This is a genomic window from Duganella sp. CY15W (assembly GCF_009857555.1).
Classification (GTDB): Bacteria; Pseudomonadota; Gammaproteobacteria; order Burkholderiales; family Burkholderiaceae_D; genus Rugamonas; species Rugamonas sacchari.
Window position 1 is genome coordinate 922,747 of record NZ_WWCQ01000002.1, and the last position, 113,894, is coordinate 1,036,640.

General features: G+C 61.5%; 107 protein-coding genes, 1 tRNA gene and 1 pseudogene (2 of these 109 only partly in view). 72 read left to right on the forward strand and 37 right to left on the reverse strand.

Annotated elements, in window-relative coordinates; all coding sequences use genetic code 11:
* Positions 1-334, reverse strand: partial view of a penicillin-binding protein activator gene (locus GTP58_RS13670; RefSeq protein WP_229215563.1) — the beginning only. 923 nt of this gene lie to the left of the window's left edge; 334 of the gene's 1,257 nt are visible here — the first part of the coding sequence; the start codon lies at positions 332-334; the stop codon falls past the left edge of the window.
* A 163-nt stretch (positions 335-497) separates the two neighbouring features.
* On the opposite strand from GTP58_RS13670, the gene rsmI reads away from it, so the two are divergent.
* Positions 498-1,406 (forward strand): 16S rRNA (cytidine(1402)-2'-O)-methyltransferase, encoded by a 909-nt coding sequence (gene rsmI / locus GTP58_RS13675; RefSeq protein WP_161077913.1) that lies wholly within the window; start codon positions 498-500, stop codon positions 1,404-1,406.
* On the opposite strand, the gene GTP58_RS13680 is transcribed toward rsmI, so the two are convergent.
* Positions 1,403-2,017 (reverse strand): hypothetical protein, encoded by a 615-nt coding sequence (locus GTP58_RS13680; protein ID WP_161077914.1) that lies wholly within the window; start codon positions 2,015-2,017, stop codon positions 1,403-1,405. The two genes, rsmI and GTP58_RS13680, sit on opposite strands and share 4 nt — an antisense overlap.
* Before the next feature lie 74 nt (positions 2,018-2,091).
* Between GTP58_RS13680 and GTP58_RS13685 the strand changes: the two genes are divergently transcribed.
* Positions 2,092-2,168: transfer RNA gene (locus GTP58_RS13685), tRNA-Pro, on the forward strand.
* 145 nt (positions 2,169-2,313) lie between these two features.
* Here GTP58_RS13685 and GTP58_RS13690 read toward each other — a convergent pair.
* The 11 genes from GTP58_RS13690 to GTP58_RS13740 form a co-directional block, all read right to left on the reverse strand.
* Positions 2,314-3,225, reverse strand: coding sequence for a hydroxymethylglutaryl-CoA lyase (locus GTP58_RS13690; RefSeq protein WP_161077915.1), 912 nt, complete (start codon positions 3,223-3,225; stop codon positions 2,314-2,316).
* Position 3,226: 1 nt separating this feature from the next.
* The gene (locus GTP58_RS13695) at positions 3,227-4,159 is read right to left on the reverse strand and encodes a glyoxylate/hydroxypyruvate reductase A (RefSeq protein WP_072783164.1); all 933 of its coding nucleotides are present in this window, start codon (positions 4,157-4,159) and stop codon (positions 3,227-3,229) included.
* 11 nt (positions 4,160-4,170) lie between these two features.
* Positions 4,171-6,177 carry an acetyl/propionyl/methylcrotonyl-CoA carboxylase subunit alpha gene (locus GTP58_RS13700; RefSeq protein WP_161077916.1) on the reverse strand — a complete coding sequence of 669 codons (2,007 nt, stop codon included), beginning with the start codon at positions 6,175-6,177 and terminating at the stop codon, positions 4,171-4,173.
* A gap of 72 nt (positions 6,178-6,249) precedes the next feature.
* Positions 6,250-7,296, reverse strand: coding sequence for a biotin synthase BioB (bioB, locus tag GTP58_RS13705; RefSeq protein WP_161077917.1), 1,047 nt, complete (start codon positions 7,294-7,296; stop codon positions 6,250-6,252).
* Positions 7,297-7,313: 17 nt separating this feature from the next.
* Positions 7,314-8,090, reverse strand: a complete 777-nt coding sequence (gene bioD / locus GTP58_RS13710) for a dethiobiotin synthase (RefSeq protein ID WP_161077918.1) — start codon at positions 8,088-8,090, stop codon at positions 7,314-7,316.
* Positions 8,087-9,277 (reverse strand): 8-amino-7-oxononanoate synthase, encoded by a 1,191-nt coding sequence (gene bioF / locus GTP58_RS13715; protein ID WP_161077919.1) that lies wholly within the window; start codon positions 9,275-9,277, stop codon positions 8,087-8,089. Before bioF ends, bioD begins: the two co-directional genes overlap by 4 nt.
* Positions 9,278-9,279: 2 nt before the next feature.
* Positions 9,280-10,608 carry an adenosylmethionine--8-amino-7-oxononanoate transaminase gene (gene bioA, locus GTP58_RS13720; protein WP_161077920.1) on the reverse strand — a complete coding sequence of 443 codons (1,329 nt, stop codon included), beginning with the start codon at positions 10,606-10,608 and terminating at the stop codon, positions 9,280-9,282.
* Between the two features lie 44 nt (positions 10,609-10,652).
* Positions 10,653-11,441 carry an enoyl-CoA hydratase/isomerase family protein gene (locus GTP58_RS13725; protein WP_161077921.1) on the reverse strand — a complete coding sequence of 263 codons (789 nt, stop codon included), beginning with the start codon at positions 11,439-11,441 and terminating at the stop codon, positions 10,653-10,655.
* Between the two features lie 2 nt (positions 11,442-11,443).
* Entirely contained in the window at positions 11,444-12,211 is a 768-nt protein-coding gene (locus GTP58_RS13730; RefSeq protein ID WP_161077922.1) for a dienelactone hydrolase family protein, read from the reverse strand.
* 14 nt (positions 12,212-12,225) lie between these two features.
* On the reverse strand, positions 12,226-13,833 hold the full coding sequence (locus tag GTP58_RS13735) for a carboxyl transferase domain-containing protein (protein WP_072783180.1): 1,608 nt from the start codon (positions 13,831-13,833) through the stop codon (positions 12,226-12,228).
* A gap of 17 nt (positions 13,834-13,850) precedes the next feature.
* Positions 13,851-14,288, reverse strand: a complete 438-nt coding sequence (locus GTP58_RS13740) for a YchJ family protein (RefSeq protein WP_161077923.1) — start codon at positions 14,286-14,288, stop codon at positions 13,851-13,853.
* Between the two features lie 167 nt (positions 14,289-14,455).
* On the opposite strand from GTP58_RS13740, the gene GTP58_RS13745 reads away from it, so the two are divergent.
* The 7 genes from GTP58_RS13745 (at position 14,456) to GTP58_RS13775 (ending at position 21,576) form a co-directional block, all read left to right on the forward strand.
* Positions 14,456-15,196, forward strand: a complete 741-nt coding sequence (locus GTP58_RS13745) for a GntR family transcriptional regulator (RefSeq protein ID WP_072783185.1) — start codon at positions 14,456-14,458, stop codon at positions 15,194-15,196.
* Positions 15,197-15,201: 5 nt separating this feature from the next.
* On the forward strand, positions 15,202-16,080 hold the full coding sequence (locus tag GTP58_RS13750) for an N-acetylmuramic acid 6-phosphate etherase (protein WP_161077924.1): 879 nt from the start codon (positions 15,202-15,204) through the stop codon (positions 16,078-16,080).
* Between the two features lie 135 nt (positions 16,081-16,215).
* On the forward strand, positions 16,216-17,472 hold the full coding sequence (locus GTP58_RS13755; protein ID WP_161077925.1) for an MFS transporter: 1,257 nt from the start codon (positions 16,216-16,218) through the stop codon (positions 17,470-17,472).
* A 24-nt stretch (positions 17,473-17,496) separates the two neighbouring features.
* A complete protein-coding gene (locus GTP58_RS13760) occupies positions 17,497-19,167 on the forward strand; it encodes a glycoside hydrolase family 10 protein (protein ID WP_202413655.1) in 1,671 nt (556 codons plus the stop codon).
* Positions 19,168-19,170: 3 nt separating this feature from the next.
* A complete protein-coding gene (locus GTP58_RS13765) occupies positions 19,171-20,070 on the forward strand; it encodes an N-acetylglucosamine kinase (protein ID WP_161077927.1) in 900 nt (299 codons plus the stop codon).
* 18 nt (positions 20,071-20,088) lie between these two features.
* Positions 20,089-20,949, forward strand: coding sequence for an N-acetylmuramoyl-L-alanine amidase (locus tag GTP58_RS13770; RefSeq protein ID WP_161077928.1), 861 nt, complete (start codon positions 20,089-20,091; stop codon positions 20,947-20,949).
* A gap of 12 nt (positions 20,950-20,961) precedes the next feature.
* Complete coding sequence (locus GTP58_RS13775; RefSeq protein WP_161077929.1) at positions 20,962-21,576, forward strand: M15 family metallopeptidase; 615 nt, start codon at positions 20,962-20,964, stop codon at positions 21,574-21,576.
* On the opposite strand, the gene ampC is transcribed toward GTP58_RS13775, so the two are convergent.
* The 7 genes from ampC to GTP58_RS13805 form a co-directional block, all read right to left on the reverse strand.
* Positions 21,573-22,757, reverse strand: a complete 1,185-nt coding sequence (gene ampC / locus GTP58_RS13780; RefSeq protein ID WP_161078148.1) for a class C beta-lactamase — start codon at positions 22,755-22,757, stop codon at positions 21,573-21,575. The two genes, GTP58_RS13775 and ampC, sit on opposite strands and share 4 nt — an antisense overlap.
* 77 nt (positions 22,758-22,834) lie before the next feature.
* The gene (locus GTP58_RS13785; protein ID WP_161077930.1) at positions 22,835-23,812 is read right to left on the reverse strand and encodes an aldo/keto reductase; all 978 of its coding nucleotides are present in this window, start codon (positions 23,810-23,812) and stop codon (positions 22,835-22,837) included.
* A complete protein-coding gene (locus GTP58_RS13790) occupies positions 23,809-24,657 on the reverse strand; it encodes a DUF3037 domain-containing protein (protein ID WP_255490696.1) in 849 nt (282 codons plus the stop codon). The genes GTP58_RS13785 and GTP58_RS13790 overlap by 4 nt, the downstream gene beginning before the upstream one ends.
* A complete protein-coding gene (locus GTP58_RS13795; RefSeq protein WP_161077932.1) occupies positions 24,654-24,950 on the reverse strand; it encodes a HipA family kinase in 297 nt (98 codons plus the stop codon). The genes GTP58_RS13790 and GTP58_RS13795 overlap by 4 nt, the downstream gene beginning before the upstream one ends.
* Before the next feature lie 2 nt (positions 24,951-24,952).
* Positions 24,953-25,180 (reverse strand): HipA family kinase, encoded by a 228-nt coding sequence (locus tag GTP58_RS31925; protein WP_373924738.1) that lies wholly within the window; start codon positions 25,178-25,180, stop codon positions 24,953-24,955.
* Between the two features lie 55 nt (positions 25,181-25,235).
* Positions 25,236-26,732, reverse strand: coding sequence for a D-alanyl-D-alanine carboxypeptidase/D-alanyl-D-alanine-endopeptidase (gene dacB / locus GTP58_RS13800; RefSeq protein ID WP_308937362.1), 1,497 nt, complete (start codon positions 26,730-26,732; stop codon positions 25,236-25,238).
* A complete protein-coding gene (locus tag GTP58_RS13805; protein ID WP_161077933.1) occupies positions 26,716-27,954 on the reverse strand; it encodes a nucleoside recognition domain-containing protein in 1,239 nt (412 codons plus the stop codon). The genes dacB and GTP58_RS13805 overlap by 17 nt, the downstream gene beginning before the upstream one ends.
* A gap of 98 nt (positions 27,955-28,052) precedes the next feature.
* Here GTP58_RS13805 and GTP58_RS13810 point away from each other — a divergent pair, with 98 nt between their 5' ends.
* From GTP58_RS13810 to GTP58_RS13840, 7 genes are all read left to right on the forward strand, one after another.
* Complete coding sequence (locus tag GTP58_RS13810) at positions 28,053-29,708, forward strand: ABC transporter substrate-binding protein (protein WP_161077934.1); 1,656 nt, start codon at positions 28,053-28,055, stop codon at positions 29,706-29,708.
* A gap of 20 nt (positions 29,709-29,728) precedes the next feature.
* On the forward strand, positions 29,729-30,646 hold the full coding sequence (locus tag GTP58_RS13815) for a YihY/virulence factor BrkB family protein (protein WP_161077935.1): 918 nt from the start codon (positions 29,729-29,731) through the stop codon (positions 30,644-30,646).
* A gap of 357 nt (positions 30,647-31,003) precedes the next feature.
* Positions 31,004-31,303: a helix-turn-helix transcriptional regulator gene (locus tag GTP58_RS13820; protein ID WP_072783661.1), complete on the forward strand. Its 300-nt coding sequence runs from the start codon at positions 31,004-31,006 to the stop codon at positions 31,301-31,303.
* Positions 31,300-31,770, forward strand: coding sequence for an arsenate reductase ArsC (locus GTP58_RS13825; RefSeq protein WP_161077936.1), 471 nt, complete (start codon positions 31,300-31,302; stop codon positions 31,768-31,770). The genes GTP58_RS13820 and GTP58_RS13825 overlap by 4 nt, the downstream gene beginning before the upstream one ends.
* Positions 31,764-33,050 (forward strand): arsenic transporter, encoded by a 1,287-nt coding sequence (locus GTP58_RS13830; protein WP_161077937.1) that lies wholly within the window; start codon positions 31,764-31,766, stop codon positions 33,048-33,050. Before GTP58_RS13825 ends, GTP58_RS13830 begins: the two co-directional genes overlap by 7 nt.
* Positions 33,047-33,958, forward strand: a complete 912-nt coding sequence (gene lepB / locus GTP58_RS13835) for a signal peptidase I (protein ID WP_161077938.1) — start codon at positions 33,047-33,049, stop codon at positions 33,956-33,958. Before GTP58_RS13830 ends, lepB begins: the two co-directional genes overlap by 4 nt.
* 10 nt (positions 33,959-33,968) lie before the next feature.
* Entirely contained in the window at positions 33,969-34,574 is a 606-nt protein-coding gene (locus tag GTP58_RS13840) for a flavin reductase family protein (protein WP_161077939.1), read from the forward strand.
* Positions 34,575-34,621: 47 nt separating this feature from the next.
* On the opposite strand, the gene GTP58_RS13845 is transcribed toward GTP58_RS13840, so the two are convergent.
* The 6 genes from GTP58_RS13845 to GTP58_RS13870 form a co-directional block, all read right to left on the reverse strand.
* On the reverse strand, positions 34,622-35,749 hold the full coding sequence (locus tag GTP58_RS13845) for an acyl-CoA dehydrogenase family protein (protein WP_161077940.1): 1,128 nt from the start codon (positions 35,747-35,749) through the stop codon (positions 34,622-34,624).
* Between the two features lie 91 nt (positions 35,750-35,840).
* Positions 35,841-36,509, reverse strand: a complete 669-nt coding sequence (locus GTP58_RS13850) for an SDR family oxidoreductase (RefSeq protein ID WP_161077941.1) — start codon at positions 36,507-36,509, stop codon at positions 35,841-35,843.
* On the reverse strand, positions 36,509-37,708 hold the full coding sequence (locus tag GTP58_RS13855; protein ID WP_161077942.1) for an acetyl-CoA C-acyltransferase: 1,200 nt from the start codon (positions 37,706-37,708) through the stop codon (positions 36,509-36,511). The genes GTP58_RS13850 and GTP58_RS13855 overlap by 1 nt, the downstream gene beginning before the upstream one ends.
* Entirely contained in the window at positions 37,701-39,533 is a 1,833-nt protein-coding gene (gene aceK / locus GTP58_RS13860) for a bifunctional isocitrate dehydrogenase kinase/phosphatase (RefSeq protein ID WP_161077943.1), read from the reverse strand. Before aceK ends, GTP58_RS13855 begins: the two co-directional genes overlap by 8 nt.
* 17 nt (positions 39,534-39,550) lie before the next feature.
* A complete protein-coding gene (locus GTP58_RS13865; RefSeq protein ID WP_161077944.1) occupies positions 39,551-40,735 on the reverse strand; it encodes an isovaleryl-CoA dehydrogenase in 1,185 nt (394 codons plus the stop codon).
* Between the two features lie 66 nt (positions 40,736-40,801).
* Positions 40,802-41,188 (reverse strand): MerR family DNA-binding transcriptional regulator, encoded by a 387-nt coding sequence (locus GTP58_RS13870; RefSeq protein WP_072783234.1) that lies wholly within the window; start codon positions 41,186-41,188, stop codon positions 40,802-40,804.
* A 303-nt stretch (positions 41,189-41,491) separates the two neighbouring features.
* Here GTP58_RS13870 and GTP58_RS13875 point away from each other — a divergent pair, with 303 nt between their 5' ends.
* On the forward strand, positions 41,492-41,899 hold the full coding sequence (locus tag GTP58_RS13875; RefSeq protein ID WP_072783236.1) for a hypothetical protein: 408 nt from the start codon (positions 41,492-41,494) through the stop codon (positions 41,897-41,899).
* Between the two features lie 229 nt (positions 41,900-42,128).
* The gene (locus tag GTP58_RS31065; protein ID WP_167544269.1) at positions 42,129-42,299 is read left to right on the forward strand and encodes a hypothetical protein; all 171 of its coding nucleotides are present in this window, start codon (positions 42,129-42,131) and stop codon (positions 42,297-42,299) included.
* Here the strand turns inward: GTP58_RS31065 and GTP58_RS13880 are convergent.
* Positions 42,296-42,910, reverse strand: a complete 615-nt coding sequence (locus GTP58_RS13880; RefSeq protein WP_072783238.1) for a UbiX family flavin prenyltransferase — start codon at positions 42,908-42,910, stop codon at positions 42,296-42,298. The genes GTP58_RS31065 and GTP58_RS13880 overlap by 4 nt on opposite strands.
* Positions 42,903-43,214, reverse strand: coding sequence for a Grx4 family monothiol glutaredoxin (gene grxD, locus GTP58_RS13885; protein ID WP_072783240.1), 312 nt, complete (start codon positions 43,212-43,214; stop codon positions 42,903-42,905). The genes GTP58_RS13880 and grxD overlap by 8 nt, the downstream gene beginning before the upstream one ends.
* Positions 43,215-43,344: 130 nt before the next feature.
* Here grxD and GTP58_RS13890 point away from each other — a divergent pair, with 130 nt between their 5' ends.
* The gene (locus tag GTP58_RS13890; protein ID WP_161077945.1) at positions 43,345-43,665 is read left to right on the forward strand and encodes a PadR family transcriptional regulator; all 321 of its coding nucleotides are present in this window, start codon (positions 43,345-43,347) and stop codon (positions 43,663-43,665) included.
* Positions 43,662-44,171 carry a DUF2812 domain-containing protein gene (locus GTP58_RS13895; protein ID WP_161077946.1) on the forward strand — a complete coding sequence of 170 codons (510 nt, stop codon included), beginning with the start codon at positions 43,662-43,664 and terminating at the stop codon, positions 44,169-44,171. The genes GTP58_RS13890 and GTP58_RS13895 overlap by 4 nt, the downstream gene beginning before the upstream one ends.
* Before the next feature lie 12 nt (positions 44,172-44,183).
* Here GTP58_RS13895 and GTP58_RS13900 read toward each other — a convergent pair whose 3' ends face one another.
* Positions 44,184-46,532 (reverse strand): Tex family protein, encoded by a 2,349-nt coding sequence (locus GTP58_RS13900; protein ID WP_161077947.1) that lies wholly within the window; start codon positions 46,530-46,532, stop codon positions 44,184-44,186.
* A gap of 205 nt (positions 46,533-46,737) precedes the next feature.
* Here GTP58_RS13900 and GTP58_RS13905 point away from each other — a divergent pair, with 205 nt between their 5' ends.
* From GTP58_RS13905 to tatC, 30 genes are all read left to right on the forward strand, one after another.
* On the forward strand, positions 46,738-49,866 hold the full coding sequence (locus GTP58_RS13905) for a DEAD/DEAH box helicase (protein ID WP_072783245.1): 3,129 nt from the start codon (positions 46,738-46,740) through the stop codon (positions 49,864-49,866).
* A 3-nt stretch (positions 49,867-49,869) separates the two neighbouring features.
* Positions 49,870-51,006 carry a PAS domain-containing sensor histidine kinase gene (locus tag GTP58_RS13910; protein WP_161077948.1) on the forward strand — a complete coding sequence of 379 codons (1,137 nt, stop codon included), beginning with the start codon at positions 49,870-49,872 and terminating at the stop codon, positions 51,004-51,006.
* 51 nt (positions 51,007-51,057) lie between these two features.
* A complete protein-coding gene (locus tag GTP58_RS13915; protein ID WP_008443102.1) occupies positions 51,058-51,738 on the forward strand; it encodes a response regulator transcription factor in 681 nt (226 codons plus the stop codon).
* Positions 51,739-51,845: 107 nt separating this feature from the next.
* Complete coding sequence (locus GTP58_RS13920; RefSeq protein WP_161077949.1) at positions 51,846-52,547, forward strand: transposase; 702 nt, start codon at positions 51,846-51,848, stop codon at positions 52,545-52,547.
* A gap of 138 nt (positions 52,548-52,685) precedes the next feature.
* Positions 52,686-57,410, forward strand: a complete 4,725-nt coding sequence (locus tag GTP58_RS13925) for a glutamate synthase-related protein (RefSeq protein WP_161077950.1) — start codon at positions 52,686-52,688, stop codon at positions 57,408-57,410.
* A gap of 28 nt (positions 57,411-57,438) precedes the next feature.
* Positions 57,439-58,902, forward strand: a complete 1,464-nt coding sequence (locus tag GTP58_RS13930; RefSeq protein ID WP_161077951.1) for a glutamate synthase subunit beta — start codon at positions 57,439-57,441, stop codon at positions 58,900-58,902.
* A 259-nt stretch (positions 58,903-59,161) separates the two neighbouring features.
* Positions 59,162-59,965, forward strand: a complete 804-nt coding sequence (locus GTP58_RS13935; protein ID WP_161077952.1) for an ABC transporter ATP-binding protein — start codon at positions 59,162-59,164, stop codon at positions 59,963-59,965.
* Positions 59,962-60,747: a lipid asymmetry maintenance ABC transporter permease subunit MlaE gene (mlaE, locus tag GTP58_RS13940; RefSeq protein ID WP_072783251.1), complete on the forward strand. Its 786-nt coding sequence runs from the start codon at positions 59,962-59,964 to the stop codon at positions 60,745-60,747. Before GTP58_RS13935 ends, mlaE begins: the two co-directional genes overlap by 4 nt.
* A 27-nt stretch (positions 60,748-60,774) precedes the next feature.
* Positions 60,775-61,245 (forward strand): outer membrane lipid asymmetry maintenance protein MlaD, encoded by a 471-nt coding sequence (gene mlaD / locus GTP58_RS13945; protein WP_072783252.1) that lies wholly within the window; start codon positions 60,775-60,777, stop codon positions 61,243-61,245.
* Positions 61,242-62,048 (forward strand): VacJ family lipoprotein, encoded by an 807-nt coding sequence (locus tag GTP58_RS13950; RefSeq protein ID WP_161077953.1) that lies wholly within the window; start codon positions 61,242-61,244, stop codon positions 62,046-62,048. The genes mlaD and GTP58_RS13950 overlap by 4 nt, the downstream gene beginning before the upstream one ends.
* 31 nt (positions 62,049-62,079) lie before the next feature.
* Positions 62,080-62,733, forward strand: a complete 654-nt coding sequence (locus GTP58_RS13955; protein ID WP_161077954.1) for a phospholipid-binding protein MlaC — start codon at positions 62,080-62,082, stop codon at positions 62,731-62,733.
* A 9-nt stretch (positions 62,734-62,742) separates the two neighbouring features.
* Positions 62,743-63,165 carry a lipid asymmetry maintenance protein MlaB gene (locus GTP58_RS13960; RefSeq protein WP_161077955.1) on the forward strand — a complete coding sequence of 141 codons (423 nt, stop codon included), beginning with the start codon at positions 62,743-62,745 and terminating at the stop codon, positions 63,163-63,165.
* Positions 63,166-63,326: 161 nt separating this feature from the next.
* A complete protein-coding gene (locus GTP58_RS13965) occupies positions 63,327-64,241 on the forward strand; it encodes an ABC transporter ATP-binding protein (protein ID WP_072783257.1) in 915 nt (304 codons plus the stop codon).
* Complete coding sequence (locus tag GTP58_RS13970) at positions 64,238-65,005, forward strand: ABC transporter permease (RefSeq protein WP_072783258.1); 768 nt, start codon at positions 64,238-64,240, stop codon at positions 65,003-65,005. The genes GTP58_RS13965 and GTP58_RS13970 overlap by 4 nt, the downstream gene beginning before the upstream one ends.
* 15 nt (positions 65,006-65,020) lie before the next feature.
* On the forward strand, positions 65,021-65,257 hold the full coding sequence (locus GTP58_RS13975) for a BolA family protein (protein ID WP_072783259.1): 237 nt from the start codon (positions 65,021-65,023) through the stop codon (positions 65,255-65,257).
* Between the two features lie 2 nt (positions 65,258-65,259).
* Positions 65,260-66,510: a UDP-N-acetylglucosamine 1-carboxyvinyltransferase gene (murA, locus tag GTP58_RS13980; protein ID WP_072783260.1), complete on the forward strand. Its 1,251-nt coding sequence runs from the start codon at positions 65,260-65,262 to the stop codon at positions 66,508-66,510.
* Between the two features lie 6 nt (positions 66,511-66,516).
* Entirely contained in the window at positions 66,517-67,182 is a 666-nt protein-coding gene (hisG, locus tag GTP58_RS13985; RefSeq protein ID WP_161077956.1) for an ATP phosphoribosyltransferase, read from the forward strand.
* A 5-nt stretch (positions 67,183-67,187) separates the two neighbouring features.
* A complete protein-coding gene (gene hisD / locus GTP58_RS13990; RefSeq protein WP_202413660.1) occupies positions 67,188-68,495 on the forward strand; it encodes a histidinol dehydrogenase in 1,308 nt (435 codons plus the stop codon).
* Positions 68,492-69,313, forward strand: a complete 822-nt coding sequence (locus GTP58_RS13995) for a site-specific DNA-methyltransferase (RefSeq protein ID WP_161077958.1) — start codon at positions 68,492-68,494, stop codon at positions 69,311-69,313. The genes hisD and GTP58_RS13995 overlap by 4 nt, the downstream gene beginning before the upstream one ends.
* A gap of 13 nt (positions 69,314-69,326) precedes the next feature.
* Positions 69,327-70,421, forward strand: a complete 1,095-nt coding sequence (gene hisC, locus GTP58_RS14000) for a histidinol-phosphate transaminase (RefSeq protein WP_161077959.1) — start codon at positions 69,327-69,329, stop codon at positions 70,419-70,421.
* Positions 70,422-70,439: 18 nt separating this feature from the next.
* A complete protein-coding gene (gene hisB, locus GTP58_RS14005; RefSeq protein ID WP_072783269.1) occupies positions 70,440-71,030 on the forward strand; it encodes an imidazoleglycerol-phosphate dehydratase HisB in 591 nt (196 codons plus the stop codon).
* Positions 71,031-71,035: 5 nt separating this feature from the next.
* Positions 71,036-71,674 (forward strand): imidazole glycerol phosphate synthase subunit HisH, encoded by a 639-nt coding sequence (gene hisH, locus GTP58_RS14010; RefSeq protein ID WP_161077960.1) that lies wholly within the window; start codon positions 71,036-71,038, stop codon positions 71,672-71,674.
* A 32-nt stretch (positions 71,675-71,706) separates the two neighbouring features.
* Positions 71,707-72,498, forward strand: coding sequence for a 1-(5-phosphoribosyl)-5-[(5-phosphoribosylamino)methylideneamino]imidazole-4-carboxamide isomerase (gene hisA, locus GTP58_RS14015; RefSeq protein WP_072783273.1), 792 nt, complete (start codon positions 71,707-71,709; stop codon positions 72,496-72,498).
* Entirely contained in the window at positions 72,498-73,259 is a 762-nt protein-coding gene (hisF, locus tag GTP58_RS14020) for an imidazole glycerol phosphate synthase subunit HisF (RefSeq protein ID WP_072783275.1), read from the forward strand. Before hisA ends, hisF begins: the two co-directional genes overlap by 1 nt.
* 12 nt (positions 73,260-73,271) lie before the next feature.
* Positions 73,272-73,703 (forward strand): phosphoribosyl-AMP cyclohydrolase, encoded by a 432-nt coding sequence (gene hisI, locus GTP58_RS14025; protein WP_072783277.1) that lies wholly within the window; start codon positions 73,272-73,274, stop codon positions 73,701-73,703.
* The gene (locus GTP58_RS14030) at positions 73,700-74,038 is read left to right on the forward strand and encodes a phosphoribosyl-ATP diphosphatase (RefSeq protein ID WP_072783279.1); all 339 of its coding nucleotides are present in this window, start codon (positions 73,700-73,702) and stop codon (positions 74,036-74,038) included. The genes hisI and GTP58_RS14030 overlap by 4 nt, the downstream gene beginning before the upstream one ends.
* Before the next feature lie 13 nt (positions 74,039-74,051).
* Entirely contained in the window at positions 74,052-74,420 is a 369-nt protein-coding gene (locus GTP58_RS14035; RefSeq protein WP_072783281.1) for a histidine triad nucleotide-binding protein, read from the forward strand.
* A gap of 115 nt (positions 74,421-74,535) precedes the next feature.
* On the forward strand, positions 74,536-74,739 hold the full coding sequence (gene tatA / locus GTP58_RS14040; protein ID WP_072783665.1) for a Sec-independent protein translocase subunit TatA: 204 nt from the start codon (positions 74,536-74,538) through the stop codon (positions 74,737-74,739).
* Positions 74,740-74,756: 17 nt separating this feature from the next.
* Entirely contained in the window at positions 74,757-75,272 is a 516-nt protein-coding gene (gene tatB, locus GTP58_RS14045) for a Sec-independent protein translocase protein TatB (RefSeq protein ID WP_161077961.1), read from the forward strand.
* The gene (gene tatC, locus GTP58_RS14050; RefSeq protein WP_072783285.1) at positions 75,273-76,028 is read left to right on the forward strand and encodes a twin-arginine translocase subunit TatC; all 756 of its coding nucleotides are present in this window, start codon (positions 75,273-75,275) and stop codon (positions 76,026-76,028) included.
* Between the two features lie 18 nt (positions 76,029-76,046).
* Here tatC and GTP58_RS14055 read toward each other — a convergent pair whose 3' ends face one another.
* From GTP58_RS14055 to GTP58_RS14070, 4 genes are all read right to left on the reverse strand, one after another.
* Positions 76,047-76,637: a DUF1640 domain-containing protein gene (locus GTP58_RS14055; protein WP_161077962.1), complete on the reverse strand. Its 591-nt coding sequence runs from the start codon at positions 76,635-76,637 to the stop codon at positions 76,047-76,049.
* A gap of 95 nt (positions 76,638-76,732) precedes the next feature.
* The gene (locus GTP58_RS14060) at positions 76,733-78,634 is read right to left on the reverse strand and encodes a DUF885 domain-containing protein (RefSeq protein WP_161078150.1); all 1,902 of its coding nucleotides are present in this window, start codon (positions 78,632-78,634) and stop codon (positions 76,733-76,735) included.
* Positions 78,635-78,710: 76 nt separating this feature from the next.
* Positions 78,711-82,868, reverse strand: coding sequence for a DEAD/DEAH box helicase (locus GTP58_RS14065; RefSeq protein ID WP_161077963.1), 4,158 nt, complete (start codon positions 82,866-82,868; stop codon positions 78,711-78,713).
* 7 nt (positions 82,869-82,875) lie between these two features.
* On the reverse strand, positions 82,876-84,789 hold the full coding sequence (locus tag GTP58_RS14070) for a S9 family peptidase (RefSeq protein ID WP_161077964.1): 1,914 nt from the start codon (positions 84,787-84,789) through the stop codon (positions 82,876-82,878).
* Between the two features lie 206 nt (positions 84,790-84,995).
* On the opposite strand from GTP58_RS14070, the gene hemE reads away from it, so the two are divergent.
* Positions 84,996-86,081 carry a uroporphyrinogen decarboxylase gene (gene hemE / locus GTP58_RS14075; RefSeq protein ID WP_161077965.1) on the forward strand — a complete coding sequence of 362 codons (1,086 nt, stop codon included), beginning with the start codon at positions 84,996-84,998 and terminating at the stop codon, positions 86,079-86,081.
* A 743-nt stretch (positions 86,082-86,824) separates the two neighbouring features.
* Positions 86,825-88,840 (forward strand): primosomal protein N', encoded by a 2,016-nt coding sequence (locus tag GTP58_RS14080; protein ID WP_161077966.1) that lies wholly within the window; start codon positions 86,825-86,827, stop codon positions 88,838-88,840.
* Here GTP58_RS14080 and GTP58_RS14085 read toward each other — a convergent pair.
* Positions 88,837-89,727 carry an ArgP/LysG family DNA-binding transcriptional regulator gene (locus GTP58_RS14085; protein ID WP_161077967.1) on the reverse strand — a complete coding sequence of 297 codons (891 nt, stop codon included), beginning with the start codon at positions 89,725-89,727 and terminating at the stop codon, positions 88,837-88,839. The genes GTP58_RS14080 and GTP58_RS14085 overlap by 4 nt on opposite strands.
* A gap of 96 nt (positions 89,728-89,823) precedes the next feature.
* Between GTP58_RS14085 and GTP58_RS14090 the strand changes: the two genes are divergently transcribed.
* Positions 89,824-91,272, forward strand: a complete 1,449-nt coding sequence (locus GTP58_RS14090) for a dihydrolipoyl dehydrogenase (protein ID WP_161077968.1) — start codon at positions 89,824-89,826, stop codon at positions 91,270-91,272.
* A gap of 91 nt (positions 91,273-91,363) precedes the next feature.
* On the forward strand, positions 91,364-92,500 hold the full coding sequence (locus GTP58_RS14095) for an HD-GYP domain-containing protein (RefSeq protein WP_161077969.1): 1,137 nt from the start codon (positions 91,364-91,366) through the stop codon (positions 92,498-92,500).
* On the opposite strand, the gene GTP58_RS14100 is transcribed toward GTP58_RS14095, so the two are convergent.
* Positions 92,497-92,979: an SRPBCC family protein gene (locus GTP58_RS14100; RefSeq protein ID WP_161077970.1), complete on the reverse strand. Its 483-nt coding sequence runs from the start codon at positions 92,977-92,979 to the stop codon at positions 92,497-92,499. The two genes, GTP58_RS14095 and GTP58_RS14100, sit on opposite strands and share 4 nt — an antisense overlap.
* A gap of 146 nt (positions 92,980-93,125) precedes the next feature.
* Between GTP58_RS14100 and GTP58_RS14105 the strand changes: the two genes are divergently transcribed.
* Together GTP58_RS14105 and GTP58_RS14110 are read left to right on the forward strand one after the other, a co-directional pair.
* Positions 93,126-95,204, forward strand: coding sequence for a UvrD-helicase domain-containing protein (locus GTP58_RS14105; RefSeq protein ID WP_072783311.1), 2,079 nt, complete (start codon positions 93,126-93,128; stop codon positions 95,202-95,204).
* Positions 95,201-95,407, forward strand: coding sequence for a SlyX family protein (locus tag GTP58_RS14110; RefSeq protein WP_072783313.1), 207 nt, complete (start codon positions 95,201-95,203; stop codon positions 95,405-95,407). The genes GTP58_RS14105 and GTP58_RS14110 overlap by 4 nt, the downstream gene beginning before the upstream one ends.
* Here the strand turns inward: GTP58_RS14110 and GTP58_RS14115 are convergent, their stop codons facing one another.
* Positions 95,408-95,875, reverse strand: coding sequence for a heme-degrading domain-containing protein (locus tag GTP58_RS14115; RefSeq protein WP_161077971.1), 468 nt, complete (start codon positions 95,873-95,875; stop codon positions 95,408-95,410). It lies immediately after the preceding gene.
* A gap of 90 nt (positions 95,876-95,965) precedes the next feature.
* Between GTP58_RS14115 and GTP58_RS14120 the strand changes: the two genes are divergently transcribed.
* The 14 genes and pseudogenes from GTP58_RS14120 (at position 95,966) to GTP58_RS31380 (ending at position 110,235) form a co-directional block, all read left to right on the forward strand.
* Positions 95,966-97,141, forward strand: a complete 1,176-nt coding sequence (locus GTP58_RS14120; protein ID WP_229215564.1) for a GGDEF domain-containing protein — start codon at positions 95,966-95,968, stop codon at positions 97,139-97,141.
* Positions 97,142-97,527: 386 nt separating this feature from the next.
* Positions 97,528-97,635, forward strand: a complete 108-nt coding sequence (locus tag GTP58_RS31070) for a class III lanthipeptide (RefSeq protein WP_202413662.1) — start codon at positions 97,528-97,530, stop codon at positions 97,633-97,635.
* 73 nt (positions 97,636-97,708) lie between these two features.
* A complete protein-coding gene (locus tag GTP58_RS31075) occupies positions 97,709-97,816 on the forward strand; it encodes a class III lanthipeptide (RefSeq protein WP_202413663.1) in 108 nt (35 codons plus the stop codon).
* A gap of 158 nt (positions 97,817-97,974) precedes the next feature.
* Complete coding sequence (gene lanKC / locus GTP58_RS14125) at positions 97,975-100,608, forward strand: class III lanthionine synthetase LanKC (protein WP_202413664.1); 2,634 nt, start codon at positions 97,975-97,977, stop codon at positions 100,606-100,608.
* A gap of 122 nt (positions 100,609-100,730) precedes the next feature.
* Positions 100,731-101,510 (forward strand): annotated as a pseudogene (locus GTP58_RS31930) (ABC transporter transmembrane domain-containing protein); the annotation flags it as partial.
* A 210-nt stretch (positions 101,511-101,720) separates the two neighbouring features.
* The gene (locus tag GTP58_RS31935; RefSeq protein WP_373924747.1) at positions 101,721-102,236 is read left to right on the forward strand and encodes an ATP-binding cassette domain-containing protein; all 516 of its coding nucleotides are present in this window, start codon (positions 101,721-101,723) and stop codon (positions 102,234-102,236) included.
* A gap of 44 nt (positions 102,237-102,280) precedes the next feature.
* A complete protein-coding gene (locus tag GTP58_RS14135) occupies positions 102,281-103,600 on the forward strand; it encodes an ABC transporter permease (protein WP_072783323.1) in 1,320 nt (439 codons plus the stop codon).
* 8 nt (positions 103,601-103,608) lie between these two features.
* Entirely contained in the window at positions 103,609-104,823 is a 1,215-nt protein-coding gene (locus GTP58_RS14140; RefSeq protein ID WP_161077974.1) for an ABC transporter permease, read from the forward strand.
* Positions 104,824-104,841: 18 nt separating this feature from the next.
* Positions 104,842-106,107, forward strand: coding sequence for an efflux RND transporter periplasmic adaptor subunit (locus GTP58_RS14145; RefSeq protein ID WP_161077975.1), 1,266 nt, complete (start codon positions 104,842-104,844; stop codon positions 106,105-106,107).
* 9 nt (positions 106,108-106,116) lie between these two features.
* Positions 106,117-106,824 carry an ABC transporter ATP-binding protein gene (locus tag GTP58_RS14150; RefSeq protein ID WP_161077976.1) on the forward strand — a complete coding sequence of 236 codons (708 nt, stop codon included), beginning with the start codon at positions 106,117-106,119 and terminating at the stop codon, positions 106,822-106,824.
* On the forward strand, positions 106,821-108,092 hold the full coding sequence (locus GTP58_RS14155) for a TolC family outer membrane protein (RefSeq protein ID WP_161077977.1): 1,272 nt from the start codon (positions 106,821-106,823) through the stop codon (positions 108,090-108,092). Before GTP58_RS14150 ends, GTP58_RS14155 begins: the two co-directional genes overlap by 4 nt.
* A gap of 285 nt (positions 108,093-108,377) precedes the next feature.
* The gene (locus GTP58_RS31940; RefSeq protein ID WP_373924748.1) at positions 108,378-108,455 is read left to right on the forward strand and encodes a PEP-CTERM sorting domain-containing protein; all 78 of its coding nucleotides are present in this window, start codon (positions 108,378-108,380) and stop codon (positions 108,453-108,455) included.
* Positions 108,456-108,490: 35 nt separating this feature from the next.
* Positions 108,491-109,057: a TMEM175 family protein gene (locus GTP58_RS14160; protein ID WP_161078152.1), complete on the forward strand. Its 567-nt coding sequence runs from the start codon at positions 108,491-108,493 to the stop codon at positions 109,055-109,057.
* Between the two features lie 116 nt (positions 109,058-109,173).
* Positions 109,174-110,235, forward strand: a complete 1,062-nt coding sequence (locus GTP58_RS31380; protein ID WP_161077978.1) for an NF038122 family metalloprotease — start codon at positions 109,174-109,176, stop codon at positions 110,233-110,235.
* Here the strand turns inward: GTP58_RS31380 and GTP58_RS14170 are convergent.
* A complete protein-coding gene (locus tag GTP58_RS14170; RefSeq protein ID WP_161077979.1) occupies positions 110,227-110,679 on the reverse strand; it encodes a hypothetical protein in 453 nt (150 codons plus the stop codon). The two genes, GTP58_RS31380 and GTP58_RS14170, sit on opposite strands and share 9 nt — an antisense overlap.
* A gap of 285 nt (positions 110,680-110,964) precedes the next feature.
* Between GTP58_RS14170 and GTP58_RS14175 the strand changes: the two genes are divergently transcribed.
* On the forward strand, positions 110,965-113,088 hold the full coding sequence (locus GTP58_RS14175) for a M3 family metallopeptidase (RefSeq protein ID WP_229215565.1): 2,124 nt from the start codon (positions 110,965-110,967) through the stop codon (positions 113,086-113,088).
* Positions 113,089-113,113: 25 nt separating this feature from the next.
* A protein-coding gene (locus GTP58_RS14180; RefSeq protein WP_161077980.1) for a M3 family metallopeptidase crosses the window boundary here: on the forward strand, positions 113,114-113,894 show its 5' end (the start). The gene runs 1,349 nt beyond the window's last position; 781 of the gene's 2,130 nt are visible here — the first part of the coding sequence; it begins with the start codon at positions 113,114-113,116; its stop codon lies off the right edge, out of view.

Consider the following 113,894-nt stretch of genomic DNA (forward strand, 5'->3'; position numbering starts at 1 on the left):
AGGCGTGGGCGTAGACCGACAGAATGTCCTGCGGCACGTCGCCGGTTTCCAGCACGGTCACGGTAATATTGTCACGGTCGCGCTCCCAGGCGGCCATGAAGCCGGCGCGCAGTGATTCTGCGGCGGCGCCCAGCGTTTCCGAGCGCAGCGGTAGCAGCAGGCCGATGCGTACCGGGGCGTTGGATGGCGCAGCACGGTCATCGTCCGCGCGGGTAATGGCGGGCGGCTCGGCGCGCGGCGCCAGCTGGCTGCGGTCTTCGTCCACGGCGCCGGGCATGCTGATGGAGAAGGTTTCCGCTGGCGGCAGCGGCGGCTCGGGCGGCGGTTTTGGCAAATCGCGCTGGATGGGCGGCGCAACTACCGGCGGCGGGCTTGTTTTTGCTGGCTGGGGCGAGCACAATCCACCCGGCGCGTTGCAAAACGGCGTGCTACATGCACTCAGCACTGCGGCAGTTATGCACAGCAGCGTCAACCTCACACTTTTCATCCTACCCCCAATGAGCGACCACGTATCCAGTTCCATCGCCAGCCTGCCCGTCCTGGGCGAAACTGCGCACCAGAGCTATCCTAGCGCAACCTTGTACGTCGTGGCGACCCCCATCGGCAATGTGACGGATATTAGCCTGCGTGCGCTGCACGTCTTGAGCCTCGTCAATGCTGTGGCCTGCGAAGACACGCGCAACACCGCCACCTTGATGAACCGCTTTGGCTTGCACAAGCCGCTGATTGCCGCGCATCAGCACAACGAGCGCGAGGCGGCCGAGATGCTGATCGCCCGCCTGCAGGCTGGGGAGCGGATTGCGCTGGTGTCGGATGCGGGCACGCCGGCCGTGTCCGATCCGGGCGCGCGCATTGTCGATGCGGTGCGGGCGGCTGGTCTGCGCGTGCTGCCGCTGCCGGGCGCATCAGCGGCGGTGACGGCCTTGTCGGCCAGCGGACTGGTCAACGATCAATTTTATTTTGTCGGCTTCCTGCCGGCCAAGGCCAAGCAGCGCGAGAATTTCCTCGGCACCTTGCGCCCGGTGACGGCCACCATGGTGTTTTATGAAGCGCCGCACCGGATCCTGGACTGCGCCACTGCGTTGGCGTCCGCGTTTGAACCGACGCGCCAGGTCGTGTTCGCGCGTGAGCTGACCAAGATGTTTGAAGAAATCCACCGCTGCCCGCTGTCCGAGGCGCAAGCGTGGATCAAGGCCGACGGCCACCGCGAGAAAGGCGAATTTGTCGTGCTGCTGGAAGGCGCGCCGCCCGCCGATGATGAAAACGATGCAGAAGCGGACCGCATCCTGCAAATCCTGCTGGCTGAACTGCCTGTTAAACAGGCAGCCGGCCTGGCCGCGCAAATCACCGGCCGCAAGAAAAACGCCTTGTACGACCGCGCCTTGCAACTCAAGGACGAAGCTTAAAACTTACAGTGCTTGTCCAGCGCCCAGAATAGCGGCGCCAGCAGGCCGGCGCCGGAGGCCGATTTGAGGCAATCGGTCTTTTTGGCACCTTCCATTTTCTTGGCCAGCTCGCTGCCCGTCGGTTCGGGATTGATCGGGTGGGCTTCCAGCTGGGCGGCCAGCGTGCCGGCCGGCGCTTTCTCCTTGGCCACACCGCGCGCGGTTTTCAGCGCCGCACTCATATCAAATTGCTTGGGCTGCTGCTCGGGATGGAGCGGATCGGCCGCGGGTGGCAGCGTGATCGCCTGCGATTCGGCCGGTGTAGGCTGTACCTGCTCCGCAATGGTTGGCGCTGGCGTGCGCTCACGCGGCGCCGTGTGTACCGGTTCACGCGGCTCGCGCTTGAGTGGTGGAGGTGGCGACGGAGGTTCGACCTTGGCAACGGTTTTAGGTGGCGGCAACGGCTGCAGCCACACCGTCATCGCCTTGGCCGGCTGCTCCGCCGCTGGCGGGCTGGACAACCGGTAGCCAAACAGCAGTACTGCGTGCAGCAGCACCGAGATAACAACACCTGCAATAATGCCCGGACGCCGGACCTGGCCGGGTGGATCGAATGAAAATGTGGTGCTCATGATTTTTCGATAATAACATCGTTTTGCAAGAGCTCTTGACGACCTCCGCGCCAGACTGTATTATCTTGCTTCTTCGGAGTGTAGCGCAGCCCGGTAGCGCACCTGGTTTGGGACCAGGGGGTCCAAGGTTCGAATCCTTGTACTCCGACCAAGATTCAAGAAAAAGACCCGAGAGTTTCGACTCTCGGGTCTTTTTTTTCGTCCAAACAAATCCGGGGTCAGTTCTTGCAATCCAACACAAGCTCAACAGCTACAAGGCTGAGCTCGTGTTGGATTGCAAGAACTGACCCCGGATTTTAGCCGGCGCGTTTGGCGGCGATGGCGTTGCCCGCGCGGCTGGCGCCTTTGCGGTTCAGGAACTGGGAGATGAACTGGCCGGCATCCACGACGATGTCGAGATCAATGCCGGTGTCGATGCCCAGGCCCTGCATCATGTACAGCACGTCTTCGGTGGCGACGTTGCCGGTCGCGCCTTTGGCATACGGGCAGCCGCCCAGCCCCGATACCGATGAATGGTAGATCGAGATGCCCACTTCCAGGCTGGCGTAGATGTTGGCCAGCGCCTGGCCATACGTATCGTGGAAGTGGCCGGACAGGCCGTCCACGCGGAACTCGCGGATGGCGCGCTCCATCACGGCTTGCGTCTTGCGCGGCGTGGCGACGCCGATGGTGTCGGCGATGTCGATTTCATCGCAGCCCAGGTCGCGCATGCGGCCGACCACATCTGCCACGGCATCCAGCGGCACTTCGCCCTGATACGGGCAGCCGAATGAGCAGCTGATGCTGCCGCGCAGGCGGATGCCACGCTCTTTGGCCGCCTTGGCCACACCTTCAAAACGCGCGATCGATTCGGCGATGGAGCAGTTGATGTTCTTTTGCGAGAACGCTTCCGAAGCGGAGCCGAAGATCACGACTTCGTCGGCCTGCGCTGCCAGCGCCGCCTCAAAGCCCTGCATGTTCGGCGTCAGTGCGGAATAGATCACGCCCGGCTTGCGGCTGATGGCTGCCATGACTTCGGCGCTGGTGGCCATCTGCGGCACCCACTTCGGCGACACGAAAGCCGCCGCTTCGATGTTCTGGAAACCGGCGCTGGTCAGGCGGTTCACCAGTTCGATCTTGACGTCGGCCGGGACGTTTTCCTTTTCGTTCTGCAGGCCGTCGCGCGGGCCGACTTCGACGATTTTGACTTTCTTCGGTAAGCTGTTCATTTCAGTATCCCAGTGTGCGGTCGACCAGGCCGGCGACTGGTTCGCCGGCTTCGGTCTTGCGGATTTTATCGGCGATCTGCTGCACGCTTTCGCGGCGCAGCGTCAGCGCGGAGATGTGCGGCGTGATGGTGATGCGCGGCTCCTGCCAGAACGGATGCTGCGCCGGCAGTGGCTCATTGCGGAACACGTCCAGCGTCGCCGCCGCGATGTGGCCGGATTTGATCAGCGTGAGCAGATCCGGTTCCGCCAGATGCGCGCCGCGCGCGACGTTGATGATGTACGAACCCTCCGGCAGCTTGCACATATTGGTGCGGTCCATGATGTTGCTGGTGTCCGGCGTCAGCGGCAGCATGCAGACCAGCGCGCGGGTGCCGCGAAGGAAGGTGTCCAGGCCATCTGCGCCATGGAAGGTCTGCACGCCCGGTACGTTCTTTTCGGTGCGGCTCCAGCCGCGCAGCGGGAAGCCGAACGGCGCCAGCGCTTCCAGCACGCGCATGCCCAGTACACCCATGCCCAGTACGCCGACTGAGAAGTCCTGCTTGTGATGCTGCGGCAGCGGCGCCCATTGGCCGGCGCGCGCCTGCGCCTCGTATTCGTCAAAGCGGCGGAAGTAGCGCAGCACGGCGTGCGTGACATATTCGGCCATCTGCACCGCCATGCCCGCATCTTCCAGGCGGATGATGGGCACATGCTGCGGCAAGGCGTCGCCGAACTTGAGCAGCGCGTCCGCGCCTGCTCCGGTGATGAAGATGGCCTTGACGGTGGCCAGCTCCGCCAGCATGGCCTCCGGCGGCGACCACACGACGGCGTAGTCGCACGCCTGGCATTTTTCGCCGGCATGCCAGATTTCGATTTCGGCTTCAGGCAGGTATTTGGCGAAATCCTTGATCCACGGCTCGGTTTTGCCGTCCGCGCGGTGTAGCAAAATGCGCATGGTGTTTCTCCTTATGCCGCCTTGAAGGCCAGCAGCGGCGCACCGTCTGCCACCTGGTCGCCGACGGCGTAGAGGATGTCGTCCACCACGCCGTCATGCGGGGCGGCGATGGTGTGTTCCATCTTCATGGCTTCCATGATGACCAGTGCTTCACCTTTTTTCACTTCCTGGCCTTTGGTGGCAAGGACGGCGACTACTTTGCCGGGCATCGGTGCGGTGAGGCGGCCGCCTTCGGCTTCGGTTTCGCCGGCGTGCGCCATCGGGTCGTTCCAGGCCAGCTGGTAGTGCGCGCCGTTGGCGTAGACGTGGAACATGTCGCCGTCGCGCAGCACGGTGCCGTGCGTGGCGGTGGCGCCCAGTTTGATGCTGTAATCGTTACCGTCACGCGCTGTCAGGCTCAGAGGCTGCGGTTGTTCGCTGCTGCTGGCGCTGAACAGCCAGTCCTCAGGGCGATAGGTGACGTAAGTGTCGTAAGCCGCATGCTCGTCGTTGAACGCAAGCTTGCGCGCGTAGGATTGGTTCATACGCCAGCCGCTGGTCTGCGCCCATGGATCGGCCGCAGGTTTGCGTTCCGACGACAGCAGCGCGGTCGCGGCCAATGCCAGTACGCTTGCCGGCGCCGCCTGTGCGGCCGGGAACAGGCTGTCATGGTTACGCTCGATGAGGCCCGTATCCAGATCGGCAGTGGCGAAGGCCTGGCCTTCCACCAGGCGTTTCAGGAAGGCGATGTTGCTGGCCAGGCCGACGATCTGGTACTGCGCCAGCGCTTGCGCCATGCGGGCCAGCGCCTGCTTGCGGTCCGCGCCCCAGACGATCAGTTTGGCGATCATCGGATCGTAGAACGGCGAGATGGCGTCGCCCTGGCGCACGCCGGAGTCGATGCGCACGCCGGCGGGTGCGTCAGCTACGCCGCCCAGTTCAAACGAGACGGCGCCTGGTGTGCCGAGGTGGCGCAGCGTGCCGATCGACGGCAGGAAGCCCTTCTCCGGATTCTCCGCGTAGATACGCGCTTCGATACTGTGACCGTTGATGGTCAGTTCGTGCTGCTGCTTCGGCAGCGGCTCGCCAGCGGCAACGCGCAGCTGCCATTCAACGAGGTCGGTGCCGGTGATCATTTCGGTCACCGGGTGTTCAACTTGCAGGCGGGTGTTCATCTCCATGAAGTAGAACGAACCGTCCTGGTTGGCGATGAACTCCACTGTGCCGGCACCCACGTAACCGACAGCGCGGGCCGCCGCGACGGCTGCTTCGCCCATCGCCGCGCGGCGTTCAGCGCTCATGCCGGGGGCTGGCGCTTCTTCCAGCACTTTCTGGTGACGGCGCTGCACCGAGCAGTCACGCTCGAACAGATAGATGCAGTTGCCGAGCGTGTCGGCAAATACCTGAATTTCAATGTGACGCGGACGCTGGAGGTATTTTTCCGCCAGTACCTTGTCGTCACCAAAGGAGCTGATCGCTTCGCGCTTGCACGACGCCAGCGCATCCTTGAACTGCGCCGAGTTTTCGATCACCCGCATGCCCTTGCCGCCGCCGCCGGCCGAAGCCTTCAGCAGTACCGGGTAGCCGATCTTGTCGGCTTGCGTGTGGAGGAAATCGGCATCCTGCTGCTCGCCGTGGTAGCCAGGCACCAGCGGCACATTGGCTTTTTCCATCAGCTGTTTTGCCGCCGACTTGGAGCCCATGGCGCGCATGGCCGATGCTGGCGGGCCAATGAACACCAGGCCTGCTTCGGCGCAGGCATCTGCAAACCCGGCGTTCTCGGACAGGAAGCCGTAGCCGGGATGGATGGCCTGCGCACCCGTCGCCTTGGCGACGGCGATGATCTTGTCGCCGCACAGATAGCTCTCTTTGGCGGCAGCGGGGCCGATCAGCACTGCTTCGTCGCACACGGCGACGTGCTTGGCGTTGGCATCCGCTTCCGAATAGACGGCGACGGTCTTGATGCCCATGCGGCGTGCGGTAGCAGCGACACGGCAGGCGATTTCACCACGGTTGGCGATCAGAATTTTTGTAAACATCGTCTCTCTCTTTGCAGCTTATTTTGTAAATTTGCTGGAAGTTTTTTTATCGTGACGTTCAGTGCGACTGGATCAGCAGCCGCACTGCTCTTTTTGTACCGACTCCAGTACCGCGCCGCGTGTGCGCAGGCCCAGTTTCTCGAGCAGGGCGCGGTCGTCGTTGGCTTCCGGGTTATCGGTGGTCAGCAGCTTGTCGCCGTAGAAGATCGAGTTGGCGCCAGCCATGAAGCACATGGCCTGAATCGCTTCGCCCAGTTCGCGACGGCCTGCCGACAGGCGCACGCGCGCTTTCGGCATGGTGATGCGCGCTACCGCGATGGTGCGGACGAATTCAAACGGGTCCAGACGGTCCATGCCGTACAGCGGCGTGCCTTCCACCTGCACCAGGTGGTTGATCGGCACCGATTCCGGGTATGGATTCAGGTTGGCCAGCTGCGTGATCAGGCCGGCGCGCTGGTCACGGGTTTCGCCCATGCCGATGATGCCGCCGCAGCAGATTTTCAGGCCGGCTTCACGCACGTGGCCCAGCGTATCCAGGCGGTCCTGGTAGTCGCGGGTCGAGATCACGTTGTCGTAGAACTCGGGTGCGGTGTCCAGATTGTGGTTGTAGTAGTCCAGGCCTGCGTCTTTCAGGCGCTGCGCCTGGTGTTCTTCCAGCATGCCCAGCGTGGCGCAAGTTTCCAAACCCAGTGCCTTCACCGAACGCACCATCTCTTCGACCTTGTCCATGTCGCGGTCTTTCGGGCTGCGCCATGCGGCGCCCATGCAGAAGCGGGTGGCGCCGTTGTCCTTGGCCTGCTTGGCCGCGTCCAGCACGGTGTCGATGTCCAGGATCTTCTTGGCTTCGACGCCGGTGTCGTAGCGTGCCGCTTGCGGGCAGTAGCCGCAGTCTTCTTCGCAGCCGCCGGTTTTAATCGACAGCAGCGTCGCCAGTTCCACGTCGCCATCCGGGAAGTTGGCACGGTGGACTTGCTGTGCCTTGAACAGCAGATCGTTGAAAGACAGTTCGTACAACGCCAGCACTTCTTCGCGCGGCCAGGTGGAGGCAGCAGGCGTGATCGGTGCCGTCGGGCGGTGCAGCGAAACGACTTTCGGTTCTTGCAGGATGTTCTGAGGCATACGGGTTCCTTCTTCGTTCAAATTGCGTTTGGCAGCGGCCAGTGAGGCAGCTGCGTAAAATCGATAAATTCAGCGGCGGCGGCGGCGGCCGGCTGGTCCAGGCGCGGCACGCGGCCCAGCAGCGGCGCGGGAATGCGTTGCGCCAGCGCGGCGACGTTTTCGTCGGCGAAGGGCATGTCGGCCTGGGTTTCGTTGGCCACCCAGCCGACCAGCTTCAGGCCGCGCGCCAGGATGGCTTCCACCGTCAGCAGCGCGTGGCTGATGCAGCCGAGGCGCAGGCCCACCACCAGCACGACTGGCAGCGCCAGTTGTTCGGCCAGGTCTGCGGTATCAAATTCGTCATTCAGCGGCACGCGGAAGCCGCCCACGCCTTCCACCACCACCGCATCTGAGGCGGCGTGGATTTCGACGTAGGCCGCCAGGATGGGCACCGGCGAAATGGTGATGCCTTCCAGTGCGCCAGCGATGTGCGGCGCCGCCGGTTCCTTCAACAGGAACGGCGTGGTGATCGATTGCGGCAGGTGGACATTGCCGGCGGCGGCCAACTGGTCGCAATCGTCGTTATGCCATGTGCCGTCTGCGCCCAGCTCGGCGCCCGCCGCGACGGGCTTCATGCCGCAGGCGCGCACGCCGCTCTGCACCAGTGCGTGCAGCATGGCGGAGGAAATCAGGGTCTTGCCGATTTCGGTGTCGGTGCCGGTAACGAAGCAGCTGAAGCGCGGCGGTACGCCGCTGCCCGCACCTACCGGCTGCGTTTGTGGCGAGACTGCTAACACAGGATCGTCGAGGCTCATTTGAAGTCCCTTTCCAAGGCATTGATCGCAGTTATCAATTTTGCGACTTCCATGCCGCTATGTGCTGCGGACAGCGTGACGCGCAGGCGCGAAGTGCCGGCCGCCACGGTCGGCGGGCGGATCGCGCCGACCCAGAAGCCCTGCTCATACAAGGCGGCGCCCGCGCGCATGGTGACCCCATTATCGCCGATCAGGATGGGCTGGATCGCCGTCTGCGAGGGCAGGCGCTGCCAGCGTTCCAGGCGCAGGCCATCGTCTAATTGTGCCACCAAAACCTTCAGGTGAGCGCGCCGCGTGCGGCCTTCCTCGCCTTCCAGCAGGTCGAGGCTGGTCAGCAGGGCATGCGCCAGCGCTGGCGGCTTGGCGGTGGTGAAAATGTAGGGACGGGCTTTGTGGATCAGCGTTTCGATCACTGTTTCATGCGCGGCGACGAACGCGCCGCTGACGCCAGCGGCCTTGCCCAGGGTGCCCATGTAGACCAGATACGGCGAGCGCAGGTTGAAGTGTTCCAGTGCGCCGTGGCCGTTGTCGCCCAGCGTGCCGAAGCCGTGGGCGTCGTCCACCACCAGCCAGGCGTTGTGCTGCTCGCACAGGGCCAGCAGTTGCGGCAGCGGTGCGAGGTTGCCGTCCATGCTGAACACGCTGTCGGTGACCACGACTTTGGTGGCGGCCTTGCTGGCTTTGAGCAGTTCTTCCAGCGCTTGCAGGTCGGCGTGCGGATAGACGTGGGCCTTGACGCGCGACAGGCGGACGCCATCGATCAGCGAAGCGTGGTTCAGCTGCTCGGAGAAGATTTCTGCATCCTTGTCGCCAGCGGTCAGGCCGGTGATGACCGCCAGGTTGGCCATGTAACCGGTGCAGAAGCTGAGCGCGCGCGGCTGCTCGAGGTGCGCGCCGACGAATTGCGCCAGCCGCTCTTCCAGCATCGCGTGGGCGCGGCTATGGCCGCTGATCAGGGGCGCGGCGCCGCTGCCGACGCCGTAGATCGCTGCGCCTTCCTGCAGCGCGAGTTTGATCTTGCGGTGGTTGGCCAGGCCCAGATAGTCGTTGGTGCAGAAGGCCAGCAGTTCGCGGCCGCCGACATTGAGGCGCGGGCCGCATGGCGTGTCCACCGTGCGGCGCTTGCGTATCAGTTGATGGTCTTCCAGCGTGTGCAGCTGTTGCTGGAGTTGTTTGAGCAGTTCCATCGTCAGCCCGCCATCACTTGATTGAACACGGCCAGCGTGTTGGCGGCGAGGCCGTCGATTTCCTCGTCACTGAGGATGTACGGCGGCATCATGTAGACGGTGGAACCGATAGGACGCATCAGCAGTTCGTGCTCGGTCGCGGTGGCGAAGAAGCGGCGCGAGAAGTCTTTCGGTGCATCGATGGCGTCGAAGGCCCAGATCATGCCGCGCTGGCGGAAGTTGCGCACCTGATCGTGCTGCGCCAGCGGTTGCAGCGCTTTGGTCAGACGCTCCGCCTTCACGCGGTTGGTGTTCAGCACATCATCTTCTTCGAAGATTTGCAGCGTCGCCAGCGCGGCGCGGCAGGCCAGCGGATTGCCGGTGTACGAGTGCGAGTGCAGGAAGCCGCGCGTGACGTCATTGCTGTAGAAGGCCTGGTAGATTTCATCGCGCGTCATCACCAGCGACAACGGCAGGTAGCCGCCGCTGATGCCTTTCGACAGGCACAGGAAATCCGGCCATACCTTGGCCTGCTCGCACGCGAAGAAGGTGCCGGTGCGGCCGCAGCCGACGGCGATTTCGTCGAGGATCAGGTGCACCTTGTGCTGGTCGCACAGTGCGCGTACCAGTTGCAGGTACAGCGGGTCGTGCATGGCCATGCCGGTGGCGCATTGCACCAGCGGCTCGATGATAATGGCGGCGATCTTGTTGCCACGTTCGATGAACAGGCGTTCGACATCGGCGGCAGCGCGGCGGGCGACATCGGCAGCCGTTTCGCCTTCTGCGGCGGTGCGGGCGTCCGGCGACATTACGGTCTGCGAGGCGCGCAGCAGCGGGCCGTAGGCGTCCTTGAACAAGGCCACATCGGTGACGGCCAGCGCACCGATGGTTTCGCCGTGGTAGCTGCCTTTGAGGCAGACGAATTCCTGCTTGTCCGTGTGGCCGTGGTTGCGCCATGAGTGGAAGCTCATCTTGAGCGCGATTTCAACGGCGGATGCGCCGTCGCTGGCGTAGAAGCTGTGGCCCAGCACATGGCCGGTCAGTGCGGATAATTTTTCCGACAGTTCAATCACCGGTTCGTGCGTGAAGCCGGCGAGCATGGCGTGTTCCAGCGTGTCCAGCTGGTCTTTCAGGGCCGCGTTGATACGCGGGTTGGCATGGCCGAACAGGTTCACCCACCAGGAGCTGATGGCGTCCAGGTAGCGGCGACCCTCGTGGTCGTACAGCCATGCGCCTTTGCCCCGGCTAACGGGGATCAAAGGGATGGTTTCGTGGTGCTGCATCTGGGTGCACGGATGCCATACGCTGCGCAGGCTACGCGCGACCCAGTCGCTTTGTGTCTTCAATTCCAAAACTGCTCCTATCACGTCATTCCCGCGCAGGCGGGGACGACGGGTTAACTATTCAACCAGGCAGGCTTTCTCTTCTCAAGGAAGGAAGCCACACCTTCGCGCCCCTGGTCGGAGGCGCGGATTTGTGCGATGCGTTCGGCCGTATCGGCCAGCAACGCATCGTCGACTTCTTGCCCGGCCACCTCGCGCACCAGCACTTTGGCTTGCTGCACGGCGTTCGGGCTGTTGTTGACCAGTGCCTTGACGATTTCCGCCACCTTGGCGTCCAGCGTGTCGGCTGTCACGACTTCGTGGGCGAAGCCGATCCGCAGCGCTTCCTGCGCGCCGAAACGTTCGGCCGTCAGGAAGTAGCGGCGCGAGGCGTTTTCGCCCATGGCCTTGATGACGTAAGGCGAAATGGTGGCGGGGATCAAACCCAGTTTCACTTCGCTCAGACAGAAATTGGCCTCCTCGACCGCGACGATGATGTCGCACGCGGCCACCAGGCCCATGCCGCCGGCGTAGCAATCGCCCTGCACCTTGGCCACGACGGGCTTGGGGCAAAGGTAGATTGTACGCAGCATCTCCGCCAGCTGCAGAGCGTCGGCTTGGTTCTCGGCGTGCGTGTAGCCCGCCATTTTTTTCATCCAGTTCAAATCGGCGCCGGCGCAGAAGGCCGGGCCGTTCGCCGCCAGCACAATCGCGCGCAGATCGGCATCTTCACCGAGCTCGCTGAAGGCTTGCTTAATCTCGGCGATGGTGGTTTCGTTGAAGGCGTTGCGCACGTCGGGACGGTTCAGCGTCACGGTGCCGATGCGGCCTTCGCGGGTAATGGTCAGAGTCGTAAAGGCCATGTTCAATCCTTGTACTTGATTTCAGTCGGCATACCGACAGACTTCAGAAAACGTTCCGTCTCGGGCCACCAGATGGCAACACCTGCGGGGCTGGAGACCATCCCGTGGGCGTCCTTTTTGAACGGCCCATACGCCACCAGCTGCGCCTTGCCGCCTGCGCTGGTATAAGCCTTGTACATATCGGCCGCCAGCGTGGGACCAAAGTGCGTATCGTTGGCGCCGTAGAACCACAGGCTCGGTATCGTGCTGCTTCCGCCGTAGGCCTTGAAGGCATCGACCAGGGCGCCTTGCCAGTCGCAATGCGAACGGCTGTTCACGCCGCCCGCGAAGTTGATGATGCCGCGCACACCGGCGATTTTGTGGCTGCCGGCTGCAATCGCCGTCAGCCCGCCATGCGACTGGCCGGCGATGATGACGTGGTCCTGATCGGCCCACGGCTGCTTCATCACATAGTCCATCGCAAAGAACAGCGAATTGGCCTGCTGTTCGCCGTTGTTCCTGGCGTCGCAGTGCGAGTTGACATAGGTGCCGCCGGAACCGGCGAAGCCCATCCGCATCGGGATCACCACAACGTAACCGCGCTTGACGAACTCCTTGCTCACCACCGGGAAGGTGGCGCGCGGCTGCTGGTGCGCGTCGCCGCCATCCTTACCGTGGTTCATGAACAGCACCGGAAACGGACCGGCGCCTGGCGGCTTGTAAATCGTGGTTTGCAGCGTGATCTGCGCACCGCCGATATTGGCCGGAACATCGACGACTTGTTCAACCATGCTGCAATCTCCGCTTACATCCGGAAGACACCGAACCTGGTGTCTTCAATTTCCGCATTCAGCGCGGCGGACAGGCCGAGGCCCAGCACCATGCGCGTGTCGGCCGGATCGATTACGCCGTCATCCCACAGGCGCGCGGTGGCGTAGTATGGGTGGCCCTGGTGTTCGTACTGCTCCTTGATCGGCTGCTTGAACGCGGCTTCCTCTTCGGCCGACCACGCGCCGCCCTTGCCTTCAATACCGTCGCGTTTCACGGTGGCCAGCACCGATGCCGCCTGGTCGCCGCCCATCACCGAGATGCGCGCGTTAGGCCACATCCACATGAAGCGCGGCGAGAACGCGCGGCCGCACATGCCGTAGTTGCCGGCGCCGAAGCTGCCGCCGATGATGACGGTGAACTTGGGCACGGCAGCAGTCGCCACGGCCGTCACCATCTTGGCGCCGTTACGGGCGATGCCTTCGTTTTCGTATTTACGGCCGACCATGAAGCCGGTGATATTTTGCAGGAACACCAGCGGGATCTTGCGCTGCGCGCACAGCTCGATGAAGTGCGTGCCTTTCAGCGCCGACTCCGAGAACAGGATGCCGTTGTTGGCGATGATGCCGACTTTCATGCCGAAGATGTGGGCGAAGCCGCACACCAGCGTGGTGCCGTAGCGCGCCTTGAATTCATCGAACTCGCTGCCGTCAACGATGCGTGCGATCACTTCGCGCACGTCGAAAGGCTTGCGCGTATCGACCGGAATCACGCCATACAGCTCGGAGGCGGCATACACAGGTTCCACGGGCGCGCGCTGCTCGCCCTGCTGCGGCTTGGTGCGGTTCAGATTCGAGACGATGGTGCGGGCCAGCGACAGCGCGTGCAGATCGTTCTGCGCCAGATGGTCGGCCACGCCGGACAGACGCGTGTGCACATCGCCGCCGCCCAGGTCTTCCGCCGTCACCACCTCGCCGGTGGCCGCCTTCACCAGCGGCGGGCCGCCGAGGAAGATGGTGCCCTGTTCCTTGACGATGATGGACTCGTCGCTCATCGCCGGCACGTAGGCGCCGCCGGCGGTGCAAGAGCCCATGACCACGGCGATCTGCGGAATACCCTTGGCCGACAGGTTGGCCTGGTTGTAGAAGATGCGGCCGAAGTGGTCGCGGTCCGGGAATACATCATCCTGATTCGGCAGGTTGGCGCCGCCCGAGTCCACGAGGTAGATGCATGGCAGATTATTCTGGTCGGCGATTTCCTGCGCGCGCAGGTGCTTCTTCACCGTCATCGGATAGTAGGTGCCGCCCTTGACGGTGGCGTCGTTACAGACGATCACGCACTCCTGGCCCGCCACGCGGCCGATGCCGGTGATGATGCCGGCCGCCGGCGCCGCATCGTCATACATGGCGTAGGCCGCCATCTGCGACAGTTCAAGGAAAGGCGTGCCGGGATCGAGCAGCATCTGCACACGGTCGCGCGGCAGCAGCTTGCCGCGGGCGACGTGCTTGGCCGACGCCGCCTCGCCGCCGCCCAGCGCGATCTTGGCGATCTTGTCGCGCAAATCGTCGACGACAGCCTGCATGGCAGCGACATTGGCTTTGAAATCCTCGCTGCGGGGATTGAGTTTGCTTTCGATCTGCGGCATTGCTTTTCCTTTATCTTTTATTCTGGAAAACTACCGTCAACGTAAAACCAGCGCAGGTCTCCTCCTTCTGCTGGTTCGCGTACGAAATTGCTGATTTCGTGCAGGCGCTGCGCCCGGCCATTGATCTTGAACCGGGCCACAAATTCCACCGTATCCTGGGTCAGGCCGGCATCTTCTGCTTTACGTTGACGTAAACGTAAAGCAGATTTTACCTCAAGTCCCAGCCATTGCACCTTTTCCTCTTCACTCATGATGGGTTCGGCCGGCCGGGTGCTGGCATGCCAGGTGGCCAGCAGGTAGGGCTCGTTACGCTGGCCGTAGGCGGTATAGCGCGAACGCATCAGTGCTTCAGCGGTCGGGGCAATGGCAGTACCATCGATATACGGGCCGCAGCAGGTGGCGAGGGATGGGCCGCCGCACGGGCAGCCGGCGGCCGGGGAGGACTTCTTGGACATGGTCGGGACAGTCGAGTCTGGTGATGCAAACCCCGCATTATCCGCCAAATAAGCGCAGTTCGCCGATGTCGCGTTATGCTACATGTATAAATATTGTTAGTTCATACCTCGTTATGCGTACACCGTTTTTCGCATCGCTATTACACTAGAGGTGTGAGGAGAATTGAATGAGCCAGACCAGTTTTGAATTCAAGGCGGATGCCAATGACAGTTCGCCGTTGTACATGCAAATTGCCCGCAAATTGAGCGACGATGTGCTCAATGGCCGGTACCAGGTGGATCAGGCGCTACCTTCTGAACGGACCCTGTCCGAGTTGCTCAACGTGTCGCGGGTCACCGCGCGCAAGGCAATTGACCAGCTGGTCGACCAGGGATTGGTGGTGCGGCGTCGCGGATCGGGCAATTATATTGCGCCGCGCATTGAGCAGCCGTTGTCCAACCTCACCAGTTTTTCGGAGCAGTTGCAGCAGCGCGGCCACATCCCCGGTTCGCGCTGGCTCAAGCGGGCGGTGGTGACGCCGACGCCGGAAGAGCAGCTGAGCCTGGGACTGTCGCCGTATTCCAAGGTCGCGCGCCTGGAGCGTCTGCGGCTGGCTGATGATGTGGTGATGGCGTATGAAGTGTCGGTGCTGCCGCAGACCGTGCTCAACGATCCGAATGCGGTGGGCAACTCGCTGTACCAGTATCTGGAAAGTATCAACAAAGCGCCGGCGCGCGCCTTGCAGCACATCCGCGCGATGAATGCGTCGGCCGAGCTGGCCAAGCAGCTGGGCGTGCCGGAAGGGCAGGCCGTGCTGTACATCACGCGGATCGCCTATCTGGAGACGGGCGAGGCGATGGAACTCACGCATTCCTACTGTCATAGCGACCATTACGACTTCGTCGCCGAAATGCGGCGCGCGACGTAAGCCTCATGCTCAAGACCGAAACGCCCAGCACACTGCACACACAACTGGACCTCTACCCGGTAGAGGACCTGGTCGGCGCCCTGATCGACGACCAGGCTCAGGCGTTGCGTGCGGTGCAGGCGGCTTCGGCCAGCATCAGCGCGGCAGTGTCGGCCATGGCGCCGCGTATTGCAGCGGGCGGACGTCTGATCTACGTGGGCGCCGGTACCTCGGGCCGCCTGGGCATCCTGGACAGCGTGGAACTGTACCCCACCTTCTCCTGGCCGCATGAGCGGGCGATCGCCTTGCTGGCCGGCGGCCTGGGCGCCATGTTCGAGGCGGTGGAAGGCGCCGAGGACGACCGCAACAAAGGCGCCTCCGACCTGCGCCTGCTCTACCCCACCTACAACGACGTGATCTTGCTGATCGCCGCATCCGGCACCACGCCCTACGTGCTGGGCGCGATGCAGGCGGCGCGCATGGTGGGATCGCTCACGGTGGGCATCGCCAATAACGCGGGCACGCCCTTGCTGAGCGGGTCCGATATTGGCATCTGCGTGGATACCGGACCGGAGGTGATCTCCGGCAGCACGCGGCTCAAGGCAGGCACGGCGCAGAAAATCGTGCTCAACACCTTATCGAGCGCGCTCATGGTGCGCTTGCACAAAGTCTACGGCAACCTCATGGTCGACCTGCATGCGACCAACGCCAAGCTCAAGGAGCGGGCAGTACGCCTGACCATGCACGCCACCGGCGCCGATACCAACGCCGCGCTTGGCGTGCTGGAGCAGTGCCAGTACCAGGTCAAAGTCGCCATCGTCATGCTGCTCAAAAAACAGACCGCCGCCGAAGCGCAAGCCCAGCTGGACCTCCACACCGGCAATATCCGCAGCGCCCTCAAGTAACCGCCCCCTCAAACGCCGGCGAAAACCCTGCCGCTACAAATCGGGGTCAGGTCCGTCATTTCTACACGAGCTCGTCCTTAGAGCCTGTTACAGTTCAGCTTGTGTAGAAATGGCGGACCTGACCCCGGAGTGGATATGCGTGAACGTAGTGCCTGGGCATGGGTGCCCAGTATTTCTTTCAGCCAGGGCGTGCCTTACGTCGCGGTGATGATGCTGTCGACTGTGATGTACAAGAATCTCGGTATCTCGAATGCGGATCTGGCGTTTTATACGGCCTGGCTGTATCTGCCGTGGGTGGTGAAGCCGCTGTGGTCGCCGGTGGTGGAGATGTTCGGTACCAAGCGCCGCTGGATCGTGCTGTTGCAGCTGCTGTCCGGTGCGGCGCTGGCGGCCGTGGCGCTGACGCTGCACGCGCCGGATTTCTTCCGCTGGACGCTGGTGATCTTCTGGCTCATGGCCTTCAGCTCGGCGACCCATGACATCGCTTCAGATGGCTTTTACATGCTGGGCTTGCCCACCCAGCGGCAGCAGGCGGCGTTTGTTGGCGTGCGCAGTGCGTTTTACAAGCTGGCGATGATCGGCGGCCAAGGCGGCCTGGTGTATCTGGCCGGCCGCTTGACCGAGGTTTCCGGTAGTCCGGTGCACGCGTGGTCGGTGGTGTTTGCGTTGACGGCGGCGCTGTTCTTCGTGCTATGCGCCTATCATCAGCTGGTCTTGCCCCGTCCGGACTCGGACCACAGTCATGCCGCCAGCGGTGCGCTGTGGCGCGATTTTGTGCACACGTTCCAGCGGTTTTTCCAGAAGCCGGACATTGTCACCACGCTGGGCTTTTTGCTGCTGTACCGTCTGGGCGAGGCGCAGTTGCTGAAGATGGCTGCGCCTTTCCTGCTGGATCCGCGCGATAAGGGCGGACTGGGCCTCAGCACCTCGGACTTCGGCCTGGTGTACGGCACCATCGGCGTGGGGGCGCTGGTGCTGGGCGGGCTGGCGGGCGGCGTAGTGATTTCGCGCTTCGGCCTTAAACGCAGCCTGTGGCCGATGGTGTTCGTCATGCACGTGCCGGATCTGGTGTTTGTGTATCTGGCGACGGTGCTGCCGACCAATCTGACGCTGATTTCCATTTGCCTGGCGGTGGAACAGTTCGGCTACGGTTTTGGCTTTGCCGCTTTCATGCTGTATATGGTGCTGGTGGCCGATAGCGAGCATAAAACCGCGCATTATGCGATGTGCACCGGCTTTATGGCGCTCGGCATGATGTTGCCGGGCATGGTCAGCGGCTGGATACAGCAGCAACTCGGTTATCAACATTTCTTCATCTGGGCCTGCATCTCTACCCTGCCCGCGTTTGCGATGGCGGCACGGGTACGCATTCCGGACGAATTCGGTCGTTGAGCCATTACAATATGATCTCAACTGATGCGGAGAGTGGTTTTGGTTTTTAATGCGAAGAAGCGGCTGACTTTGTCGGTTGGCGTGGCAGCCGGTCTGGCGGCGCTGCTTGAGGGATGTTCCAGTACGCCGATTGCGCCGATGCCGGAGCCTGGTGCGACGCCGCCGTCGGCGCGTCCGCCGGAGCCGGGCCGTCCGGCGTCGGCACCGGCCGATCCGAATACGCCGCCACCGGCGCCGCGCGAGTTCCGCGCGGCCTGGGTGTCGACGGTGGCCAATATCGACTGGCCGAGCCGGAATACGCTGCCGGTCGCAAAGCAGCAGACCGAGGCCCTCGCGATTCTCGACCGCGCCAGGGCGCTGAACCTGAATGCGATCGTGCTGCAAGTGCGCCCGAGCGCGGATGCGATCTATCCCTCCCAGCTGGAGCCGTGGTCGGAATTCCTCACCGGTCAGCAGGGCCGCGCGCCGGCGCAGCCGTGGGACCCGCTGCAATTCTGGATCGAGCAGGCGCACGCGCGTGGCCTGGAGCTGCATGCGTGGTTCAATCCCTACCGCGCGCGCCATGCGACGGCCAAGTCGCCGCTGGCGGCCAACCATATCGGCCGCACGCAGCCGGACGTCGTCAAGTCTTACGGCCGCTATCTGTGGATGGATCCGGGCGAATCCGCCGCTTCGCAGCACACGCTGAATGTGGTGCTGGATGTGGTGCGCCGCTACGATATCGACGGCGTGCATATCGATGACTACTTCTATCCGTATCCGATCGATACGCCCAATGCGGCCGGCCCGGAAGGCGTGGCGCTGGATGGCGGCGTAGGCGCCAGGCAGGAGCTGGAGTTCCCGGACCAGCCATCGTGGCAGCGCTATCTGCTCGGCGGCGGCACGCTGGACCGCGCCAACTGGCGCCGCCAGAACGTCAATTCGCTGATCGAGGCCATGTACCTCGGCATCCGCAAGGAGAAGTCGTGGGTACGCTTCGGCATCAGCCCATTCGGTATTGGCCGCCCGGACCGGCGCCCGGCCGGCATCATCGGTTTCAGCCAGTACGACAAGCTGTATGCGGATGCGGAACTGTGGCTGGCCAATGGCTGGCTGGATTATCTGGCGCCGCAGCTGTACTGGCCGGTGGCCCAGGCGCCGCAGGCGTTTGATGTGCTGCTCGATTACTGGCTGGCGCAGAACACGCGTGCGCGTCACGTGTGGCCGGGCCTCTACACCAGCCGTATCGACAACAGCGCCAAGGCCTTCGCGCCGGAAGAAATCGTCAAGCAGATCGGCGTCACGCGCAGCCGCAATGGCGTGCGCGGCCACTTGCATTTCTCGATCGCCGCGCTGATGGAGAACCGCAAGGGCATCGCCGACCAGTTGCGCACGCAAACCTATCAAACGGCGGCATTGACGCCGCCTACGCCATGGCTGGGCAGTGATGCGCCAGCCGCGCCGCAAGCGGCCGCGCGCCGCGAGAGCAATGGGGTGGCGCTGAAACTGTCTGCCAGTGCGGGCAAGCCGGTGGCGAACTACGCGATCTGGTCGCGCTACGGCGCGGAGTGGCGCTTTGCCGTGGCGCCGGCGTCGCGTCCGGTGCTGCTGCTGGCGGACGATGCGGCGGGTGGCGCAGCGCAATCTGTGGTGGTCAGCGCGGTGGACCGCCTTGGCAATGAAAGTGAACGTATCAACGTTTATACACGGAGCTGATGAATGAGTAATCTCGGACTGGGCATCGATGCCGGCGGCACGCAAACCCGCTGGGCGCTGGCGGATGCGGCAGGCGCCATTGTGGCCGAGGGCAGTGTCGGCGGCATGTCGGCCACGCAGATGGGCAGTGCGGCCGGCCGCGATGCGGTGCGCGGCCTGTTCGCCATGCTGGCCACGCAGGTGCTGGCGGCTGGCCGGCCGTTGCGCGTCTGTGCCGGACTCACGGGTTTTGATGGCGTCGGCACGCAGGCTACGCAACTGCTGGCGGAGGTGCTGAAGCTGGCGCCAGCGGCCATTAGCATGCGCAATGACGTGGAGATCGCCTATCTGGACAGCTTTGCGCCGGGCGAAGGCTATCTGGTCTACGCCGGCACCGGCTCTATCGCTGCCTGGATCGATGCCGATGGCCAGTTCCATCGCGCGGGCGGGCGTGGCGTCACGCTGGACGATGGCGGTGGCGGCTTCTGGATCGCGCGCGAGGCCATGCGCCATATCTGGCGCATGGAAGACGAGCAGCCGGGCGTGTGGCAGCAATCCGCCATGGCGCGCGCGGTGTTTGACCAGATCGGCGGCAGTGACTGGTCGCTGTCGCGCCAGTTCATTTATGGCCAGGAGCGCGGCGCTATCGGTCAGCTGGCGCTGGCCGTCGCTGCCAGTGCGGACGCCGATCCGGTGGCGCGTAATATCCTTGAGCGCGCGGGCAGCGAGCTGGCACGCATCGCGCTGGCGCTGGTCGGCCGCTATGGTCCGCGTCCGATTGTGCTGGGCGGACGCGCAGCGCATCTGCATCCCCTGATTGCGCAGAGTATGCGCGCGGCGTTGCCGGCCGAGCTGCCGGTGACGCAGCGGCACACGCTTGCGCACCACGCGGCGGCGCGGATTGCTCTACACTCTTGTCATTGAATCCCTGCTGAGAAATTTATGAAGATCATTCCGCTACTCGCCTTGACTGCCTTGGTGGCCGGCTGTGCCACAGTGCCGCCGCCGCCCACCGGACCGCGTCTGGACCACTCGCTGACATCGCGCGCGCAGAGTGACCGTATCAAGTATGTGATCGTGCATTACACCGTGAGTGACTTGCCGCGTTCGATCAAGACGCTGACGACGGCGGATGTGAGCGCGCACTATCTGCTGACGGATACGGAGCAGCCGTTCTTCTACACGCTGGTGGACGAATCGCGCCAGTCTAACCACGCCGGCTACAGCAGCTGGAAGATTTACAACCAGCTCAATTCGGCGTCGATCGGGATTGAGATTGTGAATCCCGGCTTCAAGGAGACGGCGCAGGGACGCGTGTACGCGCCATTCTCGCAAGCGCAAATCGATCAGCTGATTTTGCTGTTGAAGGATATCGTCAAGCGCCACAATATCCCGATGGGGAATATCCTCGGCCACAACGACATCGCGCCGCAGCGCAAGCAGGATCCGGGACCGATGTTCCCGTGGAAGCAGCTGGCGGATGCCGGCCTGATTCCATGGCCGGAAGCGAGCCGCGTGGCGGCGCGCGTGCCGGGCTTCCAGGAGCAGCTGCCGGATGTGTTGTGGTTCCAGCGCAAGCTCGCTGAACATGGCTATGCCGTGCCGCAGAATGGTGAGCTGGATCAGGCCACGCGCAATGTGATTTCGGTGTTCCAGACCAAATACCGGCCATCGCTGTACGACGGTACGCCGGATGCGGAAACTGCGGCTTTGCTGGATGTGTTGACCACGCCGTTGCCGGTTATTCCGGCTGCCGCCTCCGCGCCAGTGACCGCGCCTGCTGCCGGCGTGCCCGCAGAATAGGCGTCTGCGGCCATGAACGCATCGACCATCCGTTGCGAAGCGATTCCTGGCCATCCTGATTTCCGCCGGCTCGATAGTATCGCCGGCATTGCGGTGGATCTGCGCTATGCCACGGCTGACAACTTCGTCGGCCGTGATCTGTACTCGCCGCTGGATTGCGCCTGGCTGCACAAGGATGCCGCCGCCGCGCTGGAACGCGCTGTCGCCTGGCTGGCGGCGCGCCGGCCGGACTATCAATTGCTGGTGCTGGACGCCTTGCGCCCGCAGCGTGTGCAGGAGCAGCTGTGGGATGCGCTACAAGGCACCGATCTGCTGACCTATATCGCGGAGCCTGCGCGCGGTTCCATCCATTCCTTCGGCATGGCGCTGGACCTCACGCTGACGGACCGGCACGGCCATGAACTCGACATGGGCACCGGCTTTGACGACCTGAGTGAACGTTCTCACCCTGCGCTGGAAGAAGGCCTGCTGGCCGTTGGCGCGCTGACCGGCCAGCACATCGAACACCGCCGCTGGCTGCGGGACGCCATGCAGCACAATGGCTGGCATGGCATCAACACCGAATGGTGGCATTTCGATTGCGGCGACCGTTTGCACGTGCGCCAGCATTACACGCGCGTGCTTTAGTTTTCCAGCTGCTGCATGATGGCGTAGGCCGCTTTGACGCGCGCTTCGATCGGATAGTTTTTATTGGCCAGTATCACAATGCCGATTTTCTTCGCCGGCACAAATGCCACATATGCGCCGAAGCCGTTGGTGGCGCCGGTTTTGTTATACCAGGTGCTGTCCGATGCCGGCTTTGCTGGCGTCAGCAGCTTGACTGGATTGGCCAGGCGGCTCATGGTGTTTGAGTTACCGGCTTGCAGCGTATCCAGCGCAACCGGATAGGCGTATTGCTCCCAGCCCAGTCCCTGCGTCATGCCGCCAACCTGGAAATAGCCCACGTGGGTGCCTTCAATTGCACGACTCAGCGTGGCGTCCAGATGGCTCGGATCGATATTCGCCTGTACGTAGCGGATCATGTCCGCCGTGCTGGAACGCACGCCATAGGTGTGGCCTGAAAACAGCTCGCTGCCCATGCGTACCGGCTGGTTTTTCTGGTTGTATCCCCAGGCGTAGTGCGCCAGCGCGCTTTCCGGCATGCGGATGTAGGTGCTGTGCATGCCCAAGCCTGGAAGGATCTGCTTTTCCAGCACGGCCGCGGGATCGGATTTCAATGCCAGGCCGGCGAGATTGCCGAACATGCCCAGGCTGGGATTGGAATACTGACGCACTACGCCCGGCCCGGCTTTTGGTTTGAAGTGGCCAAAATAGTCCAACATGCCCTGTTCATTGTCGGCCAGGTCATCCGGGAACTGCAGCGGCAGTCCGCCGGCGGTGTAGGTGCCGAAATGGAGCACCGTAGCCTTGTCGAGCGCACTGCCTTTGAGCTTGGGGATGTAGCGGCTGGGATGGTCGTCCAGCGACAGTTTGCCTTGCACCAGCGCATAGGACGCCATGGTCGCCGTGAAGGTCTTGCTCACCGAGCCCAGTTCGAACAAGGTGTTTTCATCGACTGGTGCGCCGCTCTCTTTCGACGCCACGCCGTAGCTGAAGTAGGCCGGCTTGCCGTTGACGGTGACGGCAACCGCGATACCCGGCACGTCGTATTCCTTCATGATCGGTTTAATCAGCTGATCGACCACGGTTTGCAGGTCGGCGGAGATAGCGACAGGCGTGCTGCAGCACGCAGCAATGGCCAAGGCCAAGCGGCTCAGAGTAGACAAGGTTATTCCTTTGGTGATGGTTAGAAAGGCCCACACGCACATCATGTGCGACGAGTGACACCATTGTGCGACATTTGTCGCACACGGTCAAGCGTGCCCGAAATGGACGTCGATGCAGATTAGCGGTCCACCGTGGCCATGCGTTCCTGGCTGTAGCGCGGGCCTGCCACCTGGGCCAGCGCGCTGGCGAGCGTGGCGAGGTCGCTGGCGCTGAGGGATAGGTCCACCGCAGCCGCGTTCTGTTCCAGGTTGCTGCGGCGGCGCGTGCCGGGAATCGGCACGATATCGTCGCCCTGATGCAGCACCCACGCCAGCGCGATCTGGCCCGCCGCGACGCCGCGCGCGGCGGCCATGTCGCGCACCACCTGCGCGGCCTGCATATTGGCGTCGAAGTTAGCGCCCTGCATGCGCGGGTCCTGGTGACGGAAATCGCTCGGCGGATAGTCTTCTGCGCGCCTGGCGGTGCCGGCCAGGAAGCCGCGGCCCAGTGGGCTGAATGGCACCAGGCCGATGCCCAGTTCGCGCAGCACGGGAATGATGTCCGCTTCCAGATTGCGTTCCCACAGCGAGTATTCGCTTTGCAGCGCAGAGATGGGATGCACGGCGTGCGCGCGGCGGATGTTGGCGATACCGGCTTCGGACAAGCCGATGTAGCGCACCTTGCCTTCACGGACCAGCTCCGCCATCACGCCAACCACTTCTTCAATGGGTACATTGGGATCGATGCGGTGCTGGTAGAGCAGGTCGATGTAGTCGGTGCCGAGCCGGCGCAGCGAACCTTCCACCTTGCCGCGGATCTGCTGGGGATCGCTGGTGACGCCGACGTTGGCGCCGTCACGGATGTCGAAGCCGAATTTGGTGGCGAGGATGACCTCACTGCGGCGGCCATTGAACGCACGGCCCAACAGCTCTTCGTTGGTGTAAGGGCCGTAGACTTCCGCCGTATCGAAGAAGTTAACGCCCAGTTCAATCGCGCGGTGCAGCGTGGCGATGGATTCCGTTTCATCCGCCGCACCATAGGCGAAGCTCATGCCCATGCAGCCCAGCCCTTCGGCAGAGACGGTTAATCCTTGTGTTCCTAGAGTACGTTTTTTCATCTGCTGTAGCTATGATTGAGGCCGCCATGTTGTGCGAACTCGATAATGGGTTGCGAAGCGCCATGAGGAACAACCAGAATGTCGCGTGACTGTAGTTCTGCGACGATCTCATCCCTTGCACGGCTACGTGGAGACAGTTCTTGGTACGAGGGACCTTGCACGGAGAAGAGTACCTCGGTGGGCAGGAGATCGCGTTTCCTCAATGAGTCTATGCGATAGAGCCACTGTCCGCCGTGATCTATTATTTTTGCAGCGTCCGCATAATTCAGATTGAGCGGTTTAATAACCTTTTCGGGAAGATCCTCCGGGCCCGCTACAAAAGGAAAGTGTGCGTGATAGTCGTCGTTACCGATGCGCGCTGGATGAAATTGATTCTGCAGTCCTGCTGAACGTAACCATCCGCTAACGGTGCGCTCCAACAGCTTTTCCTGGTATTCCCTGGTTGCGAAATTATGGCCGACGTAATAATCATAAAGCTCTGCCAGCTTCGCCTGGCAGTCATCTGCCAATACAACGCGTGGATCGCCAAAGCGTAGCATCGTCTCGCGTGGCTTGGTCAACTCCGTCCACAGCGCCAACTGACCCTCTTTTGTTAAGGCGCCAGGTTGTCCGTGCAACGACGAAAGCCGTTCAAGTTCGTCGCGAAGACTGCTCATCGCTGCCTTGAAAACCTGGGGATGCAAGCCCTCAAAGAAGTTGGTGACGCGAGCGAACCTGTTACCGAGTAGCTTGAATCCAAAAAAGCGCGTGCCTGGTGCAAACAACACCAAGCCAATATTGACAAATTCCTCGGTCTCAATAAAGGGCATGAACCGGGCCACAGCGTAATGGCAAGCAGTTTTCATGTTGGCGGTAGTTGCCAGAAGGCGTCCGTTAAGGCGCGGTCCAGCAGAGCTTTGACGTCATCAAAAGGGTATTGCACAGGAATAGTTTTCTCGTGATCGATAAAGCACCATTCCTTTGGAAGCGTATCACAAATATCCGTCCAGTTTTCCAATGCTTGTGCGAGGCGATCACGATAGCTGTCGCGTAGCAGAAAGTCGCTAAATAGCTGGTTTGTTTCTTCGGAAAAGACGTGCATCTGGAAAAAGGCTGTTGCGTCAAACTGATCGTCAAATGCGAGGTTATGGTCGATCATTTTCAATCTGCCTCGATTAGCTCTTCCGGGACCGTTGCGATGGCATACGGTGCAATGGGTAAGTGCAAGGCGGTGCATAGTCTTGCGCTTATCCATTCATTGATCAGCCCATCGCGGTTGGCAGACCTGCCTTTGACAAAATATACCTCACCGTCATCACATCGGCAGATGTACGGTTGAGTTTGGCCTTCCTGGGATCGGCCTAATATCTCGATAACGGTTAAGGACATCGGTGGTTCCTCGCTCCGGTGGCCAAAATATTCTACGCGAATTATTCACAGGAAACTAAGGCTGTGTGGTGCGGGCGATCCAGTCCACCAGGGCATCCAGTACGGCGCGGCCGGCGCCGTTGGCGACGTGCGGATCGTTGAGGATGGCGACCACGGTGCATGGGCGGTTGTTGGCGTCCATGACGTAGCCGGCGATGGCGATAACGCCGGTCAGGCTACCAGTTTTGAGGCGGGCGCGCTGCGCGGCCGGGCTGTCCTTGAGGCGGCGGCGCATGGTGCCGTCGGTGGCGGCGATGGGCAGGCTGGCCATGAACTCCGGCATCCACAGGCTTTTCAGGCCCGCTTGCAGCACGCCGGCCAGTTGCGCCGGCGTGGCGCGCTCGGTGCGCGAGAGGCCGGAGCCGTTGTCGATCACGAGGCCATTGCCATCGATGCTGTGCTGCTGGAGCCACGCGCGGATCGCGGTTTCGGCGCGCATCGCGGTGCTGGCCTGGTTGGCGTCTGGCGGCAGCGGGCGGCTGCCCAGTGCGGGATCGGTTTCCAGGCTGCCCAGGCTGAGGAAGACGGTGCGGGCCAGAGTATTGTCGGATTGCTTGTTGGTGTCGCGCAGGACTTCCGGCAGCGTGCGCGAGACGTGTTCCGCCAGCAGGCGCGTGGTAGGCGCCGGTGCGGCATCGGCGGCGGGCGGCATGGCGTCACGTATTTCTCCGCTCAGACTGCCGCCCTGCTTGCGCCATTCGGCCAATAGCAGGCGGGCCAGGTAGTCCTGGCTATCGAGCACGTTGATGCTGGTCGACTTGATGCAGTCTTTCGGGAAGCTGCCGTGCAGGATGACTTCGATGCGGTCGCCCTTGCGTGTGTAGTCGGGCGAGCGCCAGCCGTTTTCCCACGCGGCGCATGGTGCGTCGTTCAGTTTCATCTCGGAGCGGATGCTGACTTTGTCGAGCTCCGGCATCATCACCAGCGACAGCTTGTCGGCGGTGGAGCGCATTTCGACTTTCAGCAGGTTGGTGTTGATGAGGGCCGCATTCGGAATGACGTTGTAGTACGCCCATGGGTATTCATCAAACGGCGGCTGGCCTGCATCGGGACGCGATGGCTGGAACAATTGGCGGTCGATGAGGATGTCGCCCTTGATTTTGCGGATGCCCTGGTTGCGCAAGGCTTGCAGCATGTGCGACAGCGCGTCTTCGTTGAGGTCTGCATCGGCGCCGCCGCGCAGAATCAGATCGCCTTGCAGCACGCCGTTGACCACATCGGCACCGCTGCGGAATTCCGTGCGGCCGCGGAATACAGGCCCCAGCTGCTCCAGCGCGGTCATCGCGGTGAACAGCTTCATGGTGGATGCGGGCTGCATGCTCTGCGTGGGGTTATGCGAAATCAGCGTGGTGTCGCCGCGCATGACGATGATGCCGGCCGCCTCCGGTGGAATGCCGGACGATTGCATGAGTTTTGCCACAGGCTCGGGCAGTTCGGCAGCATGGCCGGCTGCGCCGGCAATCAGCAGCGCGGAGAGTACAAGACGACGTAACATATTAGTGGAAGAAGACATAGGCAACCGCAATCGCAGCAATGACGCCCGCAAAGTCGGCGATCAGGCCGCAGGAGATCGCGTAGCGCGTCTTGCGTATGCCGACCGAGCCGAAATACAGCGCGACGATGTAGAAGGTGGTATCGGCCGAACCCTGGAACACGCAGGCCAGGCGGCCGACAAAGGAATCGACGCCATAGGTCTGCATGGTGTCGATCATCATGGCTTTGGCGGCGCTGCCGCTCAGTGGTTTCATCAGCGCGGTCGGCAGGGCCGGGACGAAGTCGGTATTGACGCCCAGGTGGTTGAACAGCCAGCTGAAGCCCTGCACCACAAAGCCCAGCAGGCCCGCATTGCGGATCACGCTGATGGCCACCAGCATGCCGACCAGGTAGGGAATCACGGTGATGGAGGTCTGGATGCCGCCCTTGGCGCCTTCGATAAACGCTTCGTAGACATTGACCTTCTTGCGCAGCGCGCCAATGATGAAGCCTGCGATCACGAGTATCAGCACCAGGTTGCTGAAGACTTTGGAGGTGACTTCGATTTCGGCCTTGGTCAGGTAGTGCGTGAAGTACCAGATCACGCCGACGATGAAGGCGGTAATGCCGCCCAGCCAGCCCACCACCACGCGGTTGAACAGGTTGATGCGCTGGCGGATGGCGACGGCAATGATGCCGGTCATGGTGGCGACATAGGTGGCCACCATGCAGGGAATGAAGATGTCGGACGGATCGGCCGCGCCCAGGATCGAACGCTGCGCCATGATGGCCAGCGGGATCAGGGTCAGGCCGGAGGTGTGCAGCACCAGGAACATGATCTGCGCGTCGGTCGGTTCGTCCTTGTTCGGATTGAGCGTTTGCAGGCTCTCCATGGCTTTCAGGCCGAATGGTGTGGCGGCGTTGTCGAGGCCCAGCAGGTTGGCCGAGAAGTTCATCACCATATGGCCGGTGGCCGGATGGTTAGACGGCACGCCGGGGAAAATGCGCGAGAAGAAGGGCGCAATCAGTTTTGCCAGCAGGTCGATGGCGCCGGCTTTCTCGCCGATGTTCATGATGCCCAGCCACAGCGTCATGACGCCGGCCAGCGGCAGGGCAATGTCCATCACGCCGGTGCGGGCGGAGTCGAACGTGCCGTCGATGATGCGCTTGAAAATCTCCGTGTCGCCCATGAACAGGAACTGTGCCAGCGCGGCCAGAAATCCCACCAGGAAGAAGCCAGACCAGATGTAATTGAGCGACATTTTTCTTGTGTGCGGTAAGTGATTTGCAAAGTATAGCGGGTAAGCCTGCCCAAAAAGTTATAAGCTGCCGCTTTACGGTGCGAGGTGCCATGGGGCGGATGCTGAAAATTTGTGCAGCGATGATGCTGGCGATAGCCGTCGCACCCGCGCAGGCGGGAGCTCTTGCCGAGCCCAAAGTGCTCCACGCCTTCCTCAGCACCGGGGAAACCGCGCTCGATCCGGCGGTGGCATCGGACGTCGCCAGTCTCAGCCTGCTCGAAAACCTGTTCGATCCGCTGCTGCGCTACGACTATCTCGCCCGGCCGGTCAAACTGATCCCCAACACGCTGGCCGCGATGCCCGAGGTGACGGCCGATGGCAAGACCTACACCTTCCATCTGCGCCAGGACGTCTATTTCACGCCAGATGCGGCCTTCAAAGCCGGGCGGCGCCAGGTGACGGCGGACGACTACCTCTACAGCTTCAAACGGCTCTACGAGCCTGTGCTGAAGTCGCCGTGGCTGTATCTGTTCGATGGCGTGGCCGACATGCAGGCCGTCGACAAATTCACGCTGCGTATCCGCCTCAAGGCTGCCGATCCCAATTTTCTGTTCTACCTGGCCATGCCCGCCACCGGTGTGGTGGCGCGCGAGGTGGTGGAGGCGTATGGCGCGCAGGTTGGCAATCATCCGGTCGGCACCGGCCCGTTCAGGATCGGCAGCTGGAAGCACAGCGACCAGATCGTCCTGCTGGCCAATCGCGACTTCCGGCCCACCGAATTTGAGGGCAAGCGTTTGCCGATCCTGGACCGCATCGACATCAAGATCGTCGAGGAATACCAGTCGCGCGTGCTCGGCTTCCTGAATGGCGAATTCGATTTCCTGGAGCAGCTGCCGGAATCGATGAAGGAAATGGTGCTGACGTCCGACGCCAGGCTCAAGCCCGAACTTGCGCGCAAAGGCATCGTGCTGGCGCCCTTCCCCGTCCTGCAAACCTATTACATGTGGATGAACATGGACGACCCGCTGATCGGCGGCTACAGCAAGCAGAAGGTGGCGCTACGCCGCGCCATCGCGCTGGGCTACAACAGCGCCGAAGACGTGAGCGTCATGAAGAAAGGCCTGGCCCTGCCTGCCGTCACGCCGCTGCCGCCGAATGTGCGCGGCTACGATCCAGATTACCGCAGTCCGGTCACCTACGATCCTGTACTGGCCAATGCCTTGCTGGACCGCTACGGTTACCGCAAAGGCCAGGACGGCTTTCGCATGCAGCCCGACGGCAAGCCGCTCATGCTGGTGATGCACAGCGAGTCTTCCACCGTCGGCCGCCTGCGCGATGAACTGTGGCGTAAGAACCTGAATGCGATCGGCCTCAAGGTCAGCTTCAAAAGCGACAAGAAAACGGAAATCATCAAAGCCTCGCGGCTCGGCGCCGTGATGATGTTCGAGACCAACTGGGTGGCCGACTTCCCCGATGGCGACAACTTCTACCAGCTGCTCTACGGCCCCAACGCCGGCCGCGCCAACTATGCGCGTTTCAATCTGCCGGCATACAACCAGCGCTACGAGCAAGCCCGCTTGATGGGGGAGTCGCCGCAGCGCACTGCCCTGTATGATGAGCTGGCGCAGATCATCCATGCCTACACGCCATGGGTATTGCTGACGCATCCCATCTCCGCCGATCTGCAGCAGCCGTGGCTCAAAAATTACCGCCGCCATCCGGTGGAGTTCACCAACTGGCGCTATCTGGACGTCGACGCACATACCGCACACTGAGCTGTGCTTAAAATGAGAGCATGAATTTACTTAACCGCAGGGCGCTGGCCTATGTGGCCAGCCATCCCATGGATTTCACGGTGCAATGCCTGAAGGGCTTTCGCGCCAATCAAGGCCTGCTGCTGGCGGGCGCGGTAGCGTATTACTCGCTGCTTTCCATCGTGCCGCTGCTGATGCTGGTGGTGGTGGCGCTGTCGCACGTGATTAATCAGGAAGAGCTGCTGCTGACGGTGGGGCGCTATCTGAACTGGCTGGTGCCGGGACAGTCGAAGCCGATCGTGGCCGAGGTCGGGCATTTCCTCGATCATCGCGACCTGGTCGGCGGCGTGCTGGTGGTCAGCATGCTGTTCTTCAGTTCCCTGGCGTTCACGGTGCTGGAAAACGCCATGAGCGTGATCTTTAAGCACCGCGTGGCGATACGCCGCAGGCACTTCCTGATCTCGGCCATCATGCCTTACTGTTACATCCTGTCGCTGGGTGCGGGCATGCTGCTGGTGACGCTGGTGGCGGGCAGCTTGCAGGTGCTTGGCGAGGAAAGCGTCTGGCTGTTCGGCTATCACTGGTCGCTGAATGGCGTGTCGGGCGTGCTGTTGTACCTGCTGGGACTGGCGGGCGAGGTGCTGGTGCTGTCGTCGATTTATCTGGTGATGCCGGTGGGCCGGCTGTCGATCTGGCATGCGCTGATCGGCGGCGTCACGGCGGCGCTGCTGTGGGAAATCGCGCGGCGCATCCTGGTGTGGTACTTCTCCACGCTGTCGCAGGTGAACGTGGTGTATGGCTCGATGACGACCGCCATCGTCGTCATGTTCAGCCTGGAGATCGGCGCGACCTTGCTGCTGTTTGGCGCCCAGGTGATTTCCGAATTTGAACGGGTGGGCCGCGAGCGTCCGCAGCGTGCGGCGCAGCCGCTGACCACCGAAGCGACACAAATAAAATAATTTGTGCGTTGCACAAAATCTGTGGTACACTACGTTCGTGGTTGAGGTTTGCCTGCAAACAGTCCCACATCCGGCCGATGCGCCGCGCCAGCGAGTTGTGTAAGTTCGTAGGTGCAGGTGACGCAGAAGCTGGAGTTGTAATTCCGAATACGTTGGTCGATTTACACGTCAGAGGCACTATGCAGATAGCATGGGCGTCTGAGAAAGCCGCCTCACTTGGCAGATAGCCCTGGAGCCCGGCGCGATTAAAGCATAGGTAATACATTGGAACGAAGCCCGCTGAGATGCGGGCTTTTTTTTAATCTGATAATTCAATATTATTTGAAATGTCGAATTGTTTGCGGTAGCATGGCCTGCATGAATACCAAGCAAACACTGGCCGCGTTGGCGGCCCTGGCGCAGGAAAGCCGCCTGGCTGTGTTCCGGCTGCTGGTGCAGACCGGGCCGGCCGGGCTGGCTGCCAGCAAAATCGGCGAGCGGCTCGAGATTGCGCCATCTTCCCTGTCCTTCCATCTGAAAGAATTAACGCATGCTGGCCTGATCGGCTCGCGCCAGGATGGCCGTTATGTCATCTATTCGGCGGACGTCGGCGCGATGAATGGCTTGATCAATTTTTTAACTGAAAACTGCTGCGGCGGCGCTCCATGCAAACCATGAACCTTCTTTTTCTGTGTACGGGAAATTCCTGCCGCTCGGTGTTGAGCGAGGCGATCTTCAATCATCTGGCGCCGGCTGGATGGAAAGCGATCAGCGCTGGCAGCCAGCCGGCGGGCCAGCTGCATCCGCGGGCGGTAGCGCTACTGCATCGCAAAGGGATTTCGACCGACGGCTATTACAGCAAGTCGTGGGACGATTTGCCGGTGACGCCGGAGGTGGTGATCACGGTGTGCGGCAGTGCCGCTGGCGAAACCTGTCCGGCCTATCTCGGCCCGGTACTGCGCGCGCACTGGGGTGTGGAAGACCCGAGCCATGTGGCAGGCACGGAGGCGGAAATTGAAGCGGCATTTGAGCGTGCCTATCAACTTATCCGTACGCGCATCGAGGCGTTTCTGGCGTTGCCGGCGGACTGCATGCTGGATAAGCAGGCGCTGGAACATATTGGCACGCTGGGTGCGGCATGCTGAGCGCGGTACTGATTTTTGTCGCCACGCTGGTGCTGGTGATCTGGCAGCCGCGCGGCCTGGGCATCGGCTGGAGCGCTTCCCTGGGCGCGGTGGTGGCGTTGCTGGCAGGGGTGATCCATGTCAGCGACATTCCGGTTGTCTGGCACATCATCTGGAATGCGACGGCGACGCTGGTGTGCATCATCATCACCAGCCTGTTGCTGGACAAGGCCGGCTTCTTTGAGTGGGCCGCGCTGCATGTGGCGCGCTGGGGTGGCGGTAGCGGCAAGCGCCTGTTCGTGCTGCTGGTGTTGCTGGGGGCGGTGGTTTCGGGCCTGTTTGCCAACGACAGCGCGGCGCTGATCTTGACGCCGATCGTGATTGCCATGCTGCGTCCGTTGCGCTTTTCCGCGCGTGCGACGCTGGCGTTTGTGATGGCGGCGGGCTTCGTTTCCGATACGGCGAGTCTGCCGCTTATCGTCTCCAATCTGGTCAACATCGTTTCGGCGGACTATTTCGGCATCAGCTTTGTACGCTACGCGGCGGTGATGGTGCCGGTGAATTTTGTCGCGGTGGCAGGGACGCTGGCGGTGCTGATGTGGTTCTTCCGCCGCGATATTCCGGTGGACTATGACGTCAATCAGATCAAGGAACCTGCGCTGGCCATCCATGACCGCCCGACCTTTATTGCGGGATGGTGGGTGCTTGCGCTGCTGCTGGTTGGTTTCTTTGTGCTGGAGCCGATGGGCGTGCCGATCTGCGTTGTGGCGGCGGTGGGCTCGCTGGTGCTGCTGGTCGTGGCGGCGCGCGGTCATCGCATCTCCACGCGCGAGGTGCTGCTGCATGCGCCGTGGCAGATCGTGATTTTCTCACTGGGGATGTACCTGGTGGTGTACGGCTTACGCAATGCCGGCCTGACCTCATATCTGACCGCAGCGCTGGACTGGTGCGCGCAGTATGGCGTGTGGGGTGCGGCCATGGGGACAGGCTTTTTGACGGCCATCCTGTCGTCGGTTATGAACAACCTGCCGACGGTACTGGTTGGTGCGTTGTCGGTGGACGCCACCACAGCCCAGGGCGCGGTCCGCGAAGCGATGATTTATGCGAACGTGATCGGCAGCGACCTGGGGCCGAAGATCACGCCGATCGGCAGCCTGGCCACGCTGCTGTGGCTGCACGTGCTGGCCAACAAAGGCACGCGTATCTCGTGGGGCTACTACTTCCGCGTCGGCATATGCTTGACCTTGCCGGTATTGTTTGTCACCTTAGCGGCTTTGGCAATTCGTCTGGAGATTTTTTGAAACCTAAAAAATGGATCGCAGTGGTGCTGAGCATTTTGGTCGCACCGCTGGCGTTTTTATATCTGGGATCACTGCGCTGGGCGCTGATCAGTTTTGTCCTGACAGTGGTATTGGGGACCGCCAGCTTTTTCCTGCCTGATACCCAGATTGTGTTTGGTCTGTTATCACTGGTCTTGTTGCTTGTGTGGGTATGGTTGGCCTGGCGTTTAAGTGGTCAACGCAGTGGCGAGGAAGCGCGCCCATGGCATACGCGCTGGTATGGCTTGCTCGCATTGGCGGCGGCCTGGGGAATCATTACGCTGACGTGGCGCGTGTTTTTGTATGAGCCATTCAAGATTCCTTCATCTGCAATGAAGCCGACTTTGCCGGTGGGGGCGAATGTACTGGTGCAGAAGTGGGGCTACGGCCACTACGGCACGATGGGCGTTCAGCTGTTCCACGGCGCAGTGTCGGTACCCATGTCACGGGGTGACATCATCGTGTTTGACTATCCGGTTGATCCAACCCAGACTTACCTCAAGCGCGTAGTGGGCCTGCCTGGCGACAAAATCGTTTACCGCGACAAGCATGTGCTGGTGAATGGCGTTGATATACGTGGTAAGCAGCTGGACGAGTATCTGGATGATGAGAAGCTGGTATACCTGAAGCGCTATCGCGAAAAGCTGGACCAGGTTGAGCATGACATTTTGATCTGGGATGACAAACCATCCCGGCAGGCGCCAGGCATCTATCCTACTCCGTCACAGTGTACGGATGATGGCGAGACCTTGAGCTGCACGGTGCCAGCCTCCAGTTACTTTGTCATGGGTGATCATAGGGATAACAGTATGGATAGCCGCTATTGGGGTTTTGTGCCAGCCAAGGCGGTGATTGGCAAGGTGGTGTACGTCGCCATGCCGCGCAATTAAGGAGCCAGAAGTGGATCAGCATATCAAGCCGGTGGAATTGACGAAGTCATATCGGCTGTTGAATCATGGGCCGACGGTGCTGGTGTCGGCCAGCCATGAGGGCGTGGATAATGTCATGTCGGCTGCGTGGTCGTGCGCGCTGGATTTCTCGCCGCCCAAGGTGACGGTGGTGCTGGACAAGGCGACGGCCACGCGTCCGCTGGTGGAGAAGAGCGGCTACTTTGTGCTGCAGGTGCCGAACATGGCGCAGCTGCAGCTGACCTATGATGTTGGTCACAGCAGCGCGAATGATACGCCGGACAAGCTGGCCAGGGCTGGCGTTGAGCTGTTCCGTGTGCAGGGTTATGACGTGCCGCTGGTCGCCGGTTCGTCGGCGTGGATGATTTGCAAGGTGCTGCCGGAGCCGCGCAATGAACAGGTCTACGATCTGTTCATCGGTGAAATCGTGGCGGCGTATGCGGATGACCGCGTATTCCAGAACGGTCACTGGGCTTTCGAAAAGGCCGATCCGCAATGGCGTAGCCTGCACTACATCGCAGGTGGAAACTTCTACGCCATCGGCGAAGCAGTCGCCGCAGACACCATCCGTCATTCCCCCGAAAGCGGTAATCCATAGAACGTCTGCATCAAGACCAGTGGCAGGTACGGCACGTACCACGGCAGTCAGAGTGCGCGGGCGATCAGGATTTTCTGGATGTCGCTCGTGCCTTCGTAGATCTGGCATACGCGGGCGTCGCGGTAGATGCGTTCCACCGGGAAGTCGCTGACGTAGCCGTAGCCGCCGTGGATCTGGATGGCGTCCGAGCAGACCTTCTCCGCCATCTCGGAGGCGAACAGCTTGGCCATGGCGGCTTCTTTCAGGCATGGGCGGCCGGCATCTTTCATGGACGCCGCGTGCAGGATCAACTGGCGCGCAGCTTCAATCTGCATCGCCATTTCCGCCAGTTTGAATTGCACTGATTGATGTTCGAAGATCGGCTTGCCGAAGCTTTCGCGTTCGCGCGCGTAGCTCAGCGCTGCTTCGTAGGCGGAGCGCGCCATGCCGACCGATTGCGAGGCGATGCCGATGCGGCCGCCCTCCAGGCCGGACAGGGCGATCTTGTAACCCTGGCCTTCTTCGCCGATCAGGTTTGCTGCCGGTACGCGGCAGTTTTCAAACAGAATTTGCGCGGTATCGGACGAGTGCTGGCCCATTTTGTGTTCGATGCCGGCGACGATGTAGCCTGGCGTGGAAGTCGGCACCCAGAAGGCGCTGATGCCTTTCTTGCCAGCGGCTTTGTCGGTAACGGCCATGACGATGGCGACGTCGGCGTGCTTGCCGCTGGTGATGAATTGTTTGACGCCGTTCAGCACATAATGGTCGCCATCGCGCGTGGCGGTGGTGCGCAGGGCGGCGGCGTCGCTGCCGGTGTGTGGCTCGGTGAGGCAGAAGGCGCCCAGCATGTCGCCTTGCGCGAGTGGGCGCAGCCATTGTTCTTTTTGCTGCGCGTTGGCATACATCATGCCGATGCTGCATACGGGGCAGTTGTTGACGGAGATGATGGTGGACGTGCCGCCGTCACCTGCCGCGATTTCTTCCAGGACCAGAGCCAGGGACACATAGTCCATGCCCGCGCCGCCCAGTTCTTCGGGCACGGCGACGCCGAAGGCGCCTAGCGCCGCCAGTTCCTTCAGTTCTTCTTTCGGGAAGTGATGCTCTTTGTCCCAACGGGCTGCGTTGGGGGCGAGACGCTCCTGCGCAAAGCTGCGCAGGGCGTCGCGGATCATTTCGTGTTCCTGGCTCAGTATCATGTTGTCTCGTTTTATCGTTAACCCGCAAACCGTTGCATGGGGTCTGACCCCGTACCGGGTCAGACCCCGCCTGGCTGTGCGGGGTGCGTCTTTACCAGCCGATTTCCGTGCCGTCGTAGTTGCGGTAGACGGCGGTTTCGGATGCCTTTAACCCGGCCAGCGTGTTGCGGATGCCTGCTGCGCTCTCTTCTACCGAGAGATCTGCGCTGTCACCACCCATGTCGGTGCGTACCCAGCCGGGGTGGATGGCGACGCAGGTCGCGCCTTGTTTGCCATGCACCAGCGCGGTGTCGATGAGCACGGAGTTCAATGCCGCTTTGCTGGCGCGGTACAGCGAACCGCTGGGCGAGTTACGCTCGCTCAGCGATCCCATACGCGAGGACAGCACGGCCAGCTTGCCTTTAGCCGCACTCACCATCGGTGCGATGACCGGCAGCAGGCGCATGGCCGCCAGCACATTGGTGTGCATCACGGCGTTGAAGTCCGTCTCCGTCGGGAAGCCATCGTGGCGCGGGCCGTACAGGCCCGCGTTGAGGATGGCGACTTCCAGCTCTTCGCCATCCAGCTTCCAGCCCAGGCCTGCCACGGCTTCGACGTTGTTCACATCCAGCTTGTGCGGCTCGGCGCCCAGCGCCACCAGTGCGTCGCAGTCTTCCTGCTTGCGCGCGGTAGCGATCACGCGCCAGCCATCGGCGCGGTACTCTTTGACCAGTTCCAGGCCGATGCCGCGCGAGGCGCCGATGACTAACGCTGTCGGCATTAAATCAGCTCCACTGCCACGGCGGTTGCTTCGCCGCCGCCGATGCACAGCGCTGCCACGCCTTTCTTGCCGCCGGTGCGTTTCAGTGCACCCAGCAGGGTGACGATGATGCGCGCGCCCGAGGCGCCGATTGGGTGGCCCAGCGCGCAAGCGCCGCCGTGGATGTTGACCTTGTCGTGCGGGATGTCCAGGTCGTGCATGGCAGCCATCGGCACGGCAGCGAAGGCTTCGTTGATCTCGAACAGGTCAACGTCCTTGGTGCTCCAGCCGACTTTTTTGTACAGCTTTTCAATCGCGCCGATTGGGGCGGTGGTGAACCAGTCCGGTTCCTGTGCGAAGGTGGCGTGGCCGAGCAGGCGGGCGATCGGCGTCAGGCCCAGTTCCTTGGCTTTCGATTCGCGCATCAGGACCAGTGCGGCAGCGCCGTCGTTGATCGACGACGACGAGGCTGCGGTGATGGTGCCGTCTTTTTTGAACGCTGCGCGCAGAGTCGGGATCTTTTCTACCTTGGCTTTGAGCGGGCCTTCATCTTTTTCGATGACGCTGTCGCCAGCGCGCGAGGTCACGGTCACTGGGGCGATTTCCCATTTGAAGTAGCCTTCGCTGGTGGCGACCTGCGCACGCTTCACGGATTCGATGGCGAAGTTGTCCTGTGCTTCGCGCGTGAATGCGTACTTGGCCGAGCACTCTTCCGCGAAGGTGCCCATCGAACGGCCTTCGCCGGTTTTCTCGTTGCGCGAGTAGGCGTCTTCCAGGCCGTCGTACATCATGTGGTCGAACATCATGCCGTGGCCGATGCGGTAGCCGCCGCGTGCTTTTGGAATCAGGTACGGTGCGTTGGTCATCGACTCCATGCCGCCGGCGATCACCACGTCAGCGCTGCCAGCGACCAGCTGGTCGTGCGCGAAGATGGTGGCTTGCATCGCCGAGCCGCACATTTTCGACAGCGTGACGGCGCCGGTCGATGTTGGCAGGCCTGCCTTCAACAGGGCCTGGCGTGCAGGCGCCTGGCCCTGGCCCGCCATCAGGCAGTTGCCGAAGTAGACGTGTTCGACCAGCTTGCCGTCGATGCCGGAGCGTTCGACCGCAGCCTGGATCGCCACGGCGCCCAGGTCGTGCGCGGATTTGCCGGAGAAGTCGCCCTGGAAGGCGCCCATGGGGGTGCGGGCTGCACCAACGATTACGATAGGATCATTCATTTTCTAAGGTCTCCATAAAGGGTGGCGGGAGGGGGATAGAACCCGCCGCCGGGATGTTCGATAACTCTTTGTGATAAAAGCGGATGTGCTGCGGGTAGGGGTAGACATCTTCCACCAGGCCTTGCTCGATGCGCTGCTTGCGCGCCTGCCAGTACTCGGGCGTGAGCAGGTCTGCGTGGTGTTTCAGGAAGTACTTGCGGATCTTTGGATTCCCCAGCAGGAAGCTTCCAAACTGCTCGGGGAAGACGTCGTGTTTGCCGATCGGGTACCACGGCTCCGAGGCCATTTCTTCTTCCTCGTTGCGCGGTTCCGGTATCGCGCGGAATTTGCAGTCGGTGATGTATTCGATTTCGTCGTAGTCGTAGAACACCACGCGCTGGTGGCGCGTGACACCGAAATTCTTGTACAGCATATCGCCGGGGAAGATGTTGGCGGCAACCAGTTCCTTGATGGCGTTGCCGTATTCAAGCACGCCATGTTCCAGCTGGGCGTCGTCGTTTTCCTTCTCGGTCAGCCACAGGTTGAGCGGCACCATGCGGCGCTCAATGTACAGGTGTCTGATGATGAGCTGATCGCCCTCTTCTTCCACCAGCGATGGCGCGAACTGCTTCAGCTCCGCGATCAGTTCTTCCCTGAAGCGGTTGCGCGGGAAGGCGACGTTGGAGTATTCCAGCGTGTCGGCCATGCGGCCGACGCGGTCGTGATGTTTGACCAGCAGGTACTTCTCCTTGATCTGCGCGCGCGTGGTTTCCTTTGGCGGCGGGTAGAAGTCCTTGATGACCTTGAACACGTAGGGAAAGGAGGGCAGCGCGAACACCAGCATCACCAGCCCGCGGATGCCGGGCGCGATGTCGAACAGGTCGGACGAATGCTTGAGGTGCTGCAGGTAGTCGCGGTAGAACAGCGCCTTGCCCTGCTTCTGCAGGCCGAGGATGGTGTAGATCTCGCTGCGCGGTTTGCGCGGCATCAGCGTGCGCAGGAACTGCACGAAGGCTGATGGCACTTCCATGTCCACCAAAAAGTAGGCGCGCGTAAACGAGAACAGGATGGCGATTTGCTCGGGGTCGCACAGCACCGTATCGAGTATCAGCTCGCCGTGGCGGTTGTGCAGGATCGGCACCACGAACGGATACACGCGGTTGCCGTTGATGCTTTTGCCGACGATGTAAGCGCCCTTGTTGCGGAAGAACAGGCTCGATAGCACCTGGATCTGGTGGTTCGGCTCGAGGCGCGCATCGCCGTACAGTTCCTGGAGGCGTGCTTCCACCTGCTCGACATCGCGCGTGAGGTTGGCGAATTGCGCGTCCAGCTGGAAGTTGGTGATGATGCGCTGGAGCGTGAAGTGCATGCCGTCCGCCGCCGGGTAGTAGACGCGGTAGGTCGGACGCGGCTCGGCCGTTTCGATGTATTCGGTGGACACCACCGGCCGTACGAAAATGAATTCGTTGTTGAAGTAGCTGCGGTGCAGGATGTTGCAGCACACCGAGTTGAAGAAGGTCTCGGCCAGCTCCGGCTGTCTGTGATCGGACAGCATGCCGATGTAGTGCAGCTTGAGTTCGCGCCACACTTCATCGGTGAGGTCGGACGGATCGTATTCGTCCTCGAGCTGCTGCACGCATTCCTGCACGCGCTGGTCGTAGAAATCGATGCGCGCGCGCGCGGCGGTTTGCGCTTCGGCCCAGGCGCCGCGTTCGAAGTGCTGCCGGGCTTCCTTGCTGGTCGCGCGGAATAGCCGGTAGTGCTTGTCGAAACCGTCGCGGATGGTGTGCGCGATGTCGAACGCAATCTGCGAACGCAGCAGCTTCGGAAAGGCAGCCTGGGTCATGGCGGCGTCTACCCGCCTTACTTGGTCTCGGCGAACAGCTCGCGGCCGATCAGCATGCGGCGGATTTCGCTGGTGCCGGCGCCAATCTCGTACAGCTTGGCGTCGCGCCACAGGCGGCCGACCGGATACTCGTTGATGTAGCCGTTGCCGCCCAGCGTCTGGATCGCTTCGCCGGCCATCCATGTGGCTTTCTCGGCGCTGTACAGGATGGCGCCAGCGGCGTCCTTGCGCAGGTTGCGGATTTGCTCGGGCGAAGTGGCGCGGTCGCAGGCCTGGCCGACGGCGTAGACGTAGGCTTTGCTGGCCATCATGGTTGAGTACATATCGGCGATCTTGCCCTGCATCAGCTGGAATTCGCCGATCGGCTGGCCGAACTGCTTGCGGTCGTGGATGTAGGGGACCACCACGTCCATGCAGGCCTGCATGATGCCCAGCGGGCCGCCGGACAGCACGGTGCGTTCAAAGTCCAGACCCGACATCAGCACGTTGACGCCCTTGCCCAGGCCGCCCAGCACGTTCTCGGCCGGGACTTCGCAATCTTCAAACACCAGCTCGCCGGTGTGGGAGCCGCGCATGCCCAGCTTGTCCAGTTTCTGGGCGATGGAGAAGCCTTTGAAGCCTTTTTCGATGAGGAAGGCGGTCATGCCTTTCGGGCCGGCTTCCAGGTCGTTCTTGGCGTAGACCACCAGCACGTCGGCGTCCGGGCCGTTGGTGATCCACATTTTGGTGCCGTTCAGTACCCAGCGGTCGCCTTTGAAATCGGCGCGCAGCTTCATGCTGACGACGTCGGAACCGGCGTTTGGCTCGGACATGGCCAGCGCGCCGATGTACTCGCCCGAGATCAGCTTGGGCAGGTATTTTTGTTTTTGCGCTTCGGTGCCGTTGCGCTTGATCTGGTTGACGCACAGATTCGAGTGGGCGCCGTAGGACAGGCCGACCGACGCCGAGGCGCGCGAGATTTCTTCCATCGCCACGATGTGGGCCAGGTAGCCCATGTTGGCGCCGCCGTACTCTTCCGGCACGGTGATGCCGAGTACGCCCAGTTCGCCCATCTTGCGCCACAGGTCCATCGGGAACTGGTCGCTGCGGTCGATTTCAGCGGCGCGCGGCGCGATTTCGGCGGCGGCGAACTGCTGCACGGCTTCGCGCAGGGCGGCGATGTCCTCGCCGTGGTCAAAGGTCAGGCCTGGGAGATGGAGCATGTCATCCTCATTCTTCTGTAGGGTTTGGAGCAGCTATGATACGCCGATGTGACGTTAACGTAAACGTCAAGCAGTCTGGGCGGCCAGCAGGCGCTGGCACTCGTCTTCGTGCGCCTGGATTTCGGCCAGCGACATTTCGATGTCTTCGCGCTGCTGTTCCAGCGTTTCGCGGTGCTGCCCCAGCACGGTCAGGAAACGGTGCATCTGGGCGGCTGAATCCTTGGGTGTTTCATACATGTCGACCAGGCTTTTGATCTCGGCCAGCGACAGGCCCAGGCGCTTGCCGCGCAGAGTCAGCTTGAGGCGGGTGCGGTCGCGGCCGGTGTACACGCGGTTGCGGCCGCCGGCGCCTTCGCGCGATGGACTCAGCAGCCCCTGGTCTTCGTAAAAGCGGATCGCGCGTGCCGTGACGTCAAATTCGCGGGCCAGTTCGGTGATGGTGTAGGTAGACATATTATTTGGATTGGCGTTTACGTTAACGTAAAGTGAATTGTAGCGCGAAACACTGTGGCCAAACGTAGAGTTGGTGGCAAATCGTGACTGGTGAGCAGCTGAAGTGGTATCGTGCGACGTGAAACCCAACGCGGCAGCATGATAACGCTCCATCGCTTCCCACCGAATAAAATTTGCCCCATTAGACTACCGAAGTTGCTTTAGCCAGCGGATAGAATGTCAACTATAAAATCTCAAAACGTCACAATTGCAGCGGCCCTTGCAGAGACTGACTTTCATGACGCAACGTGAAATAGTGCAAATATGAATTCCTCTAATGAACGCGAAAGCTTTAGCCAGCGCCTGCAACAGGCACTTAAGAACGCCCACTACTCGCCCGACAGCCCCACCCGGTTAGCGCGCGAATTCAATATTCGTTTTGATGGCCGGCCGATTACCGTGCACGCCGCCCGTAAATGGCTGGTAGGAGAGGCAATTCCGACGCAGGAGAAGCTCCGTATGATCGCCCAGTGGCTGGGCGTGCCTGCTGAATGGTTGCGTTTTGGCGGCCCGGAAGAAGGCGCACCCGCCAGCGACAACGCCGGCAGCCTGTCGCGCTTTGAATCGGCCGACGTCAAGCTGATCGCGGATTTACAGCGTCTGGACGAGCATCACCGCCAGATTGCACGGGAATTTATCCGTATGCTGGTACGGGTTAACTACCAAAAGTAGTCATTTTTGCGTAGTAATACGCAGCACTGTTGAGCAGCTGCGCGCCCCTTTGCGGTGCATTTTAATGAAACTGGTTTAACGGTTTCCCAGTTTTTGTTCGGATTCGGGCGCAACCAAGGTTGCGCCCTTTTTATTTTTTCTATCTTTGTCAAATGTCATGGTTTCGACACGGTTTTGAGGCACAATAAGGAAGTACCTTTTTTCTGGGGAGTCAGCTTTGAGCCGTCTAATGAAAAGCAACTACAGCAATGTCGCGCAGCTGAAAGACCTGATGACTGCCCCGCCCATGACTGCCGAACAGCACGCTGAAGTGATGCGCAAGCGCATCGCCCACCGCCGCATGGTGGAAGAAGCGCGCGAAATGAAGCGCGCCAGCAGTTCCTACTACGACAAACGCTAAGCGTCTGCGCCAGCGGCACCTTTCAGGCCCGCCCAGCGCGGCGCCAGCGCATGTTCTATGCCAAACAGGTCGATGACGCGGGCTACCGTGTGGTCGACCATCTCTTCGATGCTTTGCGGCTTGTGATAGAAACTTGGCAGCGGCGGGAAGATAATCCCTCCCATTTCCGTGACAGCCGTCATATTGCGCAGGTGCGCGAGATTGAACGGCGTTTCCCTGACCATCAGCACCAGCCGGCGGCGCTCCTTGAGCACCACGTCCGCTGCGCGCGCGATCAGGTTGTCGGACAGGCCGTGGGCCACCGACGCCAGGGTTTTCATGGAACACGGGGCGATCACCATGCCGTCGCTCTGGAACGAGCCGCTGGCAATCGATGCGCCAATATCGCGTACTTTGTGGACCACGTGGGCACAGGCTTCCACTTCGCGCCGCTGCAAGCCAGTTTCCTGGTGCAGGGTGAGGACTGCGGCGTCGGAGATCACCAGATGGGTCTCGACGCCTGCAAGATGTTGCAAATGTTGCAGCAGACGCACGCCATACACCGCGCCAGTGGCACCGGTGATGGCGATAATAATCCGCCGGGACGCGCCTGGCTGCGGCCTATCAGGCATCCAGCAGGGCCTTCAGTTCGCCCGACTCAAACATCTCGTTCATGATGTCCGAACCGCCGATGAATTCGCCTTTGACGTACAGCTGCGGAATGGTTGGCCAGTTCGAGTAGTCCTTGATGCCCTGGCGCACTTCCGGATCTTCCAGCACGTTGACGGTGGCAATGTTTTCAACGCCGCACGCTTTCAGGATCTGGATAGCACGGCCGGAGAAGCCGCATTGTGGGAACTGGGCGGTGCCCTTCATGAACAGCACCACCGGGGTGTTGCTCACGGTTTCTTTGATCCAGGTTTGTACGTCGCTCATAGCTGCCTCTAATGGGTAAAGATGTGGAATACCGGCATTTTATAAGAAATGCGCCTTCCACGTGTTTGACAGGGCAAAAAATCAGGGTATTATTCGCTATATCGACATCCGATATAGCGAAATACGATACATGAGCGACCTCGCCAGATATCTGCCTCTATCCGAAGCAACGTTTTACGTGATGCTGGCGCTCAGCCAGCAGCCGCTGCACGGCTACGCCATCATGCAGCAGACGGCCGCCCTGAGCGCAGACAGTGTCGCGCTGGGGCCAGGCACCTTGTATGGCATCTTTGGCACCCTGGAGAAGCAGGCCCTGATCGTCATGGTGGCGGAAGAAGCGCGGCGCAAGGTGTATGCGTTGACGGCGTTGGGCCGGTCGGTGCTGGCCGAGCAGGTGCGGCGGCTGGAAATCATGGTGGACAGTGCAGCGCGACTCAAGGAGACAAAGTGAGAAAGTTCAAACTCTGGTTTGCCTGTCAGGACGATGAGCATGGCGCCTGGCTGCAGCAGATGGCGGCGCAAGGCTGGCATTTACGTTCAGTCAACTGGCTGGATATCTATACGTTTGAGCGTGGTGCGCCAGCGCAAGTGGCGTACCGCTGGGACCCGTGGCCTAACAACTTCGAGCCTGCTTACCGTCAATTGCTGGAGGATGCCGGCTGGGAATATGTCGCTGCCAACGGCGGCTGGCATTGCTGGCGCAAGCCGGTGGCGGCGGGGCAGGTCACAGAAATCTTCACCGATCCGGCAGACAAGCTGCGCCGCTACCGGCGCTTGCTGGTGCCTTGCGTGGCGATGACAGTGGCGCAGCTCCTGCTGCTGTTTCAGTGGACCGACTGGGGCCGCGCGCCATTGGCCCTGTCGATGCTGAACTGGCTGTCGCTGGGTTTTGGCGCGATTGCCGCCTACAGCGCGATACGGCTAGGGCAGCGCATCGCTGCCCTCAAGTCCGCTTAGCCGCTTAGCTGCCTAGCCGCGCAGCTTGGCGAAAGCGGCCGCCATGCTGCCGCCGATGGCCGGTTCGCGCGTCTGCTGTTTTTGTTGCTGGCCCATGGCGCGGCGGTCATTACGGTCGCCGCGTTGCTGCGGCTGCGAACCGGCTTGCGGGGCGCTGTCGGTCAGGCGCATGGTCAGGGCGATGCGCTTGCGCTTTTCGTCCACCTCCAGCACTTTGACTTTCACCACCTGGCCGGCCTTCACCACCGTGTGCGGATCCTTGACGAAGGTGTTGGACAGCGCCGAGATGTGGACCAGGCCGTCCTGGTGCACGCCGATGTCAACAAACGCACCAAACGCGGCGACGTTGGTCACCACGCCTTCCAGAATCATGTCCGGACGCAAGTCCTTGATTTCTTCCACGCCTTCCTTGAAGGTGGCGGTGGTGAACTCCGGACGTGGATCGCGGCCCGGTTTTTCCAGTTCTTTCAGAATGTCGGTCACGGTCGGTACGCCGAATTTGTCGTCGGCGTACTTGGCTGGCTGCAGACGCTTGATCAGGGCGGCGTCACCGATCACACCCTTGATGTCCTTCTGGATGTCGGCCAGGATTTTTTCCACCACCGGGTAGGATTCCGGGTGGACTGCTGAGGCGTCCAGCGGGTTCTCGCCGTTCGTCACGCGCAGGAAGCCGGCCGCCTGTTCGAAGGTCTTATCGCCCAGGCGCGGCACGGATTTCAGCGCCGCGCGCGAGGTGAACGCGCCCTTCAGGTCGCGGTAGGTGACAATCGCCGTCGCCACCGAGGACGACAGGCCGGACACGCGCGCCAGCAGCGGCGCCGACGCCGTGTTGACGTCAACGCCCACGGCGTTCACGCAATCCTCGACCACGGCGTCCAGCGTGCGGGCCAGCTGGGTTTGCGAAACGTCATGCTGGTACTGGCCAACGCCGATCGATTTCGGATCGATCTTGACCAGCTCGGCCAACGGGTCTTGCAGGCGGCGCGCAATCGAGACGGCGCCGCGCAGCGACACGTCCATCTCGGGCAGCTCTTTCGATGCGTATTCGGACGCCGAGTACACCGAAGCGCCTGCCTCGGACACGACGATCTTGTTCATTTTCTGCTCCGGGAAACGCTTGAGCAGGTCTTGCGCCAGCTTGTCGGTTTCACGCGAGGCGGTGCCGTTGCCGATCGAAATGAGCGACACATTGTGCTTGGCGGCCAGCTTGCCCAGCGTGTGCAGCGAACCTTCCCAGTCGTTTTTCGGCTGGTGCGGGTAGATCACGGCGGTATCGACCACCTTGCCGGTGGCATCCACCACCGCCACTTTGACGCCGGTCCGCAGGCCCGGGTCCAGGCCCATGGTGGCGTGCTGGCCGGCAGGGGCCGCCAGTAGCAAGGCTTTCAGATTGGTCGCGAAGACGTTGATGGCTTCCAGCTCGGATTTTTCGCGCAGCGCGCCCATCAGTTCAGTGTCCAGATGCATGAAGCTCTTCACGCGCCAGGTCCAGCGGGCAGTGTCGGACAGCCATTTGTCGGCCGGCCGGCCCGCACTCTTGATGCCGAAACGGGCGGCGATGCGGCTTTCGCACGGGTTGTGCGGCGCGTCCCATTTTGGCTTTTCCGGTTCGGAGTCCAGGCGCAGCGACACATCCAGTACGCCTTCGCGGCGGCCGCGCATCAGCGCCAGGGCGCGGTGCGATGGGACATTGCCCAGCGGCTCGGAATAATCGAAGTAGTCGGCAAATTTCTCGCCTTCTTCTTGCTTGCCTTCAATGACTTTGGACTCAACAATGCCATGCTCTTGCACGTACTCGCGCAAGGATTGCAACAAAGTAGCGTCTTCGGCAAAGCGTTCCATGAGGATCTGGCGGGCGCCGTCCAGCGCGGCCTTGGTGTCGGCCACGCCCGGGTTGTTGCCGTCGTTGGTGGTGAAGGCTTCGCGCAGGTAGTTGGCGGCTTCGGTTTCCGGGTTCAGATCGGGATTGGCCAGCAGGCCGTCGGCCAGTGGCGCCAGGCCCGCTTCAATCGCGATCTGCGCCTTGGTGCGGCGTTTTTGTTTGTATGGAAGATATAAGTCTTCCAGCCGGGTCTTGTCTTCCGCGTGCATGACAGCATCTAACAGCTCTGGTGTCATCTTGTTTTGCTCGGTGATCGAGGCGATGATGCTGGCGCGGCGGTCTTCCAGCTCGCGCAGGTAGCGCAGCCGTTCCTCGAGCAGACGCAGTTGGGTATCATCCAGGCCACCGGTCGCTTCTTTGCGGTAACGCGCGATGAAGGGCACGGTGGCGCCTTCGTCCAGCAAGGCGATGGCGGCGGCAACCTGGGCCGGTTTGGCGGCAAGTTCCAGGGCGAGACGTTGTTCGATGGAAGGCAACATGGTGGTGATTCCTAGACAGACAAGCCCGGAATAATACGACATCGGCGCCAAGTTGCCAGTCTTGACAGACTAAATGGTGTGTGAACGTTGGGAAGCCCACGTTTCCTGACGGGTTTTATCAAGAATCAGTGAACACGAACGCTTCAATGGCGGATAATATTGCCTGTTGCCGTTTTTGAACCATCTTTGAACAACAATGCGACCTATGGATTTTACCCGCGACGACGCCCCTGCCGCCCCTGCTGCTCCAGCACCGGCTCCAACGCGCCCTGCGCCGCCTGCGAATCAATTGTCGTACGCTGTTGCCACCTGGCTGCAGCGTGTGGATGCGGCAGCGCACCCCAAAGCAAAACTGACGCCGCCGCCGGTCGATAACGACCCCAAGCAAACCCAATACAAGCTGATTTACGTGATGGCGCCGACCAGCGGCGGCCGCCATGTGGCGCTGTGCCTGTACAAAGCCCGGCTGCGCCCGAACGGCGACGTGGCAGCGGCCAGCCCGGTCAGCGAAGTGTTTTCGCTGCTGTCGACACCGCCAAGCTTCATGACCCCGGCGGACGAAGACCTGATCCGTTTCTTTGTCGCCATGCGCAGCGGCCAGAATTCCCAGACCGGTTCGGCTACCGAGCCGCGCGGCAAAATCGGCGCGGCCCTGCTGAACATGCTGGCCGAGCAGGACAAGCTGCTGTGGGCAAACTCCTGGGCCGACGTCGGCAACGGCCTGGTCTATCCGCTCAAGGGCGGCGTGCTGCGCGAAGCCAACCTGGCCTGGCGCGAAGAAGGCAAGGGTCTGCGGCTGGGCTGGCAGGTGCAGCCGCCGCCGGGCGCCAAGCATGTCGGCGCCGATCAGGTCGATTACATGTTGCCAACTGATCCACCTTGGTACATCGACAACCTGTCCTGCGGCGTGTTGCAGTTGAACCAGGGCGGCACCTCGATTCCGCTGGCCGATCTGCAGGCACTCGTGGCGCAAGCGCCGCTGCTGACCAACAACGACAAGATGCGCGTGTCGCAACTGCTGCTGGCGCACGGCCTGCAAGGCTTGATGCCATTGCCGCAGCCGCTGCCGCAGCGCATGCGCGACGACGTCAAGCCACGTCCGGTGCTGACGCTGGACTCCGCCATGCTGGCCGACGGTTCGGTGCAGCGCTGGCATGACTTTGCCGTGCTGTCCTACGACTATGACGGCGAACGCGTGTCCTTCGACCCATCGCAGCGCGTGGTGCGCCAGAAGGGCGACGTTACCGAGATCATCCAGCGCGACGCTGGCGCCGAAGACGATGCACTGGCGCTGCTGACCGGGCGCCATTTTGTTGCGCCGAGCACGCTGCCGCTGAGCAGCGTGAAGGGTGGCCTGTTGCTGCCTAACCAGGCCGAATGGATACGCTTCGCCAGCGAAGGCATCGCCTCGCTCAAGGAAGCGGGCTGGAAAATCGAAAAAACCGTCAAATACCGCTACGACACCGTGGAGGTCGGCGACTGGTACGCCGAGGTGGTGGAAGATGAAGCCGATGGCGGCCGTGCCTGGTTCGACCTGGAACTGGGCATCATGGTGAATCAGGAGCGTGTGCCGCTGCTGCCGGTGCTGGTGCAGCTGATCCGCAATGCCCCCAATGACTTCAATCCGAAAGCCATCGCCAACCATGGCGAAGAAGACCAGATGCTGGCCAACCTGCCGGATGGCAGCCGGGTGGCGCTGCCGTGGGGCCGCGTGCGGCCGATCCTGAACACGCTGGGCGAGTTGTATTTCAGCGACAAGATCAAGAATTCGCTGCATATGGCCACGCTGGATGCGGCGCGTCTGGACGAGCTGGCGCGCAACGTGGAAATGCGCTGGACTGGCGGCGACGAGCTGCGTGAAATGGGCGCGCGCCTGAACCAGTTCGGCGCAGTCAAACGCGTGGCTACGCCAGCTGGCCTGCAAGCAACGCTGCGCGATTACCAGACCGATGGTTTGTCGTGGATGCAGTTCCTGCGTGAATATGGCTTTGCCGGCATTCTGGCCGACGATATGGGCCTGGGTAAAACCGTGCAGACGCTGGCCCACATCCTGGTCGAGAAGGAAGCCGGCCGCCTGACCGCGCCGGCACTGGTCATCGCGCCCACCAGTCTGATGGGCAACTGGCAGGAAGAGGCTGCGCGCTTTGCGCCTGGTCTCAAGGTGCTGCTGCTGCAGGGCAAGGACCGCATGGGGCAGTTCGACCAGATCGACGAGGCCGACCTGGTGCTGACCACCTACGCGCTGCTGCCGCGCGACGAGGAAAAACTGCGCGAGCATGATTTCCACCTAGTCATTCTGGACGAATCGCACTACATCAAGAACACCCGCTCGAAGGCGGCGCAAAGCGCGGGCCTGCTGCGTGCGCGCCACCGGTTGTGCCTGTCGGGCACGCCACTGGAAAATCATTTGGGCGAGCTGTGGTCGCAGTTCCACTTCCTGCTGCCGGGACTGCTGGGCGACGAGAAGGGCTTCAACTCCGTGTTCCGCCATCCGATCGAACGCCAGGACGATCCGCTGCGCCGCGCATTGCTGAACCGCCGCATCAAGCCGTTCCTGCTGCGCCGTACCAAGGACAGCGTGGCGAAAGAGTTGCCGCCCAAGACCGAGATGGTACGCAAGGTCGAACTGACCGGCGCCCAGCGCGACCTGTACGAAACCGTGCGCCTGGCCATGGACCAGAAAGTGCGCGAGGAAATCGACCGCAAGGGTGTGGCGCGCAGCCAGATCGTGATTCTGGAAGCGCTGCTCAAGCTGCGCCAGGTGTGCTGCGACCCGCGTCTGGTGAAAAGCACCACCAAGAAGCAGCAGGCCGCCGGCTCGGCCAAGCTGGCCGACCTGATGCAGATGGTGGAAGACTTGCTGGAGGAAAAGCGCAAGATCCTGGTGTTCTCGCAATTCACCAGCATGCTGGAGCTGATCGAGGAGGAACTGGAAGCGCGCGACATTCCGTACGCACTGCTGACCGGCGACACCAAGGACCGCGGCGCGCAGGTCGCGGCCTTCCAGCAAGGGGCTGTGCCTATCTTCCTGATATCGCTGAAAGCCGGTGGCGTGGGCCTGAACCTGACCGCCGCCGACACCGTGATTCACTATGATCCGTGGTGGAATCCTGCCGCCGAAAACCAGGCTACCGACCGCGCCTGGCGTATCGGACAGGACAAGCCGGTATTTGTGTATAAACTAATCGCCAAGGGCACGCTGGAAGAAAAGATCCAAGTCTTGCAGCAGAAGAAGTCCGATCTGGCGCAGTCCATCCTGGCCGAAGGCGAGTCGCAGAAAATGGCGCTCACCCAGGAGGACCTGCAACAAATCTTCGCACCTCTGGTGGAGTAATCAATGGGTCAAACGATAGCGGAACTCCAGGCAGCACTACAGCAATCGCAAGCCAACGAAGCCCGCTACCGGCTCCTGCTGGAGCACAGCAGCGAAATCAGCTGGATGGCCGATTGCGCCACGCTCCAGCTGACCTGGCTTAGCCCCGCAGCTGAACGCCAGTTCGGCTACACGCTGGAAACCGCACAGGCACTGGCGGCTGGCCTGCTCAAGGACCTGCAGGGCCGGCTCACGCGCTACGCCGAGGGCGATCTCAGCCGCCGGCGCTTGCTGCGTGAAGCCGAACTGGCCCACGCCGATGGCCACATGGTGCCGGTGGAAATCGAATCCACGCTCATTCTCGACAGCAGCGGCGTGCCCGCTACGGTGGTGGGCGTGGTACGCGACCTCAGCGCGCGCCGCGAGCTGGCGGTGCAGCAGAAAAAGTTTGCATCCATGTTGTCGCACGAATTCCGCACACCGCTGTCGACCATCGATGGCGCCGTGCAGCGGCTGGAAATGACGGGCACGCACCACGACGAAGCTACGCGCAAGCGCTACCGCAAAATCCAGACCGCTGTCGACCGCATGCTGGCGATGCTCGATGAATACCTGTCGCCCGAGCGCATGGCCAGTATCGGCCGCGAACGCCAGGCCAACGAAATCAACCCATCGATGCTGTTGCAGACGGCCGCCGAGCAGGCCCAGCGTCGCCGCAAGGATGTGAGCGTAAAGACACAGGGTTTGCCGCAATGGATGCGCTGCGATCCGGCCGGCATGCGTTTATGTCTTGAAATTTTGCTTGATAATGCAATAAAGTACACAGAAGATAATATTCCGATAGAATTGGTAGGAAGAATTGCAACGGAAGGTGGTGTGGAATTACTGGTGCGCGACCACGGCGCCGGGATTCCCGAGGCGGAATTGCCGCATGTTTTCGACAAGGCCTATCGCGGCAGCAATGCTGTCGGTGTGACCGGTTCAGGTTTGGGGCTGTATATGGCGCGTTCCGTGGTGGATGTCCACGGCGGTACGGTGACGGCTCGAAATCTTTCTGAAAGCGGCACGGAATTTCGGATTTGGTTGCCGGTGGCGGCCAATGCCGGGAAAAACCTTGCGCCTGCCGATGCCAGCAGTGATAATTCCCGGGACGCAACGTAATTGTCCCAGGTCTGGGCATAATTGCTCAACAATTGAACGAATGGCGCATCAATGACGCAAATACTCATCGTGGAAGACAATCTGGACTACGCCGAAGAAATGGCGGAGTTCTTGACTGAGCTTGAACACGAAGTACACATCACCAATAACGCCAGCGATATGTGGTCTGCCCTCAGCCAGGGCAATGTCGGCGTGGTCGTGCTGGATCTCGGCCTGCCGGATGAAGATGGCTTCAACGTCATCCCGCGCATGCGCCAGTTGTATCCGCAGATCGGCCTGCTGGTGCTGACCGGCCGCGTGGCGTTCGATAACCGGATTCTGGGGCTGCGCCTGGGCGCCGACCACTATCTCACCAAGCCTATCAAATTCCCGGAACTGGCGGCGCACATTGAAGCGCTGGACCGCCGGGTGGGGCCGCAGGAAACCATTCCGGCCCCCAGCAAGTGGACACTGAAAGTCAGCGCGCGCCAGCTGGAACTGCAGGGCATGGCCATCACGCTCACGGAAAAAGAGTGCAATTTCCTGCATCTGCTGACGATAAACACCCGCCCTGTACCGCGCCAGGTGATTGTGGCCGGTATCGGTGGCGACGATCCGGATGCCGGCCGCCGTGTCGACATGCTGGTCTACCGTCTGCGCAAGAAGGCCCGCACCGGCCTGGGCCAGGATCTGCCGCTGCGTAGCGCCTATGGCGAGGGCTATAGCCTGTCCGCCAGCTTTAATCTTTCGTAATCAGGGACAGAGTCGAGGCGAATTTTGGCTTTGCCGATTTAATCGGGGACAGAGTCGAACAACAAGGGTAGAATCGGGCTTCCGATCTACCCTTTTTTGTTTTCCGTATGGCTCGCCTGCCCCGTTTAATCGTCCCCAACCAGCCTCACCACGTCATTCAGACCGGCGCCAATAACCAGGATGTCTTCCTGGATGCCCAGGACTACCAAACCTTCCTCGGCTGGCTGCGCAGCGCCGCCAAAACCTACAAAGTGGCCATCCATGCCTATGTTTTGATGTCAAACCATCTACATTTGCTGGTCACACCGTCCGATGACGCGGGGCTGGGGCAGATGATGCAGTGGATAGGCCGTTATTACGTGCCCTATTTCAACCAAAAATATGCCCGTAGCGGAACTTTGTGGAATGGACGCTACAAAACGTCGCTTATCGATGCTGACGAATACTTCATGTTGTGCAGCCGTTACATCGAATTCAACCCGGTCCGCAACGGCATGGTCAGCCGCGCGGAGGACTATCCATGGTCCAGTTACAGCCATCATGCCGGCATCCGGCCGGACGGTTTAATTACTGACCACGCCAAAGTCTGGGCACTGGGAAATACGCCTTTCCAGCGCGAAGCAGCTTACATTGCCATGGCCGAACCGGCGCTGTCCAACGACCAGATCACCTTGATTGGCAAGGCCTTGCTCAAAGGCTGGCCGCTGGGTTCGCAGCAGTTCCAGACCGCATTGCAAGCCAAGGTCAAGCGCCAGGTATTGCCGGCAAAACGCGGCCGGCCGTTCAAAATCAAGCCTCCGGCAGAGTAAGGCTTCACTCTGTCCCCAATTAAAAAAATCAAAGACTTCCGAAAAATTAATTCGACTCCGACCCTAATTGTTCTTGTTGAGGTTTACGCTGCATTGCACTAACCTTGTTTTTCGAGCCAATCAGTTTTGGAGTTAGCCATGGAAGCGCAAGGTCTGTACGATCCGTCCAATGAACACGATGCCTGCGGTGTCGGTTTCGTCGCCCACATCAAGGGTAATAAGAGTCACTCGATTGTGGAGCAGGGTCTGCTGATCTTGAAGAACCTCGATCACCGGGGCGCAGTCGGTGCGGACCCGCTGATGGGCGACGGCGCCGGCATCCTGATCCAGATTCCGGACCAGTACTACCGCGACGAAATGGCCAAGCAAGGCGTGGAACTGCCACCGCCAGGCGAATACGGCGTCGGCATGGTGTTCCTGCCCAAGGAAAACGCCTCGCGTATCGCTTGCGAACAGGAAATCGAACGCGCAGTGCGCGCCGAAGGCCAGGTCGTGCTCGGCTGGCGTAATGTACCGGTCGATTGTGACATGCCGATGTCGCCGACCGTGCGCGCCAAGGAGCCGGTAATCCGCCAGATCTTCATTGGCCGCGGCGCCGACATCATGGTCACTGACGCGCTCGAGCGTAAGCTGTACGTGATCCGCAAATCGTCGGGCCACGCGATCCAGGCGCTGAAACTGATCCACGGCAAAGAATTCTTCGTGGCCTCGCTGTCGGCCCGTACCATCGTCTACAAAGGCCTGCTGTTGGCGGACCAGGTAGGCGTGTATTACAAAGACCTGCAGGACGCGCGCTGCGTGTCGGCGCTGGCGCTGGTCCACCAGCGTTTCTCGACCAACACCTTCCCGGAATGGCCGCTGGCCCACCCGTACCGCCTGATCGCCCACAATGGCGAGATCAACACCGTCAAAGGCAACTTCAACTGGATGCGTGCGCGCGAAGGCGTGATGAAATCAGCGGTGCTGGGCGACGACCTGGGCAAGCTGTTCCCGCTGATCTACGAAGGCCAGTCGGACACGGCCTGCTTCGACAACGCGCTGGAACTGCTGCTCATGGCAGGCTACCCGCTGGCCCAGGCGATGATGATGATGATTCCAGAAGCCTGGGAAAATCACGGCACGATGGACGACAATCGCCGCGCGTTCTATGAATATCACGCCGCCATGATGGAACCGTGGGATGGCCCGGCCGCCATGGCCTTCACCGACGGCCGTTACATCGGCGGTACGCTGGACCGTAACGGCCTGCGTCCAGCCCGTTACATCGTGACCGACGACGATCTGGTGGTGATGGCCTCGGAATCTGGCGTGCTGCCGATTCCAGAGTCGAAAATCATCCAGAAATGGCGTCTGCAGCCAGGCAAGATGTTCCTGATCGACCTGGAAGCCGGCCGCATCGTCGACGATAAGGAACTGAAAGACACCTACGCCAACGCCAAGCCGTACAAGGCCTGGATCAACGCGGTGCGTATCAAGCTCAACGAGATCAAGCTCAGCGAAAGCCAGCTGGCGCACAATCGCGCCAAGGACAAGCCGGCCGCCGGCGAAAAAGCCGTGCCGTCGCTGCTGGACCGCCAGCAAGCGTTTGGCTACACCCAGGAAGACCTGAAATTCCTGATGGCGCCGATGGCCGCTTCCGGCGAAGAAGCCACGGGTTCGATGGGCAATGACTCGCCGCTGGCCGTCATGTCCAACAAGCTCAAGCCGCTGTATTCCTACTTCAAGCAGCTGTTCGCCCAGGTGACCAACCCGCCGATCGACCCGATCCGCGAAGCAATGGTGATGTCGCTGGTATCGTTCATCGGTCCCAAGCCGAATCTGCTGGACACCAACAACGTCAACCCGCCGATGCGCCTTGAAGTGGCGCAGCCGGTGCTGGGCTTTGACGACATGGAGCGTCTGCGCAACATCAGCCTGCATACCGGCGGCAAGTTCAAATCGTACGAACTGGGCATCTGCTATCCGCTGGCCTGGGGCAAGGAAGGCGTGGAAGCCTGCCTGGCGTCGCTGTGCGCGGAAGCGGTTGATGCGGTCAAGTCCGGCCACAACATCCTGATCGTGTCGGACCGTTCGATCGGCCCGGACCGCGTGGCGATCCCGGCGCTGCTGGCCACCTCGACCATTCACCAGCACCTGGTCAGCAAGGGCCTGCGCGCCTCGACCGGCCTGGTGGTGGAAACCGGCTCGGCCCGCGAAACCCACCACTTTGCGCTGCTGGCTGGCTATGGCGCGGAAGCGATCCACCCCTACCTGGCGATGGAAACCCTGGCCGAAATGGCAGCTGGCTTGCCGGGCGATATGTCGGCGGAAAAAGCCATCTACAACTTCACCAAAGCCATCGGCAAAGGCCTGATGAAGGTGATGTCGAAGATGGGCATTTCGACGTATATGTCCTACTGCGGCGCGCAGATCTTTGAAGCTGTTGGCCTGAACAAGTCGCTGGTCGACAAATACTTCCGTGGCACTGCGTCCAACGTGGAAGGCATCGGCGTGTTTGAAGTGGCGGAAGAAGCGCTGCGCCTGCACAACCTGGCCTTCGGCGACGATCCGGTGCTGGCCAACCATCTGGATGCGGGCGGCGAATACGCCTTCCGTGTGCGCGGTGAAGACCATCTGTGGACACCGGACGCGATCGCCAAGCTGCAGCACTCGACGCGTGCCAACAATTTCTCCAGCTATAAAGAGTACGCCCAGATCATCAATGACCAGAGCAAGCGCCACCTGACGCTGCGCGGCCTGTTCGAGTTCAAACTCGATCCGACCAAGGCGATACCGCTGGATGAAGTGGAACCAGCCAAGGAAATCGTCAAGCGCTTTGCGACCGGCGCGATGTCGATGGGCTCGATTTCGACCGAAGCCCACGCGACCCTGGCCGTGGCGATGAACCGCATCGGCGGCAAGTCCAACACCGGTGAAGGCGGCGAAGATCCATCGCGCTACACCATGGAACTCAAGGGCATCAAGATCAAGCAGGGCGAGACCATGGCCTCGGTCATGGGCAAAGAGCAGATGGTGGTCGACATTCCTCTGCAAGAGGGCGACTCGCTGCGTTCGCGCATCAAGCAGGTGGCGTCAGGCCGTTTCGGCGTGACTGCGGCTTACCTGAACTCGGCTGACCAGATCCAGATCAAGATGGCGCAGGGCGCCAAACCTGGCGAAGGCGGCCAGCTGCCAGGCCATAAGGTGTCGGAATACATCGCCACGCTGCGCTTCTCGGTGCCGGGCGTGGGCCTGATCTCGCCGCCGCCGCACCACGATATTTATTCGATTGAAGATCTGGCGCAGCTGATCCACGATCTGAAGAACGCCAACCCGCGCGCGTCGATCTCGGTCAAGCTGGTGTCGGAAGTGGGCATCGGCACCGTCGCGGCGGGTGTGACCAAGGCCAAGGCTGATCACGTGGTGGTGGCTGGCCATGACGGTGGCACTGGCGCGTCGCCGCTGTCGTCGGTCAAGCATGCCGGCACGCCGTGGGAGCTGGGCCTGGCTGAAACCCAGCAGACGCTGGTGCTGAATGGCTTGCGTAGCCGTATCCGCGTCCAGGCCGACGGCCAGATGCGTACCGGCCGCGACGTAGTGATCGCCGCCATGCTGGGCGCCGATGAAATCGGCTTCGCCACCGCACCGCTGGTGGTGGAAGGCTGCATCATGATGCGCAAATGCCACCTGAACACCTGCCCGGTCGGCGTTGCCACCCAGGATCCGGTGCTGCGCGCCAAGTTCTCGGGCAAGCCGGAGTATGTGGTGAACTACTTCTTCTTCGTGGCGGAAGAAGCGCGTCAACTCATGGCGCAGCTGGGCATCCGCACCTATGACGAGCTGATCGGCCGCGTCGACCTGCTGGACAAGTCGAAAGCCATCTCGCACTGGAAAGCGCAAGGTCTGGACTTCAGCAACATCTTCTACGCGCCGGCAGTGCCCAACGGCGATGCTATCTACCACACGATGGAACAGGATCACGGCCTGGACAAGGCACTGGACCACAAGCTGATCGCCCAGGCCAAGGCCGCACTGGAAAAAGGCGAGCGCGTCTCGTTTATTTCGCCAGTGCGCAACGTCAACCGCACCGTCGGCACCATGCTGTCGGGCGAAGTGGCCAAGCGTTACGGCCACGCCGGACTGCCGGATGACACCATCCACATCCAGCTGCAAGGGACGGCCGGCCAGTCGGCCTGCGCTTTCCTGGCGCACGGCATCACCATCGACCTGGTGGGCGAAGGCAACGACTACGTTGGCAAAGGCCTGTCGGGCGGGCGCATCATCGTGCGTCCCAACACCGAGTTCCGCGGCTGGGCGGTGAACAACATCATCATCGGCAACACCGTGCTGTACGGTGCGATCAGCGGCGAAGCCTTCTTCAACGGCGTGGCTGGCGAGCGTTTCGCCGTGCGTAACTCGGGCGCCACCGCCATCGTTGAAGGTACTGGCGACCACGGTTGCGAGTACATGACCGGCGGTACGGTGGTGGTGCTGGGCAACACCGGCCGTAACTTCGCGGCCGGCATGTCGGGCGGTATTGCTTACGTCTACGATCCGGACGGTGATTTCGAATCGCGCTGCAATACCGCGATGGTTACGCTGGAGCGGGTGCTGACCGCGAAAGAGCAGGCAGTCGACAGCGCCAGCTTCCACGTGCAGCACAAAGACCATGGCCGCGAGGCTGACGAGGTGATCCTCAAGCGTCTGATCGAGCGCCACTTCAAGCACACCGGCAGCACGCGTGCACGCCTGTTGCTGGATAACTGGGCTGAAGGCCGCAGCAAGTTCGTCAAGGTATTCCCTAGCGAATACAAACGCGCTCTGGCCGAGATGGCCGAAGACGTGGCGAACCAGGCCGCCACCGCCCAGCCTATCGCTGCCTGATCGAACAGAATATATTTAAGGAACTATCGTGGGTAAAATCACCGGCTTCATGGAATTCCAGCGTCAGGAAGAAGGCTATCTGCCGCCAGCGACGCGCCTGAAAAACTACGCGGAATTTGTTATTCCATTGACCAAGGAGCAAGCCAAGGTTCAGGGCGCGCGCTGCATGGACTGCGGCATCCCGTTCTGCAACAACGGCTGCCCGGTCAACAACATCATCCCGGACTGGAACGATCTGGTTTATCGCGGCAATTACCGCGAGGCGCTGGACACCCTGCACTCGACCAACAACTTCCCGGAATTCACGGGCCGCATCTGCCCGGCGCCGTGCGAGGCTGCCTGTACGCTGGGCATCCACGAGCTGCCTGTGGGCATCAAGTCGATCGAGCACAAGATCATCGACGAAGGCTGGGAACACGGCTGGGTGGTGCCGCAACCTGCGGCCAAACAAACCGGCAAGAAAGTCGCGGTGGTCGGCTCCGGCCCCGCCGGCCTGGCTGCGGCCCAGCAGCTGGCGCGCGCCGGTCACGCGGTGACGGTGTTTGAGAAATCCGACCGCGTTGGCGGCCTGCTGCGCTATGGCATTCCCGACTTCAAGATGGAAAAGTCGCACATCGACCGCCGCGTCAAGCAGATGGAAGCCGAAGGCGTGGTGTTCCGCACCTCGGTGCTGATCGGCAAGGATTTCCCGGCCAATGTGAACAACTGGGCCAAGGAAACCATCTTCCCCGAAGACCTGCAAAAGGATTTCGACGCCGTGGTGCTGGCGGGCGGCGCCGAGCAGCCGCGCGACCTGCCGGTGCCAGGCCGCGAACTCAAGGGCGTGCATTTCGCCATGGACTTCCTGCCGCAGCAGAACAAGGTCAATGCGGGCGACAAGCTCAAGGATCAGATCAAGGCCACCGGCAAGCATGTGGTGGTGATCGGCGGCGGCGACACCGGTTCCGACTGTGTCGGCACCTCCAACCGTCACGGCGCCGCCTCGGTGACCCAGTTTGAACTGATGCCGATGCCGCCGGAGCAGGAAAACAAGCCGCTGGTCTGGCCTTACTGGCCAACCAAGCTGCGCACCTCGTCCTCGCACGAAGAAGGCTGCGAGCGCGACTGGGCCGTGGCCACCAAGCGCCTGGAAGGCAAGGGCGGCAAGCTGGAGAAGCTGGTGGCTTGCCGCGTTGAGTGGAAAGACGGCAAGATGGTTGAAGTACCGAACTCGGAATTCGACGTGAAGGCCGACCTGGTGTTCCTGGCCATGGGCTTTGTGTCGCCGGTGGCCACCATCCTGGACGCGTTCGGTGTTGACAAAGATGCACGCGGCAATGCCAAGGCAAGCACTGACGGCGAAGGCTGCTACAAGACTTCCGTCCCCAACGTCTTCGCAGCGGGCGATATGCGCCGCGGCCAGTCGCTGGTGGTCTGGGCCATCCGCGAAGGCCGCCAGTGTGCGCGCGCGGTGGACGAGTTCCTGATGGGCAGTTCCGAGTTGCCGCGTTAAGCTCAAGACACGGCGATCAGGCTCAGCCTGACTCCCTGCCGGATGCAGACGGGCGATCCCTGGCTGCATCCGGTTTTTTTTTGGAAAGTATCGTGCCATGCACCGCAGCAATGTAACAATTAGTGCTTGGTGTAAATTGCTGACTTTGGGTTCAGTAGTGTTGTATTATCTGCCACTCACTGCCTCTCCCTGAGGTGGGTCTCTGCAGAGATGATGCTTTCTGCACTACAATACGGCATTCAAAAAAATGAGTTCAGTCGTGCCTAATCTAGTCGAAATCCGTGATTTACACTTCACCTATGGCAAGCGCGCAATCCTGTCGGGCTTGAACATGGACTTCCCGCGCGGGAAGGTGGTAGCCATCATGGGCGGCTCGGGTAGCGGCAAGACTACGGTGCTGCGGTTGATCGGCGGCCAGCTGCGTCCGCACAAGGGCCACGTCAAGGTGCAGGGCCAGGTGGTGCACAAGCTCAATACCGCTGGCCTGTATCTGCTGCGCCGCAAGATGGGCATGCTGTTCCAGCACGGCGCGCTGTTTACCGACCTGACAGTATTTGAAAACGTCGCCTTTCCGCTGCGTGAGCATACCGACCTGCCGGAAGATCTGATCCGCAATCTGGTGTTAATGAAATTGCAAGCCGTGGGCCTGCGCAATGCCGCCAAACTCAAGCCCGGAGAAATCTCCGGCGGTATGGCGCGCCGCGTGGCGCTGGCGCGTTCGATCGCGCTGGACCCGGAACTGATTATGTATGACGAGCCGTTCGCCGGCCTGGACCCGATCTCGATGGGCGTCACCGCCAACCTGATCCGCAACCTGAATACGGCGCTGGGCTCGACCACGGTGCTGGTGTCGCACGACGTCAAAGAAAGCTTCGCCATCGCCGACTATGTTTATTTCCTGTCGCAGGGCAAGATCGTCGCGCACGGCACGCCGGCCGAGATGAGCGTGTCCACCGACCCGTATGTGAAGCAGTTCGTCAACGCGGAAGCGGACGGCCCGGTGCCGTTCCACTATCCAGGCAAGTCCCTGGCCGACGATCTGGGCCTGGGAGTTGAAGTATGAGTGTCAAGAATTGGTTGTCCCGGCTGGGCGCGCCGCTGCGCGATTACATTGAGAGCATCGGGCTTGGCGCCCGGACCTTTGGCACCATGCTGGGCTTGTCGCCGGGCTTGCTCAAGCGTCCGCGCCTGGTGATCGAGCAGCTGCATTTCATCGGCAACTATTCGATGCTGATTATTACCCTGTCCGGCCTGTTCGTCGGCATGGTGCTGGGCTTGCAGGGTTATTACACGCTCAATAAATACGGCGCCGAGCAATCGCTGGGCCTGCTGGTGGCGCTCGGTCTGACCCGCGAACTGGGTCCGGTGATCACTGCGCTGCTGTTTGCCGGCCGCGCCGGCACCTCGCTGACGGCTGAAATCGGCCTGATGAAGGCAGGCGAGCAGCTGTCAGCCATGGAAATGATGGCCGTGAACCCGATCCAGCGCGTGCTGGCGCCGCGTTTCTGGGCGGGCGCCCTGTCGGTGCCGCTGCTGGCCTCGGTGTTCAGCGCCGTAGGCGTGCTGGGCGGCTGGCTGGTCGGCGTGCAGCTGATCGGGGTCGATGACGGCGCGTTCTGGTCGCAGATGCAGGGCGGCGTCGATATCTGGAAAGATATCTTTAACGGTTTCGCCAAGAGCGTGGTGTTTGGCATTGCGATCACCTTCATCGCCCTGTACCAGGGCTACGAAGCGCAGCCGACGCCGGAAGATGTGGCGCGCGCCACCACCCGTACTGTCGTGATCTCATCGCTGATGATCTGGTGGCTGGACTTCATGATGACGGCGCTGATGTTCAGCAAATAAAAGATAAAGAACTGAGGAAGAATTACTATGCAACGCAAATCTCTGGATGTCTGGGTCGGTCTGTTTATCGTGGTCGGCGTGGCCGCACTGATGTTCCTGGCGCTCAAGGCTGGCAACATGAGCTCGCTGTCGTTCGGCAAGACCTATGCCATCACTGCCAAGTTCGACAACATCGGCAGCCTGCGCCCACAAGCCGCAGTCAAGGCGTCTGGTGTGGTGGTAGGCCGTGTGGGAGAGATCAAGTTTGATGACAAGAGCTATCAGGCACTGGTAACCTTGAACATGGAAGAGGGCTATAAGTTCCCGAAAGATAGCTCGGCCAAAATTCTGACCGCAGGCTTGCTGGGCGAACAATACGTTGGCCTGGAAGCGGGCGGCGACACCAATAATCTGGCGGCAGGCGACAAGATCGCCCGCACGCAATCGGCTGCCGTGCTGGAAGACCTGATCAACCAGTTCATCTACAGCAAGGCTGCAGAAGGAAAGGACGATAAATGATCCGTACCGCGAAACCATTCCGCCAGGCCGCGCTGGCGCTGGGCGTCACCGTGATGCTGGCCGGCTGCGCCGGTCCGAACCCGCGCGACCCGTACGAGGGCTTTAACCGCGCCATGTTCAGTTTCAACGATACGGTCGATACCTATGCGCTGAAACCGGTGGCCACCGTGTACAAGAACGTGACGCCGAGCTTTGTGCAGACCGGTGTCAGCAACTTCTTCGGCAACCTGGGCGATGCCTGGACCGCCGTCAATCAGTTCCTGCAAGGCAATGGCGAAGCCGGTATGTCCGACCTGAGCCGTTTTGCGCTGAACTCGACGCTGGGTATCGTCGGCCTGTTCGACATCGCGTCGGAAGCCGGCTTGCCCAAGCACAAGGAAGACTTCGGCCAGACGCTCGGTGTGTGGGGCGTGCAATCCGGTCCCTACCTGATGCTGCCGCTGCTGGGCCCATCGACGGTGCGCGACACCGCCGCCCTGCCGCTGGACATCGCTGGCGACATCTGGCGTTACAAGGAGCCGGTATATATCCGCAACATTGGTACCGGCCTGCGCGTGGTGGACCAGCGCGCCGCCCTGCTGGACGCCTCTTCGCTGCTGGAAGACGCGGCGCTGGACCGCTATGAATTCATCCGCGACGGCTTCCTGCAGCGCCGCGAGAGCCAGATTCACCCGGACGGCGACGGCCCGATGCGCAAACCGGCAAAAGATGACGACATGGAAACTTCTGCACCCGTGTCATCCGAATCGGCCACAAAAGAGTTAAACTCCGGCACACCGGCTGCGAAACCAGACAGCCAGTGACACCCGAAGAACCCTCATAAGGCACAAAAAGATGAAATTTATCAAACAATTTATCGCTTTAGTAACTGTTGCACTGGCCTTTAACGCCCACGCTGCAGCGCCTGCGCCGGCCAACGAAGCACCGGACGTGCTGGTCAAGCGCATCAGCCAGGACGTGATCGACACCGCCAAGGCTGACAAGGCCATCCAGGCGGGCGACACCAAGAAGGTGATCGACCTGGTGGAAACCAAGATCCTGCCGTACGTGGACTTCCAGCGCATGACCGCACTGGCCGCCGGCCGTTTCTGGCGCGATGCGACCCCGGACCAGCAAAAAGCGCTGACCGAACAGTTCCGCGCGCTGCTGGTGTTCACCTACTCGGGCGCGCTGTCGCAGGTTAAAGACCAGACCATCGAGTTCAAGCCACTGCGCGCTGCCGCTGACGACACTGAAGTCGAAGTACGTTCGCAAGTCAACATGCCACGCGGCGAGCCGATTCCGCTGAACTACCGCGTTGCCAAAGGTCCACAAGGCTGGAAGATCTACGACATCAACGTGCTGGGCGCGTGGCTGGTCGAGACCTACAAAGGCACGTTCGCTTCGGAAATCTCGAAAGGCGGCATGGACGGCCTGATCAAGGCGCTGACCGAGAAAAACAAGAAGCTGGCCAGCAAACCGCTGAACACCAACGCACCTAAGAAGTAAGCTAACGCCATGAACGCCGTTACCGAACCTGTCGACAACCTGCAGTCGCTCACGTCCCTGACCGTGCTCAACGCCACTGCGGCGCTGGAGCGTGGCTATGCTGCCCTCAAGGCCGGCCAGACCGTGTTCGACCTGCGCCATGTGTTGACAGTGGACTCGGTGGCGGTGTCGGTCATGCTGTCGTGGCAGCGTGCCGCGCAGCAGGCCGGCGTCAAGCTGGAACTGAAAAACCTGCCGCCAGCGCTGCAAAGCCTGACCAAGCTGTATGGCGTGTGCTCGCTGCTGTTCCCGACTGACGTCAAGCTGGAACAGGACGGCGCCGTGCTGCGCAATCCTGCGCACGATGAATTTTCTCCGGTCAAGGCACCGGAATCGGTCTTCTCCAAGAAGACCCAGGTGGCCGGCGACTCCGCCGCCCACCATCACCATTGACCCCCGCCCCACCCCGCCGCTTGCAGTAAATCTGGGTCCGGCTCAGCCGGATCAAAATTCCAATATAATTGAACGTTGTTGCCGCAGCCGCAGAGCCGCGGCGCCCGCAGCATCTTCCCCTGCGCCGGCCCGGCCGCCGCAACCTTATAGATAAGTCAAGAATGACAGCGATCCAAATAAGCAATGTCGAGAAGCGCTACAAGTCGCTCCAGGCGCTGGGCGGCGTGTCCCTCGCCATCGAAGAAGGCGAGTTTTTCGGCCTGCTGGGGCCGAATGGCGCCGGCAAAACCACCCTGATTTCCATCATCGCCGGCCTGATCCGTCCCGATGCGGGTTCGGTCAAGATCCATGGCCACTGCGTGGTCAGCGACTTCCGCGAAGCGCGCAAAAAGCTCGGCGTGGTGCCGCAGGAACTGGTGTTCGATCCGTTCTTCACGGTGCGCGAAACGCTGCGCTTGCAATCCGGTTACTTTGGCCTCAAAAACAACGATGCCTGGATTGACGAGGTGATGCACAACCTCGACCTCACCAATAAGGCGGACACCAATATGCGTGCGCTGTCCGGCGGCATGAAGCGCCGCGTGCTGGTGGCGCAGGCGCTGGTGCACAAGCCGCCCGTGATCGTGCTCGATGAGCCGACCGCCGGTGTCGACGTCGAACTGCGCCAGACGCTGTGGAAGTTCATCTCGCGCCTGAACCGCGAAGGACACACCGTGGTGCTGACCACCCACTATCTGGAAGAAGCGCAAGCCATGTGCAAGCGCGTGGCCATGCTCAAGCTGGGCCAGGTGGTGGCGCTGGACTCGATGGCCTCGCTGATCCGCCGCATCTCCGGTTCGCAGCTCATCGTCAACATGAAGCACGGCGATCTGCCGGAAGACCTGCGCGCGCTGGTTACCCATCCGGAAGCCTCGGAGCACGGCAAGAAGTACAGCCTGCGCATCAATGAATACGCTGAAGTCGAACAGATCCTGAAACGCCTGCGCGAGTCGGGCGCCATCATCGACGAGATGCAACTGCAACAAGCGGATCTGGAAGATATCTTCATCCAGATCATGGAAAAAGGTACCGTATGAACTTCCTCTCCGCCGGCTTCCGCACCCTGGTCTACAAGGAGACCCTGCGCTTCTGGAAGGTCGCCACGCAAACCATCGCCGCGCCGATCCTGACCGCCATGCTGTACCTGCTGATCTTCGGCCATGTGCTGGAAGGCCGCGTCACGGTCTACCAGGACGTCAACTACACCTCGTTCCTGATCCCGGGCCTGGTGATGATGAGCGTGCTGCAGAATTCGTTCGCCAACTCGTCGTCCTCGCTGATCCAGTCGAAGATTACGGGTAACCTGGTGTTCGTGCTGCTGACGCCCTTGTCGCACTGGGAGATCTTCTCGGCCTACGTGATCGCTGCCATGGTGCGCGGCATCGTGGTGGGCTTGGGCGTGTTCCTGGTGACCGCGTGGTTTGCGCACCTGACGTTCGCGGCGCCGTTGTGGATACTGGTGTTTGCGCTGCTGGGCGCCGCCATCCTTGGCACCATGGGCCTGATCGCCGGCATCTGGGCCGAGAAATTCGACCAGCTGGCCGCGTTCCAGAATTTCCTGATCGTGCCGCTGACCTTCCTGGCCGGCGTGTTCTACTCGATCCATTCGCTGCCGCCAGTGTGGCAGGCAGTCTCGCATTTGAATCCGTTCTTCTACATGATCGACGGCTTCCGTTACGGCTTCTTCGGCCAGTCCGACGTCAATCCGCTGGTGAGCGTGGCCATTGTTGCGGCCTTCCTCGTCGTGCTGGCGTTCCTGGCGATTCGTTTGCTGCGCAGCGGTTACCGCCTGCGCCACTAAATTCAAGGACTCATCATGCCTACTACTCCAGAACTCATCCACGGCTATATCACGGCCGGTCTCGAATGCACCCACCTCGAAGTGGAGGGCGACGGCCAGCACTTCCAGGCCGTGATTGTGTCGCCTGCGTTTGCAGGAAAACGTCCGATCCAGCGCCACCAGCTGGTGTACGCTGCACTGGGCGACCGCATGCGTGAAGAAATCCACGCGCTGTCGATGAAAACCCTCACCCCTGAAGAATACCAAGGATAAGCATGGACAAGCTTCTGATCCAGGGCGGTAACCGCCTGAACGGCGACATCACCATTTCCGGCGCCAAGAACGCCGCACTGCCTATCCTGTGCGCAGGCCTGCTGACCGCCGGCGACGTTGAACTGTCCAATGTGCCGCATCTGCACGACGTCTCGACCATCCTGAAGCTGCTGGGCGAGACCGGTCTGAAAGTCACGCAGGATGGCGACAAGGTCACGCTGAACGGCAGCGCCATCACCAAGCTGGAAGCGCCGTACGACCTGGTGAAAACCATGCGCGCGTCGATCCTGGTGCTGGGTCCCCTGCTGGCGCGTTTCGGCGAAGCCAAGGTCTCGCTGCCAGGCGGCTGCGCGATTGGTTCGCGTCCGGTCGACCAGCACATCAAGGGCCTGCAGGCACTGGGCGCCGACATCACCGTTGAAGGCGGTTACATCTACGCCAAATGCGCCAAGCTGAAAGGCGCGCGCATCGTCACCGACATGATCACCGTGACCGGCACCGAGAACCTGCTGATGGCCGCCACGCTGGCCGAAGGCGAGACCGTGCTGGAAAACGCTGCCTGCGAACCGGAAGTGACCGACCTGGCCCACCTGCTGGTGGCCATGGGCGCGAAGATCGACGGCATCGGCACCAACCGTCTGGTGATCCAGGGTGTACCGGAACTGCACGGCGCCAGGCATGCCGTGATTTCGGACCGTATCGAAGCCGCGACCTTCCTGTGCGCGGTGGCGGCTACCGGTGGCGACATCACCATCCGCAACACCCGTGTCGACATCATGGATGCGGCGCTGGACAAGCTGCGCGAGATCGGTCTGGAACTGACCATCGGCGACACCTGGATCCGCGCGAAAATGGACAAGCGTCCAAACGCTGTCACCTTCCGCACCACCGAATACCCTGGCTTCCCGACCGACATGCAGGCGCAGTTCATGGCGGTGAACACCATCGCCGCCGGCGCCAGCCGCGTGACGGAAACCATTTTTGAAAACCGCTTCATGCATGTCCAGGAGATGAACCGCCTGGGTGCGCAAATTGAAACCGATGGCAACACCGCCTTTATCAAAGGCGTTGAACAGCTGGTTGGCGCGCCTGTGATGGCGACCGACCTGCGTGCATCTGCTTCGCTGGTCATCGCCGGCCTGGCTGCGCGCGGTGAAACGCTGATCGACCGCATCTATCACCTGGACCGCGGCTACGATCAGATGGAAGTCAAACTCTCCGCCGTAGGCGCTAACATCCAGCGAATCAAATAAGCCATCATGAGTGCATTCCAAGCCGACTCCCAACAGCTGATTCTTGCGCTGTCGAAGGGCCGCATTTTTGAAGACACGCTGCCGCTGCTTGAAGAAGCAGGCATCACCGTCACCGAAAATCCGGACACTTCGCGCAAGCTGATCCTGCCGACCAATGACCCGAACGTGCGCGTGCTGATCGTGCGCGCCACCGACGTGCCGACCTATGTGCAGCACGGTGCGGCGGACTTCGGCGTGGCTGGCAAGGATGTGCTGCTGGAGCACGGCGGCGAAGGCCTGTACCAGCCTATCGACCTGAATATCGCCGCTTGCCGCATGTCGGTGGCGGTGCGCAACGGCTTCGATTACGAGACCGCTGTGCGTCAGGGCGCGCGCCTGCGCGTGGCCACCAAGTTTGTCGAAACGGCGCGTACCCACTTCGCCAAGAAGGGCGTACACGTCGATCTGATCAAGCTGTATGGTTCGATGGAACTGGCGCCGCTGGTCGGCCTGTCGGACGCCATCGTCGACGTGGTCAGCACCGGCAATACACTGCGTGCCAATGACTTGAAAGAAGTCGAAGCCATCATGGATATTTCCTCGCGCCTGATCGTGAATCAAGCCGCGTTGAAGCTGAAGCGCGAGCGCCTGCAACCTATCATCGAAGCATTCGAACGCGCTTCCAAAAAGTGAACACCATGATCACCAAGCTCGATTCCAGCCAGGCCGATTTCAAGCAACGTCTGGATACCCTGCTGGCTTTTGAAGCCAGCACCGATGACGCCATCGAAAGCGCCGTCTCCGGCATCTTGGCCGACGTCAAAAAACGTGGCGACGCCGCAGTCCTCGAATACACCAACCGTTTCGATCGTTTACCGAACGGTGGCGCCACCAGCATGGCGGCGCTGGACGTTTCGCAGGAAGAACTGCAAGCCGCACTGGCCGCCATCCCTGAAGCCCAGCGCAATGCGCTGGAAATCGCCGCACAACGCGTGCGCGCCTTCCACGAACGCCAGAAGCAGGAACTGAACGGCTTCACCTACACCGAGGCTGACGGCACGGTGCTGGGCCAGCGCGTCACGCCGCTGGACCGTGTCGGCATCTACGTGCCGGGCGGTAAAGCTGCCTATCCGTCGTCGGTGCTGATGAACGCGATTCCTGCGCACGTCGCCGGCGTCGAAGAAATCATCATGGTGGTGCCAACGCCGGACGGCGTGAAGAACCAGATGGTGTTCGCTGCCGCCGCGATTGCCGGCGTGACGCGCGTCATCACCATCGGCGGTGCGCAAGCCGTCGCTGCGCTGGCGCACGGCACGCAAACAATCCAGGCGGTCGACAAAATCGTCGGCCCGGGCAATGCCTATGTGGCTGCTGCCAAGCGCCGCGTGTTCGGCGTGGTCGGCATCGACATGATTGCCGGTCCGTCGGAAATCCTGATCGTCTGCGACGGCACTACCGATCCTGACTGGGTCGCGATGGACCTGTTCTCGCAAGCAGAACACGACGAGCTGGCGCAAGCCATCCTGCTGTGCCCTGATGCGGACTACATCGCCAAGGTGGAAGCCAGCATCGCCAGGCTGCTGCCGACGATGCCGCGCCAGGACGTGATCCGCACCTCGCTGGGCGACCGCGGCGCGCTGATCAAGGTGCGTGACATGGACGAAGCCTGCGCCATCGCCAACAGCATCGCTGCCGAACACCTGGAAATCTCCGCCGTCGATCCACAGCAGTGGGCTGACAAGATCCGCCACGCAGGCGCCATGTTCCTCGGCCGCTTCTCGTCCGAGTCGCTGGGCGACTACTGCTGCGGTCCTAACCACGTGCTGCCGACGTCGCGCACCGCGCGTTTCTCGTCGCCGCTGGGCGTCTACGATTTCCAGAAACGTTCGTCCATCATTCACGTCAGCGAAGCCGGCGCGCAAACGCTGGGCAAGGTCGCTGCCGAACTGGCCTACGGCGAAGGCTTGCAGGCCCACGCCCGCAGCGCGGAGTTGCGCCTGAAATGACCGATACGTGGATCAATCAGGTCTTTTGCGAGGATGCGCTGGCCGGCCTGGCGCGCATCCCGGATGGTTCCATCGACCTGATACTTACCGATCCGCCCTACAACCTGGGCAAGGATTACGGCAATGCCTCCGACCAGCAAACGGTGGATGAATACCTGCGCTGGACCGAGCAGTGGATCGACGCCGCCCTGCCCAAGCTGAAGCCCAACGGCAGTCTGTACATCTTCCTGACCTGGCGTTTTTCGCCGGAGATTTTCGTCATGCTGAAAAAGCGCATGACGATGATGAACGAAATTATCTGGGACCGCCGCGTGCCGTCGATGGGCGGCAGTGTGCGCAGCTTCTCGTCGGTACATGACACCATCGGATTCTTCGTGCGCCGCAAGGACTACTACTTCGACCTGGATGCGGTGCGCATTCCGTATGACGCCGAAACCAAGAAGGCCCGTTCGCGCTCCATCTTCATCGGCGCGAAGTGGCTGGAAGTGGGCTACAACCCGAAAGATCTGTGGAGTGTCTCGCGCCTGCACCGTGAACATCCCGAGCGCGCCGACCATCCCACGCAAAAGCCGCTGGAGATCATCGAGCGCATGGTCAAGGCCTCGTGTCCGCCGGATGGCGTGGTGCTGGACCTGTTCATGGGCAGCGGCACGACCGCGATGGCGGCCAAACGCTGCGGCCGCAATTTCGTCGGCTTTGAACTGAATCCGGATTACTGCGCCATCATTGCAGAACGGCTGGCGATGGCCGATGCGCCACCGCCGCCCGAAAAGAAAAAGCCCGTGCCGCGGGCCAAGCGAAGTTTAATCAACTCATAGGAGCTCAAGTAAGATGTCCCCCATCGATATGCTGGTCAACAGCACCATCCGCCCCGACGTAAGAGCTGTCGCCAGCTACCACGTCGCTGATGCGAGTGGTTTCATTAAACTGGATGCGATGGAGAACCCTTACCACCTGCCGCATCATCTACGGCAGGAACTGGCCCAGCGCCTGGCCGATGTGGCCTTGAACCGCTATCCGGTGGCTTCCTACGCCAGCATCAAGCAGCGCATCAATGACAAGCTGAGTGTCCCGGCCGGTTATGACGTCATCCTCGGCAACGGCTCGGACGAACTGATTTCGATTTTGTGCATGGCCTGCGCCATGCAGGACCGCCGCGCCGTGGTGGTGGCGCCGACGCCGTCGTTCGTCATGTACCAGCGCTCGGCGCAATTCGCCGGCATGGATTACGTCGGCGTGCCGCTCAAGGCCGATATGACGCTGGACCTGCCAGCCATGCTGGCGGCCATCGCCGAACACAAACCGGCGCTGGTGTTCCTGTCCTACCCGAACAACCCGACCGGCAATCTGTTTGCGGAAGCGGACATCGTCGCCATCATCAAGGCACTCGATGGTTTCGGCCTGGCCATCGTGGATGAAGCCTACGAGCCGTTCGCCCAGCAGACCTTTATGCATCGCCTGCCGGAATTTCACAATCTGGTCGTGATGCGCACCGTATCGAAGCTGGGCCTGGCCGGCATCCGCCTCGGCTACATGTCGGCGGCGCCGCAATTGCTGGCGGAACTGGACAAAGTGCGGCCTCCTTACAACATCAACGTGCTGACGCAGGTAGCGGCCGAATTCGCGCTGGACCACGTGGAGGTGTTGAACCAGCAGGCCGCCGCGTTGCGCGCCGCACGCGCCGATCTGACGGCTGCATTGGCCCGTATGCCAGGCGTTGAGGTGTTTCCGTCGGCGGCGAATTTTATCTTGATTCGTGTACCCAATTCCGACGATGTCCACGCGAAACTGCTGTCTCACAAGGTTTTAATTAAAAATGTGAGTAAAATGCATAGTGTGCTGGCCAATTGTTTACGTATCACCGTTAGCACCCCGGAAGAAAATTCCGCCTTCCTCGATGCGTTTGCCGCATCGCTGGCAGCCTGAGACCATCGCGAGCTTTTCATGAACCGCACCGCAGAAATCACCCGCAATACCAACGAGACGCAAGTCCGCGTTTCCATCAACCTGGACGGCACCGGCAAGCAGAAGCTGAACACCGGCGTGCCTTTCCTCGATCACATGCTGGACCAGATTGCCCGCCACGGCCTGTTTGACCTGGAAGTCGAAGCCACCGGCGACATTCATATCGATAACCACCACACGGTGGAAGATGTCGGCATCACGCTGGGCATGGCCGTGGCCAAAGCCATCGGCGACCGCAAAGGCATCGTGCGCTACGGCCATTCCTATGTGCCGCTGGACGAAGCCCTGTCGCGCGTGGTGCTGGACTTCTCCGGCCGCCCAGGCATCGAATATCACATCCCGTTCACGCGGGCGATGATCGGCACCTTTGACGTTGACCTGACGCTGGAATTCTTCCGCGGCTTCGTCAATCATGCGCTGGTCACGCTGCATATCGATAATCTGCGCGGCACCAACGCCCACCATCAATGCGAAACCGTGTTCAAGGCCTTTGGCCGCGCGCTGCGCATGGCGTCCGAGCAGGACCCGCGCGCCGCTGGCACGATTCCATCGACCAAGGGCACGCTCTAAACATCATGAAAAAAATCGTAGTAGTTGATTACGGCATGGGTAATCTGCGTTCGGTCGCGCAGGCCTTGCGCGCCGTGGCGCCGGAAGCCCAGGTGCTGATTTCCGGCGAAGTGGCCGACATCGACAGCGCCGACCGCATCGTGCTGCCTGGCCAGGGCGCCATGCCGGACTGCATGCGCAGCCTGCGCGAATCCGGTGTGCAGGAAGCCTTGCTGGAAGCATCGCGCAACAAGCCGCTGATGGGAGTCTGCATCGGCGAGCAGATGCTGTTTGAGGTCAGCGAAGAAGGCAATGCCGCTGGGCTGGGCCTGCTGCCGGGTAAAGTCGTGCGCTTCCAGCTCGACGGCCAGACGCAGGAAGACGGTTCGCGCTTCAAGGTGCCGCAAATGGGCTGGAACCAAGTCCGGCAAACGGCGTCTCATCCGATGTGGCAGGATATTCCGGATAACGCGTTTTTCTACTTCGTGCATAGTTATTACGCCCAGCCGGCGCAAGCTGAGCACACGGTTGGACAGACGGTCTACGGTGCGCCGTTCGCTTGTGCCGTTGCCCGTGATAATATTTTTGCGACGCAGTTCCACCCGGAGAAAAGCGCCGCAGCCGGACTGCAGCTGTACAAGAACTTCGTTCACTGGAACCCCTGATTTCTTTTTTTTAATTTCTAACTGAAACCATCATGCTGCTCATTCCTGCTATCGACCTCAAAGACGGTCACTGCGTTCGCCTCAAACAGGGCGATATGGAACTCGCCACCGTATTCTCCGAAGATCCGGCCGAGATGGCCCTGCATTGGCTGAAGCAAGGCGCGCGCCGCCTGCACCTGGTCGACCTGAACGGTGCGTTCGCCGGCAAGCCGAAGAACGAAGGCGCGGTCAAAGCCATCCTGAAAGTGGTGCAGGACTACGCGGAAGAAAACGACCTGGAAGAAATCCCGGTGCAACTGGGTGGCGGTATCCGCGACCTCGACACCATTGAGCGCTATCTGGACGCCGGCATCACCTACGTCATCATCGGCACCGCTGCGGTGAAAGAGCCTGGCTTCCTGCACGATGCGTGCGGCGCCTTCCCTGGCCACATCATCGTTGGCCTGGATGCCAAGGACGGCAAGGTGGCGACCGATGGCTGGAGCAAGATGTCGGGCCACGAAGTAATCGACCTGGCCAAAAAATTTGAAGCCTATGGCGTGGAATCGATCATCTACACCGACATCGGCCGTGACGGCATGATGGGCGGCGTGAATATCGACGCCACCGTCAAGCTGGCGCAAGCGGTCAAGATTCCGGTGATTGCATCCGGCGGCCTGCACAACCTGGCCGACGTGGAAGCCCTGTGCGCCGTGCAGGACGAAGGTATCGAAGGCGTGATCTGCGGCCGTTCGATCTACGAAGGCACCATCGACCTGGCGTCGGCCCAGCTGCGTGCTGACGAACTGAGCGGTGATCTGCTCGAAGAAGATACGGAAGAATAATGCTCGCTAAACGCATCATCCCCTGCCTCGACGTGACCGATGGCCGCGTCGTCAAAGGCGTCAATTTCACCGAGTTGCGCGATGCCGGCGACCCGGTGGAAATCGCGCGCCGCTACGACGAGCAGGGCGCCGATGAGCTGACCTTCCTCGACATCACCGCCACCAGCGATAACCGTGGCCTGATCCTGGACATCATTGAAGCTGTGGCGTCGCAAGTGTTCATTCCGCTGACCGTGGGCGGCGGCGTGCGCGAGGTGGCCGATGTACGGCGCCTGCTCAACGCTGGCGCTGACAAGGTCAGCATGAACTCGTCGGCCGTATCGAATCCGCAGCTGGTGTACGACGCCTCGCAAAAGCACGGTTCGCAGTGCATCGTGGTGGCGATCGACGCCAAGCAGGTTGCGCCGGGCAAGTGGGAAGTGTTCACGCACGGCGGCCGTAAAGCCACGGGCATTGACGCCATCGAATGGGCCAAAAAAATGGAGCAGCTGGGCGCAGGCGAAATCCTGCTGACCAGCATGGACAAGGACGGCACCAAATCCGGCTTCGACCTGGGCCTGACGCGCGGCGTGTCCGATGCGATCAGCATTCCCGTGATCGCCTCCGGTGGCGTTGGCGGCCTGCAGGATCTGGCCGACGGCGTCAAGCTCGGCAAGGCCGATGCGGTGCTGGCAGCCAGCATCTTCCACTATGGCCAGCACACGGTGCAGGAAGCCAAGCGCTTCATGGCACAACAGGGCATTCCGATGCGCCTGGTTTAAGAGAGTCGCAACATGAATACCCCTATCCAGCCGAAAGCGGCATGGCTGAAAAAAATCAAATGGGATGAGCACGGCCTGGTGCCGGTGATCGCCCAGGAAGCGGGCAGCAACGATGTGCTGATGTTTGCCTGGATGAACCGCGAGGCGCTGGCCAAGACGGTGGAGCTCGGCGAAGCCGTCTACTGGAGCCGTTCGCGCAAGAAGCTGTGGCACAAGGGCGAAGAGTCCGGCCACGTGCAGAAGGTACTGGAAATCCGCCTCGACTGCGATGAAGACGTGGTGCTGCTCAAGATCGAGCAGGCCGGCGGCATCGCCTGCCATACTGGCCGCCACTCCTGCTTCTTCCAGAAGTTTGAGGGCGATGCGCAGGAAGGCGACTGGCAGAACACCGAGCCGGTGCTGAAAGATCCCTCCGATATCTACGAAAAGGCAGGCAAAGCATGAGCACCATCCTGGACCGCCTGGCCGACGTGATTGAATCGCGCAAACCGGCCAATGGCGGCGACCCTGCTGCTTCCTATACGTCCAAGCTGTTCGCCAAGGGTGACGACGCCATCCTCAAAAAGATCGGCGAAGAAGCCACCGAGACCGTGATGGCCGCCAAGGACGCGCGCGCCGGCGGCGATAGCGGCAAGGTGCTGTACGAAGTGGCTGACTTGTGGTTCCATACGCTGGTGCTGCTGGCGCAGTTCGATCTGAAGCCGCAGCAAGTGCTCGATGAGCTGGCGCGCCGTGAGGGCGTGTCGGGCATTGAGGAAAAAGCATCCCGTAAAGAATAAACCGGAGTCCTTCGTGGAAAATTGCATCTTCTGCAAAATCGCTGAAAAGAAAATTCCTTCGACCGCCGTCTATGAAGACGATGATCTGCTGGCCTTCAAGGACATCAACCCGGCGGCCCCGGTGCACCTGCTGGTGATTCCCAAGAAACACTTCGCCACCCTGCAGGATGCCGGCAGCGAGCCGGAATTGCTGGGCAAAATGCTGGCCTTGGCCCCCCGTCTGGCAGAGGAAGCCGGTTGCGCGGTCCGCTATGATGCCGACGGCACGCCGGCCCAGGGTTACAAGACGCTAATCAATAGTGGGCCGGACGGTGGTCAGGAGGTGTACCATTTGCACCTGCACGTGATCGGCGGCGCTCATCCATGGCGTGGCCAGCGTTGATCTGACGTTAAGTGGTCATATTTACCAGTTAAACTGCGCATCGCTTATACTGTTGCGGCAGTTCTGGGAATCAACGAATAAATCTGGAGCGCACGCGCTCTGCAAGGGGAATATGATGGGTTCTTTTAGTATTTGGCACTGGTTGATCGTTCTGGTTATTGTGATGCTGGTCTTCGGCACCAAGAAACTGGGCAATATGGGTTCCGACATCGGCAAGGCTGTGAAAGGCTTCAAGGATGGCGTGAAGGGTGCGGACGAAGACAAGCCTGCTGCGCCAGCGCCAGGCACCATCGACGTCGATACCAAAGAGAAGAAATAAGCAGCTGATACTGTCTTATGATCGATCTCGGTCTTACCAAACTTGCTGTCATCGGCGTGGTTGCACTCGTCGTCATCGGTCCTGAAAAGCTGCCCAAGGTGGCGCGCATGGCCGGGACGCTGTATGGCCGCGCCCAGCGCTACCTGAACGAGGTTAAATCCGAAGTCTCGCGCGAAATCGAGATGGAAGAACTGCGTAACCTGCAAAAGGAAGTGCAGGACGCGGCGCAGACCATCAAGTCTGATGTGGAAAACTCGATTTCCAGGAATATGGCGGAGGTGGAGGATGCTTTCAGCGATACGCCTGCGATCGATGCGTCATCGTCGGCTTATGACCATTCGCCATTCAGCCACGTGACTACGGATGATGTGGCGCGCAAGGCGCGTGAGTTCCGCCGCAAGAAGCTGGTGCGCAACTCGGCCATTCCTAACTGGTACAAACAGCGTCATGGCGGCAAGCTGCATGTGACCTCGGGCGCGGCGCGTGTGGCCCGCTTCCGTCCTCGCGGCTCTACCAACAGCTCATTCTATTAAATGACTACTTCTAACCCGGGCGAAGAGACCTTTATCTCTCACCTGATCGAACTGCGCGACCGGCTGGTCAAGGCGTCGATCGGCATTGCGCTGGTCTGTATTGTCCTGATGATCTGGCCGGGGCCTTCGCACATTTACGACTTCATCGCTGAGCCGATGATACGTTCGCTGCCGACCGGCTCCAAGATGATCGCTACCGGTGTGATTTCGCCGTTCCTGGTGCCGATGAAGGTGACGCTGGTGATTGCAATTATCCTGTCGCTGCCGTGGGTGCTGTATCAGCTGTGGGCGTTCGTGGCGCCGGGCTTGTATGCCCACGAAAAACGCCTGATCGCGCCGCTGGTGATTTCCTCGTCCTTGCTGTTCATGGCTGGCGTGGCGTTCTGCTATTTCCTGGTATTCGGCCGGGTATTCCAGTTCATTGCCGAATTCTCGCCGACCTCGATTGCGGTCATGCCGGATATCGAGAATTACCTGGATTTCGTGATGTCGATGTGCCTGGCCTTTGGCGCGACGTTTGAAGTGCCGGTGGTGGTGGTGATTCTGGTGCGCATGGGCCTGGTCAGTGTGGCCAAGCTGAAAGAGATCCGTCCGTACGCGATTGTTGGCGCTTTTGTGATCGCCGCGATTGTGACCCCGCCAGATGCCGTCAGCATGTTCTCGCTGGCGATTCCGATGTGCCTGCTGTTTGAGCTGGGCCTGCTGGTGGCCCCGATGTTCGTCCGCATCTCCACGGCACCTGAAGAAAAAGCCTGACCGATATTGTCAGGCCGGCTAGGGTAGCCGGCTGACAATGTAGACCAGAATACCGATCTGGACGGCGTGCAGCGCAAACAAAATCGTGAATTTCGCGTTGGTGCGCGCTTTGAAAATTGCCAGATCGGTTTTCAGCGCCTCGATCCGGCCGCCAAGCTCGTTCCTCAAAGCCTCGATCCGGCCACCAAGCTCGTTCCTCACAGCTTCGATGCGGTCGCCAAGCTCGTTCCTCACAGCTTCGATGCGGTCGCCAAGCTCGTTCCTCATAGCATCGATGTGGTCGCCAAGCTCGTTCCTCACAGCATCGATGCGGTCGCCGAGTTCGTTTCTCACAGTATCAATGCGATCGCTGAGTTCGTTCCTCACAGCATCAATGCGGTCGCCGAACTCAATCCTCAACGCATCGATGCGTTCGATCACTTCCGTCCGTAACGCATCCATGCGTGCCAGTAAATCAGCCTTGAGTATGGTGACGACACCTGGCGTGACTGTGCCTTCGGATAAGATTTCAATCAAGGCTTGGGCTTGCGCGACGGCTTGCTGGCGCGGAACGCCCGCTTCGGTTAATTTCTCAACGTAGCCAAGTGTGTCGAAGATGGGCATGGTCATGGTACCTCCCGATTTGATCGTAGCAGAAACGGCTGCCAGGCAGCCGTTCCCCATCGTATCGAATCACATGCCCATCAGCTTGAGCGCACGCAGATCTACTGCGTCATCAAGCCCTTGATCACGCGTACCGGCGCGCTGCCGTAGCTCAGGAACTGCTCGTGGAATTCCTTCAGGTTGAACTTCGCGCCTAGCTGCTGCTTGCGTTGCTCACGCAGTTCCATGATCTCGCTGTAGCCGCTGAAGTAGCTGGTCAGCTGCACCGACGATACCTGCACCCGATGCCATTTCTCCACCGCTTCACTGCGCGTCTGGAACGCCTGGCGCGTCAGCAGGTCAATCGCCTGCTCCTCCGTCATGCCCAGCACGTGCACGCTGTAATCGAGGATGGTGTTGGTGACGCTGCGCAGATTCCACTTCGAATACATCAGCCACATCTCGGGCGCGTTGTCGCCGTAGCCGGATTCCAGCATCATGCGTTCGCCATACACCGCCCAGCCTTCCACCATCGCGCCATTGCCGAAGATGGACTTCACAATCGATGGCGAACGGTTGGCATACACCAGCTGCGCGTAGTGCCCAGGAATCGCTTCGTGGATATTCAGGATCTGCAAGATCCAGTAATTGTATTCGCGCAGGCTGCTCTCGGCCGCTTCCGGCGTCGCGCCATCCAGCGGCGTCACGTTGTAGTAGGTGCGGTCCTGTGGACGATACGGACCCGGCGCGTCAATACTGGCGCCCGCCACACCCGCTGCATACGCCGGCGTCGCGCGCACTTCCAGCGGCTTCTTCGGATCCAGCGTCAGCAGGTTGTGGCTGATGACCCAGTCCTGCAGCGTTGGAATCTGGCGCTTGATCTCGTTGACGAAATCCTCGCGCGCCACGTGGCGCGCCGACAGCTTGTCGATCACCATGCCGATCTTGGCAAAGCGGTCAGTCGGCTTGGCCGTGCTGCCCATGGTCTTGTCCCACAGCTCGTCGGACAGCTTGTCCATATTGGTCAGCAGTTCTTCACGTGCCGTCAGTGCTTTCTGATAGGTCTGCTCGGCCGTGCTGGCCGACTGCACATCGAATGCAAACTTCTGCTCATACAGCTCTTTGCCCAGACGGAAGGTGCGACGGCCTTTGGTGTCCATCTGCTTGTCCATCTCGGTCAGGAACGCGACATAGCTGTCGACTGCGGTCAGCGCCGCATTTACGCGCTGGGTGTAGAGCTGCTTTTCCACCGGCGTCAGGATCGACGCTTGCGCCACCTTGTCCACCTCCGTCAGCAGGGTTTGCACGCCGGGCGCCTGCGCAATGGCCAGGCGGGTATGTTCGCGCGTCGGGTTGACGATGTTGACGCGCGCCGCGTCGTAGTAGGCCGGAATGCTGGCGATGCGCTTGAGCAGTGTGCGCAGACGCTGAGGCTGCGCGGCATACTCGGTATTCAGAATCAGATCGATAGGACCGGCCACGTTGTAGCTGGCCGGGTTCCATTCCCATTCACGCAAGCTGGTCAGGCGGAAGCGGTCGCTGTCCAGCTTGTTGATCAACAGACCGAGGTCGGTACGCTGCTTGGCCGACAGCTTGCCGGCGTTGACGGCCGCGAACTTGTTTTTCCACTCATCGATGAAGGCCAGCTCCTTGCCTTGTTCCGCCTTGTCGAGCACGGTCAGCATGGCGGCAGTGTCGTACTTGCCGGCGTAGATTGCACTTTCCGAATCGATGCGCCACAGCGCGTTGAGGAATTGGTTGCTGAGGTTGTCGAACTGGCGGTCTTGCCAGCGTTCCGCAGCAACCTTCAGTGCGGGAACGGCCGCCGCTGCGGCAACCGCTTTGGTCTTGCCGGTGGACTTGGCCGATGCCTTGCCCTTGCTGCTGCTCTTGGTGGATTTGGATTTACTGCTCGTGCCGCTCTTCTTGCTGGCAGCGGCTTTGTGGTGGTGCGTTGCGGCACCGGCTGGCGCGGCGGCCAGGGCCGCCATCAACGCAGCCAGTGCAAGTTTTGTCTTAATCATCATATGCAGCCTTGTATCAGAAGCGGAGGAGATTATCACTAATCTGCTCGCTTGAGAGCGTTCGATACAAGCCGAATTATTTTTTCAGACCCTCTTGCAGCATCGCTAACATCTCACCGGCGGACATGCGGCTGCTGACATCGCTGCCCTCCAGCAGGCTGTCAGCCAGGTCGCGTTTGTGCTGGTGCAGATCAACGATGCCTTCCTCGATGGTATGGCGCGCCACCAGGCGATAGATGGTCACCGGCCGCAACTGGCCCATGCGGTGGGCACGGTCCGAGGCCTGGTCCTCCACGGCCGGATTCCACCACGGGTCCATGTGGATCACGTAATCGGCCGCCGTCAGGTTGATGCCGACGCCGCCCGCTTTCAGCGAGATCAGGAAGACGTCACCCTGGCCGGCCTGGAAGGCGTCCACCCGCTTCTTGCGGTCCGCCATCGAGGTCGAGCCATCCAGGTACTGATAGCTGACGCCCTGTGCATCCAGATGCTCGCGTATCAGCGACAGGTGATCCACGAACTGGCTGAACACCAGCACCTTGTGCTTGTTGTCCAGCAGGTTCTCCAGCAGATGCGCGAAGGCCGCCAGCTTGCTGCTGGCCAGCTTCAGATCCGGCGCCACCAGATTCGGATTGCAGCAGGCACGGCGCAGCTTCATGATCTCCGCCAGGATCTGCATGGATTTCTTCTCGGCCGGTCCTTCAACCGCTTCCAGCTTCTCCAGCGCGGCGCGGCGCAGCGATTCGTACAGCGCCGTTTCATCGGCCGACAAATCGACTTCCAGCGTGATCTCGGTGCGTGATGGCAGCTCGGTCAACACCTGGGTCTTGGTACGGCGCAGGATGAACGGCTGGATCAGGCGGCGCAGGCGTTTGCGCGCGCCCAGTTCGGCGCGGTGGTCCTGCGGTTTTTCAATTGGCGCCGCAAAGCGCAGATTGAATTGTTCGATGCTGCCCAGCAGGCCCGGATTGATGAAGCGGAACAGGTTCCACAACTCGCCCAGGTGATTTTCCAGCGGCGTGCCGGTGACGGCGATGCGGAAGTCGCCCTTCAGCGCCATCACGGCGGCGGAGCGTTTGGTCGCGGCATTCTTGATGGCCTGCGCTTCATCGAGCACGATGGTGTTCCACTGGACCTTGGCGAACAGGCTGGATTCCAGTTGCAGCAAGCCGTAGCTGGTCACCACCACATCGTAAGCATGCAGGTTACCCAGCATCTCCGCACGGTCGCCGGCGCCGAACAGCTGCATATTGAGCGTCGGCGCAAAGCGTGCCGCTTCGCTCAGCCAGTTCATGCAGACCGAGGTCGGTGCGATCACCAGCGTTGGTCCGTGCGGCGCGCGTGCCAGCATCAGCGCCAGCGCCTGCAGTGTTTTACCGAGGCCCATGTCGTCGGCCAGGCAAGCGCCTACGCCCCAATGCGCCAGGCGCGACAGCCAATTGTAGCCATCCAGCTGATAATCGCGCAGCTCCGCCTGCAGTGTGCTTGGCAGCTGCGGCGTGAAGGCCTCCTGCTCCTGCATGCGCGACAGGTGTTCTTTCCACAGCTTGTCGGATTTGAGGCCACCGACGTCGTCGGCCAGTTCTTCCAGTGCGAACGAAGCCAGCGGATGCAGGCGCACGCCGTCCGCCGTGATTTCGCCGTAGGCCGAGACTTCCTGCAGGCGGCGGTACAGTTCTTCCGTCAATGCCATGTAGCGGTTTTCGCCGAGTTCGACGAAGCGGCCATGGCTCTTCTCCATCATCTCCAGCAGGGTGCGCAGATCGATCACTTTGCCTTCATCAACTTGCAGCTCTCCGCTGGCGGCAAACCAGTCCTTGTTGCTCTTGATGGCGAGGCGCAGCTGCTTGGTTTCGACCTTGCTGGTGACACGGAAGCTCTCGCCTTCCGGCCAGGCGATGACGATGCTGGCGGGGTCCAGTTCCTGCAGTTCCACCAGCAGCTGCAGGCACAGGGCCGGTTGGCCCAGCAGCCACTCGCCGTGGTCGTGTTCTGCCGATTCCAGCACCGGGCACTTCGCGATCAGGTCACGCTCGGCATCGCGTTCGTCGATCAACTTGCGGCGCGCTTGCACCGGCTTGCCGCCGATATCGGCGATCACGCTGTCGGCGCCGTCGCCGGGTTTGTAGTAGGCGCCGTTGACCAGTGGGCGCACCAGTATCTGCATCTTCAAGCCGTGCTGGTAAGGCAGCAGGTGCAGATGGAGGCGCATGTCGGCTGCCATCTGCTGCATATCCGGCGCGTCGCCGCCAATTTCCGATTGCACCGTCACCATCGACGAAATGGCGCTGATCGCCGACAGCACCTGCTGCTCCGCGTGCGAAGGCACGTTGAGCGCATCGCCCACAATCGCGGCAATGCGGCGGTGCTCATCGAGGATGTTGACCACGCGCAGGCGGGTCGGCGTCTCCTTGGTGATGACGACGTTGGAGCTATCGTCCGGAATCGGCGGCTGCAGCCGCAGCTCCAGATTGCCGGGACTTTTTTTGATCAGCAGTTCCGGCTCGCCGGCCAGCATCTCGACGCGCATGTCCGGCACGTCGGCCCAGAACAGCAGCGGATGGCCGACCAGCGTTGGCGCTGCGCGCTGCGGATCGATTTCGTAGGTCAGGCCGGTGGACTGATAGCCACGGTGCGCGACCGTGATGGCTTCCGATGCACGGATGTCCTGTGGCGTGAGGAAGTCGAACTGCTCGGTTTCAAAGCGCAGGCGCTTCAGGCCGACGGCGCGGCCCTTGCTCCACAAGCCGCGCGCGTCGCGCTTCTGCTCGACCGGCGAAATATCGGTCAGGCCATTGCGGTTATCGTAGGTCAGCAACCAGACCAGGCGCGTGCTGCCCGGCGCTTCCGCCGATACGGGCTGCTGCAGGTTGATGAGCGCCGTGAGCTGGCGCTGCCAGCCTTCCTGGCGCTCGAACCAGGTAGTCAGATCGGGGAAGCCGAGGCGCGAGCGCAGCGCCTGTGCGTGCGTCTGCATGCCGGTATCGCCCATGTGGCCCAGCAGCGCTGCGGCCTGCCCTGCAATGAACAGATAGCCGGTGCGTTCCGCGTTCCTTGCCAGCTCCTGCAACTGCTCCTTACGTTCCTGCAGCTGCGGCATGGAGAGCCAGAAGTACAGCAGGAACTGGAACATCTGCGTTTGCAGGCCTGGTTCCCACGCCAGTGTGGACACCGTATCCACCTGCATGATGCCAGCGCGGATCTGGCGCAGCATGTCGATCTGCTGGTGCACCGCGCTGTCGTGGTTCTTCGGCAGCTTGACGGCGATTTCAAGATAGGCTTCGGCCGATTTCAAATGCTTGGGATCACCACTGCGCAGTGCCGACAGCAGGTACAGATGCCCGCCCATGCCAGAGAACAGCTGCTTGCGTTTGCCCGTATCGCGGCGCAGGGTTTTCAGTGCAGCGTCAAAGCCGATAATGGCGGCGCTGGTGGCGCCACGCAGCAGCACAACGATGCTGGCGAGGTACTGGCTTTGTGCGCCGATGGTTTTTTCCAGATAGCGCTTGGCGTCATCGAGACGGCCGCATAGCAGCGCATCTTCCGCCATCGCCATGCGCAGTTCAGGACTGATTTCGCCACGGCGCCGCTGCATATGCATTTCGCAGTATTCGCGCAGCACCGGTGCGGTCAGTGGTTCATGCTGGGCGTTCTGCATCAGCACCGCGAGCACATCGTCCTGCAGCAGCGGATGCACCAGCGCGATCATGCCCGCTTCAAACGGACGGCCCAGAATATCGACCACCGGGTGCAGCTGTGCCGCCTCATAGCTGCCCAGGCAGAAGGTCAGCACCGGCTGGATCTGCTGTGGCGTCTGGCCGCGCAGGAGGCCCATGCGCAGACGCGCCATGCCGGCGCGGTAGCTGCGTGGCTCCATGCTGTTCCAGGTCTGGCGCATCGGCACCAGTTCCGCATAGGCGGCGCACAGGTCCTCCATCGCGTGGGTGCCGATGGCCGAGCGGATCGCCGGCCAGCGCAGTTTGGGATTGCAGACAAAGCCGCGCCCTGTCACCACGCTGACAAAGGCCAGGCGTTCCAGCTTGGACAGCGCATCGTCCAGCGTGGCGACGGTGTAGGGGGCGCCATCATCGTTGTACTCGATGCGCGCATGGACCAGATGATCGAGGATCAGCGTGCGGCCGGCCGGCTCGCCAATCAGCGCGAGCAGGGCCAGGATGGTTTTTTCGTTGAAGGGCAGCGCGTCGAATTCGGCGAGCAGCTTGGGATCGGTCATGCGTTATTCAGGCTTTCAAGCCAAAGATGTTTTGATAAAAGTGGAGTTCCGCTTCCAGCGTGCGGATGATGTTTTCCGCTTTACGGAAGCCGTGGCCTTCGCCTTCCAGCGCCACGTATTCCACCGGGATGCCGCGTTGCCTGAGCGCGTCAACCATCATTTCGGACTGCTGCGGCGGCACCACCTTGTCGTCCAGGCCCTGGAAGAAAATCATCGGGCGCGAAAGCTTGTCGGTGTGGTTGATCGGCGAACGTTGCTGGTAGACGGCGTCCGCCTGGGCTTTCGGCGCGATCAGGTACTCATTGTAGTGCGATTCGAATTTGTGCGAATTCTGGTCCAGTCCTTTGAGGTCGGACACGCCGTAGTAGCTGGCGCCGGCCTTGAACACATCGTGGAAGGTCAACGCACACAAGGTCGTCAGGCCGCCGGCGCTGCTGCCGCGGATGATGAGGCGGTCGCCATCGGCGAGGCCGCGCGCCACCAGCGCCCTGGCGCCCTCGACGCAGTCTTCGACGTCGATGATGCCCCATTGGCCCTTGAGCAGGTCGCGGTAGGCGCGGCCAAAGCCGGTGCTGCCGCCGTAGTTCACATCCAGCACGCCGAAGCCGCGGCTGGTCCAGTACTGGGTCTTCAGGTTCAGTGTGTTGACTGTCATGCCGGTCGGGCCGCCGTGGCCGATCACGATGACGGGCGGTTTGCTGCCTGCTGGCGCCTGCACGTCCTTGTTGCGCGGCGGGTAGTAGAACGCGTGCGAGGTGCGGCCGTTGGCGCTGGCGTAGCTGATGCTGGCCGGGATCGACAGGTTGGCTTCGTCCGGCAGGTCTTCAATCGACTGCGCGAGGATTTCCACGCCATCCTCCGTGAAGTCGATGCGCGCCAGTTCCATCGGAATGGTCGGACTGCCGGCCAGCATGGCGATGTAGCCGGGACCGACGCGCAGCTCGCGGATTTCCTCGTAGGGATTGGCGATGCATTCCAGCTTGCCGCTGCCGGGCAGCAGGCGCGCCAGGCGGCTGACGCCATGGTCGATGTAGGTGCAGATGATTTCGCTGGCCGAGCGGAAGCCATACATGCTGTTGCCGAAGGTCCAGTGCGGTGTGGCGAATTCGGCTTGCATCGGGCACAGGCCTTCGGTGCGCTGGCGGTCGCGGCACAGGCGGTACAGATTCCACCAGCCGCTGCGGTCGGAGACGAAGTGCAGCAGGTTGTCGGGCGACCATTCTGGCTGGCAGATGGATTCCTCGGCGCCGCCGGCGATGCCTACCGGCGCAGCCAGCGTGCCGTCCGGGTTGAAATCGGCCAGCCACAGCGTGGTGCCCTGCCACGGCATGCGCGGATGGTCCCAGCTTAGCCAGGCCAGCGAACAGCCGTCCGGCGACAGGCGTGGCGACGAGTAGAAATCCGCGCCCTGCACCAGCACCGTCTCGGCGCCGCTGTCGAGATCAATCGCGCAGACCGTATTGCCGGGCTGCGCGTGGGCGTCGTCGCCATGCAGCTCGCGCACCGCGATCAGCCGGCCGCGCGCGCGGTCCACGGCGAAATCGGCAAAACGCTGCTGGCCTGGCTGCGTGACGGCGACCGGCGCCTCGCCAGCGCGCATGCGGTAGACGCCGTTATCCTTGAAATGCGTGAAGTACACCGTCTCGCCGTCGACCGTGTAGGCGCCGCCGCCGTATTCATGCACGCGCGAGCGCACATTGAACGGCGCCGCCGTCAGCTCCTCCGTGGTCACGCCGTGATGGCGTAGCAGGGTATTGCGGCCCGCCTCCGCTGCGCGGCCGGCCAGCCAGAAAATATCGCTGCCATCCGTGCCGCCCACCATCAGCGCGGACATCGGCACCGCGCCGGCCGCCACGCGCTCGGCGCTGATGGTCGAGGTCCAGGTGCCGTACGGGGCGATGGCGGATGCTTGAGAGGTCATAAAACGGCTCCAAAAAGGGTCTAGGCACGGTGCTACGCATGATAGAGAAAGCCCGCGAAATCTTCCAGCAAAACCGGGGTCAGTTCTTGCAATCGCATACGAGCTCATGTTGGATTGCAAGAACTGACCCCGGATTAAGTGCTTAAAGGCGGAAAATCGGCTTGGGATGCGATAATAGCTGCTTTGAATGCCCTATATTGCCTTCCATGCCACAATTTGCTCCGCTGAAGAATGACACCTTCCTGCGCGCGTTGCTGCGCCAGCCTACTGACTACACGCCTGTGTGGCTGATGCGCCAGGCTGGGCGATATCTGCCGGAATACCGCGCCACCCGCGCCAAAGCCGGCTCTTTCATGGGCCTGGCCACCAATCCCGACTATGCCACCGAGGTCACGATCCAGCCGCTGGACCGCTTCCCGCTGGATGCCGCGATCCTGTTCTCGGACATCCTGACGGTGCCGGACGCCATGGGCCTGGGCCTGCATTTTGTCGAAGGCGAAGGGCCGAAATTCGAGCGTCCGCTGAAAACCGAAGCTGATGTGCACGCGCTGCGCATGCCGCCACCAGGTTCGCTGGATTATGTGTTCAACGCCGTGACCCAGATCCGCACCGAGCTCAACGGCCGTGTGCCGCTGATCGGTTTCTCCGGCAGTCCGTGGACGCTGGCCTGCTATATGGTGGAGGGCGAGGGCTCGCGCGAGTTCCACACCATCAAGAAGATGCTGTACAACCGCCCTGACCTGATGCGCCATATCCTGGACATTAACGCCAAATCGGTGGCCGAGTACCTGAACGCCCAGATCGACGCCGGCGCCCAGGCCGTGATGGTTTTCGACTCGTGGGGCGGGGCGCTGGCCGATGGCGCTTACCAGGAGTTTTCGCTCAAGTACATGCAGCAGGTGGTGTCGCTGCTCAAGCGCGAAAAAGACGGCGTCAAGATTCCCGCGATCGTCTTCACCAAGGGCGGCGGCCACTGGATCGAGCAGATTGCCGAGATCGGCGCCGATGCGCTGGGCCTGGACTGGACTGCCAATCTGTCGCTGGCCCGCAAGCTGGTCGGCCACAAGGTCGCCCTGCAAGGCAATCTGGACCCGGCCATCCTGTTTGCCAGCCCGCAACAGATCACGGCGGAAGTCCACAAGGTGCTGGACGCCTTCGGCAAGCCGGACGCCCATGGCAGCGGTCACGTCTTCAACCTGGGCCACGGTATTTCGCAATTCACCCCGCCTGAGAGTGTGGCGGCCATGGTGGAAGCGGTGCACAGCTACAGCAAGGCGCTGCGCGCCGCCTGAGTTGCCTGGAAAAACCCCCATCGGCGTGGGCGTGTGCCCAGTGCCGATGGGGGTTTTTCATTGGTGCGAACGGACTAGTCATAGCGACTTATGCACAATTTTTTTTGCTGCGGAAATAATAGGCAGCTTATTTTTGCTGTCCGGGGAAACATCCGTAAGGCTATGATTTTTAAAGTTAATTTACCTAGCTTGCCGGTCAATGTTTAGCAAGCGGTAAACCGCAAGGTAAACGCGTGCCTGGTTTATTTGTTCATTTTCCACAAAGTTATCCACAAAAACTGTGGATAAAAAATAAAATGACTTAGTAAACCGTGACTTAGCCATAATATTGCTGTTTTGCCTTAAATCCATGTTGCGTTGCACGATTTTTAGGCAAAAATAGCAGGCTTGCCAAGCTCGTTATCAGGACGCAAAGCTTGGTCGACGAATAAGTATAAAATTTGCCCTCTTTGTGCTGCGCAATATGGTGTTTAAGTTCAAAAAAATGCTTGATTTCACCCAAAAAAGCATCCTAAATACTTCACTTATGCACAGCTGGCGGAAAGCGATGACGAATTTCGCTCTCCTAGGAAGCGTTTTCCAAGTAATTGATTTTAAAGAGAAATAATTTTGAATTTTTACCCGGTTTTGGATGATACCAACATGGATGTCAGTGCTTTCCGGGGATTAAGATTCCATTGTCCACAAAGTTATCCACAGAAACTGTGGATACATACAGCATCAGGATTTTTGCAAGGTGCAGCATGAATAATCCACGCCCTTGCTACCTGCAAATCGCCATTGATACGCCGCTCAACGCGGTTTTTGATTACCGCTGGCCGTGCGAGGACGATCAGCGCCCGCATGTCGGCCAGCTGGCGCTGGTGTCATTTGCACGGCGCGAGGTGGTGGGGCTGATTGTCGGCGTGGCCGATACCAGCGATGTGCCGGTGGACAAGTTGAAAGATGCGCTGGCCGTGCGCAGCCAGTTATCGCCGTTGTCGGCCAAGTGGCTGGCGCTGGCCGGCTTTGCTGCGGATTACTACCAGCGCCCGCTGGGCGAGGTAGCGCTGCCGGGGCTGCCCAAGAATCTGCGCGTGCTGACCACCGTGGCGCTGGACCGGGCGCTGAAAAAGCTGGCCAAGCTGGACGCGCCGCACGATCCGGCGCCCGCCAATATGCCGGTGCTGAACGCGTCCCAGCAGGCGGCGGCGGATGCGATCGGCGGCGCCCAGGGTTTCACGCCGTCGCTGCTGTACGGTGTCACCGGCAGCGGCAAGACGGAAGTCTATCTGCAGGCCTGCGCCCAGGTGCTGGCGCGCGAGCCGGATGGCCAGATCCTGATACTGGTGCCCGAGATTAATCTGACGCCTCAGCTGGAAGGCAATATCCGCGCGCGCTTCCCGGGCGTGATGCTGGCCACGCTGCACAGCAGCCTGTCCGAAGGCGAGCGCATGCTGCACTGGCTGGCGGCGCACCAGGGCAAGGCGCGCATCGTGCTGGGCACGCGGCTGGCGATCCTGTCGTCGCTGCCGCACCTGAAGCTCATCGTCATCGACGAGGAGCATGATCCGTCCTACAAGCAGCAGGAAGGCTTGCGCTATTCGGCGCGCGACCTGGCGGTATGGCGGGCCTGGCAGCTGCAGATCCCGATTGTGCTGGGTTCGGCCACGCCGTCGCTGGAAAGCTGGCACCACGCCCAGTCCGGCCGCTACCGCAAGCTGGAGCTGCGCGAGCGCGCGGTGCAGAACGCCGTGCTGCCGACCGTAAAGCTCATCGATATGGAGCGCGACAAGCCGGCCGACGGCCTGACCGCGCAGCTGATCGCGGCGGTGCGCCAGCGGCTGGAGCGTGGCGAGCAGTCGCTGCTGTTTCTGAACCGCCGTGGTTATGCGCCGGTGATTTGCTGCGAATCCTGCGGCTGGATCAGCGAGTGCACGCGCTGCACCTCGTTCATGGTGCTGCATCGCCCGGAGCACCGGCTGCGCTGTCACCATTGCAGCCTGGAGATGCGGATTCCGCGCCACTGTCCGACCTGCGGCAACGTCGACCTGCAACCGCTGGGCCGTGGCACCCAGCGTGTGGAAGAGGGCTTGCAGGCCATGTTCCCGCAGGCGCGCGTGCTGCGCATCGATGCCGATTCCACCCGCAAGAAGGGCAGCGCGCAGGAAGCGTTCGATACCGTCCACCGCGGCGAGGTGGATATCCTGATCGGCACGCAGATGGTGGCCAAGGGGCATGACTTCAAAAAGCTGACGCTGGTGGGCATCCTGAATCCGGACACGGCGCTGTTTTCGCAGGACTACCGCGCCAGCGAACGTCTGTTTGCGCAGCTGATGCAGGTGGCCGGCCGCGCCGGACGGGCAGGCATCCCGAGCGAGGTGCTGATCCAGACGCGCTACCCGCAGCATCCGCTGTACGGCGCGGTGGTGCATCACGATTACGACCACTTTGCCTCAGCGCTGCTGGAGGAACGCGAGCAGGCGGCCTTGCCGCCGTATCTGTTCCAGGCACTATTGAGGGCGGAAGCGCGCGAGCTGGCGATAGCGATTGAATTCTTGACGATGGCGCGCGATTGTCTTGAGCATCCTGGTATCACAATCAACGATCCAATTCCGATGACGATGACGCGCGTGCACAATGTTGACCGCGCCCAGTTGCTGGTTGAATCGTCTTCAAGGCCGGCGCTGCAGGCCTTCCTGAAAGAGTGGGTACTCACACTGCGCGACCTGAAGAGCCGCGTGAAGTGGTCGCTGGAAGTCGATCCGCTGGATATTTAAGCTGGCAGCAGGTAGCGGCGCGCCGTGGCGATGATTTGTTCGGACAGGGCGCGTGTGAATGGCGTGTCCAGGTTCCATGCATGCCAGTGGAGCGGCACATCGACGTAGAAATCGGGCGCCAGGTCGACCAGCCGCTCATCGGCCAGCGCCGACGATACCTGCGCCAGCGGCATCAGGCCGTAGGCCAGGCTGCCGAAGATGCACTCATTGGCGGCCGCCGACAGCGGCAGGGTGTGGTGCGGATAGCTGCCGCGCATGCCCAGCACCTGCTGCAGGAAGCCGTTCATCATGTCGCGGTCGCTGACCACGGCAGGCGCCAGCTGTACGGCGTCGGCGATGAAGCCATCGCCAAACCAGTGGTTGGCAAATACCTTGGTGGCCACGCACACGTAGCGCATGCGGCCCAGCGGCGTGACTTGCGGGCCATTGGCCTGCGGTTCCGCCGTGCCGGCCGCGACGCACGCAAAGACGCTGCCCTCGCGCACCAGGTGCAGCGCCATCTCGGGCGCCGCCTGTTGCACATGCAGCTGGCAGCGCGGCGGCGACAGCAGCGGCTGCAAACTCAGGGGAAACCAGGTCGCCAGGCTGGCCGCATCCACCGCCAGAGAAATCTCCGGCATGCTGATCTTGTTGCCGAGATCGATATCAAGCGACGCTTCCATGAGCTTGACGTTGCGGTGATGGGACACCAGCCGCTGGCCCAGCCCGGTCGGCACGGCGGGCTGGCCGCGCACGATCAGCAGGCGGCCCGCCGCATCTTCCAGCGCCTTGATGCGCTGGGAGACGGCGGATTGGCTGATGCCCAGCGCCAGGGCAGCCTTTTCAAAGCTGCCCTGGCTGACCACGGCGTCCAGCACGGCCAGTGCGCGGTAATCCAAGTTGTCCATAAGTCAGGCTTATAAAATTTAAAAACAATAAGTCATGCTAATACTGTTTTGCTGCAAAGTAAAACGTAAAACGCAGTTCGGAGTAGACTGATCCGTATGAAAACTCTACGCACCGAAGTCGCCGTGATCGGCGCAGGCACGGCCGGCATGACCGGTTATCGCGCCGCCAAGGCTGGCGGCAAGCAGACTTTGCTGATCGAAAGCAATGTCTACGGCACCACCTGCGCGCGGGTTGGCTGCATGCCCAGCAAGCTTCTCATTTCTGCGGCGGACGCGGCGCACATGCTGCACGTGGCGCCCCGGTTCGGGGTGTCGCCGGGGCAGGTGCGCATCAACGGCAAGGCGGTCATGGAGCGTGTGCGTAGCGAGCGCGACCGCTTTGTCGGCTTTGTGGTGGAGAGCGTGGACGGCTATCCGGCCGAGGACAAGCTCCACGGCCATGCACGCTTCATCAGTCCGACGCAGCTGCAAATCGGTGACCACACGCTGGTCGAGGCCGAACGGTTCGTGATTGCCACCGGCTCCACGCCGATTGTGCCGGACGAATGGCGCGCGGCCGGTCCACGCGTGATCAGCAGCGACGCGGTGTTTGACTGGGATGACCTGCCGGAATCGGTGGCCGTGGCCGGCACCGGCGTGATCGGCCTGGAACTGGGCCAGGCGCTGGCGCGGCTCGGCGTGCGCGTGACCATCTTTGGCCGCGGTGGCAGCGTGGCCCAGCTCAGCGATCCCGAGGTGCTGGAAGTGGCGCGCCACGCCATGACTGACGAACTCGATGTGCGTTTCAAAACCAAGGTGGTTCATGTGGCGCCGCAAAGCAACGGCTTGGGCGTGGTCGTCACCAGCGAGGACGCCAATGGCGAACAGCATACCGAGCAATTTGCCTACTTGCTGTCGGCCATCGGCCGCCGGCCCAATGTGCACAAGCTGGGGCTGGAGAACACCGGCCTGCAGCGCGACCATCAAGGCATTCCGCTATACGACCCGCACACCATGCAGTGCGGCGACAGCCATATCTTCATTGCGGGCGACGCCAACAACGAACGCCCGCAGCTGCCGGAAGCGGCCGACCATGGCCGCATCGCCGGTGACAATGCGGCGCGCTACCCGGACGTCCAGCCCGGCCTGCGCCGCACACCGCTGGCCATCACCTTCACCGAGCCGCAGATCGCCACCATGGGCAGCAGCTATAGCGAGCTGTGCGTATCGCATGCGGGCCGCTTTGCGATCGGCAAGGTGTCGTTTGAAAACCAGGGCCGCAGCCGCGTGATGCTGCAAAACAAAGGCATGCTGCGCGTCTACGCCGAATACACGACGGGGCGCTTCCTTGGCGCCGAAATGATCGGCCCGCGCGCGGAAAACATTGGCCATCTGCTGTCCTGGGCCGTGCAGGCCGGGCTGACGGTGGAGGCCATGCTGGACATGCCGTTCTACCATCCTGTGGTGGAAGAAGGCGTGCGGACCGCGCTGCGCGACCTGGCCCACCATTTGCAGCACGAGCCGGCGCACGACTGTCCTTGCGTCGATTGCACACCGGCACCGTAAATTCTTATTGTTAAATCAAAGATACAAAAAAGTCACACATCGTCATGCGAAAAGCCGTATGCTGCTGCATTGATCGACTTTTGGTAGGGCAATGAACATACGCAAAGTGACAGCGGCCGATTTGAAGCTGGGCATGCTGCTTCCCTGGGATGTCTACGGGGAAAATGGCGCTTTGCTGGTTCGTAAGGGACATATGATCGCCAGCGCCAATCAGATCGCCTATCTGGTGGAGCGCGGCGTGTTCGAGGATGGCCTGCCGCCGCAGCCGGCGCTGGAACCGCCGTCGGTGCTGCGCAAGCTCAACGCCGCCTATCTGGAGCTGCACACGCTGCTGCAGGCCGTCTCGCACGGCGTGGCGCCGCCGGATTTTCGCCGCCGCCTGGACGATATCGCGCTCATGGTGCACGCGGCGGTGGAGCTCAATGTCGACATTGCCACGGCCAGCGTGCTGCACAACCAGCATCAGGCCACGTATGCGGCGCGGCATAGCGTCAACACGGCGGTGATTGCCGTGCTGCTGGCCCGTGCGCGCCAGCGTTCGCGCAACGATGTCATGACCGTCACGCTGGCCGCGCTGACCATGAACACCGGCATGCTGGAGCATCACCAGCGCTGGCATGACAGCAGTGCGGTGCTGGACCCGGTCGATCACGCGCGCAAGCTGGCCCATCCCGAACTCAGCGTGCAACTGCTGCGCGCGGCCGGCGTCAACGACGAGGCCTGGCTCAACTGCGTGCTTCATCACCATGAAAACGAAGATGGCACCGGCTATCCGTTCGGCAAGGTCGGTGCGCAGATTCCCTTGCTGTCCAAGCTGGTGGCGCTGGCGGACCGCTATTGCGCGCGCGTGTCGGAACGCACGTACCGGCCAACCATGGCGCCCAACGGCGCGCTGCGCGACATGCTGCTGGAAGCGCGCACCACGCTGGACACCAATCTGGTGTCGCTGGTGATCCGCGAACTGGGCATCTACCCGATCGGCACCTATGTACGCATGATTAACGGCGAGGTGGGCGTGGTGTCGCGGCGCGGCCTGCAATCGACCACGCCGCATGTGGAATCGGTGATTGGGCCGCGCGGTGCGCCGCTGGACGTGTTCCTGCAGCGCGACACCCGCAATGAACTGCACGCGATCCGCGAGGTGCTGACCAACGCCCAGGTGGCCGCGCTGGACGCCCCGCCGCTGCGCATGGCGCAAGTGTGGGGCCGCGCGGCGGCCGACGATTAGTTGAGCAGGGCGTCCAGGCGGCCCTGCTGGGCCAGCTCGCGCAGCATGCCGATGGTGTCGATGTCCGATTCGACGTAGGCCGAACGGCGGAATTCGTCGTACATGGCATTCGCTTCGTCGGTGGCGGCGTCATGGCTGTCTTCGTACTGGAAGCGCACGAACAGCGTGTCCTCGGTCGGCTGCTCGATGGTCATGGTCAGGCTGGATTCGGCGATGTCCTGCTGGGCGGCGACGCGGTAGCGCACGCTGCGCATGGGGTCCAGCTCCACGCGGTCCTCCACCACCAGTTCGCCATAGCGCAGGCGGCGGCGGAAGCCATTGTCGCTGCGCTCGTCGATGGTGCTTTCGTCCAGGTGCGGCACGAACAGCTTGGGCGATTCGGCGCGCAGCACCAGGCCGCGCCACACTTGTTCGACGCTCAGGGCGTCGATGAGCGGGTTGAGCGGGTCGTTGACTTCGATCAGATGTTCAAATTTCATAATTGCAACCGATATAAGGTTAGGCGGGAGCCCAGATCTCCGCATGGTAACGCAAATGCCACAAACGCTTCATGCGTCGCATCAGTGACGGCCCCGGCGACTGATACAATGTGGGGCTGTTTGTCCGATTTTCTATCCCTCGCCCGATGTCCACCAACGTTCCCGTTTTCGGCCTTAATTTGCCCCAGAGCCAGGCTGTTACCTACCTGGATGGTCCCTGCCTGGTGCTGGCCGGCGCCGGCTCGGGCAAGACGCGCGTGATTACGCAGAAAATCGCCCACCTGATCGAGGACCGCGGCTATGATCCGCGCACGATTGCCGCGCTGACCTTCACCAACAAGGCGGCGCTGGAGATGCAGGAGCGTATCGCCAAGCTGCTCAAGCAGCCCAAACAGGCCAAGCAGCTGACGGTGTCCACCTTCCACTCGCTGGGCGTGCGGATTCTGCGCCAGGAGTGCAATGAACTGGGCCTCAAGGACCGCTTCTCCATCATGGATGCCGACGATTGCGGTTCGCTGGTCCAGGACATGGCGATCACCACCGACAAGCAGGTAGTGCGCCGCATCCAGACCGACATCTCGCTGTGGAAGAACGGCCTGGTGGACCCGGTGACGGCGCTGAGCCAGGCCAAGGACGAGGACGAGGCGCAATCGGCGCGCGTCTACGCCAGCTATGTGGCGACGCTGTCCGCTTACCAGGCGGTGGATTTCGACGATCTGATCCGCCTGCCGGTGGAGCTGTTCCGCCATCACGAGAAGGTGCGCGACAAGTGGCAGCGCCGCCTGCGCTATCTGCTCATGGACGAGTACCAGGACACCAATACCTGCCAGTACGAGCTGGTCAAGCTGATGGTGACCGGCATCGGCAAGAAGCCGATGTTTACCGCCGTGGGCGACGACGACCAGGCGATCTACGCGTGGCGCGGCGCGTCGGTGGAAAACCTGAAAACCTTGCAGACCGACTTCCCGGACCTGCAAGTCATCAAGCTGGAGCAGAACTACCGCTCCACCACGCGCATCCTGCAGGCGGCCAACGCGGTGATCGGCAACAATCCCAAGCTGTTCGAAAAATCGCTGTGGTCGGAGCACGGCCTGGGCGAGCCGATCCAGGTGATGTCGATGCCCACCGATGATGCCGAAGCCGACCAGGTGGCCATCATGATTTCGGCCGACCATTTCCAGCGCAAGAACAAGTGGTCGGACTACGCGATCCTGTACCGCGGCAACCACCAGGCGCGGATCATCGAGCAAGCCTTGCGCAAGGAGCGCATTCCGTACACGATTTCCGGCGGCCAGTCGTTCTTCGACAAGGCCGAGATCAAGGACATCATCAGCTACCTGCGCCTGCTGGCGAATACTGACGATGATCCAGCCTTCATCCGTTCCGTGACCACGCCGCGCCGGGGTGTCGGCCAGTCGACGCTGGAGACGCTGGGCACCTTCTCCGCCCAGTGGAATTGCTCGCTGTTCGAGGCGGTATTCAAGGGCGGCATCGAAGCCCTGCTGCCGGACCGCCAGCTGAATCCGCTGCGCGACTTCTGCAACTTCATCAACAACCTGGAAGCGCGCGCCAGCCGTCCCGGCCCGTCGGGCAGCGGCGACAACGCGGCGCAGGTGCTGGATGACATGCTGGAGGCGATCAATTATGAAAACTATTTATACGATATGTTTGACGAGCGCGCGGCCCAGAGCAAGTGGCAGAACGTGCTGGAATTCGTCAACTGGCTGAAGGACCGCGGCCGTGGCGGCAAGGACCGCGACGGCGACGAAAAGAACGTGCTGGAACTGACCCAGATGGTGGCGCTGATGTCCATGCTGGAAGGCCAGGACGAAGACCCGGACGCAGTGCGCATGTCGACCCTGCACGCCTCCAAAGGACTGGAGTATCCGCACGTGTTCCTGGTCGGCTGCGAGGAAGGCATTCTGCCGCACAAGGGCGATGCCGATGCGCCGGCCGAATCGATCGCGGCGCGGGTGCAGGAAGAACGCCGCCTGATGTACGTCGGCATCACGCGCGCACAGCGCACGCTGACCATCACATGGTGCAAGAAACGCAAGCGCGCGGGCGAGCAGGTGCACTGCGACCCGTCGCGCTTTATCAAGGAAATGAAGTTGGATGAGGGCACGGCAGTGCCAATGGAGTCGGAAGTGCTGACGCCGAAAGAACGCCTGGCGCGCATGAAGGAACTGCTATCCACGCCCAAACCCGACAAGGAACAACCATGAGTAACGAAGACCGCTTCATCGACATCGAAATCAAACTGGCCTACGCCGAAGACATGGTGGACTCGCTGAGCCAGCGCATCCACGAACAGCAGCGGCAGATCGACAAGCTGGAACAGATGTGCGCCGCGCTGGTCCAGCACGTCCGCAACGCCGCCCAGAACAGCGGCGGCCAGCTGCCGCACGAGCGGCCGCCGCACTATTGATTACGCCAGCACCGCGCGCAAGGCTTCAACGACCAGCGCGTGGTCTTCCGCCTGGCGCAGACCGGAGACGGTGACAGTGCCGATGATGCCGGTGCCTTTGAGCGTGACGGGGAAGGCGCCGCCGTTGGCGGCATAGTCCACCGGCGGCAGGTATTTGATATCGTCAAACACCACGCCACGGTGCTTGTGGTCGATGCCGACGTAGAACGAGCAGCGGCCAAAGCGCGCCACCACATTGTTCTTGCGGCGTATCCAGTCAGCCTGGTCGGCCGAGGCGCCCTGCATCGCATGATGGAACAGCACCTTGCTGTTGACGGTGATGTTGATGGTGATGCTCTTGTCCTTGGCCTTGGCCAGTTCGATCAGTTTCAAGCCCAGTGCCAGTGCGGTATCGCTGCTGAAGGCGGTAAATTGCAAATCTTTTTCCTGCTGCGTCAGTGTATCCAGCAGTTCCGCGTAGTTTTCCATTCGTGTTCCTGTTGTTGAGAGTTGCCAGACCAGAGTGTAGCCGACGCTAGCTTGCTATACTGCACACGACTCCTTGATTTAGGCTTCGCCATGCAAATAGTCGCTTCCCTGTTGATCGCCATGACGCTGAATCTGTTGACCATTGCAGCAGCGCTGCTCGCGGTCATGGGCAAGGTAAATCTGGCTGCGCGCCGCGCACAGCTGGGCATCGGGTTGCAGGCGATCGGCTGGGTATGCCTGCTGCTGTCGGGCGTGGCCGGCGCCGGCTCGCTCGGCGACCGTTTGCTGTCGACACTGGCCATGGCGGGCATCGCCGCCGGCCTGGCATACAGCGCCATGGCCTTCGATCTGTGGTGCGGTCGTCGCGCCTCCTCGCGCGCACCCGCAGTAATTGCCGCCGTCATGACTGCAGGCTATGGCATCGGCTTTCAACATTACGCCTTCCGTGTGGGCTGGGCTAACGGCTTGCTGGCCTTGCAGCTGGCGCTGGTGGCCTGGACGCTGTGCCGTCAGCCACTGACGCCGGTGGGCCGCTGGCGCTGGCTGCTGGTGATATCGCTGCTGGTGCAGTTGCTGGTGACGGCGTCGCGTGGTGTGCTGGGGGCGTTTTACACCGCACAATTTCCGAATTTTTTTGCGCCGCATCCGGCCAATATCCTGTTTGCCCTGGCCGCCAATGTGACGGTGGTCATGTCGCTGGCCGGCATCTTGCTGGCGCACCGTGAAGAGGCCGCGCGCGAACTCGAGCGGCTAGCGAATACCGACGGCATTACCGGCGCCCTGAACCGCCGCGCCTGGAGCGCGCAGGCCGTCGCGATTGTGGCCGACAGCCAGCGCCTGCAGCAACCGTTGTGCGTGCTGTTGCTGGATCTGGATCATTTCAAGGACATCAACGAAGCGCAGGGCCATGAGACGGGCGACAAAGCGCTCAAGCTGCTGGTACAAGGCATGCAGTCGGTGGGCGGCGAGCGCAATGTGGTGTGCCGCTACGGTGGCGAAGAATTCTGTGTACTCAAGCGCGGCGCCGATCCGGCGGCGATGCGCGCCTACGATCAGCGTTTGCGCGACTGGCTGGCCGCAGCCGGCCCGCGCGAGCTGGGCATCCCGCTGCATTACAGCGCCGGCATTGCCACCTTGCTCGATCAGCGTGACAGCCTGGATGCCATGCTGCGCCGCGCCGACTCCCTGCTCTACAGCGCCAAAATGCTGGGACGAAATATCACACTGGATGACGCCGCCCTGGAGTCCGGTGTCGAATTCAAATAACCGCGCCGCCGGTTCGCCATCGCCTTTTCTGGCAATTAAATAAATAGTCACCAAATATAACATTAAGTTTATATTTAAATATTGTTTTCATATCATAAACCATACGTGCAAATTTCACTAAATGTCACGATCGGTAAAATAAATTTTTTTACAACATTGTCTGGTTGTTCGTGTTGACTGTTTAAAAATAAATACCGAGAATGAATATGCCTTAATCGCATTAGCAAAATAATATCTCGTCAATTGTCCATCAATCGGCGAGGGGGAAATTGTTATGAAGCGGGCATCCCCACATAGTGAATGGCTAAAGTTTTCTATTGTGGTTCAAGATTATCGCCAAATGTAACAGTCTGGCGGTTTATTAACTTCATTATTAGGAGGCACAAATGAAACGTGTTCTGAATCTGCAACGCATGGCTCTGGATACCAACGAAGTTTCGGGCCTGAGCCTGAGCAGCTCGCATACTGATTGCTGCAAGAACGATCAGACGTAATCAATGAAGGTCGGAGCAGTGATGCAATATCACTGCTCTCATTTTTACTCTTTAATTTTCAGTGAGGTATCAAATGAGCCGGATTTTGAACCTGCAACGCATGCAGCTGGAAGTCAACGAAATTGCCGCCTCCAGCGTGACCAGTTCTTACAGTGACTGCTGCAAAAAAGACAACGACTAAGCTGGACTGCGCGGAGCATGCACTGCTGCGCGCTGATTCTGATACGACCGGATTTGCTGACATAATTATTCTAAGGGAGATGGTATATGGTGCGTAGCGCGAAATCACTGCGTGAAAAACGCCACGTCGATAAGGCTTTTTATCGTGGTTCCAGTGAAATGTTTTATGAGCCAAATTACGCGCACTACCGTCCCGCAGATGAACTGAAATCCCTGGTTGAGACGCTGATCCAGGAGCGTGGTCTGCCCTGGCGCACGCACCGGGCAGATGTCTGGACCCATATTATTCCGGTTGCCAATAGCGCACCGGTCAAACTGCCTAAACAGGGCTGGAAGATTCACGTTTCCGCCATCGAATCGAATTGCAAGGATATCCTGGCAAAAGTCGCCACCCTGGCGTTTGAGCACGATGTCCAGTTTAAATTTGCCAACGATATCAATACGCTCAAGCTGATGACCTCGAAACGCTGGTCACGCGGCGGTTCAGGCAAATTCATTACGCTTTATCCGGCAACAGAAGAAATATTTCTCGAATTTATAGAACGCGCTTATGCGTTATTAAAAAACGATCTTGGTTCCTATATATTATCGGACCGCCGTTATAAAGATTGCCGCTGTCTTTATTATCGCTACGGTGGTTTTACTTTAGTCAGCCGCCTGCATTTCATGGGCAACCAGATACCGGTACTGACCGCGCCCGACGGCCAGCAGGTCGAGGATAAGCGCAGTCCGTACTTTGAAACGCCGCCGTGGGCCGCCGATCCCTTCCCGTCGGATGAACCGGACGAGGATGAAATGACCCTCAACGGCGGGCGGTTTATCGTCAAAAGCGCGCTGGGCTTTTCCAATACCGGCGGCGTCTATCTGGCGACCGATACCACCACTGGCAAGGACGTGGTCATCAAGGAAGCCCGGCCGTTTGTCGAGCTGGGCGCCAACGGCGCCGATGCCACCACCCGGCTCGCCAAGGAAGAAAATAATCTGCGCATCCTGTCCGGGCTGGGGATTACGCCGGAGGTGTACACCTCATTCTGGGACTGGGAAAACTATTATCTGGTCGAAGAATACTTCGACGCGTTCGATGTGCGCGAATTGACGGTCATGAAAAGTCCGTTGATCCTGGCCCATCCGACGGCGGACGACAGTGCTGCGTTCTATGACAGCTATAAGCGCATCTTCACCGGCGTGCTCAAGGCGATCGATCAGATCCATGCGCGCGGCATGGTGATCGGCGACCTCTCGCCGATGAACGTCCTGATCGACAAGGCCACCATGGAGGTGCGTATTATCGACCTGGAAGGCGCCTACCGGCCGCAGGTCGAAGCGCCCGAGACGTTGTTTACACCAGGCTTCCGTTCGGAGCACAAGGGCCGTGCCAAGGAAAGCAATTTCCAGGATGACCTGTATGCGATCGGCACCATGATGTTGTATGCCATCTTCCCGATCGCGGCCATGGCGTTCCTGCGCGGCGATCTGTTCACCAAAATACTGCCGGTTGTGCTGGCCGATATCGGCTGGTCGCAAACGCCGGTGCAGCGCGTGGTCGAACAACTCGTCGGCAATGCCATCAGCTGCAGCGAAGCGGTGGCATTGCTGAACGGTCCTGCGGCAATTGAAAAACCCATGAGCAGGCAGCCAGACGCGGCGCTGCAACTGGACCAGGCGTGCAGTGAAATGGCGCGCTTTATCGCCAACAACTATCGCCTGGAGCAACCTTATGCGCTGTTCCCGGTCGATCCTTTCGGCACCAATTTCAATCCCATGAGCCTGGGCTTTGGTTCGTCGGGGATCCTGTACGCGCTGTCGCGCTGCGGTTACACGGTGCCCGAGCCAGCGCTGCAGCGCTATCGCAAAGAGCTGGCGGAACTGGATCCGGCCAAAATGGCGCCGGGTTGGCTGGTCGGGACGGCGGGCATCGCCTGGACCTTGCTGGCCACCGGCGATGTCGAAACGGGCAAGCGCTTCCTGCAATGTGCCAACCACAGTGAGCTGCTGCGCAGCCACCACTCGCTGTACTACGGCATGGCCGGCGTCGGCATGGCCAATCTGGCCGCCTATCGCATGCTCGATGACCAGCATTATCTGAATGCTGCGGTCGAACTTGCGGAAGCCCTGGAAGCCAGCGCACAAAAAAATGATCGCGGCCTGTACTGGAAGGATGAGGTCGAAGTCCGCATCGGCCTGGGATACGGCCAGAGCGGGGTGGCGCTGTTCTTCCTGCGCCTGGCGCAAATGACGCAGATGCAGAAGTGGCGGGAGCTGGGCCGCCAGGCGCTCGAGTTTGACTTGTCGTATGCCCATGAACACGAGGCAGGCGTGAGCTGCTTCCCGTGCGCGCCGGAAGAAACGACGACCTTTGACAGCTATATCGAGCAGGGCAGCGCCGGCATCGCCAAGGTGGCCATCCGCTACGGCCTGTGGTCGAAGATCGAGAACGTGCTGGCCGACGCCTGCCGGAAATACGCGATTTTTGCGGGGCTGTCGTACGGTGTGGTTGGCTTTGTTGACGTGCTGCTGGACGCCTATCTCTACTCCCAGGATAAAAAATACCTGGAGATGGCGCAGCGGCCGCTGCAGGGACTCAGCGACCTGTTCCTGATTAAGCACCAGGATGGCTACGCCACTCCCGGTGATGGCCTGTTCCGTATCTCGTGCGACTACGCCACTGGCGTGGCTGGCGTGATGCGGACCCTGCACCGCCTGAACCAGCATTTGCCGGATGAGTTTTTCCTGGATGAACTCGACAACCTGCCGGGGCGCAAAGCATCGGTGGACCGCACTGACGCTATCTGACCAGGAACGCCACCATGCGCTTAACAGAGAACCGCCTGAAAGCCGGAACGGGGACGGCGCAACCGCCATTATCCTCGTTCCAGTGTTTCATGCTATTGCTGGGAAAATACCGCGCCCAGTATATGTGGGTAACCTTGTTTGCGGCCGTGGTCGGCGGTGGCGGCGCCATGCTCCATCCCCTGCTGCTCAAGGCGATTTTTGACGCCGTGACGGTCGATACCGACTTCAGCCGTTTTGTGTATCTGGGCGCCTACTATCTGGCGCTGGGGCTGTCCGCCAACCTGCTGAGTTATCTGCTGTCATTGTGGCAGCAAAAGCTGGATAACCAGATTGTCGCGCAGGCCAGCGAAAACCTGTTGCGCGCCTACTTCGCCAAGAATTACAGCGAGGTGATACGCAATGGCAATGGCCACTACGTCAGCCGCATCCGCTCCGATGTCAAGGATGGCCTGGTGCCGATGCTGCCGCTGGTGCGCCGCATGGCGGTCAACCTGGTGACGCTGGCCGCGCTGGTGTCGGTGCTGGTGTATATCTCGTGGCAGGCGTTCCTGGTGCTGTTTGCGATCATTCCCATCGCCACCCTGGTCAGCATTACGGTCGGCAAGAAAATCCGCGGGCTCACCAATATCGAACGCGACAAGGAAGCTGCGCTGCTGGACACGCTGACCAAATCGGTCAGCGCGTTCAAGATCATCCGTACCTTCGGCATGATCCCGCACAGCCTGTCGGTGTTTTCCGGCAAGGTGGATGAGGCACTGGAATCCGGCTACCGCAAATTCCGCGTGGTGAACGGCCTGCAAAGGGCCAGCGATGTCACCATGGTCATTTCTGACGCGTGCTGTATTTTCGTCGGCGCCTATTTCGTTTTCAACCGCACCATGACCGTGGGCGGCTACATCGGCTTCATGAATTCGTTCTGGCGTTCCGCCACCACGCTGATCGAGATCTTCCGCCAGTGGGCCGAACTGCATGGCCACAATGCCATTGCCAGCCGTCTGGTGGACTTCATCAACGCGCATGCGGACCAGCCGTATCACACCCGGGCCAACGCGGTAACGGCCGCCGACATCAGCTACGACTACGATGGCAACCACATCATCAAGGGCTTCTCGATGCATGTGCAGCCCGGACAGAAAGTGCTGATTGCCGGCCAAAATGGCTCGGGCAAAACCACGCTGGCCAATATCCTGTCGGGTTATCTGCAACCGTCGGCGGGTGAGCTGGTGCTGCCCGCGCGTATCAATGCGGTGACGCTGCCGCTGCAGTTTCCGCCCATCGTGGTGCGCGCACTGGACCTGGATCGCCAGCTGCTCCAGCGCTTCAATCTCGACACGCCCGAGCTGCTGGACGCCTATCCCGACCAGCTGTCGGCGGGGCAGCAGCAGAAGCTGGCGCTGGCGCTGGCGCTGTCGTCCGATGCCGAGCTGTACATTCTGGATGAACCCCTGGCCAACCTGGATGTGTCGAGCCGCGCGCTGGCCATGCAGGAAATTCAGCAGCGCACCGCCGGCCGCATGCTGGTGATGATCATGCACGGCGCCGACGAATATGCCGCCGTGTTTGACCAGATCTATCAACTGGGCAGCGTGCCGTTGCGGACGGACACCCTGAAGGCCGTCAACAGCTGACCTGGCGTGCCCGCATCCCTAACCATGATTGAGTTCCTGATCCCATGCTGAGTTATTACTTCCAAGTCGCCCTGCATAACACGCGGCGCAACAAGGCGCTGACGATGCTGATGATATTGGCGATTGCGGTTGGCATCGGCGCCAGCATGACCACGCTGACCGTGATGCAGCTGCTGTCCGGTGATCCGCTGCCGGGACGCAGCCAGCACCTCTATTATCCCCAGGTGGATGTCTCGCCCAAGTCCAAGGGCCGCGAACCGCTTGATGTGCTGGACTACCGCACCGCCATGGACCTGTGGAGCGCGCGGCAGGCAGACCAGCAGACGCTGGTGGCCAACAGCCAGGTCAAGCTGCGCGCGCCCGACACGGCGTTGCCGCCGCTGATGCTGGCCATGACCTCCACCACGGCCGACTTCTTCAGCATGTTCAACGTGCCATTCAAGTACGGCAAGGGCTGGAGCCAGGCCGATGACGCGGCGCGCGCGCGCGTGGCAGTGATCTCCGCCAGCCTCAACGACAAGCTGTTCGGCGGCGGCGATAGCGTCGGCCGCGTGATCCGGCTGGGCGATGCGGATGTCCGGATTGCTGGCGTGCTGGCGCCATGGCGGCCGTTCCCGCTGTTCTATCAGGTGCGCGGCGGCCGCTTTGCCAACGGTGACACGTCGGGGTTTTACGGCAAGACCGAGGATGTGTTCACGCCCTTCTCCACCAGCCTGGACGTCAATCCCGGCAATTTCCAGCCATTTACCTGCTGGGCCTCGCCGGAGCAGCCGGGCCATCTTGAACAGGCGCCGTGCGTCTGGGTGGCGCTGTGGGTGCGCCTGGACAGTCCGGCCAAGGTCGCCGCCTACCGCCACTTCCTGCAGAACTATGCCACCCAGCAGAAAGCCCAGGGCCGCATCAAACATGCCGACAATACCCGCCTGCGTTCGCTGATGCAGTGGCTGGACTTCAACCGGGTCGTGCCCAGCGATACCAAGCTGCAGACGGCGCTGGCGTTTGCCTTCCTGGCGATTTGCCTGACCAACGTGCTGAGCCTGTTGTCGGCCAAGTTCCTGCGGCATAGCGCGGAGACCGGGCTGCGCCGCGCGCTGGGCGCGACGCGCGGCTCGGTGTTCGCGCAGTGCATGGCCGAGTCCGCCATCATTGGTGTACTGGGCGGCGCGATGGGATTGCTGCTGACTCTGCTTGGCCTGTCGCTGGTGCGGCGCCAGCCGGTGCCGTATGCGGATGGTGCTTATCTGGACCTCACCATGTTCCTGTGGACCTTCGCCCTGTCCCTGCTGGTGAGCCTGCTGGCAGGCATGCTGCCGGCCTTGCGCGCCACGCTGATCCAGCCGGCGACGCAGTTGAAAACGTTATAGAGGACGCCATGCAGATCCCATACATAGTTGCGGCGCTGCGCAAGCACCGCCTCGCCACCTTCCTGATCGCACTGCAAATCTCGCTCGCGTGTGCGGTGCTGTGCAATGCCTGCTTCCTGGTGGTCCAGCGCGTCCAGTCGACGCAGATGGACAGCGGCATCGAGGAAGCCGCACTGGGCACGGTCAAACTGTCCGGCTTCACGCCGGACCAGGCGGCTGACCTTAATGCGCGCATGCTGGCCGCGTTGCAGGGAATCGCCGGCGTCGAGGCGGTCAGTGTAGTGAACATGGTGCCATTTGGCGAGCCGGTTGCCAGCGCCGGTGTGCGGCTCGACCAGGACGGCAAGCATTTTGGCGGCGTGATCGATTTTTATGTGGGCGATGCCAAGGCGGTATCAACGTTTGGCTTGCAGCTGCTGGCCGGCCGCTTGCCGCAGGCCGACGACTACACACCGATCGCCGACACGGTCCCGGCCAATCCCGTGGTGCTGATTACGCAAACCCTGGCCAGCCATTTCTGGCCCGGCCAGAACCCGGTGGGACAGCAGTTCTGGGCCATGGGTACCAGCTTCCGCGTGGCCGGCGTGGTACGTCACCTGTCGGTGGCGGCACCGGGCGGTGGCCAGAGCGCCGACCCTGACTGGGCGGTGTTTGTGCCGGCCGTTGCCGGGCCGCAGCTGGCCGGCAAATATCTGCTGCGCGGGCGGCCCGCCGATATCGCGCGCATCGTGGAAGACGCCAGGGCGGTAGCGAACCAGACGGCAACGGACGCCGTGCTGGACGTCGAACAAAGCCGTACCGTGCCGGCGCTGCGCGCCAGCTATTTCAATAGCAGCTATGTGATGGCATTGCTGCTGCTGGGCGTCTGTGTGGCATTGCTGGGCACGACTGCGCTGGGCATCGTCGGCCTGGCCAGTTTCTGGGTGACCCAGCGCAGCAAGCAGATCGGCATCCGGCGCGCGCTGGGCGCCACTACCGGCGATATCCTGCGTTATTTCCAGATCGAGAACTTCCTCATCGTGAGCCTGGGCATCGCGATCGGCATGCTGCTGGCCTATGGCCTGAACCTGGGCCTGATGCGCTTTTACGAACTGCCGCACCTGCCGCTGGCGTATTTACCGGCCGGCGCCGTGGCGCTGTGGATACTGGGCCAGCTGGCGGTGCTGGCGCCCGCGCTGCGGGCGGCGGCCATTCCGCCCATGGCCGCCATCAAGGCAGTCTGAACCTCGAATGGGCAGCCGATGATACCGGACACTTCTACTCAGGACACCCGTCTCCCCGTCGCCGCGCCGCGTACCCGCAAATGGCTGGCGCTCGGGCTGGCGGTCATGGTGCTGGCGGGCTGGCTCGCCATGCAATTGAAAGAAGCGGTGGTGGGCGGGGCCAGCGTCAGCCTCGACCGTCTGACGCTGGCCCCGGTGGAATCGGGCGACCTGACGCGCGACGTGGCCGCCGAGGGCCGCGTGGTGGCCGCCGCTGCGCCGACGCTGTATGCCGGTTCCGACGGCACTGTCACGCTGTCGGTACAGCCGGGCGATGCGGTCAAGGCCGGGCAGGCAGTGGCGCAGATCGCCAGCCCTGAACTGCAGGCCAGTCTGGCGCAGTCGCGCAGTGCGGCCGACGCGCTGAAAAGCGAATGGCTGCGTGCCCAGGCCGACGCCCGCCAGGCCCGTGCGGCGGCGGAAGCGGGCGTGCAGACCGCCGCGCTGGCGCTGACCTCCGCCGAGAATGACCTGACGCGCCAGACCCGCGCGTTCGATGCCGGCGCGGCGGCCGGCATCGCGGTCGACCAGGCGCGCGATGCGCTGGCGCGGGCCCGCATCGCCCATCAGCAGGCGATCCAGGCGCTCACGCTCAAGGACGACGCCACCCGCTTTGAACTGGCGGCCCGCCGCCAGGCCCATGAGCGTGCCGAACTGCAGGTGGCCGACTTGCAGCGCCTGCAGACCGGCCTGACGGTGCGCGCGCCTGTCGATGGCCAGGTGGGCCAGGTATTTGTGGCGGACCGCTCCTCCGTGGCCAAGGACGCCAAGCTGCTGGCGGTGATTGACCTTACCCGGCTGGAAGTCCAGATCCAGGTGGCGGAGAGCCAGGCGCGCGAGCTGGCGCCGGGCATGCTGGGCGAACTCAGCGGCAACGGCCAGCGCTGGCGCGGCCGCATCAGCAGCGTCTCGCCGGAAGTGGTGAATGGCGAGGTGGCCGCGCGGCTGCGTTTTGACGGCGCGCAGCCGGCGGCGCTGCGCCAGAACCAGCGCCTGTCGGCGCGCGTCGTGCTGGACCAGCGCGAGCGCGTGCTGCGCGTGGCGCGCGGGCCGTTTGTTGAAGAAAGCGGCGGCCACTGGGCGTATGTGGTGGTCAACCAGGTTGCCGTCAGACGTCCGGTGCGCCTCGGCGCGCAAAGCCTGACGCAGGTCGAGGTCCTGAGCGGGCTCAAGGCCGGCGACCAGGTTGTGATTGCGGGCGCCGATGTGTTCAAGGGCGCCAGCCAAGTTCAATTAATTCAGTAAGGGATTGCCATGCTTGAGATGCACCATATCGCCAAGGTGTACCGCACCGAAACGGTTGAAACCGCTGCACTGCGGGACTTCAATCTCCATGTGACGCCAGGGGAATTTGTTGCCGTTACCGGTCCTTCCGGTTCCGGCAAGAGTACCTTCCTGGGCATCGCTGGCCTGATTGAAGCGCCGAGCGGCGGCCGCTATGTGCTCGACGGCGTCGACGTCAGCCAGATGAACGACAGGCAGCGCAGCCGCCTGCGCAACCAGAAGATCGGCTTTGTTTTTCAGGCCTTCAATCTGATACCGGACCTGAACCTGCTCGACAATATCGAAGTGCCGCTCGGCTATCGTGGCCTGCGCGCGGCCGAGCGCCGCGAACTGGCACAGGCCGCGCTCGCCAAGGTCGGGCTGGCTGGCCGTGCGCGCCATTATCCCGGCCAGCTGTCCGGCGGCCAGCAGCAGCGCGTCGCGATTGCGCGCGCGCTGGCGGGCAATCCACCGCTGCTGCTGGCCGACGAACCAACCGGCAACCTGGATACCCAGATGGCCGCCGGCGTCATCGATTTGCTGCAGGAGCTGCATGCCGGCGGCGCCACCATTGTGATGGTCACCCACGACCTGCATCTGGCCGAACGCGCGCAGCGCATCGTCAAGGTCATGGACGGCCAGGCCGCCGAAGTCGCGCGTGATGCACGCCTGCACAGTGTGAGCGGCAGCGCTGCATGAGACGGTTGCTGTGCATCGGTTTGCTGGTCGTGTGTCCGCCGGTCTGGGCTGCCCTCAGTGATGACCTGCTGAGTGTTTATACCCGGGCGCGTGGCAATTATCCTGCGCTTCAGCAGGCGCAGGCCCAGGCCGGCGCCAGCAATGCCAGCGCGGATCTCAACCGCGCACCGCTGCTGCCGCAATGGACGCTCAGCGTCACGCCCCGGCAAACGGCAGGGGTGAACAGCAATAACGCCAGCAGCCAGATCACGCAGAGCATTGTCAATCTGGCGGCGCTCGACACCTGGCGTGCGGCGCGCGCCGATGCCCAGGCGCAGGCAGCCACGCTGCGCGCGGCCGAGCAGGCCCTGGTGGCTGAGGTGGCGGTGCGCTATTTCGCCCTGCTCAGCGCGCAAAGCCAGCTCGATACCTTGTCCGCCAACGAGGCAGCGGTCGCGGAGCTGGTCAGGCAGAGCAAGGTGCGCGTGGCCGAGCGCCTCACGGCGGCGGTGGACGTCGACCAGGCGCGCGCCTATCTCGGTCTGGCCCAGGCCGCCACGCAGCAGGCCAGGGAAGCGCTGGCGGATGCCAATCAGGCGGTCCAGGAACTCACGGGCGAAGCGCCGTTGCCGCTCAAGCCGCTGCGCCAGGGCTTCCAGCCGGCCATGCCGCAACCTGCTGACGCCCCGGCCTGGGTCACGGAAGCGCTGGCTGACAACCCGGTGCTGCAATCAGGGAAGGAACTTGTGCTGGCATCGGAAGCGCGTATCAAGGCCGCGCGCGCAGCCAACCTGCCGACCCTGGGATTGAGCTTCAGCACCGACCGCGGACCGGTGAATGGCGCGGCCGGCAGCCGCCAGGTGACCACCAATACCGTCGGGCTGACACTGAACGTGCCGATTGTGGCAGGCGGTGCGACGTTTGCCGCGACCCGGCAGGCGCTCTACAACCGCGACGCCGCCAGTGCCCAATTCGAAGCCAGCCGCCGCAGCATTGTGCGCAATGTCGAAGCGCAGCTGCAGGCCGTGCGCGGCAGCGTGGCGGAGATCGCCATCGCGGAGCCGGGCGCGGAAGCAGCCGAGCGCGCCCTGTCCGCCAGCCGTGCCGGCCATCAGTACGGCACCCGTACCCTGACCGATGTGCTGAATGCGATCCAGACCAATGGCCAGGCGCAACTGCAGCTGACGCAGGCCCGTCATCGTCATCTGGTGGCGCTGCTGCAGCTCAAGCAGGCCGTGGGACGGCTGAGTGTTGATGATCTCGTGGCGGTGAACGCCCTGCTGGAATAGGGGCGTTGCCGTTGCGCTCACTCCAGCGGCGGCAGCACTAAAATTTATTTGTATTAAATTTTTCCAGTGCAAATTAATTTTCTCGGTGACGTCTGACTATGTTGCCGGCGATGGCCTGGGCGTGCTGTACGAGCAGGCTTCCAATAACACTGCGCCCGCGCGTACCCGCGCGCGACTGAACTTGTTCGACTCTGCCAGCGGGTGACGTATGTCTGGGCAACGCCAGACCGCAGCGTGGGCTTGTTTGTGAATGCAAACCTTGATACTCTGACCAGGGTGAGCGCGGTGCCGGAACCATACACATGGTCCCTGTTCGCCATCGGTGCGGCCGTACTGGCGGGCGCGACGCGCATAAGGAACTGAACAGGCAGGTGCAAGCCATCATTAAGGAGCCATCGTTGGGCAAGGGCAGGCTGGAAGCATTTAGCGATGGCGTCATCGCGATCATTATTACCATCATGGTGCTGGAACTGAAGGTGCCGCATGGCGACAACCTGGATGCACTGCTGCCACTGTTCCCGGTGTTCCTGAGCTATGTGCTGAGCTTTATTTACGTCGGCATCTACTGGAACAACCACCATCACCTGATCCACATGGTGTCCCAAACCACGGGCGGGGCGTTGTGGGGCAATCTGCACCTGCTGTTCTGGCTGTCGCTGATACCGTTTGTGACGGGCTGGATGGGCGAGAACCATTTCTCCTCGCTGCCGGTGGCCTGCTACGGCTTCGTGCTGTTCATGAGCAGCATCGCCTACATGATGCTGGCGCTGTGCCTTGAAAAGAACAATCCAGCGCTGAAGGCGGCGCTGGGCAGCGACCGCAAAGGCAAGCTGTCCACCTTCCTTTACCTGATCGGCATAGGCGCCTCCTTCTTGCACCCGATGGCTGGGTTTGCCGTCTATGTGCTGGTAGCGGCGATCTGGTTCATTCCTGACCGCCGGATCGAAACCCGCACCAAAGGCTGACGCTACCGTTGATAGCATATCGCATAGAAATTATTAGTTAGACATCTGCCGTAGATGATCACACAATCGAACTGTTTCACTGGCAAAAATAATAATTCCAACTAGGGGATTCGACCATGAAGCAGTTCATCCAGCGCCCGCTGCTGGCGGGTGCGCTCGGCCTTGCCTTTCTGACGCCTGCCCAGGCAGTGACCTTTGTTCTCAATGATGTGTCCACCGGCGGCATGAGTGCCCAGCAGTTGGCTGGCTTTCAGGCCGCTGCCAATTTCTGGTCAGGCAAGCTGACCGATAACGTCACAGTGTACCTGGACATCGGCTTTAATAACCTGGGCCAGAACATCCTGGGCAGTACCAGTTCCAACTTCGTCACCACGAGCTACAGCAATGTACGCACGGCGCTGCAGCTCGATGCCACGTCGTCGCTGGATCACACAGCCGTGAGCCACCTGCAGTCCGGCTCGGCGCTGACCTTCATGGCCACCCAGGGCGATGGCAGTTCGCGCCTGGACAACGACGGCTCGGTCAACAATCTCTCTCTGGGCATGACGACCGCCAATGCCAAGGCGATGGGATTCGCGGTCGGCACCAGCACCGCCGCGCCGGACGCCAGCATCGTGTTTGCCAATGCCTATGCCGGGGATTTTTCCTATTCGCGCGTGGGTGGCACGCCAGGCAACAAGGTGGACTTCATTACCGTGGCCGAGCATGAAATCGGCCATGCGCTGGGCTTTACCTCAGGCGTGGACGATATCGATTACTGCATGGCGCCGCGCAGCGGTTCCGCCTGTGGCATCAGCAACACCGCCAGCCGCTTTGAGAACGACTGGTGGTATGAGCCACTGGACCTGTACCGCTATTCGGCGCCTGGCGTGGCGGATGTGCGCGTTGGTGGCACGCCATACTTCTCGGTTAACGGCGGCATCACCAGCATCGCCGCGTTTTCCACCGGCACCGAGCATGGCGACGGCTGGCAAGCCAGCCACTTCGGCCCCAACCAGGTCAATCTGATGCGGCCATTTGTCGGCAATGGCCAGTCCTACGATGCCAGCTCGCGCGACCTGGCTGCCATGGATGCCATCGGCTGGGACCTGGCGGCGCCGGTGCCCGAACCGCAAACCTGGGCCATGCTGTTGGCCGGCCTGGGGCTGGTTGGCTGGATGCGCCGCCGCTCAGCGTGAATCGCACTGATCGGCAATGCGGGTCCAGCGGCTCACTCCGCTGCCGCGTTTGGTGGGCTGCTTGCCCGGCGTGCCCCACGCTGCCTCGGTTGTGATCTGCCAGTGCGTGCTGTCGCTGCGCTGGATCGTATTGCTGATGCGGCCAAGCGGGCATTGCGCCACCAGCACCAGGCTGTCGCCAGTTATCGTGCCTGGCACCGGTTGACAGCTGGCGCCTGGCACCGTCGGCGGCAGCACCGGCGCAGTGCCGTCCTGCGCCGGAATACATACGGTGGCGCGGCGCTCTTCACTGCGCTGCGCGTGTTCGCCCACCGGAAAACGCCGGGGACCGAAATTGTTATCACGCTCGACGCGGTACAGGCCGGGCGGCGGCATGATGTCATCTGCCGCCTGGGCTGTGGCCAGCAGGCCCGCGAGCACAACAGCAGTGTAGTGAAAACGCATGATCTCCCCCTGGTTTTGCTTTTAATGTAATTTTTACTCCGATTAAAGTCAATTGCAGGAAGTGGATATTGCACTGGCGCATGCCCTATTTCGTCTCGTTTTTGATGGAAATTTTCTATCGGACAAATTATTGTTCGGAAAATGGTTGGTGAATCCGGGAAAGTGCAGTGCAGCATTTTTTGCAAGTGACCCCGCCGCAGCGCGCTGCTATGATCTGGCGCTTCCATGCTGCGTTTTTAATCCTGTCAGCATTTTTCCTGCCCTTCAGAAGAGAAAGAGATCTTCATGACCCGTCCTCATATGCTTGTCATTGCCGCCGCCCTGGGTGTGGCGTTTTCGCAAACCGTCCTGGCTGCGCCGGCCGCCGCGCTGGCTGGCAATCCGCTGGCCACGGCCAGTGCGCTGCCGTTCCACTATCCAGCGTTCGACAAGATCAAGGACGAGCATTTCCTGCCGGCGTTTAACGAAGGCATGCGCGTGCAACTGAAGGAGATCGATGCCATCGCCAACAGCAAGGCAGCACCGAGCTTCGACAACACCATCGTCGCCATGGAAAAATCGGGCCAGCTGCTAACCCGCGTGCAGACCGTTTTCTACAATCTGCAAGGCGCCAACACCAACGACAAGCTGGATGCCATCGATAGCGAAATGTCGCCCAAGCTGGCCGCCCATTCGGACGCCATCTACCTGAACCCCAAACTGTGGGCGCGCGTAAAGTCGCTGTACGAAAAACGTGACGCGCTGAAGCTGGACGCCGAAGCCAAGCACCTGCTGGAGCGCTACCACACGGACTTCATCCGCGCCGGCGCCAACCTGTCGGTGGCCGATAAGGAAAAACTGAAAGCCGTCAACGGCACCATCGCCAAACTGCAAACCACGTTCACCCAGAACGTGCTGAAGGAAACCAATGCCTCCGGCTTGGTGGTGGACACGCGTGAAGAGCTGGCCGGCATGAGCGCCGCCGCGATTGACGCTGCCGCCGCTGCCGCCAAGACCAAGGGCCTGGACGGCAAATTCTTCGTCGCCGTGGTCAACACCTCGGGCCAGCCACCGCTGGCAGAACTCACCAACCGCGCTACCCGCGAGAAGCTGATGGCGCTGTCGCTGGCACGCGGCAGCCATGGCGGTGAATTCGACAACCGCGAGGTGGTGCTGAAGATCGCCAAGGCCCGCGCCGAGAAAGCCACGCTGCTGGGCTACGAAAACTTCGCCGCCTACTCGCTGGAAGACCAGACCGCGCACGACACCGCCTCCGTCAACAAGCTGCTGACCGAACTGGCCAAGCCGGCCGTCAGCAACGCGAAGAAAGAAGCGGCCGACCTGCAAGCCGTGGTCGATGCGGAAAAAGGCGGCTTCCAGATCGGCGCTGCCGACTGGGCCTTCTACACCGACAAGGTACGCGCACAGCGCTTCGCCTTCGACGAGAACCAGCTCAAGCCTTACTTTGAACTCGACAACGTGCTGACCAACGGCGTGTTCTACGCGGCGAACAAGCTGTATGGCCTGTCGTTCAAGGAACGCAAGGATCTGCCGGTGTACAACCCGGATGTGCGCGTGTTCGACGTGTTTGATGCGGACGGCAAGCAGCTGGCCATCTTCCTGGCCGATATGTACGCCCGCTCCAACAAGCAGGGGGGCGCCTGGATGAACGAGTACGTGTCGCAGTCGTCGCTGATGGGCACCCACTCGGTGGTAGCCAATCACCTCAACATTCCCAAGCCGCCAGCAGGCGAGCCGACGCTGCTGACCTACGATGAAGTAAAGACCGCCTTCCACGAATTCGGCCACGCGCTGCATGGCATGTTCTCCAACGTGAAGTACCCGCACTTCTCCGGCACCAGCGTGCCGCGCGACTTCGTGGAATATCCGTCGCAAGTCAACGAGATGTGGGCCGTGTGGCCTGAAGTGCTGGGCAACTACGCCAAGCATTACAAGACCGGCGCGCCGATGCCGAAGGAACTGCTGGACAAGGTGATCGCCTCGAAGAAATTCAACCAGGGCTTCATGACCACCGAATACCTGTCCGCATCGCTGCTGGACCAGCGCTGGCACCAGCTGACGCCAGCGCAGATCCCGACCGATGTGCTGGGCTTTGAAGCGCAGTCGCTGAAGGACATGGGCGTGGACTTCGCGCCGGTGCCGCCACGCTACCGCACCACCTATTTCTCGCACAGCTTCTCCGGCGGTTATTCGGCAGGCTACTACGCCTATCTGTGGTCCGAGAAACTGGATGCAGACACCGTGGAATGGTTCAAGGAAAACGGCGGCCTGCAGCGCAAGAACGGCGACTGGTTCCGTGCCAAGCTGCTGTCGCGCGGCGGTACCGATGACGCCATGAACCTGTTCCGCAACTTCCGCGGCCGCGATCCTGTGATCGAGCCGCTGCTGGAACGCCGTGGCCTGAAATAATATAAATAGTTTATAAGGATAAGTAATGAATCGCACCAACGTCATTATCGCCGCCAGCGTAGCGGCAGTTTTCAGCGTCGCCCACGCGGCGGAACCGGCCTCGCTGCTGCCGGCGTCGAACCCGTTCGCCAAGGCCAGCACCCTGCCGTTCGGCTATCCAGCCTTCGACAAGATCAAGAACGAAGACTACGCGCCGGCATTTGAAGAAGGCATGCGTCAGAACGCGGCGGAAATCGAGGCCATCGCCAACAACAAGAAGCCGGCCACGTTTGACAACACCATCGTGGCGATGGAAAAATCCGGCCAGTTGCTGAACCGCGTATCGACCGTGTTCTACAGCCTGTCCGGCGCCAACACCAACGACACGTTCAAGGCGCTGGAGCGCGACCTTTCGCCGAAGCTGGCTGCGCATAACGATGCGATCCGCCTGAACGGCAAGCTGTATGCGCGCATCAAGTCACTGTACGACAAGCGCGACAAGCTGCACCTGGATGCGGAATCCAAGTACCTGCTGGAGCGCTACCACACCGACTTCGTGCGTGCTGGCGCCAAGCTGTCGGATGCCGACAAGCAGAAGCTGAAAACCATGAACGCCGAACTGGCCAAGCTGCAAACCACCTTCACGCAAAACGTGCAGGAAGAGGCCAATGCATCGGCGCTGGTGGTCGATACGCGCGAAGAGCTGGCCGGCATGTCCGACAAGGCGATTGATGCCGCAGCGGCGACGGCCAAAGCCAAGGGCCAGGACGGCAAGTTCCTGATCCCGGTGGTGAACACCACCGGCCAGGCCAGCCTGTCCGTGCTGA

What these genes read in the sequence shown, in the direction of transcription:
- rsmI (WP_161077913.1), top strand. Translation starts at nt 498, where the DNA reads ATGAGCGACCACGTATCCAGTTCCATCGCCAGCCTGCCCGTCCTGGGC.
- GTP58_RS13680 (WP_161077914.1), bottom strand. Translation starts at nt 2,017, where the DNA reads ATGAGCACCACATTTTCATTCGATCCACCCGGCCAGGTCCGGCGTCCG.
- GTP58_RS13690 (WP_161077915.1), bottom strand. Translation starts at nt 3,225, where the DNA reads ATGAACAGCTTACCGAAGAAAGTCAAAATCGTCGAAGTCGGCCCGCGC.
- GTP58_RS13695 (WP_072783164.1), bottom strand. Translation starts at nt 4,159, where the DNA reads ATGCGCATTTTGCTACACCGCGCGGACGGCAAAACCGAGCCGTGGATC.
- GTP58_RS13700 (WP_161077916.1), bottom strand. Translation starts at nt 6,177, where the DNA reads ATGTTTACAAAAATTCTGATCGCCAACCGTGGTGAAATCGCCTGCCGT.
- bioB (WP_161077917.1), bottom strand. Translation starts at nt 7,296, where the DNA reads ATGCCTCAGAACATCCTGCAAGAACCGAAAGTCGTTTCGCTGCACCGC.
- bioD (WP_161077918.1), bottom strand. Translation starts at nt 8,090, where the DNA reads ATGAGCCTCGACGATCCTGTGTTAGCAGTCTCGCCACAAACGCAGCCG.
- bioF (WP_161077919.1), bottom strand. Translation starts at nt 9,277, where the DNA reads ATGGAACTGCTCAAACAACTCCAGCAACAGCTGCACACGCTGGAAGAC.
- GTP58_RS13725 (WP_161077921.1), bottom strand. Translation starts at nt 11,441, where the DNA reads ATGGCCTTTACGACTCTGACCATTACCCGCGAAGGCCGCATCGGCACC.
- GTP58_RS13730 (WP_161077922.1), bottom strand. Translation starts at nt 12,211, where the DNA reads ATGGTTGAACAAGTCGTCGATGTTCCGGCCAATATCGGCGGTGCGCAG.
- GTP58_RS13735 (WP_072783180.1), bottom strand. Translation starts at nt 13,833, where the DNA reads ATGCCGCAGATCGAAAGCAAACTCAATCCCCGCAGCGAGGATTTCAAA.
- GTP58_RS13740 (WP_161077923.1), bottom strand. Translation starts at nt 14,288, where the DNA reads ATGTCCAAGAAGTCCTCCCCGGCCGCCGGCTGCCCGTGCGGCGGCCCA.
- GTP58_RS13745 (WP_072783185.1), top strand. Translation starts at nt 14,456, where the DNA reads ATGAGCCAGACCAGTTTTGAATTCAAGGCGGATGCCAATGACAGTTCG.
- GTP58_RS13750 (WP_161077924.1), top strand. Translation starts at nt 15,202, where the DNA reads ATGCTCAAGACCGAAACGCCCAGCACACTGCACACACAACTGGACCTC.
- GTP58_RS13755 (WP_161077925.1), top strand. Translation starts at nt 16,216, where the DNA reads ATGCGTGAACGTAGTGCCTGGGCATGGGTGCCCAGTATTTCTTTCAGC.
- GTP58_RS13760 (WP_202413655.1), top strand. Translation starts at nt 17,497, where the DNA reads ATGCGGAGAGTGGTTTTGGTTTTTAATGCGAAGAAGCGGCTGACTTTG.
- GTP58_RS13765 (WP_161077927.1), top strand. Translation starts at nt 19,171, where the DNA reads ATGAGTAATCTCGGACTGGGCATCGATGCCGGCGGCACGCAAACCCGC.
- GTP58_RS13770 (WP_161077928.1), top strand. Translation starts at nt 20,089, where the DNA reads ATGAAGATCATTCCGCTACTCGCCTTGACTGCCTTGGTGGCCGGCTGT.
- GTP58_RS13775 (WP_161077929.1), top strand. Translation starts at nt 20,962, where the DNA reads ATGAACGCATCGACCATCCGTTGCGAAGCGATTCCTGGCCATCCTGAT.
- ampC (WP_161078148.1), bottom strand. Translation starts at nt 22,757, where the DNA reads ATGTGCGTGTGGGCCTTTCTAACCATCACCAAAGGAATAACCTTGTCT.
- GTP58_RS13785 (WP_161077930.1), bottom strand. Translation starts at nt 23,812, where the DNA reads ATGAAAAAACGTACTCTAGGAACACAAGGATTAACCGTCTCTGCCGAA.
- GTP58_RS13790 (WP_255490696.1), bottom strand. Translation starts at nt 24,657, where the DNA reads ATGAAAACTGCTTGCCATTACGCTGTGGCCCGGTTCATGCCCTTTATT.
- GTP58_RS13795 (WP_161077932.1), bottom strand. Translation starts at nt 24,950, where the DNA reads ATGATCGACCATAACCTCGCATTTGACGATCAGTTTGACGCAACAGCC.
- GTP58_RS31925 (WP_373924738.1), bottom strand. Translation starts at nt 25,180, where the DNA reads ATGTCCTTAACCGTTATCGAGATATTAGGCCGATCCCAGGAAGGCCAA.
- dacB (WP_308937362.1), bottom strand. Translation starts at nt 26,732, where the DNA reads ATGTCTTCTTCCACTAATATGTTACGTCGTCTTGTACTCTCCGCGCTG.
- GTP58_RS13805 (WP_161077933.1), bottom strand. Translation starts at nt 27,954, where the DNA reads ATGTCGCTCAATTACATCTGGTCTGGCTTCTTCCTGGTGGGATTTCTG.
- GTP58_RS13810 (WP_161077934.1), top strand. Translation starts at nt 28,053, where the DNA reads ATGCTGAAAATTTGTGCAGCGATGATGCTGGCGATAGCCGTCGCACCC.
- GTP58_RS13815 (WP_161077935.1), top strand. Translation starts at nt 29,729, where the DNA reads ATGAATTTACTTAACCGCAGGGCGCTGGCCTATGTGGCCAGCCATCCC.
- GTP58_RS13820 (WP_072783661.1), top strand. Translation starts at nt 31,004, where the DNA reads ATGAATACCAAGCAAACACTGGCCGCGTTGGCGGCCCTGGCGCAGGAA.
- GTP58_RS13825 (WP_161077936.1), top strand. Translation starts at nt 31,300, where the DNA reads ATGAACCTTCTTTTTCTGTGTACGGGAAATTCCTGCCGCTCGGTGTTG.
- GTP58_RS13830 (WP_161077937.1), top strand. Translation starts at nt 31,764, where the DNA reads ATGCTGAGCGCGGTACTGATTTTTGTCGCCACGCTGGTGCTGGTGATC.
- GTP58_RS13845 (WP_161077940.1), bottom strand. Translation starts at nt 35,749, where the DNA reads ATGATACTGAGCCAGGAACACGAAATGATCCGCGACGCCCTGCGCAGC.
- GTP58_RS13850 (WP_161077941.1), bottom strand. Translation starts at nt 36,509, where the DNA reads ATGCCGACAGCGTTAGTCATCGGCGCCTCGCGCGGCATCGGCCTGGAA.
- GTP58_RS13855 (WP_161077942.1), bottom strand. Translation starts at nt 37,708, where the DNA reads ATGAATGATCCTATCGTAATCGTTGGTGCAGCCCGCACCCCCATGGGC.
- aceK (WP_161077943.1), bottom strand. Translation starts at nt 39,533, where the DNA reads ATGACCCAGGCTGCCTTTCCGAAGCTGCTGCGTTCGCAGATTGCGTTC.
- GTP58_RS13865 (WP_161077944.1), bottom strand. Translation starts at nt 40,735, where the DNA reads ATGCTCCATCTCCCAGGCCTGACCTTTGACCACGGCGAGGACATCGCC.
- GTP58_RS13870 (WP_072783234.1), bottom strand. Translation starts at nt 41,188, where the DNA reads ATGTCTACCTACACCATCACCGAACTGGCCCGCGAATTTGACGTCACG.
- GTP58_RS13875 (WP_072783236.1), top strand. Translation starts at nt 41,492, where the DNA reads ATGAATTCCTCTAATGAACGCGAAAGCTTTAGCCAGCGCCTGCAACAG.
- GTP58_RS31065 (WP_167544269.1), top strand. Translation starts at nt 42,129, where the DNA reads ATGAAAAGCAACTACAGCAATGTCGCGCAGCTGAAAGACCTGATGACT.
- GTP58_RS13880 (WP_072783238.1), bottom strand. Translation starts at nt 42,910, where the DNA reads ATGCCTGATAGGCCGCAGCCAGGCGCGTCCCGGCGGATTATTATCGCC.
- grxD (WP_072783240.1), bottom strand. Translation starts at nt 43,214, where the DNA reads ATGAGCGACGTACAAACCTGGATCAAAGAAACCGTGAGCAACACCCCG.
- GTP58_RS13890 (WP_161077945.1), top strand. Translation starts at nt 43,345, where the DNA reads ATGAGCGACCTCGCCAGATATCTGCCTCTATCCGAAGCAACGTTTTAC.
- GTP58_RS13900 (WP_161077947.1), bottom strand. Translation starts at nt 46,532, where the DNA reads ATGTTGCCTTCCATCGAACAACGTCTCGCCCTGGAACTTGCCGCCAAA.
- GTP58_RS13905 (WP_072783245.1), top strand. Translation starts at nt 46,738, where the DNA reads ATGGATTTTACCCGCGACGACGCCCCTGCCGCCCCTGCTGCTCCAGCA.
- GTP58_RS13910 (WP_161077948.1), top strand. Translation starts at nt 49,870, where the DNA reads ATGGGTCAAACGATAGCGGAACTCCAGGCAGCACTACAGCAATCGCAA.
- GTP58_RS13915 (WP_008443102.1), top strand. Translation starts at nt 51,058, where the DNA reads ATGACGCAAATACTCATCGTGGAAGACAATCTGGACTACGCCGAAGAA.
- GTP58_RS13920 (WP_161077949.1), top strand. Translation starts at nt 51,846, where the DNA reads ATGGCTCGCCTGCCCCGTTTAATCGTCCCCAACCAGCCTCACCACGTC.
- GTP58_RS13925 (WP_161077950.1), top strand. Translation starts at nt 52,686, where the DNA reads ATGGAAGCGCAAGGTCTGTACGATCCGTCCAATGAACACGATGCCTGC.
- mlaE (WP_072783251.1), top strand. Translation starts at nt 59,962, where the DNA reads ATGAGTGTCAAGAATTGGTTGTCCCGGCTGGGCGCGCCGCTGCGCGAT.
- mlaD (WP_072783252.1), top strand. Translation starts at nt 60,775, where the DNA reads ATGCAACGCAAATCTCTGGATGTCTGGGTCGGTCTGTTTATCGTGGTC.
- GTP58_RS13950 (WP_161077953.1), top strand. Translation starts at nt 61,242, where the DNA reads ATGATCCGTACCGCGAAACCATTCCGCCAGGCCGCGCTGGCGCTGGGC.
- GTP58_RS13955 (WP_161077954.1), top strand. Translation starts at nt 62,080, where the DNA reads ATGAAATTTATCAAACAATTTATCGCTTTAGTAACTGTTGCACTGGCC.
- GTP58_RS13960 (WP_161077955.1), top strand. Translation starts at nt 62,743, where the DNA reads ATGAACGCCGTTACCGAACCTGTCGACAACCTGCAGTCGCTCACGTCC.
- GTP58_RS13965 (WP_072783257.1), top strand. Translation starts at nt 63,327, where the DNA reads ATGACAGCGATCCAAATAAGCAATGTCGAGAAGCGCTACAAGTCGCTC.
- GTP58_RS13970 (WP_072783258.1), top strand. Translation starts at nt 64,238, where the DNA reads ATGAACTTCCTCTCCGCCGGCTTCCGCACCCTGGTCTACAAGGAGACC.
- GTP58_RS13975 (WP_072783259.1), top strand. Translation starts at nt 65,021, where the DNA reads ATGCCTACTACTCCAGAACTCATCCACGGCTATATCACGGCCGGTCTC.
- murA (WP_072783260.1), top strand. Translation starts at nt 65,260, where the DNA reads ATGGACAAGCTTCTGATCCAGGGCGGTAACCGCCTGAACGGCGACATC.
- hisG (WP_161077956.1), top strand. Translation starts at nt 66,517, where the DNA reads ATGAGTGCATTCCAAGCCGACTCCCAACAGCTGATTCTTGCGCTGTCG.
- hisD (WP_202413660.1), top strand. Translation starts at nt 67,188, where the DNA reads ATGATCACCAAGCTCGATTCCAGCCAGGCCGATTTCAAGCAACGTCTG.
- GTP58_RS13995 (WP_161077958.1), top strand. Translation starts at nt 68,492, where the DNA reads ATGACCGATACGTGGATCAATCAGGTCTTTTGCGAGGATGCGCTGGCC.
- hisC (WP_161077959.1), top strand. Translation starts at nt 69,327, where the DNA reads ATGTCCCCCATCGATATGCTGGTCAACAGCACCATCCGCCCCGACGTA.
- hisB (WP_072783269.1), top strand. Translation starts at nt 70,440, where the DNA reads ATGAACCGCACCGCAGAAATCACCCGCAATACCAACGAGACGCAAGTC.
- hisH (WP_161077960.1), top strand. Translation starts at nt 71,036, where the DNA reads ATGAAAAAAATCGTAGTAGTTGATTACGGCATGGGTAATCTGCGTTCG.
- hisA (WP_072783273.1), top strand. Translation starts at nt 71,707, where the DNA reads ATGCTGCTCATTCCTGCTATCGACCTCAAAGACGGTCACTGCGTTCGC.
- hisF (WP_072783275.1), top strand. Translation starts at nt 72,498, where the DNA reads ATGCTCGCTAAACGCATCATCCCCTGCCTCGACGTGACCGATGGCCGC.
- hisI (WP_072783277.1), top strand. Translation starts at nt 73,272, where the DNA reads ATGAATACCCCTATCCAGCCGAAAGCGGCATGGCTGAAAAAAATCAAA.
- GTP58_RS14030 (WP_072783279.1), top strand. Translation starts at nt 73,700, where the DNA reads ATGAGCACCATCCTGGACCGCCTGGCCGACGTGATTGAATCGCGCAAA.
- tatA (WP_072783665.1), top strand. Translation starts at nt 74,536, where the DNA reads ATGGGTTCTTTTAGTATTTGGCACTGGTTGATCGTTCTGGTTATTGTG.
- tatB (WP_161077961.1), top strand. Translation starts at nt 74,757, where the DNA reads ATGATCGATCTCGGTCTTACCAAACTTGCTGTCATCGGCGTGGTTGCA.
- tatC (WP_072783285.1), top strand. Translation starts at nt 75,273, where the DNA reads ATGACTACTTCTAACCCGGGCGAAGAGACCTTTATCTCTCACCTGATC.
- GTP58_RS14055 (WP_161077962.1), bottom strand. Translation starts at nt 76,637, where the DNA reads ATGACCATGCCCATCTTCGACACACTTGGCTACGTTGAGAAATTAACC.
- GTP58_RS14060 (WP_161078150.1), bottom strand. Translation starts at nt 78,634, where the DNA reads ATGATTAAGACAAAACTTGCACTGGCTGCGTTGATGGCGGCCCTGGCC.
- GTP58_RS14065 (WP_161077963.1), bottom strand. Translation starts at nt 82,868, where the DNA reads ATGACCGATCCCAAGCTGCTCGCCGAATTCGACGCGCTGCCCTTCAAC.
- GTP58_RS14070 (WP_161077964.1), bottom strand. Translation starts at nt 84,789, where the DNA reads ATGACCTCTCAAGCATCCGCCATCGCCCCGTACGGCACCTGGACCTCG.
- hemE (WP_161077965.1), top strand. Translation starts at nt 84,996, where the DNA reads ATGCCACAATTTGCTCCGCTGAAGAATGACACCTTCCTGCGCGCGTTG.
- GTP58_RS14080 (WP_161077966.1), top strand. Translation starts at nt 86,825, where the DNA reads ATGAATAATCCACGCCCTTGCTACCTGCAAATCGCCATTGATACGCCG.
- GTP58_RS14085 (WP_161077967.1), bottom strand. Translation starts at nt 89,727, where the DNA reads ATGGACAACTTGGATTACCGCGCACTGGCCGTGCTGGACGCCGTGGTC.
- GTP58_RS14090 (WP_161077968.1), top strand. Translation starts at nt 89,824, where the DNA reads ATGAAAACTCTACGCACCGAAGTCGCCGTGATCGGCGCAGGCACGGCC.
- GTP58_RS14095 (WP_161077969.1), top strand. Translation starts at nt 91,364, where the DNA reads ATGAACATACGCAAAGTGACAGCGGCCGATTTGAAGCTGGGCATGCTG.
- GTP58_RS14100 (WP_161077970.1), bottom strand. Translation starts at nt 92,979, where the DNA reads ATGAAATTTGAACATCTGATCGAAGTCAACGACCCGCTCAACCCGCTC.
- GTP58_RS14105 (WP_072783311.1), top strand. Translation starts at nt 93,126, where the DNA reads ATGTCCACCAACGTTCCCGTTTTCGGCCTTAATTTGCCCCAGAGCCAG.
- GTP58_RS14110 (WP_072783313.1), top strand. Translation starts at nt 95,201, where the DNA reads ATGAGTAACGAAGACCGCTTCATCGACATCGAAATCAAACTGGCCTAC.
- GTP58_RS14115 (WP_161077971.1), bottom strand. Translation starts at nt 95,875, where the DNA reads ATGGAAAACTACGCGGAACTGCTGGATACACTGACGCAGCAGGAAAAA.
- GTP58_RS14120 (WP_229215564.1), top strand. Translation starts at nt 95,966, where the DNA reads ATGCAAATAGTCGCTTCCCTGTTGATCGCCATGACGCTGAATCTGTTG.
- GTP58_RS31070 (WP_202413662.1), top strand. Translation starts at nt 97,528, where the DNA reads ATGAAACGTGTTCTGAATCTGCAACGCATGGCTCTGGATACCAACGAA.
- GTP58_RS31075 (WP_202413663.1), top strand. Translation starts at nt 97,709, where the DNA reads ATGAGCCGGATTTTGAACCTGCAACGCATGCAGCTGGAAGTCAACGAA.
- lanKC (WP_202413664.1), top strand. Translation starts at nt 97,975, where the DNA reads ATGTTTTATGAGCCAAATTACGCGCACTACCGTCCCGCAGATGAACTG.
- GTP58_RS31935 (WP_373924747.1), top strand. Translation starts at nt 101,721, where the DNA reads ATGCATGTGCAGCCCGGACAGAAAGTGCTGATTGCCGGCCAAAATGGC.
- GTP58_RS14135 (WP_072783323.1), top strand. Translation starts at nt 102,281, where the DNA reads ATGCTGAGTTATTACTTCCAAGTCGCCCTGCATAACACGCGGCGCAAC.
- GTP58_RS14140 (WP_161077974.1), top strand. Translation starts at nt 103,609, where the DNA reads ATGCAGATCCCATACATAGTTGCGGCGCTGCGCAAGCACCGCCTCGCC.
- GTP58_RS14145 (WP_161077975.1), top strand. Translation starts at nt 104,842, where the DNA reads ATGATACCGGACACTTCTACTCAGGACACCCGTCTCCCCGTCGCCGCG.
- GTP58_RS14150 (WP_161077976.1), top strand. Translation starts at nt 106,117, where the DNA reads ATGCTTGAGATGCACCATATCGCCAAGGTGTACCGCACCGAAACGGTT.
- GTP58_RS14155 (WP_161077977.1), top strand. Translation starts at nt 106,821, where the DNA reads ATGAGACGGTTGCTGTGCATCGGTTTGCTGGTCGTGTGTCCGCCGGTC.
- GTP58_RS31380 (WP_161077978.1), top strand. Translation starts at nt 109,174, where the DNA reads ATGAAGCAGTTCATCCAGCGCCCGCTGCTGGCGGGTGCGCTCGGCCTT.
- GTP58_RS14170 (WP_161077979.1), bottom strand. Translation starts at nt 110,679, where the DNA reads ATGCGTTTTCACTACACTGCTGTTGTGCTCGCGGGCCTGCTGGCCACA.
- GTP58_RS14175 (WP_229215565.1), top strand. Translation starts at nt 110,965, where the DNA reads ATGACCCGTCCTCATATGCTTGTCATTGCCGCCGCCCTGGGTGTGGCG.